Below are 113804 nucleotides of genomic sequence, written 5' to 3'. Positions count from 1 at the left end.
CTCGCTGACCAGAGGGTCGGGCCCGTTGTGAAGCACCAGCCAGTGATGGGCGGTGCGCTCACGGAGCGAGGCTCCTGGCCCGTCACCTGCCGAAGCCTGCTCTCGGGCCGCGCAGAACGCGCGGAAGGCGGCATCGACCTCGTCCCGGCAGCTACGGATGAGCCGGGCCCATTCGGCCCCGCTGTACGGCTGGTGCGAGCCGTGCCTCTCGCCCGTGTTGAACAGCCGGCCGTCGACCCCCCGTCAGAAACCACGTCTGCCATGGGATCGCTCAGCTGATCGGAGACGCTTCGGCCACCGAGGTACGCGGTACCCGCCGACGGCTAATCGTTGCTTCCGAAGAATGACCCCCGCACATGGCTCCATGCCGAAGGACCGAACGTGGCCTCGGGTGCTGCCGAAGAGTCCGGAAGGGTCCGCCAGACCATCAAGGCACCACTGGGCAGAACCTCATACTTGTACACCGCGGCGCCAGGCTCGTCTTCATACGGCATAGCCAGGGCTTCTCGGTCTTCACGGCGATCGACGTCCGCGATCGCCTCCGGCAACAGAATGACGTAAACGCTCATTCCTCGACGGTATGGCGGGCCAGCAGGTTCCGCCTGCCAAGTGGTGGTGGACATCTATCTCGAAGGTCGGTCTCCACGGACTCGGCGGTGGCGCCACGGGCGGTGGATCAGGGTGGGCTTCCTCCTTCGCGAAATGCGCCCGCTGCCGGCCTGGAGACTGGTGTGATGACCGGGTCGGTGATGCCGCCGGGGCAGTTGCCGCGTGTGGTGTCCCAGCCCGCGAGTCGGGCACCCGCGTGATAGGCGCTGTCCAGGAAGGAGCGGACGGTATCGCGAGGTGAAGAACTCGTGCGTGCGACCTCGTAGTCCAGGACCGCCAGGTGGCTGCCCCTGCTCGGCAGCCAATGCGCGGACGCGGGCACGAGTGGTTGTTCGGCCAGATCAGGGGGTTCAGGGGCGGTGTAGGGGTAGAACGCGGGCGTGGGAAAGTCTGGACTGCCGAACCAGAAGCCCGCGCTGATCACCTCCCGGGAGTACGCCTCTCGCGTCACGGGATCGACCGAGGCGGGCTGCTCGATGACGCGTTCGGAGAAACGGGTCACCGCGATGTCAAAGGTGTGCCAGAAGTGGTGCACGGACTCGTCTTGCCGGACCACTGTGCCGCATAGTCCTCCAGCACGAGGTTGACCTGGGAAAGGATCTGCCAGTAGCGGGTCACCTGCGCCGGGTCATAGGTGCGGTGTTCGTGGTCCTCGGAAAAGGGGCGCGCCGTGTCCGGCAGGTCGTAGGGTCGAGGCCGGGCGACCTGCGCGCTGACTCCGAGTTCCGCCAGAGCCGAGCGCAGCTTCTGATCAAAGTCGGCGACCGACAGCCCCGGCAGTACGAACCAGACCTCGCCGCCCTGGCCGGTGGTGACGACGAGGCGGTGGTCGACGAAGTCGAAGTCGATGCAGAAGTAGTCGCCCTGATCGGTGAGGCCCATCGGCCGAGTGGTCACGCCCCGCCCGGTCAGATGCGAGGGCACGTTCCACCAGTGATTGCGCCGTGGCGAGGATGCCAGGCGCACTTTGCCGACGATCTGCGCGAACCGGTGCAGCGTCTCCTTGGTCGGGCGCCAGGACTCGTACACCAAGGGCGGGAACAGTTCCATGAGGGCCTCCCTGTAATGAATGGGTAAACCCCGAATTCACTACCATCATGCGTATCCCCACCCGGAACCCGCGACGTGACAGCGCCGCCGCAGCGGCTTCTGAGGGAACTCGGCGGTGGCATCCGGATACACGGGCAGACCATTGGTTCCGTCGGAACCGATCGCAGAGGAGTCGAGGTCCATGCCTGTACGCGTGGCGGTCCTGGGAGCTACCGGCGGTCAGGGTGGTGCAGTGGTGCGGGCGCTGAGGGACGGAGGGCACGAGGTACGCGCGGTGGTCCGCGATCCCTACGGTGCGGGCGCGCGTCTTGGGCGCGCACGGCGTGGAGGTGGTGGCTGGTGACCTCGGCGATGCCTCGTCCCTGCGGGCCGCGTTCGCCGAAGTGGACGCAGCGTTCGCGGTCACCACGCCCTTCGAGGAGGGGCCGCAGGCGGAAGTGGAGCAGGGACGAGCCATTGTGGCCGCCGCAGCGCAGGCAGAGTTGCCGCACCTCGTCCTCGCATCGGTTGCCTCAGCCAACCGCTCCACGGGTGTCCCCCACTTCGAAAGCAAGGAGCGGATCGAGGAGATCCTCGCCCAGGAGGACCTTGCTTGGACGGTGATCGCACCCCCGTACTTCTTCGACAACCTCCTCGGCGATCTCCAGAGCATTCGCGAAGGGTGGCTGCAGCTTCCGCTTCCGCCGGACCGGCCACTGCAGCAGTTGGCGCGCCAAGACCTCGGGGCGTTGGTGACGGCCGTGGTGGCCGACCGCGAGAGGCACGTCGGCCGCCGTATCGAGGCCGCGTCCGACGCTCCTACCCCTGCGCAGATGGCTGCCGCTCTGCAGAAGGTGTTGCACCGCCCCGTCGAGCCTGTCCAGGTCCCTCTTGCCATGGTCCACGAGAGCAGCGCCGACATGCGCGCCATGTGGGACTTGATCAACCGTGAGGCTACAACGTGGACATCGGCGCACTGCACCGCTCCTATCCGGACATCGCCTGGACGACCTTCGCCGCCTGGGCGGCGGGCGACCCGGCAATCGGCGCCTATGGATCTGTCCTGTGAACAGTCCGCTTCGATGCCTGTTCCCGCGACGGTCCCACGCACGGATGGCGACGGCACGCGGGTGCGCCTAGCCTGAGGGCTGCCGACACACCCCGAACTTCCGGAGGCGGATATGGATGATCTCCGCTATAAAATGATCATGGCATTGAACGCCGCGGACTTCGGCAACCCCCTCTGCGAGCAGGCGGCCGACATCTGCGCCGAGATCGCCGACCAGCACTGTGCACAACTGCACGTCGCCGACCGGGTGTCGCCCGACGCTGTGCCCGCGGTGACGGTTCCGCCCGGCGCACGGGGGCGGCTGTGAGCCTGGCGGTACATCGGGAGTGGAAAGGACTCATGCGATGCCCGCTGCTCTGCAGCCGACGGTGGACATCCGCCGCAGCCAGGAACGGTACAAGACGGAGCTGTCCTGGCTTGATTCCAAGCACTCCTTCTCCTTCTCGCACCACTACGACCCTCAGAACACCCACCATGGACTGCTGCTGGTCAACAACGACGACATCGTCACCGCCGGCACCGGCTTCGAAACGCATCCACACCAGGACATGGAGATCGTCACGTGGGTGCTGCAGGGATCACTGGTCCACCAGGACTCCACCGGCCACACCGGGCTGATCTACCCCGGACTCGCCCAGCGCATGAGCGCTGGGACCGGCATCCTGCACTCGGAGAAGAACGACTCCTGGCGACTTGAGGGCGCCAGCACCCACACCGACCCTGTGCACTTCGTGCAGATGTGGGTCGTTCCCGACGAGGAGGGCATCACTCCCGGCTACGAACAGTTGGAGATCGACGATGCTCTGTTGCACGGCGGCGGCCTGGTCACCGTGGCCTCGGGCATGGACCGGCATGCCGACGCCGCGGCGATCCGCATCAAGAACAAGTACGCCGGACTGCACGCGGCACGACTGAACACGGGCGACTCGGTGATCCTTCCAGATGCCCCGTTCCTGCACCTCTTCGTTCCCCGTGGCACTGTCACGCTGGAAGCATCCGGAAAACTCGAAGCCGGGGATTCCGTGCGCTTCACCGCGACCGGAGGCCAGCGGATCACCGCCGACGAACCCGCCGAAATCCTCGTCTGGGAAATGCACGCCACTGTCAAAGGCTGGTAAGAGGTCGCCCCTGCTCCGGACACGTCCTGCTTACCGGCGGGTGGCTTGCGGTCGGCTCGTCTGATCAGGTTCAGGCGAAGTCCGCCAACTGAGACATCCTTCGCCACAGTTGTTGTGACCACGCTTTTGTGTGAAACCGGGTGGCACGATGCCCGGTAGTTGTCAAGTCAAATGAGACGTTCGTGCTGCTATGAACCTTGTGGTTCGGGTTCCCTGCGTTTGGCCGGGTCGTTGATCCAGACCTGTTCGGGTATCTGGGGTGGCTTCGGTCGGCGGGCGAAGCGTTCGGGGTGGCGTTCGTATGCCTCGGCGAGAGCGACGGCCCGCTGGTCGCGGACCTCCTCTGCAGTGCCGAAGTGGACGGAGGCGGGGGTGTGCAGTCCGATCCCGGAGTGTCTGTGGTCGTGGTTGTAGTAGGTGATGAAGGCATCCATCCACTCCCGGGCATGGGCCAGCGAATCGAACCATTGAGGGTAGTCGGCGGCGTACTTCGTGGTCCTGAACTGGCTTTCCGAGTACGGATTGTCGTTGCTGACCCTGGGGCGCGAGTGACTCCTGGTGATGCCGAGGTCGATCAGCAGTTGGGAGACCTACTTGCTGGTCATCGAGGTGCCGCGGTCGGCGTGCACGGTCTCGGGCACGATGCCGTTGCGCTCGATCGTCTCGCGGATCAACTCCTCGGCCCGCTCGACGGTGTGGCCGACTTGTCCTTCGACGTCCGGCGCGGCGAGGTCCTCGCGCTCGTGGGGGAGTCGGGAAGCGGCAAGTCGACGCTGGCCTGAACGCTGGCCGGCCTGCGCACCCCGTCCGGCGGCACGATGACCCACGAGTCCGACGCCCTCGCGCGCTCCGCGCAGAAGCGGCCGCTCGCCCTGCGTCGCCGGGTACAGCTGGTCTTCCAGAACGCGGACACCTCGCTGAACCCGCGCCGCTCGGTGGGCGACGCGGTCCGCCGTCCGCTGCGCTTCTTCGGCACGGCCGCGACACGGACACAGGCGGCGGACCGTGCCCGGCGGCTCATCTGCGACGTACGGCTCGACCCGGCCCTCGCCGACCGGCTGCCCACCCAGCTCTCCGGCGGCCAGCGCCAGCGCATCGGCATCGCGCGGGCACTGGCGGGAGAGCCGGACGTCCTGATCGTCGACGAGATCACTGCCGCCCTCGAGGACGTGACCACGGGGGAGTGGACCCTGGAGGTCGACCCCAACTACGGGGGATCGCGGACGTATCCCGACGGACGGCGCTACGAGGAGAGCGCCCGGGAGACCTACCGCATCCGCCGCGACGATCCGCTCTCCGCGGCCGCGGTCTCCGAATGGACGATCCGGCTGACGCGCGGGGAGGATGGGGACGCGGAGATCGTGACGCGGACCGAGCTGCGCGCCACGGCCGTGGACTTCATCATGGACAGCCGCATCGAGGCACGGGCGAACGGAGAGACAGTGGCCAAGCGCGCATGGCACCGCACCACCCCGAGGACGTCGGTATGAAGGCCCCCAGGACCCCTCGCCGTGCCGTCGCCGCCGCCGACCGCACCCGCCAGCCCACCGAGGTGCGCCGCCGCCTCATCGTGGAGGCCGCCGTGCCGCTGATCGCCGAGCGCGGCTACGCCTCGGTGGGGGTGCGTGACGTCGCCGCCGCGGCCGGGGTGTCCGTCGGCACGGTCACGTACCACTTCGGGAGCGTGCAGGAGATCCTCTCCGAGGCGATGGTGCTGCACATCGAGCGGTACTACGCGGCGCTCAGCGAGGCCGCCGCGCAGGCGGCCGGCGCGGCCGAGGCGCTGCGCCTGCTCGTCGACGCGCTGTTCACCGAGGACACCGACCGGCACTGGCGGATGTGGTTCGACTACTGGAACGCGGGCGACCAGGACCCGGACCAGGCCTTCGCCCGCGGCCAGGGCGAGCGCTACGGGGCCTGGCACACCCAGATCCGCGAACTGGCCGAACGAGGCGTCTCCGAAGGGGAGTTCAGCTCCGACGACCTGGACGGTTTCACGGTCCGCTTCGCCGCCCTCGCCGACGGCCTCGCCCTGCAACGGCTGCGGCAGGCACCTCCGCTGAGCACCGAGGACGCGCGCCGCCACCTCAACCGCCTGATCGGAACGGAACTCCGACGGCGGTCGTGAGACGGTCGCGGGGCCCCGCACAATGGTGCCCGGCACCGAACAGGAGGACCCTCGCATGTCCCGCAACCCCGAACGGAAATACCGCGTCGTCACCTCGTTCCAGCGGTGGATCGGCAATCCGCTCCTGAAGCGTCTGCCGATCCAGACCCTGCTGGAGACCACGGGACGCAAGTCGGGGCTGCCGCGCCGGACCCCGGTCGGCGGACGGCTGGTGGGGCGGGAGTTCTGGTTCGTCAGCGAGTACGGCGCGCGTTCGCAGTACGTGCGCAACATCCAGGCGGATCCGCGGGTCCGGGTCCGCGTCCGGGGCCGCTGGTACACCGGGACCGCCCATGTGATGCCCGAGGACGACGCCCGCGCGCGACTGAGGACCCTGCCGCGGTTCAACAGCGCCGCGGTGCGGGCGATGGGCGCCGGTCTGACGACCGTGCGCGTCGATCTCACGGACTGATCCCCGGCGCACGGGGGAATTGCGCGGCGGACACGGAATTCGCATGCGCCTTTTCCGGAAAAGTGTGGGCACGCGCTTGTGTGTCTTTTCCGTGTCCACACTCCGGGGCGGTTCGGCAAGCGCGAGATCGACACCATTCAAAGGGATGGAACGCGCCGTGTCCGGCCCCGCGGGGGCAACAGCGGTCACGCTCTCAGCAGACATGAATCACGTACTCCAGGGAGTGCGCAGGAAACAGTGCTCCCCGACCTCGTCACCGACATGAAATGCCGGTGTCACGATTGGGGAAAAGAAGGAGTGAACGGAGTCGGCAGGTAGGCGAAGCCGCCCATCCGCAGCCCTGAGGACCGTCAGCCGACGTGGTCCGCTATCACGCGGGTGATCTCGCGCGTGATCCGCGCGATGCCGGGGGAGCGGACCGGGCAGGACTTCGGCGTGGACGTGGTCGGCGCCAGGCAGAAGTGCAGATAGTCGTCGTCGCGGTGGAGGGCGGTGCGGTCACGGCCCGGCTGGGTGCAGTACGACGGATGGTCGTGCTCGTACGCGGTGCACGGCAGGTACTGCGCCCACGTGTAGCGGGCCGTCGCCGGGCTCACCGTCCTCCCGGCGTCGGCGACCAGGTCGTGGGAGGCCGCGGCCCGGGCCGCGTAGAGCGCGTTCACGGTCCGGATCCGCTCGGGGGTGAGCGGGTCCGGACCCTGCGACACCCAGACGATCCGGGGCCGTCGCGCGCCGCCCGCGTCCGCGATCTGTTCCGTCAGCCGCTTCATGTCCGCCTCGTACCGCTTGAAGTACGTGGCCGGTTCCTTGTCGTACGTGATGCCGTCCATGCAGGGCGTGTAGCCCCAGGAGTTGCCCCAGAACTGGAGCACCACGAAGTCCGGACGCAGTGAGCGCACCAGCGCGGCGGCCTTGTCCGCGGGCGGTACGAGGGATCGCTCCCCGGTGCCTTCCAGATAGTCGCAGAGGGTGGTCCCGGAGTAGGGGGCGCTCGTGTAACGGGCGTTCACCTGCTCCTGGAGCGACTGTCCGAGCACCTTCTGGCTCTCCATGGCGAGCGAGTCCCCGAGGTAGAGAACCGTAGGCGCCTTCGCCGCTGCGTCAGCTGTCGTGGGAGCCGTGGGTGAGGCGGCGGGGCGCTGGCGGGTGGTCGTGGTCGGTGACGGAGCGGCCGTGGGCAGCGCGGGATCCGGCGGCGACGGCTCGGGCCCCGACGCGGGATCCCCGCACGCGCCGAGCAGCAGCCCGGCCAACAGCACCCCCACGATCCACGGCCTTCGCATGAAGCAACTCCCGCCCCGCCCGCCGAAAGGGGTCCCCAGGCAAGCACAGCGGGGCAGAAGGGGAAGACGTACGTCGGTCACGGCGGCGTCGGGCGTCAGGCCGCGGGACGGTGGCGGATGCGGGCTGCCAGCAGCGCCACGTCGTCCTCCGCGTGCCGGGCGTCGAGCCCTACGAGGACCCTGTCGAGCACCGCGTCGACACCGGTCCCGGGAGGCAGCCGCAGCCCGGCCAGCCGGGCGAGCGAGGCGTCGATGTCCTCGCCGCGCCGCTCCACCAGACCGTCGGTGAACATCACCAGGATGTCCTCGGGAGCGAGCGCGCGCATGACCGCCTCGTAGCCGCCCACGCCGGTCCCCAGCGGCGGGCCGACCGTCAGCTCCAGGAGTTCCCCGGTGCCGTCCCCGGCGAACACGACCGGCGGCAGATGCCCGGCGCTGGCCAGCGTGGCCGTACCCCGGGCCGGGTCGACCTGGACGAGCAGAGCGGTCGCCGGACGCCGGGCGCTGTCCTCGGACACGGCCGCGTCCAGGCGGCGCAGCACGCGATGCGGGGGCAGATCCGTCGAGGCGACGTAGCGCAGCATCGAGCGGTACGCGTTCATGTCCACCGCGGCGTCCAGCCCGTGCCCCATGACGTCGCCCACCACCAGCAGGGTGCGCCCGAAGTGCAGCCGGACGGTCTCGAACCAGTCCCCGCCCACCAGGACGCTGCTGCCGGACGGGAGATAGCGGGTGGCGAGGTCGAGGTTGGGATGCGGGCGCCCCGGTTCGGACAGCAGCGCCCGCTGCAGGGAGAGCACGGTGTCGCGTACGGCGTCGTGCTGCCGTGAGTGGCCGAGGTGGACGCCCGCGAGCCGTGCCGCGTAGTGCATGACGGCGGTGCCCCGGTCGCTGAAGCCCCGCCCCTGCCGGACGGCCAGCAGCACTCCGTACAGGTGGCCGTGGGCCAGCAGCGGCACCGTCATGACCTCCCGGGGGAGCGTGCCGGACAGGTCGAGCGACGCCGTGATCGGCAGCCCCTCGTCGAGTGCCTGGACGGACAGCGGGCGGGCGCCCTGCACGGTCCAAGGGGTGAGCAACTCGGTCCGGCCGGCCGTGGCGACACGGGTCAGGTTCGGCTCGTGCGCGTGCTGTGCGGCCGGGACGTCCGTGGGCAGCAGATCCACCGCGGCGGCGTCGCAGACCTCCCGGCACACGAACTCCGCGAGTTCCTCGCAGGTGATCCGCTCGTCCAGGGTGGTGCCGATCGCCTCGACGGCGTCCTCACTCATGGCGAACGACGCCCCTGCCCCCGTAGCGTCGTCACCGCCTCGGATCGTCATGCCACCTCCACCGTCGCACACACGTCTGGTTCCATCCACGCACGCGCGTCGCGGGCGCGCATGCTCAGGTGCGCGCCGGGAAGTCGTTCACGAGCACGGCCGCCCCGTCGAAACGGCCGGCCTTGAGGTCCCGCAGGGCCCGCTGCGCGTCGGACAGCGGGTAGGCGTGCGTCGTGGCGCGTACACCGTGGCGCGCCGCCAGCGCCAGGAAGTCCCGCCCGTCCCGGCGGGTGTTGGAGGTGACGCTGCGCAGCTCCTTCTCGTAGAACAGGTCGCTCTCGTAGCGCAGCGGCGGGGTGTCGCTCAGATGGATCCCGGCGACCGACAGGATCCCGCCCCGGTCGAGGGCCCGCAACGCGACCGGGACCAGGTCGCCGACCGGAGCGAACAGGATCGCGCTGTCCAGCGGCTCGGGCGGCTCGTCGTACGCGCCCCGGGCGGACGCGGCCCCGAGGTCCAGCGCGAGCCGCCGCGCGGCCGGTTCACGCGTCAGTACGTGCACGGTGGCGCCCTGTGCGAGGGCCAGCTGCGCGCACAGATGGGCGCTGCCGCCGAACCCGTACAGACCGAGTCGTCCGGCGTCCGGCAGCGCGGCTCGCAACAGCGCGCGGTAGCCGATGATGCCCGCACACAGCAGCGGCGCCAGCGCGACGTCGTCCACCTCGCCGGGCAGCCGGTAGGCGAAGGCCGCCGGGACGGTCGTGTACTCCGCGTAGCCGCCGTCGGCGTCCCAGCCCGTGTACTCGGAGGCGGGGCAGAGGTTCTCGGACCCGCGCACGCAGTAGCCGCACGTGCCGTCCGTACGGCGCAGCCAGGCGACGCCCACCCGGTCGCCGACCGTGTGGTCGTGCACGTCCCCGCCCGTCGCCGCGACCACGCCGACGACCTCGTGGCCGGGCGTCACCCGGGCCCGGCGCACCGGCAGGTCTCCCTCGGTGACGTGCAGGTCGGTGCGGCACACCCCGCACGCGCGCACATGGACGAGAAGCTCGTCGGCCGCCGGCACCGGGATCGGCCGCTCGACGAAACGCAACGGTTCCCCTTCGACCGGCCCGGGCCTGGCCACTTCCCACGCGTGCATCATTCCGTGTCCCCGTCCCGTCGACGACCACCCGAGCCCTCTCTCCAGTGTCGTCCAGGGCGCCCCGCTCGGCGCGCGGCCCGGGCAGAGGCTGGCTAGCGTGAAACCGGATTGGACCGTAACAAGCCGTAATGGACCGGGAAGAGTGGAACGCCATGGCCGTACAGCCCGAGGGAACGCCCTGCTGGGCGGACGCGATGTTCAGCGATGTCGAGGGAGCGAAGAGTTTCTACGGTGACGTGCTCGGCTGGACGTTCGGCGAGTCGTCCTCGGAGTACGGCAACTACACCCAGGCCTACGCGAACGGCAAGGCGGTGGCCGCCGTCGTCCCGCCGATGCCCGGCCAGGAGGGCCAGTCCGCCTGGTGCCTGTACCTCGCGTCGCCCGACGCCGCCGCCACCGCCCAGAAGATCCGGGCCGACGGCGGCGAGGTGCTGATGGAACCGATGCAGGTCGGCGACTTCGGCACGATGGTGATCGCCCGGGATCCGAGCGGTGTCGTCTTCGGTGTCTGGCAGCCCGGCCGGCACGAGGGCTTCGAGGCCCGGGGCGTGCCCGGCGCGTACTGCTGGGCCGAGGTCTTCACCCGTGAGCCCGAGAAGTCGGACACCTTCTTCTCGGCCGTCTTCGGGTACCGCATGAAGCAGCTGGACGACGACGCCGTCGACTTCAGGCTGTACGACCTCGGCAAGGATCCGGTCCTCGGCCGGATGCGGATGACGGACGACTTCCCGCCCGAGGTCCCGCCGTACTTCAACGTGTACTTCACCGTCGAGGACTGCGACGCCGCGGTCGCGAAGGCCACCGAACGGGGCGCGATTCTCCGCTTCGGGCCGATGAGCAGTCCGTTCGGCCGCTTCGCCGCGCTGAGCGACCCACAGGGCGCGGCGTTCTCCGTGATCGACGTCAAGACCACCGAGGGCGCGATGCCCAAGGCGACCGACGTGTCGTGAACGGACCACGGATCGCCCACGGACCGGTTCCCCCGGAGAATGGCGGAATTCCTCCGGGGCGGACCGGGCCTTTTGTCTCCGGGGCAACCATGCGCATGCGGTGCTCGTCCCCTCTTGTGGTTGCGGCACGTTCGAACGGCCGAACCCCCCACAAGGATTGCGAGCGAAAGAGACCTCATGCTCCGCATTCACTTCACTTCGGACGACCTGCAGAACATTCGAGTGGCCCGGCAGCCTGATCCCCTGTGGGAACTGATGTGCAGTGTCTGCCGTCTGGAAACCGGCCAGGGGCCGCTGGAATTCGGACATTGGCGTCGCTCGGCTCGGCAACGATTCTCCGGCGACACGAACCTGGTCCGCGCGTTGCGCCCACTGCGCGCCCTGATCCCCGCCACCGGCTATATCCCGGACTTCCTCACCCCACCGGTCACCGGCGGCGGTCTTTCCGCCGGACTCGACCAACTGCTGCGCACACCGCGTGTGCAACTGGTGCGCGAACTGTCGCGGCTGGCCGAGTCGCGCCCGGTCCCGAACTGGGCCGCCTCGCTGGGCAGACCGGGCAGCGACGCGCTCAAGGTGCTGGCGAACTCCCTGGGGATCTACTTCCGCGGTCTCCTGGAACCGCACTGGCCGCACATCCGCACGGCGGTGGGAAACGATGTCGGGGTGCGCGCCCGAGCCCTCCTCGACGGCGGCACCCAGGCACTGCTGGAGAGCCTGCGCCCGGTCGCGCGCTGGAGTGCCCCGGTGCTCGAAGTGGACTATCCCGTCCAGCGCGACCTGTATCTGGAGGGCCGCGGACTTCTCCTGGTGCCCTCCTACTTCTGCTGGCGCAGACCGACCGCGCTGGCGGACCCCGGTCTGGATCCCGTGCTCGTGTACCCGGTGGCGAAGACTCCGCTCGCCGTCGCGGACGGGACGGACGGCGGGGTCGAGCGACTGCTCGGCCGCACCAGGGCCGCCGTACTGACCGAGGTCGCCGGACAGAGTGCCCGCACCACCTCCGAGGTGGCCGAGGCCGTGGGGATCGCGCTGCCCAGCGCCAGCTACCAGATCGGGGTGCTGCGCGACGGGGGACTGGTCGCCAGCCTCCGTGACGGCAAGTACGTCCTGCACACGGCGACGCTGCTGGGTCTGCGGCTGCTCGGCACCAGCCCCCGGATGCGGGAGAGCGCGCTGCGGCCCGTGCGGGGAGCCGCCGCCGGGCCGTGGCATGATCGGGGACATGCTTGAACGTGTGGTGGCCGCCTGTGACGGGGCTTCGAAGGGAAACCCGGGACCGGCCGGATGGGCGTGGGTCGTGGCCGACGGTGCGCAGACGCCGACCCGCTGGGAGGCGGGAGCGCTGGGCACGGCGACGAACAACGTCGCCGAACTCACCGCGCTGGAGCGCCTGTTGACGGCGATCGCGCCGGACGTCCCGCTGGAGATCCGGATGGACTCCCAGTATGCGATGAAGGCCGTCACGACCTGGCTGCCCGGCTGGAAGCGCAAGGGCTGGAAGACGGCCTCCGGAAAGCCGGTCGCCAACCAGGAACTGGTCGCGCGCATCGACGAACTCCTCGACGGCCGCACCGTGGAGTTCCGTTACGTCCCCGCCCACCAGGTCGACGGCGACCGGCTGAACGACTTCGCCGACCGCGCCGCGAGCCAGGCCGCCATCGCCCAGCAGCCCGCCGGCAGCGACCTCGGCTCCCCTGAGCCCCCGCCGTCCCCCGACACCCCGGCCCCCCCTGGCCGCCGCCGCACCACGGCCACCGCCTCCGCCAAGACGCCCCGGCAGGGCACGTCGGCCCGTACGATCAAGGCCAAGTTCCCGGGCCGCTGCCTCTGCGGCCGCTCGTACGCGGCGGGCGAGCCCATCGCCAAGAACGGCCAGGGCTGGGGGCACCCCGAGTGCCGTACGGCCGAGCCCAGCAACGCCTAGTACTTTCCCCGCCTCGGTCTCCTTCGGGGAGGATGTGGGATCTTCGGCACCGGCCGAAGGGCGCGGGGTCCACGCCGCCCCTCCCGGTGAGGAGGGGCGAGCGGGACCGGGCCTGCGAACACGCGGTCAGACGGTGTCGAAGGTGTAGAACGCGGTGTGATCCAGCAGGTCCGCCGGTTTCACGTCGTTCCACGGCTTCATGGTCTCGTCGAGGTCCACGACGTCGGGGGTGCCGGAGAGCGGCAGATAGCCGGAGGCGGGGTGGCGGCGCTGCCAGTCGGCCCAGAGCTTGTCTATGTAGGCGTGGTGCAGCCAGAAGACGGGGTCGTTGGGGGAGACACCGGTGGCCATCTGGCCACCGACCCAGACGTGCACCCGGTTGTGGAGATTGACGCCGCGCCACCCTTCGAGGTGATTGCGGAAACCGTCCGAGGAACTGTTCCAGGGCGCCGTGTCGTACGTCGCCATGCCGAGCACGGAGTCCACCTCCGCGCGGGTCGGCAGCTCACGGGTACCGCTGCCGAGCGAACGCCGCAGATACGTACGGCCGTCGACGCGCACGCTGATCGGCCAGTTGCCCGCGGAGGCCGCGAAGGGACCGTCCATCACCCGCCCGTCCAGGCTGCGTCCGGTGCCGCCGAGGAAGTCGGGGGCCCACAGGGTGGAACGGGGCGAACGGTCGGTGCTCCAGTCCCAGTACGGGAGGGCGACGGAGGCGTCCACGGACTGCAGCGCCCGCTCGAACTCCAGCAGGAATCTGCGGTGCCAGGGCAGGAAGGAGGGTGAACGGTGACCCGTCCGTTCGCCGTTGTCCGTGTCGCCGAGGATGAACGCGTTGTGCGTGGTGACGAAGGCGTCGTACCGGCCACTGCGCTTCAGCTGGAGGAGCGCGTCGGTGAAACGCCGCTTCTCGTCGGCGGTCAGGTTCGCCTGGTTCTTGCGTACGGTCATGTGCGGGACTCCACGGTGCGCTGACGGGGCTGGGTCACTGCTGAGGCATGGGCATGGGCATGGGCATGGGCATGCCGAGGGGGACGAGTGGTGCGCCCTGGAGTTCCACGACCGCGGCGCGGGCGGCGGCGCGCGGGGTGGGCACCGGGTCGTAGTGGCTGACGACGCTGATCCAGCTGCCGTCGGCGTTCTGCATCACGTGCAGCTCGACCCCGTCGACGAACACGGCGTACCCGGCGCCGTGTTCGTGATGGTGACCACCGCCGGCGGCGCGGCCCGTGATGCGACGACCCCGGTACACCTCGTCGAAGGCCTCGGGCCCGCCGTGGTGTCCGGTGTCCGCGGCCCTGGCCACGGCGACGGTCTGGGTGCCGGCCGCGGCGGCGAGGGCGGCCGCGGCCCCGAGGGCACGGCGACGGGTGAGTTCCGGCATGCGGAGACCTCCTGCGATCAAGCTCGGTCGATGACCCGATATGCCTATCGGTTCGTCGGAGAGCGGGAGAAATCGCCGGATGTCGGTTGGCCGTGATCAGGACAATTAAGTAAATGTCGTGCAAGGTTGAACGAAGATGATCTTGCTGTGCGGGTATCCGCGATCGACCGGAAGGTGGAATTCCTCCGGTCGGCCGACGTTCCGCCGATGATCTTCCCGGGGCGGCCGGTGGCGGGTGGCGCGGCTCACGCCCGCAAGCTGGCGCGAACCACGGGGGTCGCACCTGTCCGCTGCTCTCCGTGATCAGTTGAGGCCGATCCCGAGTCCGCACGCGCCGTCCGCGACCCACTCGCTGTGCGGGAGCACGCACCTGGAGCCACGCGAACGGCGCCGCTGCCGGTGCGGAGCGCCGCCCGAAAGGAGGGCGCCCCTTGGGTGAATAGCAATTCACCAGCTATGGTGAATTGCTATTCACCCCACCTTCTTCGCGCCGACTTCTGGAGAGTTCATGGTGGCACTGCGTGACCGACTGACGGTCCCGGTCCTCGCGCTCGGCGGGAGCCTCATGGCCGTCATGCAGGTGGTGGTGGTGCCGCTGCTGCCCGACCTGCCGCGGCTGACGGGCGCGTCGGCGGGCGCCGTGTCCTGGATGGTGACGGCGACGCTGCTGACCGGAGCGGTGCTCAACCCCGTACTCGGCCGCGCCGGCGACATGTACGGCAAGAAGAAGGTGCTGCTGATCGCCCTCGGGATGATGACGGTCGGCTCGCTCATGTGCGCCCTCACGTCCGACATCCGCATACTCATCGCGGCCCGAGCCCTGCAAGGGGCCGCGGCCGCCGTCGTACCGTTGTCGATCAGCCTCCTGCGGGACGAACTGCCGCCCGAGCGCACGGGTTCCGCGGTGGCGCTGATGAGCTCCACCGTCGGGATCGGCGCCGCGCTCGGCCTCCCGATCGCCGCGATGGTGGTTCAGTACGCCAGCTGGCACGTCATGTTCTGGGGGACGACCGCGGTCGGCGCCCTCGGGACGGCGCTGGCCTGGTGGGCGGTGCGCGAGTCGCCCGTCCGCGAGCCGGGCCGCTTCGACATGACCGGCGCGCTGGGCCTGGCCCTGGGGCTCTCCTGTCTGCTGCTGGGGGTGTCACAGGGCGGCCAGTGGGGCTGGAGCAGCCCCCGGATCCTCGGCCTGTTCGTCGGGAGCGTCTGCGTCCTCGGCCTGTGGTGGGCGCAGCAACTGCGCGCCGCGCGCCCTCTGGTCGACCTGAAACTGGCGACCAGCCCCCGCGTCGCCCTGCCCCATGTCGCGGCGCTTCTGACGGGCTTCGCCTTCTACGCCAACTCCCTGGTGACGGCGCAGCTGGTGCAGGCGCCCAAGGCGACCGGCTACGGCCTCGAGCTGTCCATCGTGGCGACGGGCCTGGTCATGCTGCCCGGCGGGGTGATCATGCTGTTGCTCTCGCCGGTCTCGGCACGTATCTCGGCGGCCCGCGGTGCCCGGGTGACGCTGGCCCTCGGCACCCTGGTCATCGCCGCCGGCTACGGCATACGCATCATCAACAGCCACAGCCTGCTGGTGATCCTGCTGGGTTCCGCGGTCTGCGCGATGGGAACGGCGTTCTCCTACTCGGCGCTGCCCACCCTCATCCTGCGCGCGGTGCCCGCGGGGCAGACCGCGTCCGCGAACGGCGTCAACGTACTGATGCGCACCGTCGGCCAGGCCGTGAGCAGTGCCGCCGTCGCCGCCATCCTGGTCCACCACACCAGCCTCGTCGGCGGCGCCCCGATCCCCACGCTGCACGGCTATCTGCTGGCCTTCGCCATGGCGGGTACGGTCGCACTGGTGGCCTGCGTCGCCGCCCTCGTCATACCCGCCGACCCCGCTCTCCGTGACACCCGACGGGCCTCCGGCAGTTCGGACGCACCTCGGGACGAGGCATTCGAAGGAGCCTGAGCACCGTGTCCACTCCGCCCCCCGGCCTCAGCGCGAGCCCGATCGCCCCACCGCGCCGCGACGCCGAGGCCACGAAGGCGGCCATCCTGCGCGCGGCCCGTCATCTGATGGCCCGGCACGCCCACGCGGACATCACGCTCAAGGCGATCGCCGACCGCGCGGGGGTGAGCGCTCCGCTGATCCTCAAGTACTTCGGGAACAAGGACGCGCTCTTCGGGCGCGTGATGTCCTTCGAGACGGATGCCGCCGCCCTCCTGGACGCGCCCCTGGACCAACTGGGCCCCCACATGGTCCGCCAGGTGCTCGTCGGCCAGACCGAGCGCGGGGCCGACCCCGTCCTGCGGATCATCTTCGCCCCGCGCCAGGGCGACCAGGGCGACGTCATGCGCGCCAACTTCCGCACCCAGGTCAGCGACCGCCTCGCCCTGCGGCTGAGCGGCCCCGACGCGGACCTGCGCGCCGAACTCGCCGTCGGCACACTGCTCGGGCTCGGCGCGATGTACGGGATCGCACGCGGCACCCGGCTGCGCGCGACCGCGATCGAGGACATCGTCGACCGGTACGGCCCCACGGTCCAGGCACTCCTGACGCCGTGAGGCGAAGGACGCCGCCGGACCGGAACAGCGGCCCCCGTCTCAGTTCACGCCGTCCGGGCGGAACTGGACGCTGATCCGCGGCCCCGCCGCCCGCGCCGTCTTGGGAATGGCGTGCTCCCAGGTGCGCTGGCAGGAGCCGCCCATCACGATCAGGTCGCCGTGTCCGAGGGGGCGCCGTACGGTCTCCCCGCCGCGGCGCGGGCGCAGCAACAGGTCGCGCGGAGCGCCCACGGAGAGGATCGCGACCATGGTGTCCTCCCGTGCGCCCCGCCCGATCCGGTCCCCGTGCCAGGCCACGCTGTCGCGGCCGTCCCGGTAGTAGCACAGGCCCGCGGTGGTGAACGGTTCGCCCAGCTCGCGGGCGTAGTGCGCGGACAGCGCCTGTCGCGCCTCGTCGAGGATCGGGTGCGGCAGCGCGTCGCCCGCCCGGTAGGACGCGAGCAGCCTCGGTACGTCCACGACGTGCTCGTACATCTGCCGCCGCTCCGCCCGCCACGGCACCTCGTCGACGAGCCGTGCGAACAGGGCGTCGGCGCCGCTGAGCCATCCGGGCAACAGGTCGATCCAGGCCCCGTCGCCCAGGACCGTCCGGCGCATCGCGTTCAACTGACTGAGGTGGAGCTCGTCGGTCTGGTCGAACAGCGAGCCCTGGAGGTGCGTGGACATGCCTCCAGCGTACTCCGTATTCGAATATACGTTCCATTGATGTCTCAGGGTCTGGCGTCGGACTCCGTGAGGACCGCGTGGATGACGTGCTCGGCGTTGGCGGCGATCACCGGATTGGTGACGCGGTAGTACGGGAGCTGGATGAGCGCCATGGACAGGGCCCAGCCGCGCCCCCGCGCCCAGGCGGCGGCGTCGGCGCCCGCCGCCCGCCGGAAGGTGTCCCGCGCCTCGGCGGGGAGCAGGTTCCAGGCCGGGATGAGGTCGCAGGCCGGGTCGCCGACGCCGACGGTGCCGAAGTCCAGCACGGCGTCGAGCCGGCCCCCGCGGGTGAGCAGATTGCCGGGCATCAGGTCGGAGTGGACCCATGTGGGCGGACCGGTCCACGCGGGCGCGGCGAGCGCCGCCTCCCAGGCGGCGGTGGCGGCGGAGGTGTCGATCGTGCCGCGCAGCTCGTCGAGCGCGGCGCGCGTCATGGCGTCGGCGGTGGACAGGGGCACACCCCGGTAGGCGGTCGGCCCGTCGGGCAGCCGGACCCGGCGCAGCGCTGCCACGAAGGCGCCGAGGTCGGCGGCCAGGGGCAGCGGATCGGTGAGGCCGTCGGCGCGCGGGGGTTCGCCGTCGAGCCAGCGCTGCACCATCCAGGGCCACGGGAAGCCCTCGCCGGGTGTGCCGGTGGCGAGGATCTCGGGGACGGCGGCCGGGAGCAGCGGGGCGAGCCGCGGCACCCAGTGCGCCTCCCTGCCCACGTCCTCGGCGCCCCCCTCGATCCGGGGGAGGCGTACGGCCAGGTCGTCGCCGAGCCGGTACAGGGCGTTGACGGTACCCGCCGACGGGAAGCGCTTCAGGGGTAGCTCGGCCCACCGTGGGAACTGCGCGGCCAGCAGCCGTCGCACGAGCGAGGCGTCGATCGGGAACTCGCCGGGACGCATCGGGCCCTCGGGGATCGTTTGCCCTTCTGGTTCTTTGTCTGACACGCGGCCCAACTATGCCTGGGGTGAAGGAGGTTCGCGCTTCTTTTTCGCGACAGGCAACCTGGCGCACGCCGTCGCCGTCTTGATCGACAACGGATGGGCGGCGCGACGACCGCGAGACGGCAGGGATTCCCGAGTGGAAATCCAGCACTCTATACGCTCCGTGTATACAACGCATGTATATACGGCGTGTATACGAGACGTGCGGAGTCGAGTCGTCGGGTGCCGCCGGTCCGCGAAAGTCAGCCGATCGAAAGGGATCCATGTACGGCAAGGCCTTCGCCCCCGAGTACCAGGGCGCTTTGACCACCCTGTCCGTGAACTCCTCGCTGACCGATGTCCTGGCGGCGGGTACCGAGCAGCTGCGCGCCGCCGAGCGCGTGGGCGCCCGTGCCGAGGCGGCCCGGTCGGGCCTGGCGGTCGCCGAGGCGCACCGCAGGCTCGGGCAGGTGGCCGACGCCGACCGGGCGTGGAAGGCGAGCTACCGCACCGCCCGCGAGGCCCGGGACACCGGCGCGATGGCGTGGGCGCTGTGGAGCGGCGGCACCCTGGCCCGCCAGCGCGGGGCGTTCCCGCTGGCCTGGCGGCTGCTGCGACTGGCCGCCGAACTCGGCGAACAGTCCGGGGATGTCGTCGTACGCGGCTACTCCCTGGCGGGCATGGCGGAGACCGGCCGCATCCAGGGCGACTACTCCGCCGTGACCGCCCTGCACGAACAACTGCTGGCCGAGGCCCGCAAGCGCGGCGAGGCCCGCCACACGGTGTGGGCCCTGGAGGGCATCGCGCAGATACACCGCAACACCGGCGCCTACGACACCGCGTACGTCCTGTTCGAGGAAGCGGCCGAGATCGCCGCGCGCGCCGAGGACCGGCGCGGCCACGCCTGGGCCTTGCGCGGCCTCGCGGACATCGTCTCCGTACGTGACCGGGACCCGGACCGCGCGCTGGCACTGCTGAGTGAGGCGGAGGTGTCCTGCCGGGCGATGAACCTGTCCGGGGCACTCGCCTACAACCACAAGATGCGCGGCAACGTCCTCTACCGGGCCGGGCGTTATGAGCGGGCCCGGGACCTCTACACGCAGGCACTGGCGGAGTTCGAGGCGATGAGCGAGCCGCGCGGCCGGGCGCTGTCCCGGCTCGGACTGGTCAAGTCCCTGGCCAGGCTCGGCCGTGACCACGCCGAGACTGCCGCCGAACTCACCGAACTGGCGCGCGTGCTGGAGGGAATCGGGCTGCGACACGCCCAGGAGATGGTCGAACGGGCGCGGACGGAACTCGGCCTCACCCCGCCGCAGGGCGCGGACCCGGAGGCCGCCCGATGACCTCTCCCCGTACGGTCCTGACGGCGCCGCCCGCCGCCCCGGAGATCCTGGCGCGCTGCCGCGAACTGGTCGCCCCGGCCCTCGCGGAGGCGGTCGACGGACTGCACCCCTGGGTGGCGGAGATGGCCGGCTACGCGCTGGGCCGCTGCGAGGTCGGCGGAGCCCCCACGACCCACCGCCAGGGCAAGGGCGTACGACAGGCACTCGCCGTACTCGGGGCCGAGGCGGCCGGCGGTTCCGCCGAGGCGGGCGTGCCGGGCGCGGTGGCGGTGGAACTGCTGCACACCTTCTCGCTCCTGCACGACGACATCATGGACGGCGACGCGCTGCGCCGCGGCCGTCCCGCCGTGTGGAAGGCGTACGGCACCGGCCCCGCCGTCCTCACGGGCGACGCGCTCTTCGCCCTGGCCGTCGAGACCCTCACCGCGGCGCCCGCGACCTCCCACGCCGCGGCGGCCGTGCGGCGGTTGACGAGGGCCTCGCGCGACCTGGTCCGGGGTCAGGCCGACGACCTGCTGTTCGCCCACCGCCCGTGGACCGGCCCCGACGCGGTGAGCACGGGGGAGTACGAGGCGATGGCGGAGCACAAGACCGGTGCCCTGCTCGGCTGCGCGCTGGCCCTCGGTGCCGGGCTGGCGGGCGCGCCGCAGGAGACCGCCGCCGCCCTCGACCGCGCGGGACGGCATCTCGGGGTGGCCTTCCAGATCGCCGACGACCTGCTCGGCATCTGGGGCGATCCGGCCGTCACCGGGAAGCCGGTGCACGGTGATCTTCGGCACGGGAAGAAGACCCTCCCCGTTCTCGCCGCCCTGGCCGCGCCGGACCGCTCCCCGCTCGCCGAACTCCTCGCCTCCACCGCCGTCCTCGACGACGGCGCCGTACGCCGGGCGGCGACCCTGGTCGAGCGCGCCGGTGGTCGCACGGCGGCTCTGAGCGCGGCACGCCGGCATCTCACCGCGGCGGACACCCTGCTGGCGGGAGCCTCCCTGGCCCCACGTCCCGCCGCGGAACTGCGGACGCTCCTTTCCTCCCTCGCCCACCGCACGATCTGACACCTGCGCGCCTCCGGCTTCCCCTCTGTGGGCCGGAGGCGTTGCGACCTCGATCACATGTGCGGGTTGGTGGACCTCATCGGGCAACCACCGCCCCTCCCGTCGCATCTGTCGGGAGGGCCCGACAGCCTCCACGGCGTTCAACGGCGCCGTGCCTCAGGGCGGTTGGCGACGCCGGCCGCCCCTGTTCGAAGGAACTCAGTGCGTAGACCCCACATACGCCGTGTGGCGATCGCCGTCGCGGTGACGACGGCGGCCACGCTTCCGATGGCCCCCGCCTTCGCGGCGCCCGACTCGCCCGCCCGCGCCGCGACTTCGGCCTCCTCGCCGGTGGATGCCGCCCGGGCCGCCGCGTTCGCCCACGCCCCGGCCACCGGTGTCGGCCCGGGTGACACCCTGCGGGCCACGGACGTCATGACGGACCCGGACGGCAAGCAGCACGTCCGCTTCGTCCGCAGCCACCAAGGGCTCCCGGTGCTCGGCGGCGACCTCGTCGTCCACCTCGGCAGGCAGTCCGCCTACCTGGGCGTGACCCGGGCCGCCGACCACGCCGTCAAGCCGGCCACGACCGAGGCGAAGCTGACGCCCCAGCAGGCCGAACAGAAGGCCGCCGCGGTCGCCCAGGGCGACGCGGGCAGCGCCGAACTCGTCGTCGACGCCCGCGACGGCGCCGCCGCCCTCGCCTACCAGGTGCGCGTGACCGACAGCGACACCACCGAGGCCGGTGGCTCCCGCACGGTCGTCGTGGACGCGCAGAGCGGCCGGATCCGCAGCAACACCCCCGACAACGACGAGTTCATCTCGCCGCACCTGGAGAAGACGCTGCGCGAGAAGGGCGAGACGGCGAGCCCGGTGACGGGCGTGGCCACCCAGCCGGCCGGCCTCCTCGGCGCGACGGCGGCCGCCCGCTACCCGGTCAAGGCCACCGGCAGCGGCGCCTCGCTCTTCGCCGGCAAGGTGACGCTGACCACGACCCGGACCGCGCGCACCAGCTACCTCCTCAAGGACCCCACCCGGTGGAACACCGAGACCCGGGACGCCAAGGGCGCGGAACTGGAGGCCTTCTCGCGCGGCACGAAGTTCACCAGCACCACCAACAAGTGGGGCACGGGCACCACCGCCAACCGGACCACCACCGCGGTCGACGCCCAGTACGGCATCACCCAGACGCTGGACTTCTACAAGAAGACCTTCGGCCGCAAGGGCATCAAGAACAACAGCACCGGCGCCCGCGCGATGGTCCACTTCGGCCGCAAGGTCGGCAACGCCTTCTGGGACTCGACGTGCGGCTGCATGCTCTACGGCGACGGTGACGGCGCCATGTTCAAGAAGCCGCTGGTCGTCCTGGACGTCACCGGCCACGAGCTGACCCACGGCGTCGTCGACGCCACCGCCGCCCTCGAACCCACCCGGGTGGACGCGCGCGGCAACCAGTACGGCGAGCCGGGCGCGCTCAACGAGTCCCTCGCCGACATCTTCGGGTCCAACGTCGAGTTCTCCGCCAACAACCCGAAGAACCCGCCCAACTACCTCATGGGCGAGAAGCTGGGCCTCGCCCAGAAGTTCCTGCGCCGCCTCGACCACCCCTCCCTGGACAAGCTGGAGGGCACCATCGACTACTGGTCGCCCGCGGCGTACGACACCGAGGTGCACGCCGGCTCCGGCGTCTCCTCGCACGCGTACTACCTGCTCGCCGAGGGCAGTGGCCGCAAGACGATCGGCGGGGTGACCTACGACTCGCCGACGTACGACGGCTCGCGGGTGACCGGCATCGGTCGCGCCAAGGCGACCGCGATCTTCTACCGCGCGCTGACCCGCTACATGGTCTCCACGACCGACTTCCACGACGCGCGGACCGCGACCCTCGAGGCCGCCGCCGACATGTACGGGGCGACCAGCGCCGAGTACCAGGCGGTGGACGCGGCGTGGGCCGCCGTCAATGTGACCACCGCCAACACCCCGGCCGTCGGCCGCTGACGGACGGCACGAGAAGGACGGCACGAGAAGAAGGGGCCCCGCCACTTGGCGGGGTCCCTTTCGCCGTTTCACCTCGGCGTCAGTGCTGCTGTGCCTTCTGCGGAGTCGCCTCACTCGGCCGTACGACGACCAGTCCGTCCCCCTCCAGCTTCAGCTGCACGGCCTCGCCCGAGCCGCCGCGGATCATCGAACCGATCGACTGCGAGCGGTGCAGCGAGGTGTGGAGCCGCGCGGTCCAGCCGACGACCGCGTCCGTGTCGACGTACACCGGCTGCTGCGGCGAGACGGGTATCACCAGCGGGTTGCCCTCGCAGATCAGCCCCAGACTGCCGTGACCGCTGAAGACGCTGTTGAAGATGCCGCCGCCGGTGACGCCCGCGCCCTTCACGGTCTTTATCTCGTACGACAGCGTGGAGTCGAAGCACAGGACGTTGCGCCCGTTCACGGTGAACAGGTCGCCCGGCTCGATGCCGATGATGAAACAGTTCTGCGCCTCGTGCGCGAACCAGGCCTCGCCCTGCCCGCGCACCGTCATCAGCGGGAGTCCCTCACCGGTGACCGCCCGCTTGAGCATGCCGCCCACGCCCTGGCCCTTGCGCTCGAACTGCAGATTCCCCCGGTAGGCGATCATCGCCCCCTGGCGCGCGAGCATGTCGCCGTTGACGGCGTACTTGATCGACTTGGCGTTCTGGATGGTCATGCCCGGCGTGACGGCGGGCTGCACCATGTGGTCACTGGAAAAGAGATCACCCTTCATGCGGGCATCTTGGCCCGGAGGGTTTGGTTCCGCCAAGATCGCCGACATCCGGGGACGGTTGGGGGCGGTCGGCGGCTGCCGGGAACGCGCGAAGGGCCGGTCCGGTGGAACCGGACCGGCCCTGGGGGAGTCGTCAGGAGGCGCTGGCGACGCCGACCTGGCTGTGCAGGCGGGCGACGACCTCGGTGAGCTGGGCGGCGACCTCGGCGTCGTCGACCGGGTGGGTCTCGGCGAAGCGGGTCACGGAGCCGGGAACGGAGAGCTTGAGGTCCTCCAGGACGGCGGCACCCGCGATGCCCAGGGCCTTGCGGGCCTCGTCCTGCGCCCAGACGCCACCGAACTGACCGAACGCGGTGCCGACCACGGCGGCGGGCTTGCCGGTGAAGGCGCTGGCGCCGTACGGACGCGACAGCCAGTCGATGGCGTTCTTCAGGACGGCCGTGATCGTGCCGTTGTACTCCGGCGAGAAGAGCAGGAAGGCGTCGGCACGGCCCGCGGCCTCACGCAGGGCGGTGGCGGCGACCGGGACCTTGCCCTCGACGTCGAGGTCCTCGTTGTAGAAGGGGACCTCGGCGAGCCCCTCGAACAGCTCGATCTCCGCGCCCTCGGGAGCGAGCTTGATGGCCGCCTCCGCGAGCTGGCGGTTGTGGGAGCCGGCGCGAAGGCTGCCGACGAGCGCGAGGATGCGTACGGACATGGGAACTCCCGGGGACGAAACATTGCGGCAATAAAGCGGACCGAGGTCCGCTTGCTGGTCTGTTTAATGTTGTAGCACCTAAGCGGACCAGGGTCCAGTTGGCCCCTTCTGCCGTTACGCTGTGTTCATGTCCACCCCACTTCCGCCCTTCCCGAGGGGGCAGGAACCCTCGGGAGCCCCGGTCCCGCTGGAGCTGACCGTCGGCCCCGCCGCGCCGCAGCTCCGCGCCGATGCCGCGCGCAACCGCGCCCGGCTGCTGGAGGCCGCCACCCGGCTGGTGGAGGAGCACGGGGTCGCCAATGTGACGATGGAGGCCGTCGCCGCCGCGGCCTCGGTGGGCAAGGGAACCGTCTTCCGGCGCTTCGGTGACCGCACCGGCCTGCTGATGGCCCTGCTCGACCACACCGAGCAGCAGTTCCAGGCCGCCTTCCTCAGCGGCCCGCCACCTCTCGGCCCCGGCGCGGCCCCGGCGGACCGCCTGCACGCCTTCGGCTGCCGGGTCCTGCGCGAGATCCACGACCGGCTCGACCTGTACATCGCCGCCGAGCCGGACGCCTCCCGCCGTTTCAGCTCCGCCCCGTACCGGGTCCGCTTCACCCACGTCGTCATGCTGCTGCGCGAGGCCGTGCCCGGCGCGGACAGCGTTCTCCTCGCCCAGACCCTCATGGGCTACCTGGAACCCGCCCTGATCCACCACCTGACGCGACAGTGCGGGATGCCGCTCGAACGCCTGGAGTCCGGGTGGCACGACCTCGTGAAGCGGACCACCTGCCCGGTGCCGGACAGGCCCTAGCCCTTCGGGTCAGTTGAACGGGTCCAGCGTGACGTACGCCTGCTGGGGGTTGCCGTCGTGGACGAGGGACTCGTAGGTGCCCACGTCGTCGAAGGCGAACGCGTAGGCCTTGCCGTCGGCCATCTGCGCGTGGATCTTGCGGGCGTACTGGTTGGTCACCGTGTCCTGGTAGAAGTTCGCCGAGCTCGTGTCCGGCTGGTTGGGGTTGGTGAGAAGGGTCGACCGGTTGAAGCCCGCGCACAGGGTCCGTGAAATGGGGCCGCGTACCAGGTCGTTGGGAGCGTCCAGTCGCTTGTAGCAACCGAAGATGCTGTCCGAGTCGGGCTTCTGGAAGCTGGTGACGACGGCTCCGGCGCTGTTGGTGAAGTTCATGACGTCACCGGAGACCCGCCCGAAGTACTTCGTGTTCGGCTGATCGGTGAACGGTGTCACCGTCAGCGTCGACGAACTGTACTTCTGCCACACGCGGTTGACGTAGTCGTCCATGACGGTGCCCGGCAGCGCGCCCGCCTCGATGCCGTGGCCGGGAGCCAGCGCTCGCAGGACGGTGCCGTCGGACCGGGTCTGGATCAGATTGGCCCACCCGCCGGGCTGACCGCGCAGGGCGTTGAAGAACCCGGTGTAGCCGCCCGTCTTGAGGTGGCCGGTGTTCTTGGTGCTCCCGTCGGCGAGCTGGACCCCGACAGCGTACGGAGCCGAGAACATGTCGACCTGGGTGCTGTTGATCCACAGCCCGGAGTCGTTGAGCGTGTACTCGGACCAGTTGAAGAGGATGTTGTGGTTGGGGTCGCTCGGGTTCTGCACGGCCGGCTGCACCAGGCCGCCGGTGGTCAGGCGGAAGTCGAGCTTCTGGCCGTAGGAGAAGTAGATCCGGCCGGAGAACTTGGGCATCCGGATCGTCATCGACTGGCCGTTGGCCGGTCCCGCGATCGAGGCGTCGGGCGCGGGCGTCGGCGGATTGCCGCCGGTGGGCCAGGCGTGGAACGTGCCGTTCGCGTCGGCCCAGCCCTGCTGCCCCGTCGAGAGGAGTGTTCCGAGGTCGTAGATGTACACGGGTTCGCTGCGGCCGGAGTTGTTGGTGAACTTGAGTGGGATCGTCGCCGGGACGGCCGCGTTCGCTTCGGAGGGGGCGCCGAACGTGAGAAGCGCCGTGGTGGCGGTGGCCGCAGCCACCGCCAGGGCATGCCGTGTGAGACTCCTGAGCCTTCTGGGCACTCGCTCTCTCCTTGAGTGGGGGGATTCCAACGAGGTGGATTCCGGCGGAGTGGAGCCGTCCGGTTCTCGTTGAGAGCGCTCTCAGAATTGCGCCGGGTGCCGTACATGTCAACGATTCGGACAGGGTTGGTCTGGTCTAACTTGGCCTGGGGCGGCGGCACATGGTGATGTCCACGGCGGATCCGACGGGTGGTCGGCGGAAGCGGTCACGAATGCCCGTGGGAGTGCGGCTGAGGTGCTCCTCGACGACCGCGCGGCTCTCGTCGCGAACTGCATCGGGCGTTCCCGGCAGGGCATCGGAGACGGCCGGAAGGGCCGGAAATCCCAGAGAAGCCTCAAGGAACTCGCACTGGTGACGGCCGCTTTGCGGCTCTATGCGGGGTGAGCGGGCCTATTGACCGCCTACGACCGGCCGCCGGCGTCCGACCCGGAGCACGAGGCGCCACCTGGGACGGCAGGGGAGCGGGTCACACCGTGTCCGCCCCGCCCTGCGTCTGCTCGGTCTGCTGCACGGCGTTGACCCGGATCCCGCGCGGGCCGTATTTCGGCAGCTTTGGTCAGTAGGTTCACGGCCACCTCGCTCGCGCCGTGCCGTGCCATCTCCGAGACGCCGAGCGCGGCCGCCATGGTGCTGATGACCGCCCCGCTGCCCCGCTCGGCCATCGCCGGCGCGAGTACCGCCACCAGGTGGTCGCGAGTACCGCCACCAGACAGTAAGGGAGCCGAGGCGTCGCACCGAGTCGGCGTCCAGCAGGTCGGCAACCACGAAGTCCGCCGTGCCACCGTGTTGCCGGACGGCCTGGACGACGGCCCCGCCGCGCCCTCGGCCCCGGCTCGCCACCAGTACGGGCGTGCCGCACTTCGCGTGCGTTTCCGCGGCGGCTGCCCCGATGCCGCCGGTCGCCCCGTCACCTCACCAGCGAGACTTTCCCTGTCAACGACGCGGTCGTTACGGAGCCTGTGCCCGGGCTCGCGTCAGTCACGTTCAGTGATCTACGGACCACCTGCCCGCTTCCGCGCCGACCGAGTGGGCGACCCACGGGTCTCGGGGAGGCAGTCGGAGGGCGCCGACGGCCCCCTCGTTCGGTTTCGACGCGACGCACCAGTCCCCTGGAGCCAGCAGGACGCTGAGGATCACCGCGAGAACCAGCCAGAGTCGGAGTTCGCCCAGGACCTGCGCGTCGTTGGTCAGCCTCGGGGCGAGGTACAGCGCGCCGAAGGAGACCAGCGACCAGACGGGCACGGGCCGACGCAGCCCCAGGGCCTCCCAGACCAAGGCGCCGAGCAGGAATCCCGCCGAGTAGTAGTCGTAGACGCCGGGGTCCAGCAGGAGTCGCGCGCCGATGCCGAGCAGCGGCACCGCCACCCAGCGCCCCCGGAGGAGCGCGGCCGCCCCCAGCGCGCAGCCGAGCACGAGTTGCGCCGGCCGGTCCCACGACGGCGTCCCCGCCGCCGACACCCCGAGCGCGCGCAGCGCCGAGGACGGCTCGTTGACGATGTGGTACTGGGTCGCGCCCAGCGTCGCGGGGTCGGCGACGACGAAGGGCAGCCAGGCCAGCAGCACGACGGCGACGGCGTAGAACGCGACATGCCGTCGTCGGTCGCGGGCCACGGCGAGACCCAGTGGCAGGAAGACCAGAGCCCACGGCTTGGCGTCCACGGCCAGGCCCAGGCACAGTCCCGCCAGTGCCGGGACGTCAGCGAGGACCGCCCGGATCGCCAGTGCCGCGAAGAGCAGCGCCAGCACGTCGTCGAGGTGGCTGTAGTGCACCGCCAGCGATGCCCAGACGATCAGGAACACCGCACCGGCGGCCACGACGGTCATCCGCAGGGCCTGCGGGCGCGACCGCAGATCCGGCTGCCGGGCCAGTGCCGACTGCTCGACCAGCCGCAGCACCAGAAGGCCGACGCTCATCATCGTCAGCTGGGCGGCGACGACCCCGCCGAGGTTCCCCAGAACCCGGGCGCAGAGAAAGGCCAGTGGTCCTATCTGCAGGTTCGGGTAGTTCGCATAGAGGTGAAGGCCCCCCGCCGGCGACGCCTCGGAGCCGGAGAACAGCAAAGTGCTGCCGTTCGCGAAGTAGTGCCACGAGTAGCCGCCGCCGTGCAGGTCCGCCAGGAACCAGACTGTCGCCCAGAGTCCGAGGAACCACCAGTGCCAGGCGGCTCCGCTCCGCGCGGGGCGGCTGCTCTGATCAGCCATCCTCATGCCTCTCTGGTGGTCGACCCCCTGCCTGGAAAGAGTCTCCTGACCGCTCCCAGGTTCCTGGACAACCATGAGATTCAGGTACAGAGCGCCTGAAACACCTCTGCGGCCGGCCCGGCGTGGTCTCTCACCATGTCCAGCCGTGGCCGCCGCTGTTGTGGGACAGGGCCAGGACGGCGGTGGCCACGGTGAGGTACTGGGTCGGGCGGCCCTGGCTGAACAGGGCCGTCAGGGCCCAGGCGAGAGCCGTGTACCACGGCATCGACCACGGTGCCGCGAGGACCCAGGCGAAGGCCAGCGCGAACGGCAGGGCGATGACGGAGGGGGCGTCCGGAGCGGCGCGGCGGCGTAGCGCCCACGCCAGCGCGAGCATCACCACCGGCCACAGCACGCTGACGATCGCCGCGGTCGAGCCAGGGCCCAGGACCGCGGTGGCGCACTGGTCGAAGACCGCCCACAAGGAGGGTGCGGAGACCAGTCGGGAGGCCGCGGAGAGCGGCACCAGTGCGTGCGCGCCGTAGGCTCCGTAGAGCGCGGCCAGGGTCAGCGCGGCCGCGCATGCCTGCCGGGTGGCCGGTCGCCAGCGGCCCGAACGCAGCAGCGGCCAGGCCAGCCCGACGCCGAACAGGCAGGCACTGATCTTCACACCGCAGGCAAGGCCGACCAGCCCTCCCACGATCAGGTCGTGGTGCCACCGGGTCGTCCTGCGGGCGAGGTGAACCGCGCAGACGGCCAGGCCCGCGACGAGGGTGTCCAGGTGCCCACCCTCGACCAGCACACCGATCAGCAGCGGATTGACGCTCCACACCAGGCCCGCACGGACCGGATCGTCGGCGGTCCGCAACAACAGGTACCCGGTACCCACGAAGACGGTGGCGTTCGCGAGCATCAGCGCCCAAATGGTCAGCCACGGCCGCTCCTGGCCGATGAATGCCGCGGCGCCCTGCCACCACGTCGCCAGCGGTCCGTACACGGAAGGTGTGTTCCGCCACGCCTCGCTCACCAGGTGGGCGTACGCGCCGCCCAGCCGGGCGGGAGTCGTCACGTAGGGGTCACCGCCGAGCGCGGCGATACGGCCGTACGCGGCGTAGCTGGCCGTGTCGGAGGAGCCGACCGGGGTGAGGTTGGCGACGACGAGCGCGGTCATGGCGCCGAGCCGGAACAGGATCCGGGCATCGGGTCTCCAGCCCCGCTCATGGGCCTTGAGCATGCCCAGCGTGCCCCAGCACGACAGCACGATGGCCGCGATCGTGGCCGTCTGGGAGACGGTGCCGGCCATGGCAGGCAGCCGGAGCCAGGGGATCGGTGCCCTGAGCGTGTTGTGGTTGGGCGCGCTCGCGCCGACCAGGGCGAACAGTGCGATCCCGGCCCCGGCCATCCACGCCGCCGGGCGCGGTGTCGGCCGGTCGACGACCATCGGCTTCCGCGGGGGGAGTCTCCGCATCGGGGCCGCGAGACGCAAAGTCCACCCATTGTGGTTGGTCGTCAAAGTCACTCTCCGGGGCGTTGCGTCAGTTCGCGGCAAGGGCTGTCATGACGATCTTGCCCGCGAACTGGTGGATGCCCTCGCCGCTGTCGAGCACCACGGCCGCCCTCGCATCGCCGCTCCTCCGGCAGATGGCCCAGTGGGTGCCGCAGCACCTCTTCGTCCGTGGCGGGCAGCCTGTCAACGAACCGGGCGAGCACGGCGTCGGGGTCCGGGTCGGACTCCTGCGCCTGGTGCATCCGGCGAGCGGTCATGCCCTGACGTCGGTGAGCGCACAGGAATGAACGACTACCGCAGAGCCCATCGTCTACATGGCTGTAGACCGTAGGTGGCCGCAGGGGATTCCCGCGGCTCGTGTCCGGCAGCGGCTGTCCGTGGTCGCTGAGCGGGCCGACCTCGTAGCCTCGCTCCGTGCAGGTGTCGAGGATGCGGGGGAGCGCGCCGAGCGCCAGGCGCCGGGGGCCGAGGTGCGGTCCGAGTCGTGGAGCAGGACAGGGCTGCCGCCGTCGAGGTCCGCGGTCACTGCGGCGGGCCACGAGATCGGCGTCCACGGCCGGCAGCACCGGCCGCTGCTGCTGCGCGGCCCGCGCGCGCCCTATGACGACGCGACCCCGGTGCCGACGGCGCACGCCCACATCGCGCAGGCGGTGGCGACGGTGACCACGGGCCGCCGGGGCGCCCGCGGCACGGTCGCCGACATCACCGACACCCGGCCGACGCTCTTCCGCCCGGCGTAGGGTGTCATGTTCATCGCCGCTCACGCGGGCGGCGGGGCCGGCCGGGGCGCGGCGGCGGGGGCGCGGCTGTCAGGGAGAGCCGGCGGCCCAAGGTGACGACCAGATCGCGGGCGAGCGCGAGGTTCCCGGCCCTGCGGCACCGTAGACTGCGCTGTCGGCCGTCGGGGCCAGTCAGGTTGGGGACCCGCGCACCCCATCGGCCCGTGCGGCAGCTTCTTGAGGCGGAGATCGTGACGTCGAGTGCGGCATCTCTTGTACCGGTCAACCCAACCCTCGGCGTCCTGCTCGCCGTTCTGCTGTTGGTGGCGGCAGCGGTCGCGGGCCGGTTCCGTCTCGATCCGCACCCGTACAAGAGCCGGGCCCGGGAGATCCTCCTCGCCGGCTTCCGCGCGGCCCTCCAACTCGCCCTGGTCTCGGTGGTCATCACCTGGGCGGTCAAGTCAGTGCTGGGGCTCCTGGTGTTCCTCGCGGTCATGTTCGCGGTGGCCGTGCGCACGGCCGGGCGGAGACTCACCGGCAACCACACCTGGTGGCTGACGGCCGCCCCGATCTCCGCGGGTGTGATACCGGTCGTTGTGGCGCTCCTCGCCACCGGCCTCGTCCCTTTGACGGGCGTCCCCCTGATTCCGATCACGGGCATCCTCATCGGTGGGGCACTCACCGTGACCGTACTTGCCGGACGGCGTGCCCTGGACGAACTGTCCCAGCGTCGCGGGGAGGTGGAAGCCGCGATGGCGCTGGGGTTCCTGGACCGGGACGCGCGGATGGAGATCGCACGTTCCGCGGCCTCCGAGGCTCTCCTGCCCGGTCTGGACCAGACTCGTACGGTCGGGCTGGTCACGCTCCCCGGGGCGTTCGTCGGCATGCTCCTCGGAGGGGCCAGCCCTGTGCTGGCCGGAGTGGTGCAACTGTTCGTCCTCATCGCGCTCATGGCTGTGCAGACCATCGCGGTGGCGGTGACCCTTGAGCTCGTCACCCGGCACCGCCTGTATCGCCCGGGACCGGACCTTCGCGCAGGTTCCCCGCGCGCGGCCAGAAGGTTTCGCAGGGTCCCGGCGCCGAGCCGTCCATCCGAGTAGAGGCCGGCCGGCCCTACGCGGTCACTACGAGCGCGATCACGAACTTGGCCATGCGGCCCGGGGGCGGCAGCCAGGTCCTGGCGGCTCATCGGCTCGGCGTCAACGAGGGCAACGCCACTTTCGAGGCCATTGCCCCGGCCCGGGAGGTGCTCGACGCCGCCCGGTCGAACTCGAAGGCGACGGCGGGGTACTGGGCTGGGCCGCAGCGGCTCCGGTCTTCGGCCGGGGCGCGTACGTCGGCGGCGTCGAGCACTCCGTGACGGTCCTTGACTCTCTCGGCGGTGTTGGTGAGGCGACGGCGGAGGGGGCGCGGCCTGCGTCGGCGAGGGCGGCGGTGCCGGTGCGGCTCCCGGCGGTGGTGTGACCGTTGCCTCGCAGGCCGGTCCGGAGATGGTGGCCGATGACGTCGTCGTCCTCGACCACGAGGACTCGGAAGCGGCCGTTGTCGGGTGCGGCGGGCGTACCCAGGGCCGTCAGGGTAGACACGTCGGTTGTCGCGCGCCGGCTCACAGGTCGCGTAGTTCCTCGATGGCGGGGCGCCGGGCGCGGCGGATCCCGTTCAGGGCTGCGGCCGGTACGGCGATCAGGGCGGCCAGTGCTGTCGGGCCGAGGCAGGCGCCGGGCACGGCCGGGCTGGCGGGCGGGGGGTCGAAGACGCCGGTGAGGACCTTGACCAGCATGTCAGACAGGGCCCAGCCGATGAGAATGCCTCCGGCCGGCCCGGTGACGGCCAGGAGCAGGGCCTCGGTAAGCCGGCAGTCAGGATGCGTTCAGGTGCCCGGTGGCACGGTCGGACAACGTGACCTATGAAACGCGTGAGAGTCAGGTGGTTCCGCAGGCCGGTCAGCCCTCCGGTTCGCGGGGCCGGCTGCGTTCGAACAAGGTGCCCAAGGTCACCGTCTACTTCTGGATCATCAAGGTGCTGTGCACGACGGTCGGCGAGACCGCGGCGGACCTGCTGAACGAGAAGGCGGGTCTCGGGCTGACCGGTGTGTCGGTGCTGATGAGTGGCCTGCTGGGCGTCGTCCTGGTGGTCCAGTTCCGCTCCAGCGCCTACCGGCCGGGCGTGTACTGGTCGGCGGTGGCGCTGATCAGCGTCGTCGGCACGCTGATCAGCGACAACCTCACCGACCACATGGGAGTGCCGCTGGAGGCGAGCACCACGGTCTTCGCGATCGTCCTCGTGGTCGTGTTCGCCGTCTGGCACCGGCGCGAGCGGACCATGTCCATCCACCACATCGACACCACCAGCCGTGAGTCCTTCTACTGGCTGGCGGTCCTGTCCACCTTCGCACTCGGCACCGCAGCCGGTGACCTGGTGTCCGAGCGCGTAGACCTCGGCCACTGGCTGTCCGCCGTGCTCTTCGCGATGGCCATCGCCGCGGTGGCCATCGCGCACTTCGCGCTGGATCTGGACGCGGTGTGGAGTTTCTGGATCGCCTACATCCTGACCCGCCCGCTGGGCGCCTCGATCGGCGACTACCTCTCCCAGCCCACCAGCCATGGCGGCCTCGATCTGGGCGCCGTCGTGACCAGCGCTCTGTTCCTGGCGGTCGTCCTCGCACTGGTCACCTACCTCTCCGTCACCCGCGGGGATGTCGCCGAACCGGAGCACCCGTCGGGGTACGCGGCCTGAGCCACGAGCCAGTCCGATACCTCCTGCCGTCAGCTGCGGCCGCGCTCGATCACTGGTTCATCCCGCCCGGGCCCTTTCGCGATCACGATGTACCGCGCGCCTCGGCCGAGCAGGTAGCTGGCGTGCTCGCGCTGGGTGTGCCTGGCGTCGCTGGTCACGACCACGCCCGCCAGATCGGCGGGGGGCTCCAGCAGAGGCTGGAAACAGGTGATCTCGTTGGTCTCCTCGCCACCGTCGAGTCGGGCCAGGACCAGGCCGGAGAGGTGGTCGCAGACGGCGAGTCGATGAATCTAGCGGCCCGTGGCCCTGGCCGCTCCGCGCAGGGTCTTGCCGTCGACCGCCTCTGCGTGCAGCCGGCCGTCGGCCCCTGTGCGCGGGCGGGCCACCGCCCGGTCCGACGCGTCGCCGTCGGTGCGGCCCGGCAACCGACGCACCGTCGCCTCCGTCGGCAGGCACCGCTTCGGGGACAGCGGATCGGGCCGTACGCCGAGACGCTCCAGGACGGACGGCGGGGCGTCGGTGATCCACTCACCCACCGCCGGCAGGGAGGTCGCTCCGGCCGGATCCGCGCACGCGGTCAGCGCAAGCATGACGACCAGCGCGTGCCCTACGCCGCGCGGGTCGCGAGGGCCGGGCACCTCGGCCAGACGCTCCAGCAGGCCCGGGAGCTCCCCGGGTACGGCCCCGGGATGATCGGGGAGTCGGTCAAAGGCGACCGGGATCGGCGATGACGCGTCGGCAGGCACGGATCATTCGCCCGCGGTGTCCTCGGCCTCCCAGCGAAGCAGGTCGCCCGGCTGGCACTTGAGCACCTCGCAGAGCGCGGCGAGCGTCGCGAAGCGCACCGCCTTGGCGCGGCCGTTCTTGAGTACCGCCAGGTTGGCGGGCGTGATCCCTACCCGGTCTGCGAGCTCGCCCACGGACATCTTCCGCCTGGCCAGCATCACGTCGATGTCGACGGCGATCGGCATCAGATCACCTCGTCCAACTCGGCCCGCATCCGCGCCGCTTCGACGTCGCGGGCGACGGCCTGGGCGAGCAGCATCCGCAGCACGAGCACGATGAGCGCGACTCCCAGGATGGCCACGCCCATCCCGCCCATGATGAGGGTGACGCCCGGGTCGTCCCGCTGGCCGGGCGCATTGACGGCCGTGACCGCGAACCACACGAGAGCAGCCGCAACGATCGCGCCGATGATGACGTCCACGTACCGGAAGGCGGCGTGGGAGAACACGGTTCCGCGTCGCACCATCGTCACCAGTCGCCAGACACAGACCAGGGCGACCTGGGCCGTCCCGATGCCCAGGATCGTGATCACGCGCAACGGGGTCAGCGGGAGCGACCCGTCCTCCGGGTCACTCCCGCTGACCAACGCCCACACCATCAATGCCTGTACGAACACCGTGCCGGTGAGCACCACCACGAGCACGGCGCGCAGCGCGCGCACTGCCAGCCTTCCCATACCGATCCTCCCATCGATCCACGATGGGAATCTATCGAATGTCGATAGATGAAGCAACGGTTGGGTCGGAGGACGGGCGGCGATTTCGCGCCACGGCGGGATGACGCCGCCCCCTCCCGCGGCATGGCGCGATGCGAAGGTTCTCGATCTTGCCGAAGTCGACCTCGCCCAGCCGCGAATCGGGTGCCATCCGACTACGCCGAAGCCAGTTACGGAGGAGAGGTGCGTGTGCATGGAGCCGTGCTGCACGAGTGGAGCGAGTGATACACGGTGGCAGTCAGGATGCGTTCAGGTTCCCGCTGGCACAGTCGAGCAGTATGACCAATGAAACCTCTGAGGGGCAGGTGGTTCCAGAGGCGGACACCCGGCAAGGAGACCGGCAGTGAGTCGGCGAGCAACCAGCCGAGGCGGACCCACGCCGCCTCTCCGGCACTGGGTGGGGAGTGACGGGAGCGCCTTTGCGTGGCCAGGAGGGGGAGGCCGCACGGGGGATCGGGTGACCCGAATTCACGCGCTTCGCAGATTGAATTCTGGGACGAAGTTCCCAGGATTTCACCCAAAGGCGTTTTCTGCATCACGCGGGGCAATCTCAGGACCGCGCCTATGGGGTATGTCGCCCCGGGGTCATGACAGGTGTACAGAAAGTCCTTGCGCAGGCCAAGGAAAGAATAAAAGCAGAGGTCATTCCGGGAATGCGAACCGTGCCGCGGATATCGCCCCCGGCGGCGCGGCCCGGGCGGGCTTGACGAGCAATTGAGGTCATCCCGCTGTCCTGCGGATCCCCGGCTGCGCTTGTCCACACATTTGTAGGCATTCACCGTTCCGCAGTCGTGAGGGGCGCCCCCTCTGTGCTGCCGCCCGTTCTATGTGAGGGTTACATGACAACCGTGACGACGCCCGAGAGCTCTCGGACGCATGTCAAGCAGATGCTGAACAAGGTTCCCGAGGTCACGATCTGGTTCTGGATCATCAAGATCTTGTGCACCACGGTCGGCGAAAGCTTCGCCGACTGGATCAACATGAACCTCGGCGTCGGCCTGATCAACACCTCATTGATCTTCACCGCGGTTCTGGCAGGTGTCCTGGGCTGGCAACTCACCACCAAGCGCTACGTCCCGTTCGTGTACTGGCTCACCGTCGTGGTGGTGAGCGTGACCGGCACGCTTTACACCGACATCCTCACCGACAGCCAGGGCGTTCCCCTCGCGCTGAGCAGTAGCGTGTTCGCCTGCATCCTCGCCGTTGTCTTCGGGATCTGGTACGCCCGCGAGCGGACCCTGTCGGTCCACACCATCACCACGCGCCCCCGTGAGCTCTTCTACTGGCTCGCGGTCCTGGTCACCTTTGCCCTCGGCACCGCGACCGGCGACTGGACCCTGGAACTGACCGGCTGGACCCCGGGCGTCTCCGTGCTCCTGCCTCTCGGGTTGATCGGCGTGATCGTCCTCGCATGGCGCCTCGGTGCCAACGCGGTGCTCTCCTTCTGGCTGGCCTACATCCTCACCCGCCCGCTCGGCGCCAACCTCGGCGACTGGCTCGGCTCGCCCAGCGGCGACGGCGGACTGGGCCTGGGCACCGCGGTGACCAGCGTGATCTTCCTGGCGGCGATCCTCGCCACGGTCGTGTACCTCACGCTCAGCCGCAGCGATGTCATCGAGGCCAACGACCTCACCGATGCCCCACGAGCGCTGAACCCGGCGCGTGAGCGGATCATGCTCGGTTACTACGCCGTCGTGGCGGTCGCGACCGCTGCTCTTCTCATCTGGGCGCACCACCAGCCCCACGCGGCCGCGGCCGGCGAGTCCGACACCCCGGCACCTGTGACCGCCCACCTCACCCCGCAGCAGGCGACGTCGCCGTTCCCCCGGCTGAGATCGCGAAGTTCCGCACGATCACAGCTGACACCCTGGCAAAACTCAACTCGGGCAACCAGCAAGCCGCGACCACCCGAGTGACCGACCTCGAGACCGCTTGGGACGATGGCCAGCCCACGCTTGAGCCCAAGAGCGAGCAGTCCTGGCGCTTCCTCGACAGCGAGATCGACCACGTCCTGAAGTCACTGCGCGCTTCGAACCCCGACAAGGCCACCGAGGTCAAGGCACTCAACACCCTCCTCACCTCTCTCGGCTAACCGGCCACGATGCCGGACTGCCTCGACGCATCCCCTGCGCCGGGGCGGTCCGGCATTCCGCACCGGACTCGGCACATGGATCGCCAACCGCCGCGGCCGCCAGGCCGGCCAAAGGGCCGACGCGCCCCCGCGCCGGCTGCCGGCTCACCGCACCCGGGCCGATCTGACCACGTGCCTCGCCGCTTCGCCGTGAAGCAACTGCTGGTCCCCACCGACCTGTTCACGACCGGCTTCCGGGGTCGGCTGCTGCGGATCCCCCTGCTCGCGGCCGAGGCCAGGCCGCGCGCCGCTCGCAAACTGGCGCGGCAGCGCGTGGTCGTGCGCCTCGAAGTGCGCCACGCCCAGGAGACCGCCGCTCTCGCAGCCGACCGACCACGGCCACGACGATCACGAAGGTCCATACCGGACACGTCAAGTGATGGAGGAACAGGGCGGTCGAGGCGAGGCCTGTGGTCGGATTCCGAACGGATCGCCGGGGCGGCGCGCGGCGTTGCCCAAGCCGCCGGCCTCTTGCTGCCCCCGCATCGACGAACTGCCGTGGATTCGACTTCAGTTGTTGACGCCGGGCGGGGGTGGGGCTACAACCCGGGGAGAGCGCTCTCACACCAGCTGTTGCTCCTGCCCCCCCGCACGCCGAACCGGCTTGAGGAGACCCCCCATGCAGACTTCCGCCGGCGTATCCGGCACACTCGGCAGACCTTCGGCCGCCGCCGTACGCTCCCGCACGGCTCTCGGTCTGGTCGTCATCCTGATGGTCGCCTGCTTCGCCGCGCTGACTCCCTCGCTCGCCCGCGCTGCCGACCAGTTGCTGTCCCAAGGACAGCCCGCCACCGCGTCCTCGACCGAGAGCGGGTCCTTCCCCGCGAGCGCGGCCGTCGACGGCGACACCGGCACCCGATGGTCCTCGGCTTTCGCCGATCCGCAGTGGCTGCGGGTGGACCTCGGTTCCACACAGCAGCTCACCCGCGTCTCGCTGAACTGGGAGGCCGCCTACGCCACCGGATACCAGATCCAGACCTCGACCGACGCGAACAGTTGGACCACTGTCTACTCCACCACGACCTCCACCGGCGGTACCCAGAACATCAACATCACAGGCAGCGGGCGCTACGTCCGGGTGTACGGCACCGCTCGGGCCACCCCGTACGGCTACTCGCTGTGGGAGTTACAGGTCTACGGCCCCGGGAGCACCACTCCGCCGGACGACTTCTGGGGCAGTACCAGTGACATACCCCCGGCGAGCAACGCCGTCGAGGTGAAGATCCTCAACCGCACCAACGGCAAGTACCCGGACAGCCAGGTGTACTGGAGCTTCAACGGGCAGGTGCACTCCATCGCCGAGCAGCCCTACCTGGACATGCCCGCCAACTCCGCGGGCCGCATGTACTTCTACCTGGGCTCGCCCATCGGCCCCTACTACGACTTCATCGAGTTCACGGTCGGCACCAACGTCTTCAACGGCAACACCGCACGGGTCGACGCCTTCGGCCTCAAAATCGCCATGCGCCTGCACACCAAGGACGGTTACGACGTCGAGGTGGGCGAGAACCGGCAGACCTTCGCCGAGGACCGCGCCACCACCTTCCAGCGCTTCACCGACGCGGTTCCGTCCCAGTTCAAGGTCCTGGCTCAGACCCAGGCTCCGTACCGGATCATCGCACCCGGCAGCGACCCGAGCTTCCGCGCGGGTGGCGCGAGCGCCGCCTACTTCACGTCCTACGCCCAGTCGGTCGACGTGAACGCGGCCACCTCCGACATCTTCGGCTGCGCCGCCTCGCTGGCCGCCAACCCCGACATGTGCGCCGCCCTCAACCGCCACGTGGCCACCCTGCCGGCGTCGCAGCAGTCCGACCCGGCGCAGTTCTACACGGCGGCCCCCGCGAACTACTACGCCAAGTTCTGGCACGACAACGCCATCAACCAGCTCGCCTACGGCTTCCCCTACGACGACGTCGCGGGCCAGTCCTCTTTCATCTCGCACGCCAACCCGCAGTGGCTCCTGGTCGCCGTCGGCTGGTAGGCACGGACACATCGCGAAACGGGGCCGCCCTCGTCAGGAAGGGCGGCCCCGCTTCATGGGGTGATGGTCTGAGTCACCGGACGTTGATCGTGAAGGTGGACGTGGTGTTGCGGATGTCCTGGGCGTTGCCGCTCATCCGCAGGTTGACGAAGGTGGCCGAACCGACGGCCGGTCCCTGACCGGGCTCGGGGAGCTCGTTGGCCCAGATGCCGAACCCGGACTTCGCGTCGAACGCGTCCCCACTCTTCTTGGAGTTGGTGATGGAGATGTCGGTGAAGATCGTGTCCTTCACCGGGAACTGCGGCTGGCCGCCGACGTAGTTGGTCTGGAACATCACTCCTCCGTAGGTGGAGTCGTCGATGTCGACGTCGTTGACCCTGATGCCCTGGAAGACCTTCGACGCGGAGAACGCCCAGATGGCCGGGAAGACCTGCGAGCCCCAGAAGTGGCCGCCCGTTCTGTCCAGGGAGACGTTCTCGATCGTCGTCGGATCGGTCCCGAAGCCGTTCATCGGGTAGCCGAAGTCCAGCGAGGAGATCGTGATCCCGGAGTAGACCAGGGTGTCGGCGACCCGGATGTTGCGGAAGGTGTTGTTGTAGCCGCCGTAGACGGCGATACCGGCCGCGCGCCAGGTGAGCGTCGACGTCAGGTTCTCGTAGAGGTTGTTCTTCTCGTCGGCGCCGCCCGCGTCGATCGCCGAGAAGAGCGCGAAGCTGTCGTCACCCGTGGCCCGGGCGTCGTTGTTGACCACGTGGTTGTCCGTGGAACCGTTCGTCATGTTGATGCCGTCGGCGAACGTGTCTCGGATGCGGGAGTTCTTGATGGTCATGTTGTCGGTGTTGGCACCCCAGTAGAGGCACACCATGTGCTCGACCCAGATGTCGTCGATGGTGATGCCCGAGACGTTGGAGAAGTCGAACACCTTGCCCGGACCGTCGATCCGGGACGTGTAGTTGCCGAAGTAGGAGAAGCCGGTGAATGACGAGCCGTCGGCGGTCGCCTCGGCCCGGAAGCCCACGTCGGTGTTCTCCTGCGCGGCGGGTGCGTGGAAGCGGGTGAACCACGACCCGGCTCCGACGACCTTGACCGCCTTGCCGTAGACCTGGAACTTGCTGGAGGTCTCGTAGTCTCCGGCGGGCAGGTAGACGCCGACGAGCTTGCCCGTGGTGTCCATGCGGACCTTGTCGAGCGCGTTCTGCACGTCCTGGTGGGAGAAGCCGGCCGGGACCGTGTAGGCGGCCGGGTCCGGGTTCGGGACCGCCGTCGCCTGTTCGAGGTTGATGAAGTCGACTGCGTAGGTGGAGGTGTTGGCCGCGTCTTTCTGGAGGCGGATCTTGGAGCCGGCCGGAACGGTCCTGCCGAGCTGCAGGTTCGCCTCGTCGTAGATGTGGCGCGGGGCACCGGAGCCGGGCGAGTTACCCGGAGAGGTCTCGTTGCCGTAGAGCCAGGCGTACTTCGACGTGAGGTCGATCGGCTTGAGGAACTGGCCGTCCACGTAGACATTGAGCGTCGTGTCGGTGCCGTCCGGGATCTCGAAGCGGGTCACCAGGGTGTTGGTGGCCGCCCGGGTGGTCCACTCGACGTACTGGCCGGTCCCGGTGAGGGTCACCGCCTTGCGGCCGCTCGCCTCGCCCGCGATGTCGCCGATCGTGCGGTTCGGGCCGACGACCTTGGCGCCGCCGCCGACGGTGCCGTCCTCGGCCTCGTACATGTCGTACGGCATGTCCGCGCCGCGGCCGACGAACAGGGCCTGCGTGGTGGTGTTGTTGGCTCGCTTGACCGGCAGTTCGTTGGCGTCGTCGGCGATCACCGCCTTGACGGTGTACTTGCCGTTGGCGGCCGTCCAGGAGCCGAGGCCGACCGGTGCGGTCGTCTGGCCGGACGCGATGGCGCCGCTGTAGGAGCCGGTGAGCGTCTTGACGGTGGCGCCGTTGGAGTCCTGGACCGTCAGCGTGACGTTGTGGGCGCCGGAGGCCGAGGCCACCGTCCCCTGGTTCTTGATCGCGACGGTGAACGAGACGTTGTCGCCCGCCGAGGCGCTGGAGGGCGTCCAGGCGACCGGAGCGGCGACCAGGTCCGAGCTGGAGACGGGCTTGACGACGAGGGCGTCGGAGCGGGTGAAGACGTTGTTCGCCTCGTTCTGCTCGATGACCTTGTTCGACGGGTCCACCTCGGCGCCGAGCGGGTAACTGCCCGCATCCCGGGTGCCGATGCTCGCCGTGACCGTCGTCGAATCGCCGGCCGCGAGGGCCGGGACGTCCGCGGTGGCGGCCTTGGTGCCGCCGAGCGTGAAGTTCAGGTCCGTGGCCTTGGACGGCTTGCTGCCGCCGTTGGTGACGGTCGCCGTCAGGCTGATGGCGTCCGACTCGACCGGGGCCGCGGGCATGTTGCTGATGCCGGTGACCCTGAGGTCCGGGTTGGCGGCCGGGGTGCCGATGACCTGGAACTCGGCGACCTGCGCGCCGGGGGCACCGGTGTTGGAGGCGAACTTGAGCTGGATGTCGGCGGCGGAGCCGGAGACCGGGATGGTCACCGTGTTGCCGCTCGCCGGGTTGAACGTGTAGTCCTTGGCGGCCACGAGGCTGGTGAACGCCGTCGCGTCCTGGTCGCGGCCGAGCACCTGGACGTTCTGCGTGCGGGTGGACCAGGCGGCATCGGGGTTGAGCTTGACGACGACCTGGCTGAGGTCGGCGTTGGCACCCAGCTTGGTGGTGAGGGTGGCCGGGTAGGCGCCGCCCCCGCTCTCCCAATAGGTGGCTGTCTGGCCGTCGTTGGCGTTCGCGGCGACATAGGTGAAGGTGTACGAGGACGCCTCGATGGGCTTGCCCTGGGCGAGGTCGGAACCGCCGCCGGAACCCGCCCTGGTGACGCTGTTGCTCGCCACCGACACGTTCCCGGCGGCGTCCTTCGCCTTCACGTAATAGGTGACCGTGGCCGCCGGCGACGGGGTGTCGGTGTACGTCGTGACGTCGCCCGCCACGGACTTGACGAGCTGGTCGCCCGCGTAGACGTCGTAGCCGGTGACCTGGACGTTGTCGCTCGACGCCTGCCAGGTGAGCTTCACGTCGCTGCCGGACTGCGTGTAGGCGAGGTTTCCGGGCGCGGTGGGGGCCTGGGTGTCGCCGCTCGATCCCTTGCGGATGACGCTGTTGCTGTTGGCGGAGACGTTGCCCGCGGCGTCCTTGGCCCGCACGAAGTACGTGATGTCGCCGCCGGCCGGCTGGGTGTCGGTGTAGGTCAGGACGTTCCCGGCGACGCTCGCCCGCAACTGGCCGTTCGCGTAGATGTCGTAGCCCGTCACGGCCGTGTCGTCGGTGGCCGCGCTCCAGGTCAGCTTGATCTGCCCGGTGGCCGGCTCGGTGTAGCCCAGGTTGGACGGCGCCGTGGGCGCCTGGGTGTCGCCGGTCGCCGGTCCGTAGACCTCCAGCTCGGACGCCTGCCCGGCGGGCCAGCCGGTGTTGGCGGTGAACAGCACGCGCACGTACCGCGTGGTGGTCGTGTCGAAGGAGATGGTCGTCGACTGGTCGTTGGTGCTGTCGAAGGTGTACGCCTGCGAGGCCGTGAGGTCGGTGAAGTTCTGGTTGTCGGTCGAGCCCTGGACCTTGAAGGTCTGGCTGCGGCTCGGCCAGCCGCTGGGCAGCCGCAACGTCACCTGGTTGATCTTGACCGACGAGCCGAGGTCGACCTGGAGCCACTGCGGGAAGGCGTTGTTCGTGCTCTCCCAGTAGGTGTTGCGGTTGCCGTCACCAGCGTTGGCCGCGCCGTAGACGTCGGCGTGCCCGCTCTCGCTGAAGGGTTTGCCCTGGGCGAGGTTGGGGGTCGCGGCGGCGGTCGTGAGGACCTGTATCTCGGCGAGCTGAGCGGTGCCGGCGACCGAGTTGGCGCTGAAATCGGCCCGTACGTACCGGGCGAGGGTCGCGGGGAAGGAGACCTTCACCGTGTTGTCGTTGCCGGGGCTGAAGACGTACTGCGCCGACGACGTGAGCGTGGCGAAGCTCTTTCCGTCGGCGCTCGCCTGCAGCGCCAGCGTCTGTTTGCGGGTCTGCCAGTGTTCGGGCAGACGCAGCACGACCTGGCGGACGCGCTTGCTCCGCCCGAGGTCGGTCTGCACCCACTGGGCCGACTTCCTTCCGGCCTGCCAGTAGGTGTCGGTGTCGCCGTCGGTGACGTTGGCTGCGGCGTGTGCGCCGCGGCTGCTGCCCGCCGTGGTCACGGCGTCCGCGACGGCGTTGGGGCCGCCGGCCGCGTGTGCGCCGACGGCGGGCAGGCCCAGAACCATGACGACCGAGGCGAGCGCGGCGGTCGCTGCGCGGCGCCTTGTGGATCTCTGCTTGTGTCGAGTCATGCGGGGTCACTTCCTGCGGAGGCTCGCGCGCCGATGGGCGGCGAGGGCGGCTCATTCCTGGCGGAGTGGTGCAGAAAGGTGCAGGACGATCAGTGCGGAGCGGGGTGCGGTGCGGTGAGGCGGCGGGAGTCGACCTGGCGGAGAAGATCTTCGGAGGACATCGAGGCAGTATTTTGCGTTCTTTCATCGAAATATTGCAGAGCAGAATCGACGGGTCTACAGCTGGAACGGCACAATATTCACCAGAAGCACCCATCACTCGGGAATCATGGCGGCGCGGGCACCACATCCGGGCCGCTGAAGCAGTCAAATGACAGGCGTCGGGACCAGCTTTACCGACCGACGCGGTCCGGACCGCGACGCGGCGGCGGCTGTGGGCTTGCGCTCCGGGACCGCAAATGAACGCAAGGAGCGCAAATTCTTGCGCGATCCATGCGGTCATGGACTTCGAGGTCCAGGGGAAGCGGGTGCTGCCGGGGACGTCCGGGCGGCGCCCGGCATCGGTCCTCTCGCGGAGGCGGTCGGCGTTGTTCGTGAACTTCAGCGGGATCGTCGCCGGGACGGCCGCGTCCGCGTCGGCGGGGACCCTGAACGCGAGAAGCGCCGTAGGCGGATTCCGGCACTGGCATGATCGGAGATCAAGTCGGCCGAGGTGAGGCGGGATCAATGAAGGTGCTTGTCAGTGGCGAGGTGCATGTGGACTACGGCCAGATGTTTGTAGTGAGCGGCGGGGACGAATGCGACCTGCACGATGCCTTCGCCGGGCAGGAGGGCGTCGGGCTCTGCGGGGGCGGAACGGACGGGACGCTGTTCTTACTGACCGGTCTGCACATCGGTGGCGTCGGCTTCACCGCCGAACTGCATGACAGCCGACCTGTGCTGGAAGAGACGTGGGAGGAGATCGTCGAGGTCCCGTTCCGGCCGGTGTCGGAGGAGACGAAGCTGCGGCAGTGGAACTGGAAGAAGTGGTGGGAGTTGGGACTGGAGATGCGCGACTACCGCGTGCGGTACTCCGCCACCGGTATGGATGCCGGCAGGAGTATGAACGTCCGGGAGGACGACGAGCCTCAGACGGATGACCGGTATCTGCTGCAGTTCTGGCCTGCCCCGCCCGAACCGGCACGGCTGCTCAAGCAGACCAGCCGTGCAGCCGCGTCCTGGCACGACTTCGCCACTTCGCCCGTGGGCTGACCGCTGGAACGGACCGGCTGCTGAAGCCCGGTGAGGACTCAGAGTCTCGCGGACGGCTCCGGCTGCCCCCGAATCGGCACGTAGGCGGCTTCGGTGGCGGACGGCCATGGTGGCTCAGCCTTCCAGGTAGGCGAGTACTGCCAGGATCCGGCGGTTGTCGTCCTCGGACGGTTCGAGTCCGAGTTTGGTGAAGATGTTGTAGCTGTGCTTGCTGACGGTCTTCTCGCTGACGAACATCCGGCCGGCGATGGCGGCGTTGGAGCGGCCCTGGGCCATCAGCGTGAGCACCTCGTGCTCACGCGGGGTCAGCTCCAGCAGGAGAGGGTCTGCCGAGCGGTGGGTGAGGAGGGCGCCGACCACGTCGGGGTCCATGACCGTACTGCCGGCGGCGACCTGCCGGACGCCTGCGACGAACTGGCCGACGTCCAGCACCCGGTCCTTCAGCAGATAGCCCACCGCCCCGGCGCGGTCCGACATCAGTTCCCTGGCGTACAGCTGCTCGACGTACTGCGAGAGCACCACGACGGGCAGGCCGGGGATCCGCTTGCGTACGTCGATCACGGCGCGCAGGCCCTCGTCGGTGAAGGTCGGAGGCAGCCGCACGTCGACGACCGCGACGTCGGGCCGGTGGGTCGTCAGCGCCCTGATCAGAGAAGGGCCGTTGTCGACGGCGTCGACGACCTCGAAACCGTTGGCCTGGAAGATCCGGATCAGGCCCTCTCTGAGCAGGGCGAGGTCTTCGGCTATGACGATGCGCACGGCAGCGACATCCTTATCTCGGTGGGTCCGCCGGGCGGACTGTCGGCGGTCAGCGTGCCGTCGAAGGCCGCCAGCCGCCGCGCGATGCCCCGAAGGCCGGTGCCGCCGTCGGGACGGGCGCCCCCGCGGCCGTCGTCGGACACCCGCATCGTCAGCGACCCCGCCGTCGTGCCCGGGTGGGGCGTGAACTCCACGGTGATCTGTATGTGCCGGGCCTGGGCGTGCTTGATGGCGTTCGCCAGGGCCTCGGCAACGACGAAGTAGGCCGCGGACTCGACCGGCGCGGGCAACCGTCCGGGCAGGCGGGTGACCACCGTCGTCGGTATCGGGTTGGCCAGGGCCAGGGCCTGCAGGGCGCCGTCCAGACCGCGGTCCGCGAGCACCGGCGGGTGGATGCCGCGTACCAGGTCGCGCAGTTCGGCCAGGGCGCTGGAGGTGGATGCGCGGGCCTCGGCCAGCAGCTGCTGGACGGCCTGCGGATCGTCGGGCAGGAGTTGTTCGGCCAGGCCCAGGCTCATGCCCAGCGACACCAGTCGGGCCTGTGCGCCGTCGTGCAGGTCCCGTTCGATCCGGCGCAGTTCGCCCGCCTGGGTGTCGACGGTCTCGGCCCGTGACGCGGCCAACTGTGCGACGCGGGCCCGTAGCTGTGTCTGCGCGGTGGGCGCCAGCAGGGAGCGGATCACCAGGGCGCTGAGGTTCGCCAGCCGCTCGGCGGTGGTGTACCAGAGCAGGAGGAACACCGGGCCGAGCGGGACCATGGCGAACGACTCCTGGACGCTGTGCAGACGAAAGCCGTTGCCCAGCGGTGTGCGGAACACCTGAGGAGGGGTCAGCGCGAACAGCAGCGGATAGGCCAGGTAGAAGACGCCGCAGAGGAAGAGCAGGAACGACAGCCCGTAGGTGAACCACCCGGTGATCGAGTTGGCCACCAGCCAGGCCCAGTCCCTCCAGGTCGCAGGGTCGCGCAGGATCGCCCCCAGCCGCATCGGCCAACCGCCGTCGGGTGTCGGCAAGTAGGGCCGGGCCACCGGTTCGCCGAGTCGGTCGGCGGCCCACTGACGGTGCAGGTCGGCGAACCAGCGCACCAGGACGGTGGAAAGCAGGGTCAGCGGGATGCCGACCCAGAGCACGACGACCGTCACCGAGGTGATCCAGAGCGTGAGCAGGCCGAAACCCAGGACCGCACCGAGCAGCAGCACCAGCGACCAGCCCAGCAGGCTCACCCGCTGGGCGAGACCGGCGCGCGGGGCGACGCCGGGCGCGGGACGTTCCCCCGACTGCGGTGTGCCACGGGGGAAGTGGCGCTCGCCGGTGTGAGTCATCGCGCTCCAAGGTCATGCATCGGTCCATCGTCGTGCATCGGTGCCGCGTCGACCGGCCGGCCGACGCCAGGCCATCGTCACGGGCCAGAAGTTGATGATGACCGGCCGGCCCGAGTTCGCGCACTGGGGTTATCTCCACCATCGCAGGGGCCCAGCACCCGTGTTCTTCGCCTGCGTGGCCGGGAGGCTGAAGTGGTCGGAACGCGTGGTGCGGCAGGCCCCACGTGGATGCGGTCTTCGCCCGACCCGATCGGCCCGTTCCCCACGTTCGATCGACCCATGACCCCTGCCCCATGTCCAGGAGGACACCTCATGCTCCGGAACACGCCCTACCCGGGCCACGCTCGGCAGGCATACCTGACGCTGGCCCTGGCCGCGGCACTGACGGGTACGCTCGCGACCTGCGAGGCGTCCGCCGCGTCGCAGGGCACCGCCCATACCCGGACCGGACGGCCCGGCGTGGTGGCAGCCCAGGAGGCCCGACTGGCAAGGCTCGCCCAGCAGGACGTGGAGGCCGGAGCTCCCGGCGTCGTCGTGCGGGTCGGCAAGGGCGACGGGCGGGCGATCGAGATCGCCCGGCAGGCGCCCTGGACCAGGGCCGACCACGCGCTCGCCGCGAGCGACGAGTTCCGGATGGGCTCCCACACCAAGACGATGGTCGCCACCGTGGTCCTCCAACTGGTCGCCGAACACCGGCTCCGGCTGACCGACCCGGTCGAGAGGTGGCTGCCCGGCCTCATCCCGAACGGCGCCGCGATCACCCTGCGGATGCTGCTCAACCACACCAGCGGCCTGTTCAACTACACCACCGAACCCGACGTGCTCAAGGCGTTCACCGGCCAGGACACCAGGGTCTGGACGCCCCGGGAGGTGCTCGCCGCCGCCGTCCGGCACGACCCGCTGTTCGCACCCGGCACGAGTTACTCCTACAGCAACACCAACTACACCGCGCTCGGCCTGATCGCCGAGAAGGTGACCGGACACACCCTGGGCGACCTGGTCCAGGAGCGGATCGCCGGGCCGCTGCACCTGAAGAACACCTACCTGGTCACCGGGTTCGGCGAGACGAAGAACCCCCGACTCGCCCACGGCTACGAACCGGACGCCGCCCACGTCGGCCCGCTGCTTCCCCCGTACGCGCCCGCCGGGACCGCGTTCGCCGGCCCGGCCCGGTCCGCGGGATACGTCGACACCACCGGGATCAACGCCAGCACGCTGTGGGCCGCCGGCGGCATGGTCTCCACCGCGCAGGACTGGGCCCGCTTCTCCAGCGCGCTGATCTCCGGCAAGCTCCTGCCGCCCGCCCTGCTGAAGGAGATGCGCACCACTGTCGCCGAGGAGTCCGAGTTCCCGAACCGCCGGTACGGGCTCGGTCTGGAGGAGGTGTCCACCCCTTGTGGCACCGTCTGGGGCCACAGCGGCCAGGCTCCCGGCTACTCCAGCGAGGACTACACCGACTCCACCGGCCGCCGCACTGTCTCGGTCTTCACCACCACGATCTTCGGTCTGGCCTCGCCGCGGACCGGCCCAACCAACCCGGCCGGCCCCGCCAACCAGGCACTGGTGAACGCCGCGGTGTGCACCATGCTCGACAAGCCGATCCCCACCACGCCCGCGTCCGCGCCGACCGACTCCTGAGCCCGCAGCACGCCCGCGTCCGCGCCGACCGACTCCTCATCCCGCACCACCACACCCGCGCACCCTGCCGGCCGGGCTCCTGAGTCCCCACCGCGCGTGTCCCCTGCCGGCTGACTCCTGAGCCCGTGCAGACACCTCGATCCGCCGCCGGGGACGCGGGCCCCGGTCGGCCGCGGCCCCCTGGCGGATCGACGCGGCCGCGCCGACCAGTGCGCGCCGGCCGCCCCCTTCCGCTCTCTTCCACTCTCCGCACCGCAAAGAAGGTTGTTCAGCCATGTCCGCACTAGCCAGATGGTGCTTCCGGCACCGCCTCCTCGTCGTCGGGATCTGGGCCGCCGTGCTGGTCGCGCTCGCCGTGCCGTACGCGACGCTCGGCGCCCGCTACTCCGACGCGTTCAGCCTGCCGGGGACCGAGTCGTCGAAGGCGCAGGCGCGGCTCCAGGCGTCCGAGCCCCGGCAGGCCGGGGACAGTGACCAGATCGTGGTGCACCTGCGCCGCGACGGGTCGATCCGGGACCCCGCCGTCCGACAGAAGGTGACCTCGATGCTGGACCGGGTCGCGGCACTGCCCTCGGTCGCCTCGGTGACCAGCATGTACGGCCCCGCGGGAGCGCCCCGGATCAGCAAGGACGGCAGGACCGCCTACGCGACGGTGACGTTCGACGCCCAGGCCGACCGGATACCGGTCGCCGACGTCACTCGGGTCATCGACACCGCCCAGGCCGCGCGAGATGTGGATCTGCAGGTGGAACTCGGCGGCCAGGCCATCAGCTCCGCGGCCGAGGGCGAGGCGCAGAGCACCGAGGCGATCGGGCTGGTCGCCGCCGGCATCATCCTCTTCGTCGCCTTCGGCTCGCTGCTGGGCATGCTCCTGCCCCTGCTGGTCGCGATCGCCGCGCTCGGCGCCGGACTGCTCGCCGTCGGGCTGACCTCGCACGTGATGACCCTGGGCAGCGACGCCCCGACGGTCGCGGCCCTCATCGGGCTCGGAGTCGGCATCGACTACGCCCTGTTCATCGTCACCCGCCACCGGACCGGCCTGCGGACCGGCCTGGCACCCGAGCAGGCAGCGGTACGCGCACTGGACACCTCCGGGCGGGCGGTGGTCTTCGCCGGACTCACCGTCGTCACCGCCCTCCTCGGTCTGCTCGTCCTGCGGATCGGCCCCCTCAGCGCGATGGGGATCAGCGCCGCGACGGCCGTTCTGGCGACGGTGATCGCGGCGGTGACCCTGCTGCCGGCCCTGCTCGGCCTCTTCGGGGGCAGACTGCTGACCAGGCGTCAGCGGCGAGCCCTGATCACCCGGAACCCAGGGACCGGTCACCCGCCCCTGAACAGGCAAGGGCACGGAACGGCAAGGTCCCGGAGCCGCTGGGCCGAGCAGGTCGAGCGCCACAGGACGTTGTTCGCCGTGGCCGCGCTCCTTGTCGTCACCGTCCTCTCGCTGCCCGCGCTGTCGCTGCGCCTGGGGACCTCGGACGCCGGAAACGACCCGAAGGGCACCACCACCAGAGCCGCGTACGACCTGCTCGCCCAGGGCTTCGGCGCCGGCTCCAACGGCCCGCTGGTGCTGGTCGCGGAGTGGGGCGCGCCCAGCGACGGGCCGGCCCTGAACAGGCTGGTCTCGGCCGTGCGCAGTACTCCCGGAGTGGCATCGGCAACGGCCGGGTCGCCCGCCGCGGCGACCGGACTGTCCGTCATCGACGTGGTGCCGACCGGCGCGCCGCAGGACGAGGCCACGAGCGCCCTGATCACCCACCTGCGCGAGGACGTCGTCCCCGCCGCGGAGCGGGGAAGCGGTTTGACGGTCTACGTCGGTGGCGCGACCGCTGCCTCCGGTGACCTGGCCGACCTGCTGGCGGGCAAGCTGCCGCTGTTCCTCGGGGTGATCGTCGCACTCGGCTGCCTGCTGCTGATGGTCGCCTTCCGCAGCGTCCTGGTGCCGCTGACCGCCGCCGTGATGAACCTGCTCGCCTCGGCCGCGTCCTTCGGAGTCGTCGTCGCCGTGTTCCAGTGGGGATGGGGCTCCGAACTCCTGGGCCTGGGGAAGGCCGGGCCGGTGGAGGCCGAGCTTCCGGTGATCATGCTGGCCATCCTCTTCGGCCTGTCCATGGACTACCAGGTCTTCCTGGTCAGCCGGATGCACGAGGAGTGGGAGCACACCCGCGACAACCACCGCGCCATCCGGATCGGCCAGGCCGAGACCGGCCGGCTGATCAACGCCGCCGCCCTGATCATGATCTGCGTGTTCACGGCCTTCGTCTTCGGCGGCCAACGGGTCATCGCCGAGTACGGCGTGGGACTGGCCGCGGCCGTCGCGATCGACGCCTTCGTCCTGCGCACCGTGCTGGTCCCGTCGCTGATGCACCTGCTGGGACGGGCGAACTGGTGGCTGCCCGCCTGGCTGGAGCGGATCCTGCCGCGCGTGTCGATCGAGGGCACACCCTCGCGCGAACCCCTGCCCGTCATCCCGGTGCCCGTCGTCCCCGTGCCCGCGAGCGCCGCTCGGGCAGAACGGACGGCGGGTCTTCACCACACGGGTGTGACGACGACCGCGAGCCGACCGGCGGTGGTGCCGCCGCCGGCTCGGCCCGAGCCGTCGCTACGACAGGACAGCACGCCGCGCGCGGCGAAGTCGGTCGCTGTGGCGTACCTCTGGTGGTTCTTCCTCGGCCTGTTCGGCATGCACCACTTCTATCTCGGCAGGACCGGCCGTGGGCTGCTGCACCTGTGCACCCTCGGCATCTGCGGGCTGGGCTGGCTGTCCGACGCGTTCACCCTGTCCCACCAGGTCCGGAGCGCGAACGCCCGCGTCGCACAGCAGGACGTCGCACCCCGGGCCGACGCCCCGGCCCTGAACGACCCCGTCCACTGACCGACGGATGCGCCGACAGGCGGAGAGGCCCGGCTCAGGCCGCGTCGGCGGGCGAGGGGGCTTGGACACTGTCGAGGAGCTGCCCGAAGGTGATCTTCTCGTCGGTGGGGCCGCGGGCGGCGACCGGCCGGGCCGTCACTCCTGCGGCGTCTGCCGGATCTTGGCAAGCGTCAGGACACCGCCGCCGATGCCCCATCCGGCGTCGGCGACCTCTTCGACCAGTACGAGGGTGGTGGCCCGGGCGCCGTCGCCGAAGATCTCGGCGTACAGGTCGGTGGTGCGGGTGATGATCTGCTCCTTCTGTTCTGCGGTGAGGGCGCCGGCGGGGACCTTGAAATTCGCGAACGGCATGGTGCTCTCTCTTCGTGCGGGGGCGCCGAAGCTGCTCACAACGAGCAGGAGGTCGACCCCGATGGGGCAACCATCCGTCCGAGTCGCCTGCCCCGGCCAGGGCTGAGCCCACCCAGGGGTCACCAGCCCCTGGCTCGGACCCCGACGGAGAGGCGACGATGAGCGGGTGAACCTTCCCGAGCTTGCGGCGTTCCTCAGGTCCCGGCGTGACCGGATCCGGCCGGCCGACGTCGGCCTGGCCGCCGGGCCCCGGCGCAGGGTGCCCGGCCTGCGGCGCGAGGAGGTCGCGCAACTGGCAGGCCTGTCGGCCGACTACTACACCGAGCTGGAGCGCGGACGTGGCGCCCAGCCCTCGTCCCAGACGCTGGCCGCCCTCGCCAGGGCGCTGCGGCTGGGCGGCGACCAGCGCGACCACCTGTTCCATCTGGCCGACCGGCCGCTGCCCGCATCGGCGCACGGCACGAGCGCGCGGCACGTCCAGCCCGCCCTGCTCGGGCTGTTGGACCGGCTGGCCACCACCCCGGCCCAGGTCATCACCGACCTCCACGAGACCCTCGTCCAGAACGAGCTGGCCGCGGCACTGCTCGGCCGGGCTCCGGAGCCGCGCGGCCCCGCCACCGGCTTCGCGTACCGCTGGTTCACCGATCCGGCCGCCCGCGCGGTCTACCCGCCCGAGGACCATCCGCACCACTCACGGGTCTTCGTCGCCGACCTGCAGGCAGTCTCCGCCCGCCGGGGCCGCGACACCGAGGTCGCCGGGATGACGGCCGCACTACGGCGGCGCAGCGCGGAGTTCGCTGCCCTGTGGGACACCCACGACGTCGGCCTGCGCCGCACCGATCACAAGCGCATCGTGCACCCCGCGCTGGGCGTCATCGAGTTGGACTGCCACAGTCTGTTCAGCGAGGACGGCCACCAGCGCCTCCTGTGGTTCACGGCCCCGCCCGGTACCGAGGGCGCCGCTCAGCTTGAGCTGCTCGGCGTCATCGGCACGCAGGACATGGCGGCGACGGAGGCCGCCTCCCGTACCGAAGGCGGCGTCCACGCGGACTGAGAGTGGATGGCCAGTCCCGGAACCCGCGGCGGAGACGGTTGCGGATCCGCTCGGGCATGGTGTGGGCGATTCCCCGCTCCCCGCAGCCAGGTGCGGATGGCCTTGGAGTGACACCAGGACATCGACGACGGCCAACAGCTCGTCGTGACGGACTCGGCCGCCCGCTCGGCTTCACCGTCACCGGCGGTAACGCCAACGACTGCACCCGGTTCACCGCCGTCATGCAGGCCACTCGCGTGCCCCGGATCGGCCCCGAGCGGGCCGACGAGATCCGCAACCCTCTCCGCCGCGGACGCCACGGCGGACAACCCTTGGCCTTCAACAAAACGGTCTACAGGTGCCGCAACGTCACAGAACGCTGCTTCAACCGTCTCAAGCAAGGGCGCGGCATCGCCACCCACTACGACAGGACCGCCCAGTCCTTCGAAACCGCCATCAGCCTGGCGGCGACATGCCGGCGGTAGCCACCGTCGACCCGCACTTTGCGGATCGTGGGCTGCGTGGCGGTGACTTGGTCGATCAGGTGGGTGTCGGCGATGAAGTCCCGCGGCAGGCTGCCGGACGGCGGGACGAGGCTGACGCACCGCGTCGAAGGTCACTTGGATCTGCTTGATCGACGCCACCCTGGACGACTCGGCTCCTTCACCGTCGCGTGTCCCGCGTGGTCGATCGGTCGGCGGACAGGCGGACCTCCGGCGTGCCGAGGAGAACAGGCGTCTCGCGGGCCGTGCCCATGGCTTCGGACTTTTGGGCTGGGCCGCCCCGGTGGAGTGGGCATCTGGCGCACGCATTTTCGCGCCGGCGAGGCGTTCCGTGGAGTGGCCGCGGACCTTGCCCACCATGTGCGGGGGCGCCCCTGAGGGGATGGCGTCGGTGATGCAGGTCCTCCGGAAGTCGTGGGGCCGCCACCGCGCGGTGCGTGCGTCGGCGGGGCAAGGATCCACGTCGTCGTCCGTGCCGTCGAGGACGGCTGTGCAAGGGCTGCCGAGAGGTAGCCTCCGCCGCGTGCCCCCTCTCTCCGGCCAGGTTCGGCTCCCGGGACCATGGTGGCGGCCGTGCGGTTGCGGCTCAGTTCCTGCCGGGACTTGTCGGAGGCCTGGCGACAGTGCGTACGACTCAGTCCGGCCGTCAGCCGCCGACGGGGCCGGTGTAGGTGCCGGGGTGCGTGGCGCCGTCCTGGAGCAGGACGCTGCCGCCGGGCCAGGCCAGGGTGGTCGAGGTGGTCTCGTTCGGCGGGGTGACGACGACCGAGGTGGCCTTGAACTCGGTGCCGCTGCCCTGGTTCCACGGCAGGAAGGTGATGGTGAACGTCGTGCTGCCGCCGGCGGCCAGGGTGACCTTCTTGGGCGTCGCACCGCTGCGGGTCAGCGACCAGCTGCCGCCGGAGGACTTCAGATCGACCCCGGGGAAGCCCTGGATGGTGCATGCGGCGGACGTCTTGTTCTTCAGCACCACGGCCAGCTGCTGCTGGTCGTCCGAGCTGCTGACCTTGCCGTCGCCGGAGCCGAACGAGAAGCCCAGCCCGGCGGTGTGGCACCGGCCCGCGCCGGTGCCGCCCCCGCTGCCGCCGGTACCGCCGCCCGTGCTGGTGCCCGTACTGCCGCCGCCCGTGCTGCTGCCCGCATCCTTCGTGGCACCCGCGTTCTCGGCCGGGGCGCCGTCGGTCGCGGTGGCGGAGGGTGAGGAAGCCGGTGCGGACGACTGGTCGCCCGACGCGTCGTTGCCGCTGCCGTTCCCGCAGGCGGTGAGCGTCAGGGCCAGCGCGGACGTGGCGGCGAGTGCGGTGGCGGCGTGAAACAGGCGCATGGTGGTTCTTCTCCGTAGTGTAAGGGGCGCTGGCGGGCGCCGTGTTGATCACGACAGTACAAGGCGATCATCAACGGCCCTGTAACAGAGGTGTCCTGACCTCGCGTCAGCCCTTCAGAAAGCTTTCAGGGCACGGTCAGGTTCCGCGGTCAGCGCCATCCTCAAGCGGCCCGTCGTCGACGGCAGCGTTCGCTCCGGATCGGTACTCATCAGGGGCCCGGTCGGGGCCGCGTGAATCCCCAGGTCGTCGCGCGTGAGTGAGGGTCCGCAGTTCTTCCAACCACCCTGCTTTAAAGGGACTTGAATGTATGGTCGGCTGCGGCCTCTCACCGGGAGGGGCCAACGCAGGGGGAGAACTGTGTCAGACGCCATCCGCTTTCCGAACGTGATCGTTTAGTTCGGGTGGGTGGGCATGAACTGCCGTTCGTGGCGGGAGAGATGGGCGTGGTTCATCCGCTCGTCTGGCTCGTGGAGGTCGCTGGTGGTGTCGGTGCTCGGTCTGCTGGAGGCCAGGGAGAAGAGGGTCCGGGAAGAGATCGCGCGGTTGCGGGAGGAAGCCGAGCGGGTGCAGGCCGCGCTCGGTGAGGCGGAAGCTGTGCTTCAGCGGCTGGTGGACGCCCGGGTGACAGTGGCCGAGGTACTGGCCGGGCCGCCTTCGGTGGTCGCGGAGCCGACGGGCAGCGCGGTGGCGGGTTCGCCGGTGCCCCGGCGGGAGACGGGCAACCGGAAGCCGCCGAACTCCCTATCCAGCCTCGGGCTTCACCGCAGGGCGTTGTTCAGCCGAAAGCTACGGATGGGGCTTCTCGGTGCGGTCGGTCACGGCAGGATCTCGACGTACCCGTCGGTTCCGTGCACGCGGATCCGCTGCCCGTCCCGGATCAGCCGGGTGGCCCGTTCCACGCCCACGACGGCCGGCAAGCCGTACTCCCGGGCGATCACCGCCCCATGGGTCATCAGGCCGCCCACCTCCGTCACCAGGCCCGCGACTGCGACGAACAGTGGCGACCAACTGGGGTCCGTGAAGGTCGTGACCAGGATGTCGCCCGCTTCGAGATCGGCCTCCGCGATGTCAAGGATGACGCGGGCCCTCCCCTCGATGGTCCCGGCGGAAACCGGGAGGCCGATCAGGGCGCCGGCCGGCACGTCCTCGCGCCGGTACGCCCCGGTGACGGCCTCACCATCCGAGGTGAGCACCCGGGGCGGAGTGAGCGCGTGGTACGACCGGAAGGCGTCCTTGCGCTGCTGGATGAGCCGGTCGTCCGCCTGGTGCGAGCGCACGACGTCGTGGAGTTCCTGGAACGTCAGGTAGAAGATGTCCTCCTTCTCAGGAAGCACGCCTGCCTGCACGAGACGCTCGGCCTCCTCCAGCAGGGCCTGCTTGTAGACGAAGTAGCGGCTGACGATGCCGTACTTCGGGTACTCCCGGTACCCGATGAAGGTTCTGACCCGGTCGATCATCCTTTTGGCCTCGCCGGCTTTCCGGTCCCCGTCCGGCAGGGCCCGCAAGCGTGACAGCACGTCCTGTTCCTTCCGCTGCGCCTTCTGCCGCCCTTGTTCGAAGCGCCGCTCGGCGGCGCCCGGCTCGAAGTTCCTGACGTTGTCGAGGAGCACGGGCACGAGCGTGGTGGGGCGTTCGCGCCAACGTGGCCTCGTGATGTCGATCTCGCCGACGCAGCGCACGCCGAACCGGTCGAGGTAGGCCTCCACGGCGTCGCGCGCTTCGGTCCCGCCCGCGAGCTTCGCCAGCTCGTCCAGGTAGCCCTCGTCCTCGACGCCCTGCAGGAACGCCACTACCTCCGAGTGAGGGCGGATCACGTCCGCGACGTCGAGCAGCGCCAGTCCCATCTCCGACGTGACGTTGTCGGGGGCGGACAGCGTCAGCGTGTCAGCCGCGTTCTTCTCGCCGAGCCACTCCTGCAGCGTGTCGTTGAGCCACCACGTGGCCTCCATCCCCGCCATGATCGCCTGCATGCTCAGCGGATCACTGAGGACTCGCTTGTGCTCCTCGAAGGCCTCCAGCAGGAACTCGAACAGCGCCGGTCCGGTCTTCGTCCGGATGTCGCGCTCCAGGGCGGCGATGGACACCTGGCTGCGTTCGATCAGCTCGGTGACGATGGCCGGATCGGTCTCGATCGTGGCGGACGCACCGCCGGTCGGCGGCCCGCCGGGACCCGCGCCCGGCAGCGACGGGACGAAGTCGTCGCGGTCGAGGACGGTCTCCAGAGCGTCCCTGACCAGCGGATCGCCTCTCCCCATGACGTCCAGGAGGCCGGCGCGGCTCGCGGGCGAGGCCAGGCGCCGGGTGACGTCGACGAACAGCCTCCCGCCGGCCGTGTGCATCGGCACCATGGCCGTCAGCTGCCACATGGAGAGCCCCAGGGGCTTCATGGGGTCGGTCATCATCTGCTGATGGCCGACGGAGACGTAGACGTGATTCTCCTGGTCGCCGGTCTCGGGGATGGGGAACAGCGTCGTGACCGGCCGGCTCTGAACGATCCGGAAGCCGTCATCGACCAGGCACCATTCGATGTCCTGCGGGCGGCCGAAGTGCGCTTCGATCCGCCGCCCGAGCTGCACGAGCCGCACCACCTGCGCATCCGTCAGCGCCGGCTGCTCCTGCCGCCGCGAGTCGATCGCCACTTCCTGGGTACCGCCGGTCGGCAGGGCGTGAACGGCACGCTGTTTGGCGGCGATCGCCTTGGCGACGACTTCGCCGTGTCGCACCGTGAAGACGTCCGGGTTCACCAGGCCGGAGACCAGGGCCTCGCCGAGACCGAAGCCGGCGTCCACGGTGGCGACCTTCCGGTTGCCCGTGACGGGGTCGGCCGTGAACAGGATGCCGGACGCGTGCGGGAAGACCATCCGCTGCACGACCACGGCCATGTGGACCGTACGGTGGTCGATGCCGTTCCGCTGGCGGTACGTCACGGCCCGCTCGGTGAACAGCGAGGCCCAGCAGCGGCTGACGTGCTGGAGGATCGCCGTCGGCCCCACCACGTTCAGGTACGTGTCCTGCTGGCCGGCGAAGGAGGCCGTCGGCAGGTCCTCTGCCGTCGCGCTGGATCGGACGGCGTAGGCGGCCTGCTCGCCGAGCCGGGCGAGCGCGCGGGTGATCGCCCCCGTGAGATCGTCCGCGATGGCGATCCCTTCGATGGTCCGGCGGATCTGCGCGCTGAGCGTGCGGATCGCCTCCCGGTCGTCCGGGTTCAGGCGCGACAGCTGATCGAGCCGATCGTCGAGCGACGGCGCTTGCGCCATGACCCGCCGGAAGGCGTCCGTCGTCACGCAAAAGCCGGCCGGCACGCGGATGCCTTCGATCCGCGACAGCCCGCCCAGGTGCGCGCCCTTGCCGCCGACGACCGCGACCTGCGTCTCGTCAACCTCTTGGAGATCCAGCACGTACCGCTCAGTCATCGCGGTACCTCCGAGGCATCCGTGCTCCCTGTCCCTGGTTGCCGTCCCTCTGACGAGTCGGTCGGCCGCTCCGGCCGGTCGGGCCAATGCGTCGACAACAACACACGCACGTCGTGTCCCCATTTCCGCAGGTTGTGGCGTCGGCCGACGATTCTGCTCCGTGACCCGGGTCTTGCGGCAAGCCCCCCAGCGCGCTATAGCTTGAGAGTGGCAAGGAGAGCTCTCTCCTTGCCTTTGCCTTTTGCCGTCCGCTGGAACCGACAACCTTCTCGCCAAGCGGTGGCGTGCCGCGCGAGTGCTGGGCCGAGCTCGGCAAACGGACGTTTGAGGGTCGCCGACACCGCCGTCAGGCCAGTCCGGTGACGTGCCGGTCCGGCGGAGATGCCGGAGGAAGAACCGGGCCGAGTTGTCGACCTCGAATCCGGGCACCTGGTTGTGCCTGCCCGGGTAGGCGTGCAACGCCTTTCCCTTCGAGGCGCAGGCGTCGAACGAGCCGCACGAGCCCGGGTGTACGTCGGATCACGGCACCGGCGGAGCGGCCCGCCGGTGCCGGACAACCCCAACGGGTCAGCACCGATCGCGGACGCGGAGCCCGGCACGGAGCATGAGGGAGGCCCGCAGACCGGGTTTTCGGACCGGCAGGAAGAGGACGAGCTCCATGAGCAGACGCACCCACGGTGGCCCGGCACGGACCGGCCGCAGCCGCGCGACCGCGGCCCTCCTGGCCACCCTGACCTGCGGCGCCGCGCTCGTCTCATGCAGCACGAACAGTGGCGGCGACAGCGGTGCCGCCTCCGTCACCCCGCGCGCCACTCCGCCGGACACCTCGTCGTTCAGTGGCACACCGCCGTCCGCCCTGGCCTCGGCCGCCTCATCGATCATCGGCTCCGCCCGGGCCTCGGCCTCGGCGGCGGCCTCCTCGCTGTCCGCCGCGGCCTCGGAGTTCGAGGCGTCCGTCTCGGCCGACACGGCCCGCGCGAGCGCGCAGGCACAGGCGGAGCTGAAGAAGGTGCAGGGCCCCGGGAACGCACGGTCCGACGTATCCATGACCGGCATGCCCAGGGCGAAGACGGGCGGCCTGCTCGCGGTGCTCGTCAACATCACCAACAACACCGATCGCACGGCCTCGTACGCCGTCCAGATCGACTTCAAGAACGCCGACGGCAAGGTCGTCGAGACCAGGTTCGTGGGCGCGGAGAACCTCAAGCCGGGGCAGCGCGCCCAGCCCGTCGCCATCAGCAGACAGCCCACCCAACCCCAGCTGACCCCGGTCCTGGCGAAGGCCCAGCGGTACTGACGGGCCCCCGGCGCGAGAGCGACATCAGGCAGCCCAACACCAGCACATTGACGAGGTGTCAGTCCTCCCGGACGAGATGCACCGCCGTGCTGGACCAGTCGCCCGCCGGCAGCTCGAGGTCGATACCGTACTCGCCGAGCACCGTGGAGTGGTGCACGGCGCCGGTGCGCGCGTCGCGATAGCGGCCCCCGGGGGTCAGACCGCGCGGCCGGACCGGCAGCCTCGGCACGCCGTGGCGGGAGACACGCCGGTAGGCGAGCAGCAGGGTCTCCGAGGCGTCCGGGGCGGTGTACTGCACGACGCAGACCGAGTCTTCGGCGGGCGGCGACAGCCGGTCAAGCCTGCCGTGCTGGACGAGATGGCGGACCTTCTTGTACGTGGCGACCAGGTCGGCCCCCTCCCGCAGTTCCTCCTCGGACCAGTGGGTGAGATCGCCCCCGATGCCGAGCGCGCCGGCCATCGCGACGTGGAAGCGGAAGCGCAGCGGGACCGTACGGCCGGTGAGCTGGTTGGGTACGTCGGTCACCCAGGCGCCCATCGTGCGGGCGGGGTAGATCTGGCCGTAGCCCTGCTGGATCCCCATCCGGTCGGCGGCGTCGGTGTTGTCCGACGCCCACGCCTGGTCCGTGCGGGAGAGAATGCCCAGGTCGACGCGGCCGCCGCCACCGCTGCACGTCTCGATCCGCAGCGCCGGATGGTCCGCGCGCAGACGGTCGAGGACGCCGTAGAGATGGCGCACGTACGCGGGGCCGAGGCGGTCGGTGCCGTCCTCCCGGTCGGGCCAGCCGGCCTCGCTGAACGCGCGGTTCATGTCCCATTTGAGGAAGTCGATGCCGTGGTCGCCGACCAGCCGGGTCAGCCAGCCGTGGGCCCAGTCGGCGACCTCGCGGCGGGCGAAGTTGAGGACCAGCTGATTGCGCAGCTCGGAGCGGGGACGGCCGGGGAAGTGCAGTACCCAGTCGGGGTGTTCGCGGTACAGGTCGCTGTCCGGGTTCACCATCTCGGGCTCCACCCAGAGGCCGAAGCGCATCCCGAGCCCGTGCACCGTGCGGACCAGCGGGGCCAGCCCGTCCGGGAAGCGGTCGGGCGCCGGTGTCCAGTCGCCGAGGCCCGCCCGGTCGCTGCGGCGCGCCCCGAACCAGCCGTCGTCGACGACGTAGAGTTCCACCCCGAGTGCCGCCGCCCGCTCGGCGAGCGCCTTCTGCCCGACCTCGTCGACGTCGAAGCCGGTCGCCTCCCAGGAGTTGTAGAGCACCGGGGCGAACTCGTCGGCATGGGGCAGGACATGGGCCAGGACGTACGCGTGCCAGGCGCGGCTGGCCGCGCCGAAGCCGCCGTCGGTGCACAGTCCCGCGAACGGGGGAGTGGCGAACTCCTCGCCGGGAGCGAGCGGCACGGTCGTGCCGTCCTGGCCGGGGCCGCCGGTGAATCCGGCCCGCCCGTCGGGGGTGCGCTGCACGGTGACGCGCCAGCTCCCGCTCCACCCGAGGGCGGCGCTCCACACCCGCCCGTGCTCCTCCGTCGCCTCACCCGCGTCGAGCATCAGCCACGGGTTCGCGTGGTGGCTGGTGATCCCGCGACGGCTGGTCAACACGGTTTCGCCGTACGGCAGTCGGTCGCGTCGCAACTGGCTCTCGGCTGACCACTGGCCCGTGACATGGCTGAGCCGGTAGTCCCGCTGCGGCGGCAGGGTCCAGGCGGCGGAGTCGGCACGCAGCAGGGTGACGGGCTCGTCGCCGTCGTTGCGGACGACGGTCCAGCGCTCGATGACGTCCGTGTCCTCACGCACCCGGTAGTGGAGCGCCACCCGCAACGGGTAGCGGCGGTCGCGGAACGACAGGGTCAGCTCGCCCTCGTCGACCTCGTGACCGGTCGGCTGCCACTCGAAGGCGCGGGAGCCGTCCGCGAACCGGACCTGCAGTGACGGCGGTCCGTAGCGCGTGCCGCCGTCGACCGGCAGCTCCTCCCCGACGGTCGGCCTGCCCTCGAAGCTGCTGGCCTCGGGCGCGGGTGGCACGGCGAGCTCCGCGGCCTCCGCGGGCGTCAGTCGTGGACCCCACGCGACATGGCAGGGCGCTCCGGTCTCGTCGATCCGCAGCGCGTACGAGGTGCGCGGTGTGGACAGCAGCCAGACCCCGGTGTCCGGGGCGAAGGAGATCGGCGACATGAATCCTCGCGTTCGGGTGGTGCTCACGTACGAGACGAGGAAAAGCCAACCCTGCCCTTGGATCACGTGTCAATGCTTGCTCGCATTCTGGAATTCACAGGTCACAGGTGCCTCCTGGAGCATCCTCAGGAGAATCCTGCTTCTTTCATTGACAGCAGAAAATAAGGGCCTTAGGTTCCGGCCATGCGTTCGACCTCTCCCACCGAGGCGTTCCCGGCCCACACGCCGGCCGCTTCCCAGATCTTCACCACCGTGCTGTCCCACGGCCCGCTCACGCGGTCGGAGATAGCGGGGCGGACCCGGCTGTCGGCGGCGGCGGTCACCAAGGCGGTCCGGCCGCTGATCGAGGCCGGCTACCTCGTGGAGGACATCGCCGAGGACGCACGGCAGCCCGTCCTCGGGCGGCCCGCCAACCCGGTTCGGGTCGACGGCGGGAGGGCCCTGTTCCTGGGGATCAAGGTGACGGGCGACGAGCTCATCGCCGTACTCACCGACCTCTGCTGCCGCATCCGGGTCGCCCGGCGCGTTCCGCTCACCTCCCACGAACCCAAGGCGGTACTGACCTCCGTCGCGGGACTCGTACAGGAACTCCTGACCGAGGCGGACGGCTTCGGGGTGCAGGTCCGGGGGCTCGGCATCGCCGTCTCGGGAGACGTGGACCGGGCGGCCGGGGTGGTGCGCTACTCGCCGTTCCTGGAGTGGCACGACGTTCCCCTCGCCGAACTGGCCGCGACCACGACCGGACTGCCGGTCACCCTCGACAACGACGTTCGGGCGCTGACGGTGGCCGAGCAGTGGTTCGGGGCCGGGGTGGGGCTGTCCGACTTCGCGCTGGTGACCGTCGGCGCGGGCATCGGCTGCGGTCTGGTGGTGCACGGACAGGTGGTGGCGGGAGCGCACGGCGTGGCCGGGGAGATCGGGCACGTGGCGATCGACCCGGCCGGTCCTCGCTGCCACTGCGGCAACCGGGGCTGCGTCGAGGCGATCGCCTCGGACCCCGCGATCGTCGGCCGGATCCGGGAGGTCACCGGCGCGAGTGTCGCCGACGCCACCGCGGCCCTGGCCCTCGCCCACGACGGCGACCCCGGCGCCCGGGAGGTGTACGCCCGGGCGGGAGCGGCGATCGGCCGGGGCATCGCGACCGTGGCCAATCTCCTCGGCCCCGAGCGCGTGATCATCTCCGGCGAAGGCCTGGCCGCCTACGACCTGTTCGCCGAACAGATCCGTGACGCGTTCGCCGCGGCCGCGTTCGGTTCGGCCGCGGACTGCGACGTACAGACCAGGCCGCTGCCCTTCGAGGAGTGGGCGCGCGGCGCGGCGGCCACCGCCATCCAGTCCTTCACCACCTCGGACGCGCGCTGAGGAGCACGACGCCCTGAGGGGCGAGCACGCGCCGACGAGCACACCACGCACCGACCAGCACGTACTGAAGCACAGCCACGCACTGAAGATCAGACATGTACGGACACGCGTGAGGAGCAACAATGACGCAGCAGAGCCGCAATCCCCTGGCTGCGCGTGACCCGGGCCGCCGCAGAGTCGTCGGCGGACTGTTCGGACTCGGCGCCGCCGCACTGGCCGCGCCCGTTCTGACCGCTTGCGGCGGGGGAGCGGGGGCCGACCCGAAGACGGTCACCTTCGGATCCAACGGCGCCGACGCCACCCCCAAGAAGGCCTACGCCTCCGTAACCGACGCGTTCGCCAAGGACAGCGGTCTGACGGTGAAGACGAACACCGTCGACCACGACACCTTCCAGAAGAGCATCTCCACCTATCTGCAGGGCACCCCCGACGACGTCTTCACCTGGTTCGCCGGCTACCGCATGCAGTACTTCGCCAAGAAGAAGCTGTGCAGCCCCCTCGACGACGTGTGGGACACGATAGGCGCCGACTTCAGCGACGCCACCAAGCAGCTCTCCCGCGGCGAGGACGGCAAGTACTACTTCGTGCCGCTGTACAACTACCCGTGGGCCGTCTTCTACCGCAAGAGCCTCTTCAAGGAGCGCGGCTACCAAGTCCCGCAGAAGTGGAGCGAGTTCATCGCGCTCACGAAGCGGATGAAGAAGGACGGGCTCTCCCCGATCGCCTCCGGATACGGCGGCGGCGACAGCTGGAGCATCCTCGGCGCCTTCGACTACGTGAACCTGCGGACCAACGGCTACGACTTCCACATGTCCCTGATGCGCGGCAAGGTCTCCTGGACCGACAAGCGCGCCCTCGCCACCCTCGACCACTGGCGCGAACTCGCCCCCTACTACCAGCAGGGTGCCGCCGGCCGTTCCTGGCAGGACGCCGCCCAGTCGCTGCTCGACAAGAAGTCCGGGATGGCCGTCATCGGCCTCTTCCTCGGACAGCAGATCACCGACGAGAAGATACGCGCCGACCTCGACTTCTTCCCCTTCCCCGAGATCGACGCCGCGCACGGTCAGGACGCCGTCGAGGCACCCACCGACGGTTTCATGCTCAGCCGCCGGCCCAAGAACGAGGCCGGTGCCAAGAAGTTCCTGGAGTTCCTCGGCGGCGCCCACACCGAGGAGCTGTACATGGGCGTCGACCCGAGCAACCTCGCCGTCAACGACAAGGCGAGCACCGGCTCGTACAACGCGCTCCAGAAGAAGTCCGCCGACCTCATCGCCTCCGCCAAGCAGATCAGCCAGTTCGCGGACCGCGACAGCGACCCCGGCTTCATCTCCACCGTCGTACTCCCCGGCCTGACCGAGTGGCTCAGCCACCCCGACGACGGCTCGGGAACGCTGACGAAGATCGAGTCCCAGCGCTCGCGCTTCTTCACGGCCTGACCAGGACCGGAAAGGTCTCACGCACCGTGTCCTCCGCGCCCACCACGCCCCCCGCCCCGCGGGGCGCCCGCCCGCGCCGCCTCGGCACCGGCGACCGGATCTTCCTCACCGTCATCATCGGCATCCCGCTGGCGGCCCTGCTCTTCTTCGTCTGGCTGCCCGCACTGGCCTCCCTGGGGCTGTCCTTCACCACCTGGGACGGCATCGACCTGGCCGACATCCACTGGATCGGCCTGGACAACTACAAGGAGATCTTCACCAACTACCCGCCGTTCTGGCCCGCGGTGCGGCACAACGTGATCTGGCTGCTGTTCACGGCCCTGCTGCCGACCCCGTTCGGCATCTTCCTCGCCTACCAGCTCGACCGGAAGATCCGCTTCACGAGGATCTACCAGACCGCCATCTTCCTGCCGATGGTGCTCTCCCTGGCCGTCGTCGGCTTCATCTGGGAGATCATCTACAACCCCGACACCGGGCTCCTCAACGGCATCCTGGGCGCCGCCGGATCCAGCCACCACATCGACTGGCTGGGCAACCCCGACCTCAACCTGTGGGCGGTCCTGGTCGCCTCCAGCTGGCGGCACACCGGATACATCATGATCCTCTACCTGGCCGGCCTGAAGGGCTTCGACCCGGCGCTCAAGGAGGCCGCCGCGCTCGACGGCGCCAACGGCCGCCAGACCTTCCTGCGGGTGGTCTTCCCGGCCCTGAAACCGGTCAACGTCATCATCCTGGTCATCACGGTCATGGAGTCCCTGCGCTCCTTCGACGTCGTCTACGTCCTCGGCGGCGGCGTCGGAAGCAAGCCGGGCATGGAACTCCTGTCCCTCCTCATCACCGACAACATCATCGGCGAGTCCAGTCACATCGGTTACGGGTCCGCCCTCGCGGTCGTCCTGCTCGTGGTCTCCCTTGCCGCCATCGGGACCTTCCTCGTCCAGAACTTCCGCAAGGAGGACCAGTGACCACGACCGTGCCGCGACCGGCCTCCCGGCCGCGGACCCGGCGGGCCCAGCAGACGCCGAAGACCCCCTCCGGGCCGCGGCGCCAGACCGGCCGTCATCTGATGCTGGGCGGCATCGCCCTGCTGTGGCTCGTCCCGCTGCTGTGGGCCATGTACACCTCGCTGCGGCCCTACTCGGACACCGCGAAGCACGGCTATCTCTCCTGGCCCCACAGCCTCGGCCTCGGCAACTTCAGCGACGCCTGGAGCCAGTCCGGGATGCCGCACTTCTTCTGGAACTCCGTCCTCATCACGGTGCCGTCCGTCCTGTGCACCCTGCTGTTCTCGGCCGCGGTCGCCTTCTTCGTCTCCCGCTTCGACTTCCGCTGGAACATCGTCCTGCTGATGCTGTTCACCGCGGGCAACCTGCTCCCGGCACAGGTCCTCATCACCCCCCTGTACCGCCTCTACCTCCTCATCCCGCTGCCGCAGTGGATGAGCGACTCCCTCCTCCTCTACAACTCGGCCTGGGGCATCATCGCGATCCACATCGCCTACCAGTCGGGGTTCTGCACCTTCGTCCTCAGCAACTACATGAAGACGATCCCGAAGGAGATCTCCGAGGCGGCGCTCGTGGACGGAGCCCCCGTCTGGCGCCAGTTCTTCCAGATCATCCTGCCGCTGTGCCGGCCCGCGTTCGCGGCCCTCGCGACCCTCGAATCGATCTGGATCTACAACGACTTCTTCTGGCCGCTCGCGCTGATCGAGAGCGGCGACAAGCGCCCGATCACCTCCGCCCTGGCCAACCTCCAGGGTGCGTACTTCACCAATCCCAACCTCATCGCGGCCGGCGCCCTGATGACCGCGATCCCCACACTCCTGGTGTACTTCGCGCTCCAGCGCCAGTTCATCAGCGGACTCACCATCGGCTCGGGCAAGGGCTGAGCCGCCCCAACCCTGACCCCACAGGAGGCACGACCCATGCGGTCATCCTCGTATTCCGTCCTGCCCGCACGCACCCTGAGAGCCGTGGTGGTGTTCGCCCTCACGGCAGGACTCGCGACGACCGTCCCGGCCGCACAGGCCAAGACCCCGGTGCCGCGCGAGACCACCGCCACGACTCCCGTCGCCGCCAAGCCGTACATGGGCTGGTCGAGTTGGAGCATGCAGTCGTCGAAGTACCCGGGCCTCAACCCGGACGGCGACTACAGCTACCTCACCGAGGCGAACGTCCTGAAGCAGACGGACGCCCTCGCCGCCAGGCTGAAGAACTACGGCTACGACCATGTCAACATCGACGCCGGCTGGTGGATGGACAAGACCTGGAAGACGGGCTTCGACCAGTACGGTCGTCAGACGCCCGACCCGGTCCGCTTCCCCCACGGCATGAAGTCGGTCGCCGACCACATCCACTCCAAGGGCCTCAAGGCCGGCATCTACCTGCCCGTCGGCCTGGAGAAGGGCGCGTACGGCGACGGCAGTACGCCGATCTGGAACGCCAGCGGCTGCACCACCGCCGACCTCGTCTACCCGGACCTGCGCACCACCAACGGCTGGGACAACGCCTACAAGATCGACTTCGACACGCCCTGCGCGCAGAAGTACATCGACTCGCAGGCACAGCAGTTCGCCGACTGGGGCTACGACTTCCTCAAGCTGGACGGCGTGGGCCCGGGCTCCTTCAAGTCCGGTGACAACTACGACAACGTCCCCGACGTCGCCGCCTGGCAGAAGGCCATCGCCACCGCCGGGCGCCCGATCCACCTCGAACTCTCCTGGTCGCTCGACATCGGCCACGCCGCCGACTGGAAGAAGTACTCCAACGGCTGGCGCATCGACACCGACGTCGAGTGCTACTGCAACACCCTTGTCACCTGGGAGAACTCGGTCAACGACCGGTGGGACGACGCCCCCGCGTGGAGCCGCAAGGCGGGCCCGGGCGGCTGGAACGACCTGGACGGCATCGACGTCGGCAACGGCGAGATGGACGGCCTCACCAAGGCCGAGCGGCAGAGCTACATGACTCTGTGGGCCATCAACAAGTCGCCGCTGTTCACCGGTGACGACCTCACCAAGCTGGACAGCTACGGGGTCTCCCTGCTGACCAACAAGGAGGTCATCGCCGTCGACCAGAACGACTCGCCCGTCGCGCGTCCGGTCACCACCGTCGGCGACCAGCAGGTCTGGGGCACCAAGAACGCCGACGGCAGCTACACCGTCGCGCTGTTCAACCTCGCCGACTCGCCGGCCTCCGTCACCGCTCAGTGGGCCTCCCTCGGATTCACCGGGAACGCCTCCGTGCGTGACCTGTGGAACAAGGCGAACCTCGGGACCTACAAGAACAAGATCACCGAGGCGCTGCCCGCCCACGGCTCGCGGCTGTTCACCGTCAAGCCCGGCGGCGGCACGCTGACCACGACGAGCTACGAGGCGGAGTCCGCCGCCAACACCCTGTCCGGCAACGCCTCGGTCGCCGGCTGCGACGCCTGCTCCGGCGGCAAGAAGGTCGGCAACCTCTACACCGGCGGCAAGCTGCGGTTCAACGACGTCACGGTGAAGAAGGACGGCATCTACACCGTCCAGGTCGCCTACGTCAGCGGCGACCCCCGCTCGGCGACCGTCTTCTCCAACAGCGGCAACGGCACCAGCGAGAAGTTCCCCTCCACGGGCGACTGGAGCACGGCCGAGACGGTCAGCGTCCAACTGGCGCTGAAGGCGGGCTCCAACACGATCACCTTCGACAGCGGCAGCGGATACGCCCCCGACATCGACAGGATCGTCGTCCCGCAGTCGGTCTGAGTTCAGCAGTCCGTCCGACCCGCTTCCCGCGGGGCCCGGTGACACGACCCGGGCCCCGCGGGGACCTGCAGCACGCCGACGGTCCGCAGCCGTCGTTCCCGCATGAGCAGCTCCCGGATATGGAGTGCAACACCGTGGACGTTCAGCACACCCCATCACGCGACAACACCCCCAGCCGCAGGGGCTTCCTCGCCCTCGCCGGCGCGGCCGGCGCGGCCACCGCACTCGGTGGTCTGCCCGCCTTCACCGCCTCGGCGGCCCCCCTGCGCCCCACCGCGTCGCCCATGCTGTCCGCGGCCGACGCCGCGAAGAACCAGCTGTGGTGGGCGGCTCCCGGCTCCGCCAAGTCGATGATCGAGCAGGGGCTGCCGGTCGGGAACGGGCGCCTCGGGGTGCTCGCGAGCAACGACCCCGCCGGCGAACTCCTGATGATCACCGACGCCACCCTGTGGACCGGAGGTCTCAACGACAAGTTGCAGAGCGACGGTCAGTTCCCGTACGGCCGGGACGACTTCGGCTCCCTGACGATGCTGGCCGAACTCACCGTCGCCCTCCCCGACCACGACCTGGGCAACGTCAACGACTACCGGCGCACCCTCGACCTGGCTCAGGGCCTGATCAGCACCTCGTACGACATCTCCGGCGTCACCTACCGGCGGCAGATCTTCGCCAGCCGACCCGATGACGCCATCGTCCTGTACTTCTCCCAGCAGGGCGGCGGCTCCTACACCGGTACCGTCTCCCTCGTGGGCACCCACGGCGAGTCCACCACCGCCAACAGCGCGGGCCGCTACGCGTCGTTCGGCGCCTCCTTGGCCAACGGCCTGAAGTACGGCGCCGCCGTCACCGCGTACAGCGACACGGGCAGGGTCCGCGTCGACGGTACGTCGATCGCGTTCAGCGGCTGCAAGGACCTCACCGTCGTCGTCAGCGGTGGTACCAACTACGTGCCCGACGCGGCGACGAAGTTCCGCGACCCGTCCCTGGCCCCGGAGCGCCTCGCCAGGACCAAGGTCCTGAACGCGGCCGGCCACTCGGCGAGCGCCCTGCTGCACACCCATGTCGCCGACTTCCGGGCCGTGTTCGGACAGCTGGACATCGACCTCGGCACGTCCTCCGCCGCGCAGCGCGAACTGGACACCTTGGAGCGGCTGCGGGCGCGCCACCGGGACGACGTCCCCGACCCGGAACTTGAGGCCGCCTACCTGCAGTTCGGCCGCTACCTCATGATCTCCGGATCCCGGGGCAGCCTGCCGATGGGCCTCCAGGGCCCCTGGCTGGACGGCAACGACCCGGACTGGATGGCCGATTACCACACCGACGTCAACCTCCAGATGAACTACTGGATGGCCGACCGGGCGGGCCTGTCCGACTGCTTCGACGCCTTCGCCGACTACTGCCTCGTACAGCTGCCCGACTGGACGGAGGTCACCCAGCGGCTGTTCAACGACCCCACCAACCGGTACCGCAACTCCAGCGGAAGGATCGCCGGCTGGACCGTGGCGATCTCCACCAACCCCTATGGCGGGGGCGGCTGGTGGTGGCATCCGGCGGGCAACGCCTGGATCTGTCAGAGCCTGTTCGAGCACTACGAGTACACCCAGGACCGCGCCTACCTCAAGAAGATCTACCCCCTCCTCAAGGGCGCCGTGCAGTTCTGGGAGGCCCGCCTCATCACCACGACCGTCACCGACGCGTCCGGGACCGAGCGCGAGGTCCTCATCGCCGACAGCGACTGGTCGCCCGAACAGGGCCCGCTCGACGCCAAGGGCATCACGTACGCCCAGGAACTGGTGTGGAACCTCTTCGGCAACTACCGCACCGCGACCGAGGCGCTCGCCAGGGACGCCGCCTACCGCAAGACCATCGACGGACTGCGGGCGCGCCTCTACCTGCCCGTGGTCAGCCCCAAGACCGGCTGGCTCGAGGAGTGGATGTCGCCCGACAACCTCGGCGAGACCACCCACCGGCACCTCTCCCCGCTCATCGGCCTCTTCCCCGGCGACCGGATCCGTCCGGACGGCTCCACGCCGAAGGACATCCTCGACGGCGCGACCGCCCTTCTCACCGCGCGCGGGATGAACAGCTTCGGCTGGGCCAACGCCTGGCGCAGCCTGTGCTGGGCGCGGCTGAAGAACGCGGAGAAGGCCTACCAGCTGGTCGTCAACAACCTGAAGCCGTCGGTCAACGGCAGCAACGGCAGCGCGATGAACCTCTTCGACATCTACGAGGTGGAGACGGGCCGGGGCATCTTCCAGATCGAGGCGAACTTCGGCACCCCCGCGGCGATGGTCGAGATGCTGGTCTACTCGCGACCCGGACACATCGAGCTGCTGCCCGCCCTGCCCGCCGCCTGGGCGGCGTCCGGCTCGGTGTCCGGCGTGGGCGTCCGCGGCGGCTTCGTCGCCGACCTCAGCTGGAAGAACGGCAAGGTGACCCGGGCCACGCTGCAGAGCGTCGGGGGCCGCGAGACGACCGTCGTCGCGGGCGGCGCCTCCCGCAAGGTCAGCCTCAAGCCCGGTGAGTCCGTCACCCTGAGGGGCCTCGGGTGAGCGGCGACCGGATCCGACGCCGCGCCGTGGGCGTCGTATCGGCGCTGCTTCTCGCGGTCTGCGGACCCCTGACCGCCTCGGCGGCGGCGCAGCCGGGGGCCTCGTCGGGCACGCCGGTGACGCCCGCCGCCGAGGCGCGGGCGAAGCACTCCGTGGTCACCTGGGGTGCCAGCGCCGACCGGCAGGGGGCGGGACCCGCCGACCGCAGCTACCGACTGATCGTGCGCACCAGCGTCGGCGGCACGAACCTGCGAATCCGGCTGTCCAACGCTTTCGGCGAGCACCCGGTGACCTTCGCGAGCGCGTACGCCGGGCTGCGGAAGCAGGGTGCGGAGCTGGTCCACGGCTCCAACCGGCGGCTGTCCTTCGGCGGGGCCGCGTCCGTCACCGTCCCGGCCGGCGAGACCGTGTTCAGCGATCCGCTGCCCGGAACACTGGCCGCCCAGAGCGACCTGGTCATCAGCCTGTACGTGACCGGCGCCCAGGGACCGACGACCGGTCACGGCATGGCCATGCAGACCAACTACGCGACCGCGGGCGACCACGCGGCCGAAGAAGGCGCGGCCAACTGGACCGATCCGATGGGCTCCTGGTACTGGCTGGACGCCGTCGACGTGGAGACGTCCGCCGCGGTCGGCTCGGTCGTGACCCTCGGCGACTCCATCACCGACGGATGGGCCTCGACCACCGACCAGAACCGCCGCTGGCCCGACTATCTGTCCCGGCGGCTCCAGGCCGCGTCCGGGCTCACCGTGAAGGGAGTGGCGAACGAGGGGATCTCGGGCAACAAGGTGCTCGCGGACGGCGCCGGGCAGGCGGCTCTGAACAGACTCCAGCGTGACGTCCTCTCCCAGCCCGGGGTCCGCACGGTCTTCCTCTTCGAAGGCATCAACGACATCAAGGCCCACTCCGGTGTCACGGTGGACGACATGATCGCCGGCTATCGGCAGATCATCGACCGGGCCCACGCGGCGGGCAAATGCGTCGTCGGCGCTACCGTCATGCCGTTCAAGGGCTGGTCCGAGTACGACGCCGCCTCCGAGGCCGTGCGCCAGGGCGTCAACGACTGGATCAGGAACAGCGGCGCGCTCGACGCCGTGACGGATTTCGACAGGATCACGCGCAATCCGTACGACCCGCAGCTGATCCTGCCGTTCTTCGACGGCGGCGATCACCTGCACCCCAACGACAAGGGGATGCAGGCGATGGCCGACGCGGTGGACCTCGGGAGCCTGACGTCCTGCTGAACCCAGGCTCCGCGCGGGGCGGTCAGGGGTACGAGGCCACGGTGGACGGCACCGTCGAGGTGCCCGACGTGGGTGCGCCGGTCTCGTTGACGACGTGCTCGTACTGGCCCTGGCCGCCCAGCGAGACGACCAGCAGGTCGTGGAACTTCACGCCCGGTGTGTTCGGCGCGGCGAAGCCGTTGTGCTGGACGATCGTCGGATCGACGTTGTAGTAGCAGTAGCTGCCCAGGCCCCATCCCTCGTGCGTGGTCACGGAGTCGGCGACCTTGTAGGCCGCGTACCCCTTGACGTTTCCGTTCTGGATGGCTGCCTGGTTCGGCGCGTCGTACGCCTTCTCGTTCTGGAAGAAGATGGTGCGCCCGCGCTGGCCGTACCACTGGACGTCGTACTTGTTGAAGTGCTCGACGAACAGACCGGTGGCCAGGACGTCGTCGCCGTTGACGCGGATGCCGTAGTCGGCCCGGTTGGTCTCCCAGCCGACGCCGGTGCCGTGGTCGGCGCGCCAGACCCAGGTGTGGTCGATGATCGTGTGGCGGCTGTTGATCACCATGCTGGTGGTGGCCTTGCCGGCGCCCGCGCCGCCGATCCGGATGAAGACGTCCTGGACCGTGGTCGGGTTGGCGGAGTGGCTCGCTGAAGCCCCCGTGGGGCCCACCTCGAGGAGCGTCGACGAGTTCACGGGACCGGCGTCGATGAGGAATCCCGCGAGCCGCACCCCGTCGACGTCGGCGGTCCTGAGCGCGGTGACGCCGTTGTCCGGGATCAGGGTGGCGTAACCGAGTCCGAGGACGACGGTGCCCGCGCGGTCGACCTGGATCGGCTGGTCGAGGTGGTAGATCCCCGGGGTCAGCAGCAGATGGAGGCCCTGGGTGAGCGCGGCGTTCAGGGTGGCGGCGGTGACGCCGGGCCTGGCCACGTAGAACTGGGTGAGCGGCAGCGACGTGCCGCGCGGGGTGCCGCTGCCCCAGGTGGTGCCGCGGGCGTTGGTGCGCCGCTCCGGAAGGAAGACGCGGTACTCGCTGCCGTTGAGGTACAGGAACGGCTTCTCCCGGGACACCGGTGTGGTGTCGAGAGTGGTGTACGGCGGGTTCGGGAAGGACTGTGCGGGTGCGCCCTGGACACCGGAGAAGACCATGTTCCAGACGGCGTTGGCCCAGCCGCCCACCGAACTGTCGCGGGTGTACCACTGCTGCTGCGAGTACGGTCCGACCGAGCCGTCGATCCGGCTGTCGGCGATGTAGCCGCCGCTGGCCCAGCCGTAGCCGGTGGGGGCGAGGTCGAGACCGCCCCTGACGTGCATCCGCCGGAAGGGCGCGGCCTGGGCGACCGCCCACCGGTCGGTCCCGCTGACCGGGGTGAGGGCGAGATTCTCCGCCGAACGCCAGAAGTTCTGGGTGGCGTTGCCGTTGAACCAGCCCGCGTCGACGGTCACATCGCCGTTGATCGCCGTGTCGTCCGGGGACAGGCCGAGGCCCGCGATCGAGGTGTAGAAGCCGAGTTGGGCGTTGAGCCCGTTGTAGGTGCCCGGCTTGAACAGCAGCGCGTAGCGGCCTGTGCCGAACTGGGCCGACTCCTGCTGTCGGAACACCTCGTCCAGCTTGGCCTGGATGCCGGAGGTCGAAGGGTCGAACACGATGACGTTCGGACCGAGATCGCCGCCGCCGGGCAGGGCTCGCGGCTGCGCGACGGGTGCCGCGGACGCGGCGGACGCCGGCGAGGAGAGACCGAGCAGCGTGGGCGAGGCGGCGGTGGCGGCCATCGCTCCGAGGACGGACCGTCTGGCGGGAAGGGAACGGACGGAGTCCGGGGAATCCATGGGGAAGTGAGGCATGGGGGGCGACTCTCCTGGTTCAGAAAGTGAACGGTTGGAGGTGCGGGGAGCGCTCTCTTGCCGATGCATGCTTCATCCGCGTGAACACAGCGTCAAGAGTTGTCACACGAGTGCCGTGGATTGTTTCCAGATGAGGCGTCAACAGGCGGATGTTTTCCGGTAGTTCAGTGATGTCTGGACTCCGTCGAGGCTCCCCGGGCCGTGGGTGATTGCGTTCAAGAGGTGCGCTCACGAGGGTGGGTGCGTCCTCGGTGCCGTGGTGCGAGAGAGCGCTCTATGCCCTCGTGACGCCGGGCCGATAGGCTGCTGACATGAGCAGACGGGCCCCCACGCTTGAGGACGTCGCGCGGGAGGCCGGCGTCTCCCGCGCCACCGTCTCCCGCGTCGTCAACGGCGTCCAGAGCGTCGATCCCGCCCTTCAGGACGCGGTCCGCCAGGCCGTCGAACGGACCGGATACGCTCCCAACCGGGCCGCCAGGTCGCTGGTGACACGACGGACCGAGACGGTCGCGCTCATCGTCTCCGGCGCGGGCGACGTGTCCGGCGAGGAGCGGAACGCCTTCACGGCACGGGTGCTGGCGGACCCGTTCTTCGGCCGGGTCGTCACCGGCGTGGTGGACTACCTGCGTCCCCGGTCGATGCACCCGCTGCTGATGTTCGCCGACTCCGCGCAGACGCGACAGCAGGCGCTGAACGATCTGCGGCAGGGCAGCGCGGACGGCGCGCTCGTCGTCTCCACCCACGCCGACGACCCGCTGCCGGCGCTGCTCGCCGACGCCGGCCTGCCCGCGGTGCTCTTCGCCCGGCCGTCGCGCCCGGTGCCGCTCAGCTATGTCGACCTGGCCCACCGGGACGGCGCCCGGATGGCCGCCCACCATCTGCTGGACCGGGGCTGCCGACGGATCGTCACCGTCACGGGGCCACTGGGCGTCTACGCCAGCCAGGACCGGCTCGCCGGGTTCCGCGACACGATGGCGCGCAGGGGACATCCGTACGTACCCGTCGCCGAGGGCGGATTCACGCTCGACAGCGGCATGGCCGCGATGTCCGGACTGCTGGCCGAACACCCCGACGTGGACGGGGTGTTCGCGGCCAACGACCTGATGGCCCAGGGGGTGTGTCAGCTGCTGCGGGAACGGGGCAGACGGGTGCCGGACGACGTCGCCGTCATCGGCTTCGACGACTCCAGCGCGGCGACGGCCTGCCGTCCGCCGCTGACCACCGTGCGCCAGCCCGTCGAGGAGATGGCCTCGGTGATGGCCCGACTCCTCGACGAGCATCTCCGGGGCGCGCGCGCCGAGCCCACATCGGTGATCTTCGATCCGGAGCTCGTGGTGCGCGAGTCGGCGTAGGCGGCACCCCGAGCCCTGCGCGACCCTGCGGTGGTGGTGACGGACACTGGACCGGTCAGCAGGATCGAGGGACCGGCACCGCGGGCGAGCCGGCGACGGAGAGGCAGACGCATGACCGACAGGATCACCGTGGGCGTGGACGGATCCCCCGAGAGCCGGGCCGCGCTGGCCTGGGCGGGCAGGGAAGCCGTCCGCCGCGGGCTGCCCCTGCGCGCGGTGTACGCCTGGCAGTGGTCGCACCACGAACTGCTCGGCGGGGCGGACCGGGACGAGCAGGCGCGCTGGGCACGGGACATGGCCGAGGACGCGGCCCGCACCGTCACCGATCGGCACCCGGACCTGCCGGTGACGACCGAGGTCCTGGACGGCGGCGCCGTCGACTCGCTGCTGGCCGAGGCCGCGGCGGCCCGGACGCTGGTCCTCGGATCCCGCGGACACGGCACGATCGTCGGCTTCCTGCTCGGTTCCGTCGGCCAGCAGGTGATCGCCGAGGCCCCGTGCCCGGTCGTCCTGGTGCGGGCCGGTGACCGCGCCGCGTCCGAAGCGAGTGGCCGGGAGATCGTCGTGGGCCAGCAGGGCGGTCCGGACGACAGCGCGGCCGGCCTTCGGTTCGCCTTCGAGACCGCGGCGGCGCGTGGTGCCGGAGTGCGCGCCGTGCGGGCGTGGAGCCTGCCGCCGGTGTTCGCCTACAGCCCCGGCTCGCTGAGGCTGCTGGACGAGGCCGGGGGCCTGGAGCCCTACGAGAAGAAGGCGCTCGCCGAGGCGCTCCAGCCGTGGCGGGCGCGCTTCCCCGACGTGCCGGTCACACAGCACGTCGAGATGGGCAGCGCCGGGCAGGTCCTGCTGTCGCTGGCCGACCGGGCCCAGCTGATGGTCGTCGGTCGCCGCGCACACCACTCGGCGGTAGGGGCACGGATCGGTTCGGTGACCCACGCGGTGATGCACCACGCGCCCTGCCCGGTGGCGGTGGTTCCGCACTCCTGACCCGGGGGTAGGGTCTGACCCCGCGCCGGCACGGACGGGGCCCTCGGGAGCGTTCAAGTCCCGAAGGCGAGGTCGGGGTTCAGGTTCGGCCCGGGCAATCTCGGCGTGAAGTATGGACGGCGCCATGACAGTCCGGTTGGCTCCCCGCCCAGCGCCGGAACCGGTTCCACCCATGGCGCGGGAACCGCGATCCCCGTGTGCCGGGAGGCAGCTGTGGCCGTGACCATCGCCCACACCTGTCCGCAGGAGGTCACCAGCCGTTACGTACGGCTGTGCGGCGTCGAGCGGGCCACTGCGCACGGCTAGTCGTTGGGCGGCTGCCGAGGTCGCCGGCCGCCGTGCCGACGTGCAGTCCCCCGCGGACGCGGTGGGCCGCCACGGCTCCGTCACCCTCCCGCAGCCCGCGTCCGGCCGCTATATGCGGATGCTCGGCAAGGAACGCCGGTCCTTCTGCAACCCGCGCCCTCGGCGGCCCAGTTCGGCTGCTCCCTCTATGAATTCCAGGTCTGGGAGCCGGGAGGCAGCGCCGCTGCCGCGTATCCCGTACTGCCCGGGGAACAGTCGGGCACGTACCGGACGACACTCTTCGACGACTTCAAAGGTCACCACTCCGTACTGGGGGCTGCCGCAGTCGAGTGTCGACCGGGTCGCGGCCGGGGGAGTGCGGGCCGAGGCCGACTGGGTGCGCGTGGAGCAGAAGAGTTGACCGGCACCCGGGCGTTCCGCACCGAGGAACGCCCGGGCCGGAAGCCCTCGCGCCGGCCTCACTCCCGGGGTCGGGACAGCCCTGGCAGGGCCTAGGTGTTGTCGGCCCTCGACATGCGCAGGGCGAGGTCCTGGAGCAGGTCGGCCGTCTTGACGTCGGTGCGTCCGGAGTCGTGGAGGTCGGCGAGTTCGGAGAAGAGGAACGCGAAGGCGCCCACGAGCGAGATGGTGGCGGGGAGGTAGGCGTCCGCGACGGCCTGCCCGGCCTCCGCGGGACCGGCGTCCCCCGGCACCTCCACCCTGGGGAACACCTCCGTGACGAGCGCGCCCAGTTGGGTCTCGGCCGAGTCGACCTCGGCGTTCTCGTCCTGGGCGATCCTGCGCACCATCGCGTTGGTCTCGGTGAGCACGCCGATGGCGCGCAGGATGATCTCCGTCTGTTCCATGCCGTGAGCCTAGACGGGCGAAGCCCCGCTGTGGCCTCGATGTTCGGGCCGGGATGGTAGACAGTGGTCATGAACCACTTCTCCCGCCCCCGCCCGGCCCGCACACGATGACCGCGGGAATCGACACCCCGGACCGCCGGGGCCGTACCGGGCTCGACCGCGTCGGCCGCGACCTGACGGGCAACCCCCGGGTCAAGGTCCGCGAAGTCACGCTCCTGTCCAGCCACTGGTACGTGGAGCGCACCACCACCTTCGACTTCCGGCACGCCGACGGCACCTGGAGCACCCAGGAACGCGAGACGCACGACCGCGGCAACGGGGCCACGCTCCTGCTGTACGACGCCGAGCGCGAAACCGTGCTGCTGACCAGGCAGTTCCGCTACCCCGTGTACACCAACGGTCACCCCGACGGCATGCTGGTCGAGACCCCGGGGGGCCTGCTCGACGAGGACGACGAGCATCCCGAAGTCGCCGTACGGCGCGAAGTCATCGAGGAGACCGGGCACACCGTCGGCGACGTGCAGCACGTCTTCGACGTCTACATGAGTCCGGGTTCGGTCACCGAGCGGGTCAGTTTCTACGCCGCCACCTACGGCCCGTCCACCCGCACCCACGAAGGCGGCGGCCTCGACGAGGAGGGCGAGGACATCGAGATCGTCGAACTGCCCTTCCGCACCGCACTGGCCATGATCCGCTCCGGGGAGATCGCCGACGCCAAGACGATCATGCTGTTGCAGTGGGCGGCTCTGGAAGGACCGTTCAAGGCCTTGCGATGACGTGTGAGCTGCCCGGCGGTTACCCAGCCAGGTGCTTGCCGAAGGACTCGCGCCGCCGACCCCGACCAGCGGCTCATCACCCTGACCGCCGAGCCGGGCACCCCCCCGCCATGACCGTCTGCGCATCCTCGCCTCATGGACCGCACAAGCCGCCGATCACCCCGTGGCGGACCGCTAGGGCCTGTGCGGCGGATCATGCCGCAGACGCGGGATGCTCACCCGCTGTCGGGGGAGCCGGCTGGTGAGTTCGGCGGGTCAGGGGCGGACCTCGCGGGTGGAGCGACGGGTGGTGAGCAGGAGTGCGATGTCGTCGGGGCGTTCGGTGGCCTGCCGGGCCTCCTCGGTCAGCAGGTCCGCGGTGCCGGACAGGGAGGAGGCGCCGGGCCGGGCGTGCGGGGTGCCCGCGCGGGACAGCGTCGCGCGGATCTTCTCGATCCCGTCGTCGATGTCGGCCCCGGGGCGCTCGACCAGACCGTCCGTGTAGAGGGCCAGCACCGCGTCGGGTTCCAGCAGCAGGTCCGTCACCGGGTAGCGGGCCCGTGGGGCCACGCCGAGCACCACGCCACCGGGCAGGTCGAGGAGCTCGGTGCGACCGTCGGGGTGGCGCAGCAGGGGCTGCGGGTGACCGGCGCGGGCGGCCCGGGCGACTCCGGTCACCGGGTCCAGTCTGATGTAGCAGCAACTGGCGAACTGGCCCGGGTCGAGGTCGATGAGCAGCCGGTTGGTATGGCTCATCACCACGTCCGGAGGGTGGTCGCTGAGCGCGAACGCCCGTACCGCGCTGCGTAGTTGGCCCATGGTGGCCGCCGCCTGGACGCCATGGCCCTGGACGTCGCCGATGACCAGGGCCAGCGCGTCACCGGCCTCCACGACGTCGTACCAGTCGCCGCCCACGTCCATCCCCTTGGTGCCGGACAGATAGCGCCCGGCCGTCTCCACCTGCGGGTGCGACGACAGCCGGTGCGGGAGCAGGGCCGCCTGGAGGCCACGGGCGAGGGCGGCCTCGGAGTCGTAGCGCCGTGCCCTCTCCAGGGCCTGTGCGATGAGTCCGGTGAGCGCCGTCAGCACGGTACGTTCCTCCGTGCTGAAGTCGCGCGGCCGGTCGAAGCCGAGGATGCAGGAGCCGACCGGCCGCCCCGAGGCGATCAGCGGTAGGAAGGCCCGGGCACCCACCTTCGCGTCCAGCGGGATGCCGGGGTAGGCGGCGGCGAGTTGGGGCATCGTCTCGAAGAACAGCGGGCGGCCGGTGGTGAGCGTCTCCACCCCGGGCAGCTTGGCGTCCAGTCCCACCCCGTCGAAGGGCGCGAGGAACCCCTGCGGGAAGCCGGTCTCCCAGGCCAGGTACAGGCGCCGGTCCTGCAACAGGTAGATGGCCAGGCGCCGTCCGCCGAACGCGGGCAGCAACTCCCGCATCACGGTCTCGGAGACCTGCCGGGCCGTCACGGCCTCGGTCAGGGCCATGGCCAGGACGACGGGTCGGTACAGCGCCGTTGTGGTGATGCCGGTGGCGGGCTCGGCGAGGGCGGACCCGTCCGCCGCGGGCCGACCGTGCGGCGGCGCGGCCTCGGGGGCCTCCGTGGTGTCCGCCACCCGCCCCATGGGGATCAGTTTGCAGGTCAGACTGCCGGGACCGGGATACACGGACATCGTCAGCCAGGTGTCGCCGTGGGCCGCCGCGGGTGTCAGGCGACCCCCAATCGGGCGGGCGACCTGGAAGTGCACCGGCTCCGGTGTCAGCAGCGCACCGCGCAGATGATCCTCGTAGGACGGCTGGTTCAGCCAGGGCACGGCCTGCCACAGCGGTCGCCCCAGGAGTTCCGGCCGCGGCCGGCCGAGGAGTTCGGCGGCGCGCGGGTTGACGTAGGTGATCAGCCCGAGCCGGTCCAGTGCGAAGACGCCCTCGGGGAGCAGGTCCGCGGCGCCGTCCGCCGCCGAGCCCGGGCCCGGGTCGACCACCGCTCCGCCGACCGCGTACGGCGGCACGAGCGCGTTGCCCGAGGTCCACAACTCCAACAGCCGCAGCCCGCCGTTGACCGTGTGCACGGGCAGTGGGTGGGCCGGGGGACGCCCCGCCGCGGTCTCGTGCAGCGCGGCCAGCAGCACATGCGGATCGTCGAGGGCCAGTGTGTGGGTGAGTGCCTGCGGCGTCCGGGGAAAGGCACCGGCGCCGGTGCCGAGCAGGGCCCCCAGCGCGTCGTCCCCGGTGACCTCGCCCGTGACCGGGTCCCAGGTGAACCGCCCGACATAGCGGCGCGGCAGACCCTCGGCGGGCGGCCGTACACACATCGGCTCCCCGTCCCAGACGACCTCGGCACCGTCCTTCTCCAGGACCGACAGAGCCGTCCCCAGGTTCTCCGCCACCGCCGTCATCCGGTCACGGTCCGGCAGTACGTCGGTGGCGTCCGAGGCCGAGGGGCGCAGCACCGTCAGGACCCCGAAGGACGAGGAGGCGCTCACGACGGGGACGTACAGCGAACCGAACTGGAACGGCAGACTCGCCGCGAGCTGCGGATAGCGGCGCATCGTCTCGGTGGCGTCGGGGAGGAGCACCTCCACGCCCAGCCGATGGGAGTCGGCGACCGGGAACGGCCGGCCCAGGGGCATGCGCCACCAGGGACGGAACAACTGTCCCGGCAATCCGGCCAGCACGGCCAGCCGCAGCAGTTCGGGCGAGCTGGAGCGCAGGTACACACCCCCCGCGAAGCCGCGGGCCGCCCGGATCGCGTCCGCAACGGACCCGCTGAGCAGAGCGGCCAGGCTATTCAGCGCCTGGTCCTCACGCTCGGCGCTCCCAGTCATCGGTCTGCCCTCGTCCGCCCGCCGTCAGGGGGTTTCCACAGCAAGAATGCGCCTTACGGGTACCCACCCGCACGTCGACGCCTCAGCCGTGATGGTCGCTTGGAGTCGCACTCGGCCGCATCCGGCCGTGTACGGCCGTACTCGGCTTCGCCCAGCGCGAAGATACCGCGTCCGCGCCCCGTCCAGGAGCCCCGCGTAGATGTTGTTTCACGGCGCCTTTGGGCCTCGGCGTCTGCCCGTCCCGGCCCTTTCGGTGCTCAGCGTCTCAAGGTCTCCGCGGCGACGGCCGCCACCGCCTCGGCCACCGCTGCGAGGGCCGGGAAGTCGAGTTTCCACTGCTGCCAGAAGAGCGGTACGTCGACGATCCGGTCCGGCGCGAGGCGGACCAGCCGTCCGGCCCGAAGCAGCGGCTCGGCCTGCACCTCGGGCACCATGCCCCAGCCCAGTCCGGCGACGACGGCGTCCACGAACCCCTCCGAGGTGGGCATGAAGTGCCGCAGCGCGCTCGCTCCGGGACCGCCCCCAAGGCCCCGGACGAACTCGTCCTGGAGGTCGTCGTTCCGGTCGAAGGCCACCACCGGAGCGTCGGCGATCAGCTCGTCCGGCGCCGCGTCCGACCCGGCGCCGAGCCACCGCCCGGCGAAGGCCGGCGCGGCCACCGCGAGATAGCGCATGCGACCCAGGGCGCGCACGGAACAGCCCGCCACCGGGTCCGGCCACGAGGTCACCGCCGCCATCACCACCCCCTCGCGCAGCAGGGCGGCCGTGTGGTCCTCGTCCTCACGGCGCAGTTCGAAACAGAGCCGCAGCTCGCGCGGTACGCGGGTGAGCGCGGGCAGGAACCAGGTCGCCAGCGAGTCGGCGTTCACCGCGATCGACAGTCGCGTCGGCTCCCCGGCCTCGCTCATGCCGAGCTCGGTACGGGCGTCGCGCTCCAGCCGGGCCAGCCGGCGCGCGAACCGCACGACGACCTCGCCGGACTCGGTCGCACGCACCGGCTTCGTCCGCATCAGCAGGACCCGGCCGATGCGCTGTTCGAGTGCCTTGACACGCTGGCTGACCGCCGAGGGCGTCACATGCAGAGCGGCGGCCGCCGCGTCGAAGGTGCCCTCGTCGACCACCGCGAGCAAGGTGCGTACCTGGTCGAGAGGGAGATCCGACATCACAGGTGCTAATGATACGTAAGAATCTTTAGCTGTACTCTTGACGGTCGTGTTCCTAGCGTCTCTGGCATGAACAACGCCCTGACCGCCGCGGCCGCCGGGTTCGGCACCGGCCTCACCCTCATCGTCGCCATCGGCGCCCAGAACGCCTTCGTACTGCGCCAGGGGATCCGCCGCGAAGCGGTCCTGGCGGTGGTGTGCATCTGCGCGGTGTCCGACGCGCTGCTCATCGCGCTGGGCGTCGGCGGCGTCGGCGCGGTGGTCGTGGCCCGGCCCGAGGCGCTCACGGCGGTCGGACTGATCGGCGGTGGATTCCTCCTCGGCTACGGAATCCTGGCCGCACGGCGGGTGCTGCGGCCCTCGGCGCTGGAGGCCGCGGCCGGCGCGGCGGGCTCCCGGCGGCAGATCGTCCTCGCCTGTCTGGCGATGACCTGGCTCAACCCGCACGTCTATCTCGACACCGTGTTCCTGCTCGGCTCCCTCGCGGCCGACCGCGGCCCGCTGCGCTGGACCTTCGGGCTCGGGGCCGCCCTGGCCAGCCTGTGCTGGTTCGCCGCGCTGGGCTTCGGCGCCCGGCTGCTCGGCCGCTTCCTCGCCCGGCCGTCGTCCTGGCGGGTCCTGGACGGTGCGGTCGCCGCGACGATGATCACCATGGGCACCCTGCTGATCGCCGACGCCTGAGACGGCGTACGCGATAGTGAACCCTGACAACTGAAAGATGTATCGAGCAGCCAGGACGGTCGTGGACACGAGCAGGAGCAGTACGGACGGGGCGGACAGCGGGATCGACCGGGGGACGGACGGCGGGGCCGGGAACGGCTCGGCGGCCGGATCCGCCGAACACGACGAGGCGGCGGGAGCGGACCGCACCGGCTGGCGCCGCTGGGCGATGGACACCCGCCCGCTGCGCCGCCCCGCGTACCGCAGGCTCTGGTCCTCCACCATCGTCACGGCGGTGGGCAGCCAGCTCACCGCCGTCGCCGTGCCCAAGCAGATCTACGACATCACCGGCTCCTCGGCCTGGGTCGGTTACGCGAGCCTGGCCGGACTGCTGCCGCTCGTGGTCTTCGCGCTGTGGGGCGGCGCGGTCGCCGACAGCATGGACCGGCGCAAGCTGCTCCTCATCACCAACACCGGCATAGCCGTCACCTCGGTGCTGTTCTGGATACAGGCCGTCGTCGGACTCGATTCGGTGTTCGTCCTGATGGCGCTGCTCGCCGTCCAGCAGGCCTTCTTCGGACTGAACTCCCCGGCCCGCAACGCCTCCATCGCCCGGCTCGTCCCCGAGGACGAACTGCCCGCGGCGAACGCCCTCGGTTCGACCGTCATGCAGACGGGCCTGGTGGCGGGGCCACTGCTCGCGGGTGCCCTGATCCCCGTCATCGGCCTGGGCGAGCTCTATCTGATCGACGCCCTGGCGCTGTGCGTCACCGTGTGGGCCGTGATGCGGCTGCCCGCACTGCCGCCCCTGACGGGCTCCGCGGCCAAACGGGCGGGCTGGCGCGAGGTCGCCGCCGGTTTCCGCTACATCGCGCTGCACAAGGTGCTGCTGCTGTCCTTCCTCGCCGACATCATCGCCATGGTCCTCGGCATGCCCCGGGCCCTGTTCCCGCAGCTGGCCGCCGAAACCTACGCGTCCTACGGGGAAGGGCTCGCGCTCGGCCTGCTGTTCGCGGCGATCCCGATCGGCGCGGTGATCGGCGGACTGATGTCGGGCACGTTCTCCCGGGCCCGTCGGCACGGGCTCATGGTGATCGCCGCGGTGATGGCCTGGGGAGCGGCGATCACCGGCTTCGGCCTGAGCACCAGCCTCTGGGTGGCCGTGGCGTTCCTCGCCGCCGCCGGGGTCGCCGACATGGTCTCCATGGTCTTCCGCGGCGCGATCCTGCTGTCGGCCGCCACGGACGAGATGCGCGGCCGGATGCAGGGCGTGTTCACCGTGGTGGTCGCGGGCGGCCCGCGGTTGGCCGACGTCCTGCACGGAACGGCCGGCTCCGTCCTGGGCGCCCGCGCCGCCGTCGCGGGCGGCGGACTGCTGGTGGTCGTCGCCATGGCGATCCTGGCGGTCGCGGCGCCGGCGCTGCGACGCTACTCGTGACCTTCCGTGCCGGGCGTCAGCTCTCCGAGGCCTGCGCCATCAGCGTCTGGAGGTGAAGTCCCCGGTGGACATCGAGTGCGCCGGACACCCCGGTGCGTACGGCCGTGGCGAACTCCCGGCGCAGCACCGACCAGGTCTCCTCGTGGTCGAGTTCGGTGGCGTCGTAGACCAGCGGGGCCTGCGGACCGAAGAGTTCGATACGCGTGCTGCCCTGCTCGACGTGGACCGATCCGGACAGCGAGGCCTGACTGACTACACCGTCGGCGTGCTCGCAGGTCAGCTCGATCCATCGCCGGGGGTCACCGGTGCCGCGGACCCGGACGATCGGTCCGACAGCGGCGTCCAGGAGATCCAGAAGATGGGGACCCAGGTCGAGCAGGGCGCCGTGCTCGAGCCGCCAGGTGGTGGCGAACTCGCCGCCCAGGAAGGCCCCGTGCAGGAGACACGAACGGGCCCCGGTGATCTCCAGCTCCCGCGCTCTGCTCAGGAACTCCCGGGTGACCGGGTGGTAGCGGTTGGTCAGGACGAGCTGGGAGACGACCCCGGCCTCGTCGACGGCGTCGACAAGGCGCCGCGCCGACGCCAGATCCACACCGAGCGGCTTCTCCAGGAGCAGTGCCTTGCCCGCCTTCGCGGCCAGCGGAGCGAGGTCCGCCTGCACCGCGGGCGGAACGGCGAACGCGACCGCCTCGCAGCCGTCGAGCAGCTCCTCGAAACGTGTGACCGCCGCGGCCCCGTGGGGCTCGGCCGTCTCCCGGGCCGCCTCGGCGCGCCGCGCCCACACCGAGGTCAGCCGTGTCTCGGGACCGGCGGCGAGCACGCGCGCGTGCACGGTCCGTGCCCAGGGCCCGGCACCGACCAGCCCGACCTTCACCGGAGGATGGGGCCACGGCTGCGCGGCATCGGTCTCGATCGCGGTCACGGAGGTCTCCTTGTCCTGGCGCCCGGAGCGGGCTGGGGAAACTCCATCACGGGGACTGGGCTCTCCACCAGGGGGTGCGGTGCGCCGCGGCCCGGCGGGCGGGCCTGCCGGTGAGCGGTTCTCGACCCTCCCTTTCCCTCGTTCTCGAAACGTGGAGTCCGAGAGCTTTCCCGAGGCGCTGGCGGACGCCCTGGCCGGAGGACAGCGACTGATCCGGCGGCGACTGCGCAGGGGCACGAACGCGCCGCGGCTGCGCGGCGCGGAGGTCGAGCTGCTGCGGCTGGTCGTGGCCCGCCCCGGCATCGGTGTGTCGGAGGCCGCCAAGGAGCTCTACCTGGCGGGCAATTCGGTCTCGACACTGGTCAACCAACTGGCCCGGGACGGCTATCTGAACCGCGAGACGGACCCGGCCGACCGGCGGGCGGCACGCCTGCTGCCCACACCGGCGGCGGACGCGCGACTGCGCGACTGGCGTGAGCGGCGCACGGCTCTCGTACGCCGCCAGGTGGCCCGCCTCGACGAGGCCGAACGCGCGGCCCTGGAGGCTGCCCTTCCGGCCCTCCGCAAGCTGGCGGCGAACCTGCACGAGGAGGCCGAGGAGACATGACGCGGAACCCGACGGGCGGGGGAGACCCCACCGAGGAGACGGAGAGGGAGAGGGAAACGGAGACGGAGACCGTGGTGACGGAGACGTCGACCGTGGCGATGGGGGCGGCGGATGCCGGTACGGAGGCCGTCAGCTGTGCCGGGCTCGTCTACGCCTTCGGCGAGACCACCGCGGTCGACGGCCTAGACCTCTCCGTCCACGACGGAGAGGTGTTCGGGCTGCTCGGGCCCAACGGCGCGGGGAAGACCACCGCGATCCGCTGCATCACCACCCTCCTGCCGGTCCCCACCGGCATGGTCCGCGTCTTCGGGCACGACGCCACCCGCGAACGCATGGCGGTACGCCGCCTGCTGGGCTACGTACCGCAGCAGTTGTCCGCCGACGCGAGTCTCACCGGCCGGGAGAACGTGTCCTTGTTCGCCCGCGTCTTCGACGTCGCCCGCAAGGAACGCGCGGCACGCGTCGAGCAGGCGCTCGCGGCGGTCGACCTCACCGACGCGGCAGACCGGCTCGCCAAGACGTACTCCGGCGGCATGGTCCGCCGCCTCGAACTCGCCCAGGCACTGGTGAGCGCACCCCGGCTGCTGATCCTCGACGAACCGACCATCGGCCTCGACCCGATCGCCCGCACGAGCGTGTGGGAGCACATCAACGCCGTACGTGCCGCCACCGGAATGACCGTCCTCGTGACGACCCACTACATGGACGAGGCCGACCAGTACTGCGACCGGGTCGCGCTGATGCACCGCGGCCGCGTCCGTGCCCTGGGCACCCCCGACGAACTGCGCAGGGGCCTCGGCGAGCGGCGCGGCGCCGGGAAGAACGGTGAACTGCCCACGCTGGAGGACGTCTTCCGCGACATCGCCGGCAGCGGCCTCGACGAACAGTCAGGAGACTTCAGCGATGTCCGAAGCACCCGTCGTACAGCGTCCCGTGTCGGCTGAACGCATCCACCCGGGCGGCCTCGACCTGCTCGTCGTCCCACCACGGGCCCGTACCGGCTGGCGGGTGCTGCCCGCCCGGGTCGGCGCGATGTACGCGGTCGAACTGCAGAAGCTGCGCCACGACCGCACCGAGCTGTACACCAGGGCGGTCCAGCCGGCGCTCTGGCTGCTGATCTTCGGTGAGACCTTCACCCGGATCAAGGCGATACCCACCGGCGGCATCCCCTATCTCGACTACCTGGCGCCCGGCATCATCGCCCAGTCCGCGATGTTCATCTGATCCCTCCGTGGATACTCCGCCCTTCAGGACGGAGAGGAAACGGACTCCTGCGGAGCAGGGCAGGGAAAGACGATCCGCCGCCAGGGCGGATCGTCGTTCGCGACCAACTATCCGCAGATTTCCGCAATTTGATGCGATAGTTTGTGAGCTGTGACCATTCACGTGAAGCGGGCATTCAAGTACCGCTTCTGTCCGACCGATGCGCAGGCAGCCGAGCTGTCGCGCACGTTCGGGTGCGTGCGGAAGATCTACAACATGGCGCTCGCCGCGCGCACGGAGGCGTGGGTGACCCGTCAGGAGCGGGTGAACTACAACGCCACCTCCGCGATGCTGACGGCGTGGAAGAAGACCGAGGAGCTGGCCTACCTCAACGAGGTGTCCTCGGTTCCTCTCCAGCAGACGCTGCGGCACCTGCAGACGGCGTTCACCCATTTCTTCGGCAAGCGGGCGAAGTACCCGCGTTTCAAGTCGCGCAAGAAGTCGCGCAGGAGTGCGGAGTACACCACCAGCGCATTCCGCTTCCGCGACGGAGCGCTGACACTGGCGAAGATGACCGAGCCGCTGGCCGTCGTGTGGTCGCGCCCGCTGCCCGAGGGAGCGAAGCCGTCCACCGTGACGGTCTCGCAGGACGCGGCGGGACGCTGGTTCGTCTCCCTGCTGTGTGACGACCCCGGCGTCAAGCCGCTCCCTGAGAACGGGAATGCGGTCGGCATCGACGTCGGGCTGGAGCATCTTCTGACCCTCTCGACCGGGGAGAAGATCGCCAACCCCCGGCACGAGCGCCGTGACCGGGCCGCGCTGGCCAAGGCACAGCGCTGTCTTGCGAAGAAGGAGAAAGGGTCGGCGAACCGGGCCAGGGTCCGGCTGAAGGTTGCGAAGGTCCATGCGCGGATCGCTGACCGGCGTCGCGACATGCTGCACAAGATCACCACTCGGCTCGTTCGTGAAAATCAAACGATCGTGATCGAGGACCTGACCGTGCGCAACATGGTCAAAAACCACCGGCTCGCCCGCGCCATCAGTGACGCGGCGTGGAGCGAGTTCAGGAGCATGCTGGAGTACAAAGCCCAGTGGTACGGGCGCGAGGTGATCGCCGTGGACCGGTGGTTCCCTTCCTCCAAGCTGTGCTCCGCCTGCGGCACCTTGCAGGACAGAATGCCGCTGAACGTCCGCGCCTGGACGTGCGGCTGCGGCATCACTCACGACCGCGACGTGAACGCGGCGCACAACCTTCTGGCCGCCGGGCTGGCGGTGACAGTCTGTGGAGCTGGTGTAAGACCTCAACGGAGTACTCCGGGCGGGCGGTCGGCGACGAAGCAGAAACCCTCACGGCGCGAGCCGTAGAATCCCCCTCCTTCAGGAGGGGGAGAAGTCAACGCCATCTTCTACGGCATCATGATCATCTGGGAGCGGGACGCCGGGATCCTCACCAAACTGCTCGTCACCCCGACCCCGCGTTCGGCGCTCATCACCGGCAAGGCCTTCGCCGCCGGGGTCAAGGCGCTGATCCAGGCGGTGGTGGTCGTCGTCATCGCGGCGCTGCTCGGGGTCGTGATGACCTGGAACCCGCTCCGTCTGCTGGGCGTGGCGGTGGCCGTCGTCCTGGGCTCCGCTTTCTTCTCCTGTCTCTCGATGACCATCGCGGGCATCATGCTCACCCGGGACCGGCTGATGGGTATCGGCCAGGCCATCACCATGCCGCTGTTCTTCGGCTCCAACGCCCTCTACCCGGTGGCCGTCATGCCCGGCTGGCTCCAGGCAGTCAGCCTGGTCAACCCGCTCAGCTACCAAGTCGACGCCCTGCGCGGCCTGTTGCTCGGCACACCCGCGCACCTGCCCCTCGACTACGCCGCACTGACCGTGGCGGCGGCCCTCGGCGTATGGTCGGCGTCGTCACTGCTGGGGCGGCTGGCCAGGTGAGACGGCGATCCGGGCTCCCGCCCAGGGGGGCGCTGGCCGAGGCCGTCAGCAACGGCCAGGTGAGGTAGATCGCAAGCTGCCACCGGGACCGGCTGACGCGGCAACACCACTAGCTCGAACAGCTCTTGCACCTTGCCGACCAGCACAACGTCACCCTGCACGGCCAGGCCCAACCGTCGAGATCTCGCCGACCCCGACGACCCTTTCTTCCTCCGCATCGAGGTGGCACAGGCCTGCCGATCCAGTGACGACACCTCGCGACGCCACGGCTGATCGAGCCGGGGATGGCCGGCCGCACGGCGGCAAGCGTCGAGGTCGAAGCGGACCCACACGGTCTTGCCTCCCGGGCCCTTTGGGGACCACCACGCCGCGTCGGGCAGTCGTCAGCAACCTGGCGTCAGCCGACTACGCCGAAGTCCTGATCGAAGAGGGCGCGGTAGTAAGCGACTTCCGGTTCGGGCTCCATTCAGATGTTGCCGGTGGGGATCTCTGTTGTTGCGTTGTCGGACCACCCGGTTGGTTTCCGCTGCGCTCTTCGAGATGCACGACGAATGGATCGCCCTACCTCGCCGCCACCTCCCCGAAGGTGATATGGGTGATATCTACCGTAAACTCTCTTTTAGTTCCTCTGTGCTACCCAACGCGCCGAAATGCAACCGCCAGTTGATCCCCAACGCGATGACGAGGGCCAGTACCTGGCGGATGCGTGTTCCCGACCGAGTGGCACTCGCTTCGGTATCCTTCCGTGCAGGTCATCGGAGGTCATTTACCCAAAGATTGCTGGGCAGTTGACCTCGGGGTTTCGTGGTAGCGTCCTTGTTCGGAGGGACAGTGCAACCTGAAAGGGAAATCGTGAACACGGAGAAGATTGCCGCTCGCCGCCTCTCGCTGGAAGAGGTGACGAAGCTCGGCGTGAAGGACAGGCTCTTCATTTCCGCCGATACGGCAGAACTCAAGCTTCCCGGCTGCTATGTCCCTGCTTTTCTGACCGAGTCCGGTGAGCATTTCGAGGGCGGCTCGATCACGGCGAGAACCGTATTCCAGGAAGAGGTCTCCTGCCTTCCCGACGACGAGAATGAAGCCGGAATCTACTTGGCCGACGAGAACGGCTCGGTGACCATTGAGGTTCTCCAGTCCGCCGGTGTCGTGCTGGACCTGGCACTTTTCGTCCCTGGTGGGGACAAGGGGGCCCTCACGGCCCTTTACGCTGCGGCCCGGCAGGCATTCGGCGCCGACATCGTGCAGATCTGGCGCCAGGGCCTCAAGGAGGTTCCCGACGTGAAGGTCGACATCTTCGAGGAGCAGATTCCCCGGGGGCGTAAGGGGAGCGACAGCCCCAAGCGTGACCGTCGCGCGATCGACACCTACCCCACCCGTGCGGAGTTCATCGAGTTCTCCGCGGGGTGGAAGCCGGTCGTTGAGATTCACAGGCCGATTGTTGACAACACCCCGACCATCTGAGGTGGCGTCACCTCTCGGTCTCGGCCTGAGAGAACGCCGAGAACGCATGCGCCGGACCCGCAGGGCTTCGGCGTAGTCGGCGGGCGTCACACGCGAGGTTGTTGCGGCTGCTTAGTGTGTCGGGGTGAGTGTCGCCCAAGACCTGCTCGTACTGGGCGAGGGTGGCCTCGTACAGGGGCATGGCCCGGCAGCAGCCAGCCCGAGTGGGCCTGCGGTACGGGCCTCACCTCGAACAGCTTCATCGACTACGGATGGTCGACGGACTGCGATGACGGCGGCGGCACCTACGCCTACTACCCTGTGATGCAGGGCTACGCCAGCGGCATCGGCTGGGGCCCGAAGACCCGCTCCGACAATGAACTGCGCAAGGGATGCGAGACCAGGTCTCCGAATCCGTAGGAGAAGCGCATGGTTGAACGGCCCCCCACGCGTTACTCGCCCGAGGGCACTCCTTTGGGCCGCAGCGCGGACAACATCTGGTTGAGCAACAGCTATTCCACCGAAACCCCGCGCGCCCGCAAGCTGTGGTGGCGTATCAGGGATGCGCTCCGCCGGCTGGTGAAGAACAGTGAGCAGCGCCACTGAAGCACGCGGACCGGCAGGGCCTCCATCTGGCTGGCCGTCTCGACCCGTTCCACTACGACACCGCACCGGCCAACGGCTGGCCCATCGCCGCAAATGGTGACTTCGAGGACTAGTGGCGCTACCACGGGCATCGCGGACGCCGGCGTCTCCATCTCGTATCCCACCAGCAGGAACACGGGCCTACAGTCTGATCGGGAGCTAGCGATGGTCCCCGTCTCAACCTCCTCCCTGGCGCTGAACTGGCAAGGCAAGGGGGGCAGGCGCCCGTCAGACGCAGATCCAGCAGTAGAGGCGATGCCCTCGCTCGACCGCCCGGCCCGCCAGGTCGATGGCCTGCGCGAGGAACTCCGCAAGGCTCTGTGGATCCGGCGGCGTGGGGAACACGTCCGATGCGGCCCATACCTGGGCCATGTGGTGTATTGAACCGCGGTCAGCGGCGGCGAGCGCGTCACGCAGGGCATCTGTCAGCGACAGGCACAACAGTTGCCCATCGTCGGCCGTCGCGAGCAGGTGACCGTACCGCGGGTCCGCCTGGATGGTCTCGGCAGACCGGCCCGAAAGGATCACCTCCGCTGGCAGCAGGTCGACGGTCGGATCCATACCGTTGACGTCGAACCCGTCATAGCCCGTCGCGGTCGGTTCGTCGTCCTCACGCATCACGGCCCGGACCGCGTCGTCATCGTCAGCAGCAGCGAAGTAGCCATAGATAACTCCCATGCGGCGATCTTGGCACCCGCCCCTGACACCCGCTCTCGATCAGTCCATCACTCCGGAGGAACCGCACCCAACCCGGATCGCATGCGCCGTCGCTTCACAACGCCGGGTGCGGGGTCCGGTCGTCGCCGCGCAAGCGCGTGCTGTGAGGCGGGTGACGGCTGCGCTCATCGCCGTAACCACCTTTGAACGCGCGTGGCGTCGGCTATGCGGACTCCGACCGGCGTCCTCTCCTGCCGCTGTCGTCGCTGGTGGTGTCCGTACCGCCGGATCCTTGGGGCTGTGAACGCTGTGGCGCCTGTGCGTCTTGGGCCGCGGCGAGCGGCGCCAGGTGTGCCGAGGCGCTGTCCAGCAGCCCGAGGTCGGCCTTGGTGTGCGCGATGGCGGCGTCGATCAGGACCGCGACCAGCGGCTCGGCGGCGTGGGCCCGGCGTTGCTGTGCCAGGCCGGCGAGTTCGGACAGGTACGTCTGCCGCTGTGCCTCGATCAGTGTGGTCAGGGCGTGCGGGCCCAGGGCGACGGCGCCGAGGAGTTTCAGGAACAGCTCGTCGCGGAAGCCGCCGACACGTACCCAGGCGCTGGTCGCCCACGTGTTCAGCTCGGTCCTGCCGGCCTCGGTGAGTGTGTAGAGGTTCTTGTCGGGCCGGTCGGTCTGCGTGACCTGTGAGCGTGAGACATAGCCGTCACGGACCAGCCGTTCGAGGATCTGGTAGAGGTGGCCGATGTTCAGGCCACCCCACTGCGGGCCGATGGCCTCCTCGAACCGGGCTTTGAGTTCGTATCCGTGGTTCGGCCGCTGGGTCAGCAGCGCGAGTACTGCGTGGTGGAGCGGCATATACCTCTCCCTTCGGCATTGCTCCCTCCTGCATTGTGACAACATACCCTTGAATTGCGACAATGTATGAGGGTGAGGCTGCATCTATGGCTGTGAGCGTGGCGTTGCGCGGGGTGAGCCGCCGGTATCCCGGGCTGACCGCTCTGGACGGGATCGACCTGGAGGTCGCGGCCGGCGAGGTGGTGATGCTGACCGGGGCTTCCGGTGCCGGCAAGTCCACCGTGCTGCATGTGACGGGCGGTATGGACCAGCCCGACGAGGGGCGTGTCGAGATCGACGGTACGGAGCTGGTGCCCCGGAACCTCGACCGCCACCGGCGGCGTATCGGCTTCGTCTTCCAGCGCTTCCATCTGCTGCCCGCGCTGACCGCGCTGGACAACGTGCTCGCCCCCGTCCTGCCCCGCAGAGTGGACTTCGACCGGCGCGAGCGCGGCATGGAACTGCTCGAAGCGGTCGGCCTGGGAGACCGGTCCGACGCTCTGCCCTCGCAGCTGTCGGGCGGTCAGCAGCAACGCGTCGCCGTCGCCCGCGCGTTGGTCAACCGGCCGGGACTGCTGCTGGCCGACGAGCCGACCGGCAACCTGGACAGCGTCATCGGGCGGGAGATCATCGATCTGCTGATGTCGCTGCGCGAGCGGTACGCGATGACGATGCTGATCGCCACCCACGACGCGGAGGTCGCCGCCAACGGCGACCGGGTGGTGCGTCTGCAGGACGGCAGGATCACCTCCGACCAGCGGGTCACGCCGTCCGGCGACGTGCTGAACCGGCTGGGGGGCCTGCGCCCGTGATAACGATGATCCTCGATCAGCTCCGGCGGCGGCGCGGGCGGGCGCTGGCCCTGGCCGCCGGCATCCTGGTGGCGGCGACCAGCTTCACCCTGCTGACCGCGACGGTGAGCACCAGCAGGGCGACCACCGTGGGCACGGTCCGCAAGAACGCACGGTCCGCCTACGACGTCCTGGTGCGCCCGCCGAACTCGCAGACGGACGTGGAACGGCAGAGCGGACTGGTCGAGCCGAACTTCCTGTCCGGCACGTTCGGCGGCATCACCATGGACCAGTACCGGCGCATCCGCGGCATGGCCGGGATCGACGTGGCCGCACCGGTCGCCAACATCGGGTACCTCGTGGTGATGAGCACCGTCACCGTGGACGTCTCCCGCTTCCTGGACAGCAAGGCGTCCCGGCAGATCCTGCGCATCAGCCCGACGCTCACGGCCGGACTGGGCGCCTATCGCACCTCCGACGAGTACGTCTACCTCACCCGTTCCCCCCTGACGTCGGGGTCGTCGTCGGATCAGGTCTTCCGGTCCGACACCCTGGAGAAGGGCGCGGTCGACAAGAGCACCCAGCGCTATCAGCTGAAGGGTAAGTACGACGTCTGCTTCTACTTCAACCGGGACAAGACCGAGCGGACGGACTTCAACCTGCAACTGCCGATGAGGCCGAACCTCATCGCCGAGGATCTCAGTGACAGGTCGGCGTTCGACCGGGACCTGAATTCGTGGATGAACTGTCAGTCCGGGCAGGGCAAGGCCACCATCGACGTTCCGGTCAGTTACCCCGTGCTGCTGTCCGCCGTCGATCCTGAGGCCGAGAACCGCCTGGTGGGCCTGGGCGGCGCGATCGCCTCGGGCCGCATGCTCACCGAGCAGGACAAGCCGTGGACGCTGCCATCCTCCAAGAGCGTCCACGGACAGCACGACTCGTACATCCCGGCGCTGCTCAGCAGCAGCCCGCTGACCGCCGGAACGCTCAACGCCGCCGTCGAGCGGCTCGATGTCGGTGACCCGGCCGAACTGCCCTCCAAACTGGGCAATCCGACAGCCGCCAGTTTCGTCCGCGGCCTGCACGGGACCCGTGTGGGCAAGGTCGGCGTCGATCTGAGCGAGGGCTACCGGAAGGCGCGGGAGGAGGATTCCTTCGACACCGGCGCCTACTGGACGGTGGGCCCTGTCACCTACCGCCGGACATCCGACGGCGGCCTCGCCGTGCAGCCACAGCCGCGGCAGAAGCCCGGCCTGTGGGTGACCAACCAAGAACAGCGGCCCGTCCCCTACGTCCCCGAGGAGAACCAGGGCAAGCAGTACCGGAAGGTGATCAGCCATGCCTCCACGGACTGCCTCGGCCTGGGATACTGCGACCAGGTCGACTCCGGGCGCCTGCCCAATCCCTTCGTCCGCCTGGTCGGCCGCTACGACACCGGCAAACTGCGCGGCTTCTCGGCACTGTCCGACGTCCCGTTGGAGACCTACCAGTCGCCACAGGTCACCGGCGCAGACCCCGCCACGCGCGCGGTGCTCCACGACAAGCCGCTGCGGCCCGACCGCAACCTGGGCGGTTACGCCAGCCCGCCGCCCACCATGCTGACGACGATGGACTCCATCACCGCGCTCACCAAGAGCCGGCGGGTCCCGAGCCTGCAGGACAAGGCGCCGGTCAGCGCGATCAGGATCCGGGTGGCCGGCGTGAGCGGCGTCGACACCGCCTCCCGTGCGCGGGTGAACGCCGTGGCCGGGGCGATCCGGGCCGCCTACCCCCGGCTCCAGGTCGACGTCACCGTCGGCAGTTCCCCCGCCCCTCAGACGGTGGCGCTGAGTCCCTCGGCGCATGTGACGGAGCGCTGGGTCGCCAAGGGCGTGGCACTGCGGATCCTCAGGGCGGTGGACACCAAGAGCGCGGTGCTCTTCGTACTGGTCCTCGTCGTGTGCGCGCTCTTCCTCGGGCAGGCGGCGCTGGCCTCGGTGCGCTCACGCCGCACCGAGATCGGCACGCTGCGCTGCCTGGGCTGGAGCGGCGGTGAAGTACTCCGCCTGGTCCTCGGCGAACTGGCGGTCATCGGCCTCGCTGCCGGAGCCGCGGGCACGGTCCTCGCCTACGCCCTTGGCCGCATGCTGGGACAGCCCGACGTCGGCGCCAAGTCACTCCTCGTCCTGCCGGTGGCGCTCCTCGTGGCCCTGGCGGCGGGATTGATCCCCGCCTGGCTCGCCGCCCGGCTGGGGCCTATGGCAGCCGTCCGACCCCCTGTGACCGCGGCCCGCCGCTCCCGCCCGGTGGGTTCGGTGGCCGGACTGGCCGTGCTCAACCTGCTGCGGGTGCGGGGCCGTACGCTGCTGGGTGCGGCAGGGTTGGCGCTGGGAGTGGCAGCCTTCACCGTGCTGCTCGCCCTGACACTGGCCTTCCGCGGCGAGGCGGCCGGCTCGCTGCTCGGCAACGCCGTGGTGGCGCAGGCACGCGGGGCCGACTACCTCAGCGTCGCCCTCTCCCTGCTGCTGGGTGCCGCCGGCGCCATCGACGTACTGATCATCTCCCAGCGCGAGCGCGCCGCAGATCTCGCGGTGCTGCGGGCGACCGGCTGGACCAACCGCGAGCTGGCGATGCTCACCCTGTACGAGGGGATCGGACTGGCTCTGCTGGGCGGCCTGACCGGCGCGGTGGCCGGCCTGCTCGTGGTGCTGTCGCTCGGTCAGGGCGTGCTGCACGGACACCTCCTTGCGGTCGCCGGCGCCGCACTGCTGGCCACGCTTGCCGCGACCGCCCTGGTGAGCGCGGCTCTGACAGTCCCGATCCGGGGGCTGTCCCGGATCGCCCCCGCCCACCTGCTCGCCGCCGACTGACAGTGAGGATGTGACGTGGTGACGCTGCTGGTGGGTCTGACCCTCCGACTGACTGACGTTTCGACTGTCCTGTTTGGGATTTGTCGGCCCATCGGGTGTTACCACGCACGCGGCCGGACGGGCGCTTGTGACTTCACAGCGCCTCTGTGTGTCAAGCGGCTTGGGCGAGGTGGGTCCGTTGGTCGCGCTTCATGATCCGGTAGACCACGTTGGACAGGCGCCGTTTGAGGGCCCTTCGGGCTTCGGATGGTGTCTTCCCCTCACTGATCTTGCGGAGGTAGTAGTCCTGTCCGCGCCCGCCGTCGCGGATCTGGCAGACGGCGATGGTGTGCAGTACCGAGTTCAGCGCACGGTTGCCGCCGGTGTTGAGTCGGTGGCGGACGTTGTTGCCGCTGGAGGCGTCCAAGGGAGCGCTGCCGGTGTATCTGGCGAAGTGGTGCTCCGTGGGGAAGCGGCTGACGTCCCCGATGTGGCCGATGACCTTGGCGGCCAACACGGTGCCCAGGCCGGGCAGGGTGGTCAGCGTGGTGCGGGTCGCCGCGACGGCTTCGCGCATCTCGGCTTCGTTGTCCTTGACCTGCCGGTCGAGGCGGCGCAGGTCGGCCAGCAGGTCACGAGCTATGTCACGGCGGCAGTTGTCGGTGGCCGTGACCGGCCGGATCCCCTTCATCAGGACGGCGGCCTTGTCGGCCGACAGCCCGGTGGGGGCACCGCCGGGCAGCAGATCGCGAAGCACGGCGTGGAGCCGGTTGAGGACGCGGGTGCGCTCGTGGACCAGGTCGTCTCGCCGCTCGGTCAGGAGCCGCAGGATCGTGGTCTGGTCCTCCTGGACCACGGGTCGCAGGTCATGGCGAAACAGAGCGACCTGGGCAACATGAAGGGCGTCCTTGGCATCGGTCTTCCGGTCTCCTCCGGTGGCCAGCAGCCGGGCCCGGGCCGAAAGGGTGGAGGGTACGTCGACCACGTTCTCGCCCGCGGCGGCCAGCTGCTGGGCGAGCGAGCGGCCCAGGCCGCCAGCACCCTCCACCGCGAAACGGCGGTCGGGCCACTGCTCGCACCAGCGCATCAGCTAACGAAAGGTGCCGGCGTTGACGACGAACCGGCGCTGGGCCACCTGATGGGGTCCAGCCAAGGTGAGCCCAAAAGCCGCCACGGGATGATCTTGGTGAATCAGCAGTGCGGCTCGACGAGAGCCTCGGCCGGGTCGTGCTCGTCTTCCGGGTCATCCTGATCGGTCCAGGCACCGAAGGGGCCGGGCAGGCCAGGTTCGTCGGCGCCGAGCTGGAGGGCGCCGCCCTTGAGCCGGTGCAGGCCGGGGATCACCGGTTGCCTGCTTCGAGCTGGGCGGGGATGCGGCTGGCGCGTAGTTCTTGCAGGTCGGGGATGTGGTTGTAGAGGGTGCCGGGGCTGACGCCGAGGAGCTTGGCGATCGAGGTGATCGAGTGCTCGGGGTTGGGGAGCATGTCGCGGGCGGCTCGGATGATGTCCGGGTTGATGACGGTGGGCCGGCCGCCGACCTTGCCGCGGGCCCGGGCGGCGGCCAGTCCCTCGCGGGTGCTGGAGATGATCAGCTCGCGGATGAACTCGGCGAGGGCGGCGAAGACGTGGAAGACGAGCCGACCGCCGGGGGTGGTGGTGTCGAGCCGTTCGTGCAGCGAGGTGAAGCCGATCTCGCGCTTGCGCAGTTCGCCGACCATGGGGATCAAGTCCTGGAGGGAGCGGCCGTAGCGGTCGAGGGCGGGCACCACCAAGGTGTCGCCCGGGGCGAGGAAGGCGTGGCACGCCTTCCGCTCGGGCCGGGCGTCGTTCTTCCCCGACTTCTTGTCGGCGAAGATCCGGCGGCAGCCGACCGCGCCCAGGGCGTCGAGCTGGCGGTCGAGCTTCTGTCCGCCGGTGGACACCCGTGCGTATCCGATGCGGATCTCGGTGCGGACGGCGGGCTCGGCGACCAGGAGTTCGAACTGGGCGTCTTCAACGGCGTCGGGGATCAATCGAACCGTGGTTATCGGTGAGATTGATCTTGAACAGGGACAGGCCCCGGCCGGTTGGCCGGGGCCTGCGCCGTGAGTGTGCTGGTGTCAGGGGTCGGCTGCCATGGCGTGGCTTCTGGAGTGCGGGTCTGTGATGCGGTTCAGCTCCCGGGTGATGGGTGAGGCGTATCCGGTCAGGGGCACCGGGCTGAGGACGACATCGGCGCCGGTATGGCCGACGAGCCGTTCTACCCGGTCGGCGGGCAGTGCCTGGTAGGGGTTGGTGCGTGCGGGCACGACCATGGTGGTGGTGCGGGCGGGTCCGGCGCGGGCGATGACGGGCAGTACGGCGGCCAGGATCGCGTCGGCTTCGGCTCGGATGCGGCGTCCTCGGGCCAGGTGGAGCAGGGCGTTGATGCTGAAGCCGGTGCTGCGGACGACGGCCGCGGCGGTGACCTGGTGCCCGGTGCGGGCGGCGTGGTCGGCGGCCCGGGTGGCCACGGCGGCATCGGCGCGGGAGCCGGTGAACAGGGCCAGGACGGAGCCGTCGCTGCGGAGCGTGAACGGGTAGTCGTGTACCTCGCGTGCCGGGGACGTAGCAGCGGGCCGGGGGGTGCGGGTCGTGGTCATGGCGATTCCTTTCCGTGCGTGCCGCGGACTGCGGGCCGATCGGGTGCGGGAGCCGTCTCGTCGCCGCGGTCGGCGGGAGGGGTCCCGGTCATGGCCGGGATGCCGTCGGGGGCCCCGTCCTGGTTGCGGGTGGCGATCAGGGACCAGGCGATGGAGACGGTGATGGTCACCGCGATGACGCTGAGGGTGAGGGGGATGGGGAGCTTGCCGACGGGGGTCTCGGACAGGATGAGCTTGACGCCGGCGAAGGCGAGGAGGACCGCGAGGCCGTAGTGGAGGTAGGCGAAGCGGCGCAGGAGTCCGGCGAGGCAGAAGTACAGGCTTCGGAGCCCGAGGACGGCGAAGGCGTTGGCGGTCCACACCAGGAAGGTGTTGGTGGTGATCGCCAGGACGGCGGCGACGGAGTCGACGGCGAAGATCAGGTCGGTTGCCTCCACCGCGACCAGGACCACGAACAGCAGCGTCGCCACGCGCTTGCCATTGCGACGGATGAAGAACTTGTCGCCATGGAACTTCGGGTCAGTGGGGATGAGCTTCTTGACCAGGCGTACGACCGGGTTGCGGTCGGGGTGGACCTCTTCGTCCTTGGAGACGGCCATCTTCCAGCCGGTCCAGATGAGGAACGCACCGAAGACGTAGGCGGTCCAGAAGAACACCTGGAGCAGTTCGGCGCCGACGAAGATGAACACCAGCCGCGCGGCCAGGGCGCCGAGGACGCCCCAGAAGAGGACCTTGTGCTGGTAGGCGTCGGGGACGGCGAAGAAGGAGAAGACCAGCGCGAAGACGAAGACGTTGTCGATCGACAGGGCCTTTTCGATCAGGTAGCCGGCGTAGTAGGTGGAGGACACCTCCCCGCCCTGCCACGCCAGCAGGATCAGGCCGAAGCCGAGACCGATGGCGATCCAGATGCTGCTCCAGATCGCGGCCTCCTTGAAGCCGATGACGTGGTTGTCGCGGTGGGCGATCAGGTCGACGGCGAGCATCACGCAGATGCCGAGGGTGACCGCGGCCCACACCCACAGCGGGACGGCGAACGACAGGTCATTCATCGCGAAACGTTTCCTCTCCAAGAGCCGGACGGCACGTCACCAGCGGGCGGCGCGGTCACGGCGCCGGCGATTGCAGGGGCACCCAGGCGGCGGGGGCGACGGCGTGGACGAATGGGCCGCCACGCAGGGCCGCGGCCTCGATCAGGGCGTGTGCGTCGAGCCCGTGCGGGCCGCGGCGAGCGGCCACCACGTCCGGGGCCCGGTGGCGGGAGGCCAGCGCCAGCAGCTCCTTTGCCGCCGCCAGCCGCGAACCCCTGCCGACGGGCAGGTGGAACACCTCGGGGATGTAGCCCGTGGCGTGCGGGCCGACCTTCGGCATCACCCGGGCCAGCACCGCCCGCACCGACGCGGAGGCCGGACCGAGGGAGGAACGGCGCACATGCGGGGTCATCACAGCGATCAGCAGCAGCGGCACCCTGCGGGCCAGCGCGATGCGGGCGGCCGCCTCGGCCACCGCGACATCGTCAATGCGGTCGGTCAGCACCGCCGCCACCGGCTGGACCAGACCCGCCCGCGCGACGCGGGGAGCACGGTCTCGGTGGGGGTGGGAGAGCAGTCGGGTCATGGCACTTACCCGCCTTCCATAACAGGAGGAATCCCCTCCAGCGTCACCCGCCCACCCGACATACGTCAACAGTTACGCGAAAACCTTTTCGCTAATAAAGGTTCGCACGAGGGGATGAATATGCGAACCGGACTTCGTATGATGGAGGTCATGAGTAGCTCATCGGCACGCGGCGACCAGTGGACGTTCCTGACCAACCACGCACGGGTGCTGCTGTGGATCGCCCGCGACCCGGAGGTGCGGCTGCGGGACGTCGCCGCCGGGATCGGTATCACCGAGCGGGCGGTGCAGATCATCGTCGCGGACCTGGAAGCGGCCGGGTACCTGACCCGGACCCGGGTGGGCCGCCGCAACCGCTACACCATCGACCCCACGGTGGCCCTTCGCCACCCGTCCGAGGCCGACCACCCCGTCGGCGACCTCCTGGGCGCCTTCCTCCACCGCGAGGACACCCCGGACAGTGCAGGCGCCGAGCCGGAGGCGGCCGCCAGGCCGTGACCGAGGAACCATTGCCGCCCGGGGTGTGTGAGGTCATCGCGGGCCTTGTCGGGGTCCAGCCAAGGGGAGCCCAAAAGGGGCAGTGGGATGATCTTGGCGAATCAGCAGTGCGGTTCGACGAAAGCGTCTTCGGCCGGGTCGTGCCCGTCTTCCTGGCCGTCCTGATCGGTCCAGGCTCCGAAGGGCCCAGGCAGGCCGGGCTCGTCGGCGCCGAGCAGGAGGGCCCCGCCCTTGAGCCGGTGCTCGCCGGGGATCACCGGCTGCCCGCTTCGAGCTGGGCCGGAATACGGCTGGCCCTCAGCTCCTGCAGGTCCGGGATGTGGTTGTAGAGCGTGCCGGGGCTCACCCCGAGGAGCTTGGCGATCGAGGTGATCGAGTGGTCGGGGTTGGGCAGCATGTCGCGGGCGGCCCGGATGATGTCCGCATTGACGACGCTGGGCCGGCCGCCGACCTTCCCCCGGGCACGGGCGGCGGCCAGGCCCTCGCGGGTGCCGGAGACGATCAGCTCGCGGATGAACTCCGCTAGCGCGGCGAAGACGTGGAACACCAGCCGGCCGCCGGGGGTGGTGGTGTCGAGCCGCTCGTGCAGCGAGGTGAAGCCGATCTCCCGCTCGCGCAGCTCGCCGACCATCGTGATCAGGTCCTGCAAGGAACGGCCGTAGCGGTCGAGGGCGGGCACCACCAAGGTGTCGCCGGCGGCGAGGAAAGCGTGGCACGCCTTCAGCTCGGGCCGTAGGTCGTTCTTCCCTGACTTCCTGTCGGCGAAGATCCGGCGGCAGCCGACCGCGGTGAGGACGTCGAGCTGGCGGTCGAGCTTCTGTCCGCCGGTGGACACCCGTGCGTATCCGATGCGGATCTCGGTCCGGACGGCGGGCTCGTCGCCCAGGAGTTCGAACTGGGCGTCTTCAAGTGGCGTGCTCACGCCCGGAATCCTGTCAGAAAACGGTGCCCGAGGGTTGTTGAACCACCTAGGTTTTTGAAGGAGTTTTTGAAGGCGCTGGGGTCCTTCCTTGGGCCCGCCCGGCGATCTTCAAAAAACGTTGGTTTGTTGAAGTCTGGCGGAAGGTCGGTGCCCTCGCCCGAACGCTTCAGCGTCGGCGGCGGTTGAGCACCCCGATGAGAGTGGCAAGGTCGGCGGCACCGGCCGGGTCATCCGCGTAGCGGGTGGTCTGGAGGGGGCCGACCTCAGGAAGGACGATGTCCTCCCGCGCCAGGACATAGACCAAGGTCAACAGTGCGGCGCGGGCATTGCCATCGGTGAAGGGGTGGAAGAACGCCACGTCGAGGTAGGCGCGGGCCGCGCGGGCCGCCAGCGGGATGTCCGGGGCGGTCGTCTCGTTCAGGCAGGAATCGAAGTCGGCCTGCGTGTGAGGGGTCAGACCGTAGCGCTCGCGGCCGGCCTTCGCATAGGCGTCGCTCACGCGGAACGGTGCCCCTGTTGCAGCGAGGACTTCGCGTTGCCAACGGGCCAGCAGAGCGAAGTTCAGCGGGGTCTGGCGTGCGGCATCCTCCCGGGCCAGGGTGTGCGCGGCGAGCAGACGCTCAGCGCGAATCGGGTCGCGCCGACGCACCGGTCCCTCGCACCAGGACCGGAACCCGTCGCGGCCGGCCGGGACCCGTTGCAGAGCCGGTGAATGCCGCCAGTCGACCTCGCGGCGCACGCGCAGCCAGACCGAGGGGCTGTCAGTAGCGGTCATGGAGCTTCTCCAGCGCTTCCCACTCGCGGTGGTCCCGGTACGGGGCGCGGCAGGTGAGGCCGACGGCGAGATCCTCGCCGACCGATTCGATCAGCGTCCGCTCCGGATAGACCCAGCTCTTGAACCGGCCACCGATCGCACGCTCCACCGCTCGCGCGGCTTCGGCCCTATCCATGCCGGTACTGGTGAGGAACCAGCCCAAGACGATCGATGCTTGCCCGTACCAGCCGCCCTCCGCGCCCGAGTCCAGGGTGTAGGTCACGAGCCGGACGCAGGCCCGCTCCAGGTGCCAACTGCGATCCTCGGGCGAGGCGTCCGGCGACGGCGCCAGTTCGGCGAAGCGCTGGGCCGTTCGCTCCAACCACTCCCGCCACTCCAGCAGCGCGGCCACGACTCGTTCTGCGGTCTCGTCGGGGGTCGTCACCGAGCTCGGCCCGCTGACCCAGTTACCGATGGGCCCGCCGTAGCGATAGCACCAGCTCCATCCCCAGGCCCAGGTGCCGTATCGCTCCCGGATGATCGCGTCCACCTGGCTCTCGCACCAACGTTCTCCCTGCCACCAACCAGCCGTACCGGAGAGCACGGGCGGCACCCACTCGCGGACCAGCGAGCGGAGGCGTTCCTCCTCGTCCTCGTCCCAGGCGAACGATTGGCGGGCAGGGTCGAACTCTTCCCAGTCCCGAATGCCCTCGTAGGTGACGCGGGGCACGCGGTTGTCGGGGAAGGGCAGGGTGTCACGGTTGTACGTCAGGGCTGGCCACTCTTCCTGTCCGATGTGATCGACCGATCAGTCTCGGCTCAATGCCCCTGGGAACGCTAACGGTTTTCGGACCGTGTCGGCTTGTCCGTCATGCCGCTGCTGCCTTGTCGTCGCCGCCGAGCACGCTGAAGTCGACGTCCAGGCGGGCGTCGTAGGCGTCGGGGGTGATGCCGAGTTCGTGGGTGGAGTACTCGCCGAACCGCTTGATGTGCTCGGTCAGGTATGGGGAGACCTGGGCGAGGTCGAGCGGGTCGACCGGGCGCCCCTCGGCCTGCAGCTCGCGGACCACGTCGGCGATGTCCAGGGTGTTGTGGAAGATCACCAGGTTGGCCAGCAGGGACGTGAACTTCACGTCCTTCTCCTGCTCGACCGGGTCGTTCGCCGCGACCGTGCCGTTCTGGCCGAAGCGCACCCAGTCCGAGAAGCCGTTGAACGCCTCGACCTTGTTGGTCGCCGCCGTCACCCTCGCCCGCAGCGGGCTGTCCGAGAGGTAGCGCAGCAGCTGGACGGTGCGGATCACCTTGCCCACCTCGCGGAACGCCGTGTAGGTGGCGTTGCGCCGCGAGCCCGAGCGCAGGCGCCGCAGCAGCAGGACGGAGGAGATGGCGCCCTCGCGGATCGACACGATCACCCGCATCAGGTCCCGGAAGTGGTTTTCGATCAGGCGCCAGTCGATGACGTTGCGCCCCGGCTCGCCGAACAGGGCGTCGATGTGCTCGTACTGGGCGGTGCGTGAGGGGCGGAAGAACAGCAGGTCCTTCCAGTTGCGGATGCGGGGCATCAGGTCGATGCCGAGTAGGTGGGCGATGGCGAACACCGGGTAGCTCTGCCCCTGGGTGTCCGCGTGGATGGTGGTCGGGCCGACCTCGGAGGTGTTCTTCAGCAGGCCCTCGATGATGTAGACCGCCTCCCACACCCCGCACGGCACGAAGTGCGTGAACAGCGCGATGTACAGGTCCGAGACGTGGTGGTACGCGATACCGCCCACCGCCCCGTAGCGCACCGACGTCTCGGCGAGCAGGTTGTCCAGGTAGGTGTCCATGTGGGTGCCGTCGGCCGCCGCGGTGGTGCCGTTGCCCCACGCCCGGGACAGGTCGAGCTGGGCGTGCCGGTCCACCACGTCGCCGATCGCCTCGTTCAGCTTCGCCGTGGTGACGTGCCGGCGGGCCGCAACGGACAGTTCGTGGCTGGAGACGCCCGCGATGTGCCGGGCGGCCTCGGCGAAGGTCATGTTCGTGCCCTTCACGAACGTCGTGATCACGTACCGGCCGAACGGGTCCCTCAGTTTCGGGTCGTTGCCGGACGCCGGTCCGAACCGGTGCCACCACGCGATCCAGTACGCCGTGCGGGCCACGATGCCCAGCAGGGTGCGCTCGGGCATCCGCTCCTTGACGGCCTGCTCCAGCACCTGCGTGCTCTTGCGCGGCATCGAAGCCCGGCGGGCCTTGAGCTTGGGCGCCCCCGTGTCGGGGTCGATGAACAGCTCGTCGTTGTCCGGATACTCGCCGTCCGCCGCGGCCGCCGCCGCGGACAGCCGCCCGCGCAGCTGGGCAACCAGGGCCCGGCCGTCGAACGGCGCCGCCTCGCCCGGAGTGCTCAGGCCGACCTCCACCAGGTAATCCGGCAGCTTCGCCTCCACCTGCTCCCAGGGCAGCAGCCGCTCGGACCAGTCGGCGTACTCCTCCGAGCCGATCACCGCCACGTCGCCGGTGCGGAGCTCGTCGGCGAGGTAGCAGAAGACCATCGCCTCGAAGTGGCGGCGCACGAAGTGGCCGGGCCGGCGCCGGTCGCGGATCGCCTTCTGCCAGTTCTGCGTGGCGAAGGAGACGTCCACCTTCCGGCCGTCCGCGTCGCGGTCGGGGATGAAGTCGCGCACCATCGCCCGGTGGGCCTTGGCGTGCGCGAGGGCGTCCAGCACGGAGGAGTCCTCGCTGGTGGCCTTCAGCTCGATCACGTCGGTGAGGTCGAACATCACCGGCCGGTCCGCCTTGAGGTGACCGTGCAGCAGCACCTCCCAGTTGTCGCCGTGGTGCGCGGAGACCTGCTCGATCTGCGCGTACTGGGCGTCGAACCCGCCGAGCCTTTCCACCGACGCCACCAGCGAGGCGAGCCCGTTCGCCTGGACCATCAGCCCTTCGGCGAGCACCAGCAGGGCGGGCGAGACGCGGCCCTCCAGCTTGCGGACGGCCTCGGCGGCGCTGGACTCCTCGTCCAGGCCCTCCAGCGCGTCCAGCGCCTGCTTGGTCAACGCGGCGGCCTTAGCCCGCGCGGTCTGCGCGGGCCCGCCGGCGTCCACCTGCTGCAGCAGCGTGCGGTAGTTGGCGACCAGCGTCTCCACGATCTCCTGCTGCCGGCGCCGGATCTCCTCCAGCTCCTCGCGGGCCTTCTTCGCCTTGCCCGCCATCCGCTTGCAGAACATCGTCGTCAGGTCGTCGCGGGCCCGCATCCTGGCCTTCGCGGCCAGGCAGGCGATCAACGCGACCCGCCGGCGGGCCGTGTAGTCCTTGAGCGTCGCCGCGTCCTGGGCCTGCGCCTCGCCGGCGAAGTCCGCGACCTTCCCCGACGCCACGCCCTCCAGCCACTTGGCGCTCTCGCCGAGCCCGTCCACCCACGTCAGGTGGCCCTTCAGACGCTTGAAGTTCGACCAGGTCGCCCGCCCCGGGTTGTGCTTGAGCGCGTTGAACAGCGTCTTGCCGTCCAGGCCGACGACATCGACCAGGCCCAGCAGCCGCACCCGCTCGTCCTCGGTCATCCGCTCCCGGATGCCCGCCAGGATCTCCTCGTTCACCCGGGCCCGCACGGTGGAGGCCATCGTGTCCAGCGTGGAGTACCGGGGAATCTCCAGCCCGGCCTCCACCAGCTTCTCCAGCGCGATGTTGATCAGGTCCGCCGGGTTGTTCTTCGACGCCGCCTCGATCCGCATCGTCTCCTCGGCCAGCGCGCGGGCCGCCTGGCCGTTGTAGCGCATCCCGCACCGCTCCCGGACCCACGAGCGGTGCCGCTCGGCGGTGCGGCCGGAGGCGTACACCGGCAGGGTGTCCTCCGGGAGCTCCGCCGCCCGGCGCACGAACTCCATCACCTGCTCCGGCACATCGTGCGCCTTCGGGAAGCAGCCCATCCGCTGGTACGACTTCAGCGCCAGCAGCAGCGCCAACTGGTGCTCGTCGGAGTCCGCAGCCTCCTCCGCCCAGGCCCGCTCCTCCTCGGACGGCGTGAAGAACACATGCAGCTCACGCGCGGTGATCAGCCGCTTGAACCGCGGGTACGCGGTCCGCTCGATTGAAGTCATCCCCACCCCACCCGACGCCCAGCCCTACCCGGCGCACCACATACGCCCGCGCGGGATCATCGTGGGGACGGCGCAGTGAGAAGGCCGGAACAGCAGAACCGGAGACGGAGCCGGGCGCGTGGTGATAGGGCTGCGGGACCGGCCCTCAGAACCTCAAGATCATCCCTTGGCGGCTTTTGGGCTCACCTTGGCTGGACCCCCTGATGGCCCGCAGCGTCGACGGCGACGGCAGTGTGGGACGACTTGTGGGGATCGATGCCGATCAGGATCACAGGCTGGTGCCCTCGCACTCGATGAGACAGGAAGGGGAGTGCGGCGGGCACCCTGACTTGAAGTCACCGTGTCACCTTCATGCCTCTGTCGAGCCACACCGCGCGGGTGTCGGCCGGCGGTGGCACGCTATCAGTGAGCCAGCCCGAGGGCAGCAAGGAGCACTGCGGGCCCGTGCCGACCGACACCCTGGACGCTACGGCTGCAGACCGAGCGCCTGGGCTCGATTCAACAAGTCAGGAGCTTGGTTCAGAAGCCCCGTCACTGTCTTGTCCACCCGCCCGACCGGCGCGTGCCGCCCTCGGATCGGACACGCAAGGACGGACATGACCAGCATGACGCACGACGGCCGGCAGATCACCGGCGGAGTCGACACCCACGGCCTGACCCACCACGCCGCAGTGATCGACCGGATCGGCCGGCACCTGGCCGAGGGTGCGGATCCCGTCGAGTGAAGGCCGTTGATCAGGCGCCGAGTTGGTAGTCGTGCTGGTCGGGGTAGGTGCGCTGGTGTTCGCGGGTGTGGTGGTAGGTGAGGTAGTCGTCGAGGTCGCCGTTGGCTTGGACGGCGCGGAGTTTGAGGACGGCTTCGGCGTCGGCGACTACTTCACCTACCACCACACCCGCAAGACCCCAGCTCAACCGTCCCCCGAGAGGATCCGCACCCAACGAGGAAGGGGCTCAAAGACCACGTGGCCGTACACAAACCTGGACCCGGTCTTCGGGCTCACCCTGTCTCGGAGGCGATCCGCGAGGCGTCTCAAGTACCCACCGGGGACAGGCTCAAGATCGCGTCCTTAGTGCCCTTCGATGCAGGCCAGTACGCGTTTGGGGCGCGCATCGACCGCCCCGGCAGCCGGACGTCAGTCGACAGCCAATACCTTGTGAACCGGTGTTGACCCAGGCCATCACGATGCCGCTGTTCTTCGGCTCCAACGCCCTCTATCCGGTCGCGGTCATGCCCGGCTGGCTCCAGGCCATCAGCACGGTCAACCCGTTGAGCTACCAGGTGGACGCGTTGCGCGGCCTGCTGCTCGGCACACACGCCCACCTGGCCCTCGACTACGGGGCGTGGTCTCGAGCTTCCTGCCGGGTCCCTCCAGTACGACGGTGCGTGTGCACCGACCCCCCGCCGCGACTTGACCAGATGATGAGGGTCACCGGCCCGCGGGGCTCATAGGCTGTGCGTCATTGATCACTTGATCCCCTGATCACCTGATTGCCGTCGCACCGGAGGAGCCAACGTGACGCCACGTCCGCATCAGACCACCAGACACACAACTGTCCTTCGAAGGGAGGCAGTTGTGGCCGCGGTTCCCGTCGCCGTCGCGGCGTTGCTCGTCGCGGCGGGCCCGGCGGCGGCCGGCACGGTGGGCTCGTCCGGTGCGGGGGACGCGTACTTCCCCCTCTCGGGCAACGGCGGCTACGACGTCCGGCACTACGACCTGACCCTCGGTTACGACCCCCAGAGCCGCCACCTCGACGGCAAAGCGGTCATCACCGCTCGGGCCACCCAGCGACTGACCCGCTTCGACCTCGACCTCAAAGGGCTGAAGGTCACCGGCGTCACCGTCGACCACGCCAAGGCGTCCTACCGGCGTGACGGCCAGGAACTGGTGGTCACCCCCCGCCACTCCCTCCGGCGGAACCAGGAATTCCGAGTCACCGTCACCTACTCGGGCACGCCCAAGCCGGCCACCGACCCGGACGGTTCCTCGGACGGGTGGATCCCCACCGACGACGGCGCGTTCGTGGCCGGCGAACCGCAGGGCGCCATGACGTGGTTCCCCGCCAACAGCCACCCCAGGGACAAGGCCTCCTACGACTTCACCATCACCGTCCCCGAGGGGCACACCGCCGTGGCCAACGGAATCCTCCGCGGACAGTCGAGCGGCCACGGCCGTACGACATTCCGCTGGCGGCAGTCCGAGCCGATGGCGGCCTACCTCGCCACGGCGACGGTCGGGAAGTTCAAGGTCGAGCAGTACACCACCCGCGACGGACTCAAGGTCTACAACGCCGTCGACCCCCGTGAGGCGACCGCCGCGGCGCCCGTACTGAAGAAGCTGCCGTCCGTGCTGGCGTGGGAGAGCGGTGTCTTCGGGCCCTACCCCTTCCGGGCCGCCGGAGCCATCGTCGACCGGGCTCCGCAGGTCGGATACGCGCTGGAGACCCAGACGCGTCCCGTGTACGACTCCGCGCCCGACCTGAGCACCCTCGTCCACGAAAGCGCGCACCAGTGGTTCGGGGACTCCGTCAGCCTCACCGCGTGGCAGGACATCTGGCTCAACGAGGGCTTCGCGACGTATGCCGAGTGGCTGTACGCCGAGCAGCACGGTGGCAAGACGGCGCAGCAGACGTTCGACTCCCTGTACGCCAGTCCTGCCGGCAGCGGTCTGTGGGCGTTTCCGCCGGCGAACCCCGGGAGTGGGGCGCACATCTTCGACACGCCCGTGTACGCGCGGGGTGCGATGGCTCTGCAGAAGCTGCGTACGGCTGTGGGGGACGGGGTGTTCTTCCGCATCCTGCGGACCTGGGCCACGGAGCACCGTGGCGGCCATGGCACCACCGCCCAGTTCATTCGCCTCTCCGAGCGGTTGTCCGGGAAGGACCTCGGCGCGTTGTTCCACACGTGGATCGGCACGGCGGGCAAGCCGACCTCTCCCTGACCGGTTCCTTCGCCCCCGCCCCCGCCGCCTCTGGCGCGGGGGCGGGAACGCGTCAGGCGGGGCGGAGCCAGATGGTGGCCAGGGGAGGGAGCGTCAGGCGCAGGCCGCCGTCGTCGGCCCGGGGGTGGGGGTTGTGGATGTCGCTGCCGCCGTAGCGGGCGGCGTCGGTGTTGAGGACTTCGTGCCAGGCGGGGATGTCTTCGGGGATGCCGAGGCGGTAGTCGTGGCGGACGACGGGGGAGAAGTGGGAGACGGCGAGGAGGGGGGTGCCGTCGGTGTCGTGGCGGAGGAAGGCGAGGACGTTGTCGTCGGCGGCGTCGCCGGCGATCCAGGTGAAGCCGGCGGGGTCGGTGTCGCGTTGCCAGAGGGCGGGTTCGTGGCGGTAGACGGTGTTGAGGTCGCGGACGAGGTCGCGTACGCCGCGGTGGTCGGGTTCGGCGGGGTAGGCGGGGTCCAGGAGCCACCAGTCGGGGCCGTGGGTTTCGGACCATTCGGCGCCCTGGGCGAATTCCTGGCCCATGAAGAGGAGTTGTTTGCCGGGGTGGGCCCACATGAAGCCGAGGTAGGCGCGGGTGGTGGCGCGTTGTTGCCACCAGTCGCCGGGCATCTTCGACACGAGTGAGCGTTTGCCGTGGACGACCTCGTCGTGGGAGATGGGCAGGACGTAGTTCTCGCTGTAGGCGTACACCATCGAGAACGTCATCTCGTTGTGGTGGTACTTGCGGTGCACGGGGTCATGGGCGATGTACTCGAGCGAGTCGTGCATCCACCCCATGTTCCATTTCAGCCCGAATCCCAGTCCACCGTCCGAGGTCGACCGCGTGACGCCGTCCCAGGCCGTGGACTCCTCGGCGATCGTCACGACGCCGGGTGCGCGGCGGTAGACGGTGGCGTTCATCTCCTGGAGGAAGGCGACGGCGTCGAGGTTCTCCCGGCCGCCGTGTTCGTTGGGGGTCCACTGTCCCGGTTCGCGCGAGTAGTCGAGGTAGAGCATCGAGGCGACGGCGTCGACGCGCAGGCCGTCGATGTGGAACTCCTCGCACCAGTACACGGCGTTGGCGACGAGGAAGTTGCGTACCTCGCGGCGTCCGTAGTCGAATTCGAGGGTGCCCCAGTCGGGGTGGGCGGCCCGTTGGGGGTCCGCGTGTTCGTAGAGGGGGCGTCCGTCGAATTCGGCGAGGGCCCATGCGTCGCGCGGGAAGTGGGCCGGTACCCAGTCCATGAGGACGCCGATCCCGGCCCGGTGCAGGGCGTCGACGAGGTGTTTGAAGTCGTCGGGGGTGCCGAGCCGTGCGGTGGGGGCGTAGAAGCCGGTGACCTGGTAGCCCCAGGAGCCGCCGAAGGGGTGTTCGGCGACCGGCATCAGCTCGACATGGGTGAAGCCCAGGTCGGAGACGTAGGCGGGCAGTTGCTCGGCCAGTTGGCGGTAGGTCAGGCCCGGACGCCACGAGGGCAGGTGGACCTCGTACACCGACAGCGGTGCCTCGTGCACGGGGCGGGCGCCCCGCCCCGCCATCCACTCCTCGTCCCTCCACACGTGGGACGACTCCGTGACGATCGAGGCGGTCGCCGGAGGCACTTCGGTGCGGCGGGCCATCGGGTCGGCGCGCATCGTGTGCGTGCCGTCGGGCCGGGTGATGTCGAACTTGTACGGCGTTCCCTCGCCGATGCCGGGCATGAACAGCTCCCAGACGCCCGAGGAACCGAGCGACCGCATGGGGTAGGCGGTGCCGTCCCAGTGGCAGAAGTCCCCGCAGACCCTGACCCCCTGGGCGTTGGGTGCCCAGACCGTGAAGCGGGTGCCGGTCACGCCCTGGTGGGTCATGGGGTGAGCCCCGAGTGCCCGCCACAGCTCCTCGTGGCGTCCCTCGCCGATCAGATGGAGATCGACCTCGCCCAGCGCGGGCAGGAAGCGATACGGGTCCTGCACCTCGAACGCGTGGCCCGCGTACGTCACGGACAGCACGTACTCGGGGATCGTGTCGAGTGGCAGGACGCCCGAGAAGAGACCGTCTCCGACCCCCCGTAGCTCCGTGCGGCGGCCGTCCACCACCACCGCGACGGACTCGGCGTACGGTCGTAGCACGCGGAACACGACACCGCCCGGTACCGGGTGTGCGCCGAGCAGCGCGTGCGGATCGTGGTGGGCGCCCGACAACAGGCGCGCGCGGTCCGTCGCGTCCAGCGCGGCTACCGGCCTGGTGCCAACGGCGGTGGTGGGAACTGCCACGGCTTCAGCCTCCTCGGGGAAAGCGGTGGGGCGGATGGATCCTGGGCTCCGCGTCGTCGTCACAGGCGTTCAGCAGGACGTTCGACGGGGGGTTCGGCGTGATGCTCGACGCGATGGTCGGCTGGATGTCGGGCAGGACGCTCGGTGGGGTGTTCGCCACACAGTTCCCCCGCGCCTTCGGCGAGGCGACCGACCGCCGCCATCGGGACCGGCAGCCAGTCGGGCCGGTGCCTCGCCTCGTACAGCACCTCGTACACGGCCCTGTCGGTCTCGTACGCGCGCAGCAGTTCGGGCTCCTCGCGCGGGTCCCACGCGGCCGCGGCGGCGTACCCCGCGCAGAAGGCCTCCCGGCAGCGCTGCGCCCACTCGGGGCGCCACGGCCGGCGGGAGCGCGCGGCGTAGTCGAAGGAGCGCAGCATGCCCGCGACATCGCGTACGGGGGACTGGAGGCGTCGGCGCTCGGTGAGCGGACGGGCCGGCTCGCCCTCGAAGTCGATGACGGACCACTGTCGTCCGGCCCGCAGCACCTGCCCCAGGTGGAGGTCGCCGTGAATCCGCTGCGCCGGCCGAATCGCCGCGTCGAGCGCCGCGAGCGCGTCGAAGGCCGAGCGCAGCCCCGCCGCGTACGGCCGGAGTTCGGGCACGGAGCGGGCCGTGGTGTCGAGCCGTTCACTCATCGAGGCCGCGAGTTGCCGGTGCTGCAACGGACTGGGCGCTCGTACGGGGAACGCCGCCGCCAGCGCCACATGTATCTCGGCGGTGGCCCGGCCGAGTTCGTATGCCTCTTCGGTGAACTCCCCGCCCAAGGTGAGTGATTGGAGTGCCAGGGTCCAGCCGTCGGAGGCGTCGCGCAGGAACGGCTGGAGCACCCCGAGTGTCGCCTCCCGCGGCTGCGAGGTGCCGAACCACGCCGCGGGGGCGGGTACGCGGGTGCAGCCCTGCCGGGCCAGCGCCCAGGGCACCTCCAGGTCGGGGTTGATGCCCGGCTGGACGCGGCGGAAGACCTTCAGGATGAAGGAGTCCCCGTACACGAGGGAGGAGTTCGACTGCTCGGTGTCGAGGAGCCGGGGGGCGAGACCGCTGGGGACCGTCACCTGGGGATCCCGCTCGAAGAGCAAGGGTCCTGCAGCCCCGGGCGTGCGCAGCCGTTCCAGGAGCAGACCCGCCGCGTCGGGATCGTGGAAGGCGTCGTACACGCTGAGGTCGGCCAGGGGTCCCGCGGTCGGACGGCCTATGAAGGCGGGGGCGAGCCGGGGTGGGAGGACCTCGCGTGCGCCGAGCAGGAGCTGGTAGCAGTCGTCGGGCGGGGGAGTGCCGGGACCTTCGGGTTCGGAGCCGCCGAGATGTTCGGTGCGTATCAGGAGATGCAGGCAGCCCGGGTACAGCTCGGTCGACGACACCACGCTCAGGCCGGTGACGGGGTGGCCCTTGCCCGCGAACCAGCGCTGCCGCGGCAGCCACTGCCGCAGCAGTTCGGCGAGCGAGGTGAGCAGTGCGGCGGGGGCATGGCTGCCCGGACGGTGCAACGCGGTCTTCGGCATGGCGACACGTCCTTTCAGAGGCAAGCGATCTTCGATGGGCACACGATCACGTGTGATCACGTGCGGTCAGGATCGCCTGGCGGTGCCGGGGGTGATCGCGCGTCGCAGCCGGAACCAGTAGAAGCCGTGGCCCGCGAGGGTGAGCAAGTACGGCAGCTCTCCGATGGCCGGGAATCGCACCCCGCCGATGAGTTCGACCGGGTGGCGGCCGTTGAAGGCCCGCAGGTCCAGTTCGGTGGGCTGGGCGAAGCGGGAGAAGTTGTGCACGCACAGGACGAGGTCGTCCTCTGTGCCCTCGGTGGAGGGGGCCTCGCGCAGGAACGCGATGACGGCGGGGTTGGAGGACTGGAGTTCCGTGTAGGAGCCGAGGCCGAAGGCCTGGTTCTGCTTGCGGATCTCGATCATGCGGCGGGTCCAGTGCAGCAGGGACGAGGGCGAGGACATGGAGGCCTCGACGTTCGTCACCTGGTAGCCGTAGACGGGGTCCATGATCGTGGGCAGGAACAGCCGGCCGGGATCCGAGGAGGAGAAGCCCGCGTTGCGGTCGGGTGTCCACTGCATCGGGGTGCGTACCGCGTCGCGGTCGCCGAGCCAGATGTTGTCGCCCATCCCGATCTCGTCGCCGTAGTAGAGGATCGGCGAGCCGGGCAGGGACAGCAGCAGGGCGGTGAACAGCTCGATCTGGTTGCGGTCGTTGTCGAGCAGCGGGGCGAGCCGGCGCCGGATGCCGATGTTGGCGCGCATCCGCGGGTCCTTGGCGTACTCCGCGTACATGTAGTCGCGTTCCTCGTCGGTGACCATTTCGAGGGTGAGCTCGTCGTGGTTGCGCAGGAAGATGCCCCACTGGCAGCCGGACGGGATCGCCGGGGTCTTCGACAGGATTTCCGAGACCGGGTACCGGGATTCCCTGCGTACCGCCATGAAGA

The 113804-nt window shown here is 70.0% G+C and carries 99 protein-coding genes and 7 pseudogenes (1 of these 106 only partly in view); 56 read left to right on the top strand and 50 right to left on the bottom strand.

Annotation, left to right across the window (positions count from 1 at the left end):
- Positions 1-323: 323 nt before the first annotated feature.
- Positions 324-569, bottom strand: a complete 246-nt coding sequence (locus tag AAFF41_RS05960; protein WP_319752967.1) for a hypothetical protein — start codon at positions 567-569, stop codon at positions 324-326.
- 107 nt (positions 570-676) lie between these two features.
- Positions 677-1659 (bottom strand): annotated as a pseudogene (locus AAFF41_RS05955) (DUF5996 family protein).
- A gap of 181 nt (positions 1660-1840) precedes the next feature.
- Here AAFF41_RS05955 and AAFF41_RS52160 point away from each other — a divergent pair.
- The 4 genes from AAFF41_RS52160 to AAFF41_RS05940 all read left to right on the top strand — a co-directional run bounded on the left by AAFF41_RS52160 (position 1841) and on the right by AAFF41_RS05940 (position 3825).
- Complete coding sequence (locus AAFF41_RS52160) at positions 1841-2002, top strand: NmrA family NAD(P)-binding protein (protein ID WP_319752968.1); 162 nt, start codon at positions 1841-1843, stop codon at positions 2000-2002.
- On the top strand, positions 1968-2783 hold the full coding sequence (locus AAFF41_RS05950; protein WP_487007378.1) for an NmrA family NAD(P)-binding protein: 816 nt from the start codon (positions 1968-1970) through the stop codon (positions 2781-2783). The genes AAFF41_RS52160 and AAFF41_RS05950 overlap by 35 nt, the downstream gene beginning before the upstream one ends.
- Positions 2784-2846: 63 nt before the next feature.
- On the top strand, positions 2847-3014 hold the full coding sequence (locus tag AAFF41_RS05945) for a hypothetical protein (RefSeq protein ID WP_319752970.1): 168 nt from the start codon (positions 2847-2849) through the stop codon (positions 3012-3014).
- A gap of 37 nt (positions 3015-3051) precedes the next feature.
- The gene (locus AAFF41_RS05940) at positions 3052-3825 is read left to right on the top strand and encodes a pirin family protein (RefSeq protein WP_319752971.1); all 774 of its coding nucleotides are present in this window, start codon (positions 3052-3054) and stop codon (positions 3823-3825) included.
- Between the two features lie 188 nt (positions 3826-4013).
- On the opposite strand, the pseudogene AAFF41_RS05935 reads toward AAFF41_RS05940, so the two are convergent.
- Positions 4014-4466, bottom strand: a pseudogene (locus AAFF41_RS05935) (transposase); the annotation flags it as partial.
- Between the two features lie 60 nt (positions 4467-4526).
- On the opposite strand from AAFF41_RS05935, the pseudogene AAFF41_RS51495 reads away from it, so the two are divergent.
- The 3 genes and pseudogenes from AAFF41_RS51495 to AAFF41_RS05920 form a co-directional block, all read left to right on the top strand.
- Positions 4527-4991 (top strand): annotated as a pseudogene (locus AAFF41_RS51495) (ATP-binding cassette domain-containing protein); the annotation flags it as partial.
- Positions 4992-5311: 320 nt separating this feature from the next.
- The gene (locus tag AAFF41_RS05925) at positions 5312-5953 is read left to right on the top strand and encodes a TetR/AcrR family transcriptional regulator (RefSeq protein WP_319752972.1); all 642 of its coding nucleotides are present in this window, start codon (positions 5312-5314) and stop codon (positions 5951-5953) included.
- Positions 5954-6008: 55 nt separating this feature from the next.
- Positions 6009-6404, top strand: coding sequence for a nitroreductase/quinone reductase family protein (locus AAFF41_RS05920; protein WP_097283191.1), 396 nt, complete (start codon positions 6009-6011; stop codon positions 6402-6404).
- 350 nt (positions 6405-6754) lie between these two features.
- Here the strand turns inward: AAFF41_RS05920 and AAFF41_RS05915 are convergent, their stop codons facing one another.
- From AAFF41_RS05915 to AAFF41_RS05905, 3 genes are all read right to left on the bottom strand, one after another.
- The gene (locus AAFF41_RS05915; protein WP_343323612.1) at positions 6755-7687 is read right to left on the bottom strand and encodes an SGNH/GDSL hydrolase family protein; all 933 of its coding nucleotides are present in this window, start codon (positions 7685-7687) and stop codon (positions 6755-6757) included.
- Between the two features lie 95 nt (positions 7688-7782).
- On the bottom strand, positions 7783-8958 hold the full coding sequence (locus AAFF41_RS05910) for a PP2C family protein-serine/threonine phosphatase (protein ID WP_319752974.1): 1176 nt from the start codon (positions 8956-8958) through the stop codon (positions 7783-7785).
- 115 nt (positions 8959-9073) lie between these two features.
- Positions 9074-10090 (bottom strand): zinc-binding alcohol dehydrogenase family protein, encoded by a 1017-nt coding sequence (locus AAFF41_RS05905; RefSeq protein WP_319753015.1) that lies wholly within the window; start codon positions 10088-10090, stop codon positions 9074-9076.
- 155 nt (positions 10091-10245) lie between these two features.
- Here AAFF41_RS05905 and AAFF41_RS05900 point away from each other — a divergent pair, with 155 nt between their 5' ends.
- The 3 genes from AAFF41_RS05900 to AAFF41_RS05890 all read left to right on the top strand — a co-directional run bounded on the left by AAFF41_RS05900 (position 10246) and on the right by AAFF41_RS05890 (position 12970).
- On the top strand, positions 10246-11043 hold the full coding sequence (locus tag AAFF41_RS05900; protein WP_143600439.1) for a VOC family protein: 798 nt from the start codon (positions 10246-10248) through the stop codon (positions 11041-11043).
- Positions 11044-11220: 177 nt separating this feature from the next.
- The gene (locus AAFF41_RS05895; protein ID WP_319752975.1) at positions 11221-12276 is read left to right on the top strand and encodes an ArsR/SmtB family transcription factor; all 1056 of its coding nucleotides are present in this window, start codon (positions 11221-11223) and stop codon (positions 12274-12276) included.
- A complete protein-coding gene (locus AAFF41_RS05890) occupies positions 12257-12970 on the top strand; it encodes a ribonuclease H family protein (protein WP_343323611.1) in 714 nt (237 codons plus the stop codon). The genes AAFF41_RS05895 and AAFF41_RS05890 overlap by 20 nt, the downstream gene beginning before the upstream one ends.
- A 126-nt stretch (positions 12971-13096) precedes the next feature.
- On the opposite strand, the gene melC2 is transcribed toward AAFF41_RS05890, so the two are convergent.
- Together melC2 and melC1 are read right to left on the bottom strand one after the other, a co-directional pair.
- Positions 13097-13921 carry a tyrosinase MelC2 gene (gene melC2 / locus AAFF41_RS05885; RefSeq protein WP_343323610.1) on the bottom strand — a complete coding sequence of 275 codons (825 nt, stop codon included), beginning with the start codon at positions 13919-13921 and terminating at the stop codon, positions 13097-13099.
- Positions 13922-13955: 34 nt separating this feature from the next.
- Positions 13956-14354 carry an apotyrosinase chaperone MelC1 gene (gene melC1, locus AAFF41_RS05880; RefSeq protein ID WP_181648038.1) on the bottom strand — a complete coding sequence of 133 codons (399 nt, stop codon included), beginning with the start codon at positions 14352-14354 and terminating at the stop codon, positions 13956-13958.
- Between the two features lie 508 nt (positions 14355-14862).
- Between melC1 and AAFF41_RS05875 the strand changes: the two genes are divergently transcribed.
- Both AAFF41_RS05875 and AAFF41_RS05870 read left to right on the top strand, forming a co-directional pair.
- On the top strand, positions 14863-16308 hold the full coding sequence (locus AAFF41_RS05875; RefSeq protein ID WP_319752978.1) for an MFS transporter: 1446 nt from the start codon (positions 14863-14865) through the stop codon (positions 16306-16308).
- A complete protein-coding gene (locus AAFF41_RS05870; protein ID WP_054236854.1) occupies positions 16305-16904 on the top strand; it encodes a TetR/AcrR family transcriptional regulator in 600 nt (199 codons plus the stop codon). Before AAFF41_RS05875 ends, AAFF41_RS05870 begins: the two co-directional genes overlap by 4 nt.
- A gap of 39 nt (positions 16905-16943) precedes the next feature.
- On the opposite strand, the gene AAFF41_RS05865 is transcribed toward AAFF41_RS05870, so the two are convergent.
- Both AAFF41_RS05865 and AAFF41_RS05860 read right to left on the bottom strand, forming a co-directional pair.
- Complete coding sequence (locus AAFF41_RS05865; protein WP_319752979.1) at positions 16944-17570, bottom strand: alpha-ketoglutarate-dependent dioxygenase AlkB; 627 nt, start codon at positions 17568-17570, stop codon at positions 16944-16946.
- 44 nt (positions 17571-17614) lie between these two features.
- Positions 17615-18499 carry an aminoglycoside phosphotransferase family protein gene (locus tag AAFF41_RS05860; protein WP_319753018.1) on the bottom strand — a complete coding sequence of 295 codons (885 nt, stop codon included), beginning with the start codon at positions 18497-18499 and terminating at the stop codon, positions 17615-17617.
- Between the two features lie 305 nt (positions 18500-18804).
- Between AAFF41_RS05860 and AAFF41_RS05855 the strand changes: the two genes are divergently transcribed.
- The 3 genes from AAFF41_RS05855 (at position 18805) to AAFF41_RS05845 (ending at position 22892) form a co-directional block, all read left to right on the top strand.
- Positions 18805-19863, top strand: a complete 1059-nt coding sequence (locus tag AAFF41_RS05855) for a tetratricopeptide repeat protein (protein WP_319752980.1) — start codon at positions 18805-18807, stop codon at positions 19861-19863.
- Entirely contained in the window at positions 19860-20915 is a 1056-nt protein-coding gene (locus AAFF41_RS05850; RefSeq protein ID WP_319752981.1) for a polyprenyl synthetase family protein, read from the top strand. Before AAFF41_RS05855 ends, AAFF41_RS05850 begins: the two co-directional genes overlap by 4 nt.
- 201 nt (positions 20916-21116) lie before the next feature.
- Complete coding sequence (locus AAFF41_RS05845) at positions 21117-22892, top strand: M4 family metallopeptidase (RefSeq protein ID WP_343323609.1); 1776 nt, start codon at positions 21117-21119, stop codon at positions 22890-22892.
- Between the two features lie 79 nt (positions 22893-22971).
- On the opposite strand, the gene AAFF41_RS05840 is transcribed toward AAFF41_RS05845, so the two are convergent.
- Together AAFF41_RS05840 and AAFF41_RS05835 are read right to left on the bottom strand one after the other, a co-directional pair.
- Positions 22972-23649, bottom strand: coding sequence for an AIM24 family protein (locus AAFF41_RS05840; protein ID WP_319752983.1), 678 nt, complete (start codon positions 23647-23649; stop codon positions 22972-22974).
- Positions 23650-23782: 133 nt separating this feature from the next.
- Complete coding sequence (locus tag AAFF41_RS05835; protein ID WP_343323608.1) at positions 23783-24346, bottom strand: NADPH-dependent FMN reductase; 564 nt, start codon at positions 24344-24346, stop codon at positions 23783-23785.
- 127 nt (positions 24347-24473) lie between these two features.
- Between AAFF41_RS05835 and AAFF41_RS05830 the strand changes: the two genes are divergently transcribed.
- On the top strand, positions 24474-25139 hold the full coding sequence (locus AAFF41_RS05830) for a TetR/AcrR family transcriptional regulator (RefSeq protein WP_075026086.1): 666 nt from the start codon (positions 24474-24476) through the stop codon (positions 25137-25139).
- A 9-nt stretch (positions 25140-25148) separates the two neighbouring features.
- Here the strand turns inward: AAFF41_RS05830 and AAFF41_RS05825 are convergent, their stop codons facing one another.
- The 3 genes from AAFF41_RS05825 to AAFF41_RS05815 all read right to left on the bottom strand — a co-directional run bounded on the left by AAFF41_RS05825 (position 25149) and on the right by AAFF41_RS05815 (position 30004).
- A complete protein-coding gene (locus AAFF41_RS05825) occupies positions 25149-26318 on the bottom strand; it encodes a glycoside hydrolase family 64 protein (RefSeq protein WP_415926017.1) in 1170 nt (389 codons plus the stop codon).
- Positions 26319-27339: 1021 nt separating this feature from the next.
- Positions 27340-28557: a hypothetical protein gene (locus AAFF41_RS05820; protein ID WP_343323607.1), complete on the bottom strand. Its 1218-nt coding sequence runs from the start codon at positions 28555-28557 to the stop codon at positions 27340-27342.
- A 130-nt stretch (positions 28558-28687) separates the two neighbouring features.
- Positions 28688-30004, bottom strand: a complete 1317-nt coding sequence (locus AAFF41_RS05815; protein WP_343323606.1) for an MptA/MptB family glycosyltransferase — start codon at positions 30002-30004, stop codon at positions 28688-28690.
- An 89-nt stretch (positions 30005-30093) separates the two neighbouring features.
- Here AAFF41_RS05815 and AAFF41_RS05810 point away from each other — a divergent pair, with 89 nt between their 5' ends.
- The 4 genes from AAFF41_RS05810 to AAFF41_RS05790 all read left to right on the top strand — a co-directional run bounded on the left by AAFF41_RS05810 (position 30094) and on the right by AAFF41_RS05790 (position 32122).
- A complete protein-coding gene (locus tag AAFF41_RS05810; protein WP_343326491.1) occupies positions 30094-30330 on the top strand; it encodes a hypothetical protein in 237 nt (78 codons plus the stop codon).
- A 27-nt stretch (positions 30331-30357) separates the two neighbouring features.
- The gene (locus tag AAFF41_RS51490; protein ID WP_425526109.1) at positions 30358-30783 is read left to right on the top strand and encodes a polysaccharide deacetylase family protein; all 426 of its coding nucleotides are present in this window, start codon (positions 30358-30360) and stop codon (positions 30781-30783) included.
- 230 nt (positions 30784-31013) lie between these two features.
- The gene (locus AAFF41_RS05795) at positions 31014-31862 is read left to right on the top strand and encodes an ABC transporter permease (RefSeq protein WP_425526234.1); all 849 of its coding nucleotides are present in this window, start codon (positions 31014-31016) and stop codon (positions 31860-31862) included.
- Between the two features lie 50 nt (positions 31863-31912).
- The gene (locus AAFF41_RS05790) at positions 31913-32122 is read left to right on the top strand and encodes a hypothetical protein (protein ID WP_319752798.1); all 210 of its coding nucleotides are present in this window, start codon (positions 31913-31915) and stop codon (positions 32120-32122) included.
- A gap of 246 nt (positions 32123-32368) precedes the next feature.
- Here the strand turns inward: AAFF41_RS05790 and AAFF41_RS05785 are convergent, their stop codons facing one another.
- Positions 32369-32542: a hypothetical protein gene (locus AAFF41_RS05785; protein WP_343323605.1), complete on the bottom strand. Its 174-nt coding sequence runs from the start codon at positions 32540-32542 to the stop codon at positions 32369-32371.
- Between the two features lie 119 nt (positions 32543-32661).
- On the opposite strand from AAFF41_RS05785, the gene AAFF41_RS05780 reads away from it, so the two are divergent.
- Complete coding sequence (locus AAFF41_RS05780) at positions 32662-33498, top strand: COG4705 family protein (protein WP_343323604.1); 837 nt, start codon at positions 32662-32664, stop codon at positions 33496-33498.
- Positions 33499-33788: 290 nt separating this feature from the next.
- On the opposite strand, the gene AAFF41_RS05775 is transcribed toward AAFF41_RS05780, so the two are convergent.
- From AAFF41_RS05775 to AAFF41_RS05765, 3 genes are read right to left on the bottom strand one after another with little or no spacing between them, the layout of a single operon-like run.
- Complete coding sequence (locus AAFF41_RS05775; protein WP_343323603.1) at positions 33789-34244, bottom strand: transposase family protein; 456 nt, start codon at positions 34242-34244, stop codon at positions 33789-33791.
- 3 nt (positions 34245-34247) lie between these two features.
- On the bottom strand, positions 34248-34469 hold the full coding sequence (locus AAFF41_RS05770; protein WP_054237256.1) for a helix-turn-helix domain-containing protein: 222 nt from the start codon (positions 34467-34469) through the stop codon (positions 34248-34250).
- The gene (locus AAFF41_RS05765; RefSeq protein WP_319752793.1) at positions 34469-34960 is read right to left on the bottom strand and encodes a DUF2975 domain-containing protein; all 492 of its coding nucleotides are present in this window, start codon (positions 34958-34960) and stop codon (positions 34469-34471) included. The genes AAFF41_RS05770 and AAFF41_RS05765 overlap by 1 nt, the downstream gene beginning before the upstream one ends.
- A gap of 887 nt (positions 34961-35847) precedes the next feature.
- On the opposite strand from AAFF41_RS05765, the gene AAFF41_RS05760 reads away from it, so the two are divergent.
- Both AAFF41_RS05760 and AAFF41_RS05755 read left to right on the top strand, forming a co-directional pair.
- Positions 35848-36915: a COG4705 family protein gene (locus AAFF41_RS05760; RefSeq protein WP_343323602.1), complete on the top strand. Its 1068-nt coding sequence runs from the start codon at positions 35848-35850 to the stop codon at positions 36913-36915.
- Positions 36912-37091: a hypothetical protein gene (locus tag AAFF41_RS05755; protein WP_343323601.1), complete on the top strand. Its 180-nt coding sequence runs from the start codon at positions 36912-36914 to the stop codon at positions 37089-37091. The genes AAFF41_RS05760 and AAFF41_RS05755 overlap by 4 nt, the downstream gene beginning before the upstream one ends.
- A gap of 144 nt (positions 37092-37235) precedes the next feature.
- Here the strand turns inward: AAFF41_RS05755 and AAFF41_RS05750 are convergent, their stop codons facing one another.
- On the bottom strand, positions 37236-37430 hold the full coding sequence (locus tag AAFF41_RS05750; protein WP_343323600.1) for a hypothetical protein: 195 nt from the start codon (positions 37428-37430) through the stop codon (positions 37236-37238).
- Positions 37431-37749: 319 nt separating this feature from the next.
- Between AAFF41_RS05750 and AAFF41_RS05745 the strand changes: the two genes are divergently transcribed.
- Positions 37750-39111: a beta-1,3-glucanase family protein gene (locus tag AAFF41_RS05745; protein ID WP_343323599.1), complete on the top strand. Its 1362-nt coding sequence runs from the start codon at positions 37750-37752 to the stop codon at positions 39109-39111.
- A 73-nt stretch (positions 39112-39184) separates the two neighbouring features.
- On the opposite strand, the gene AAFF41_RS05740 is transcribed toward AAFF41_RS05745, so the two are convergent.
- Positions 39185-43456 carry a discoidin domain-containing protein gene (locus tag AAFF41_RS05740; protein WP_343323598.1) on the bottom strand — a complete coding sequence of 1424 codons (4272 nt, stop codon included), beginning with the start codon at positions 43454-43456 and terminating at the stop codon, positions 39185-39187.
- A 666-nt stretch (positions 43457-44122) separates the two neighbouring features.
- Here AAFF41_RS05740 and AAFF41_RS05735 point away from each other — a divergent pair.
- Positions 44123-44647 (top strand): hypothetical protein, encoded by a 525-nt coding sequence (locus AAFF41_RS05735; protein WP_343323597.1) that lies wholly within the window; start codon positions 44123-44125, stop codon positions 44645-44647.
- A gap of 114 nt (positions 44648-44761) precedes the next feature.
- On the opposite strand, the gene AAFF41_RS05730 is transcribed toward AAFF41_RS05735, so the two are convergent.
- Positions 44762-45406 carry a response regulator transcription factor gene (locus AAFF41_RS05730; protein ID WP_343323596.1) on the bottom strand — a complete coding sequence of 215 codons (645 nt, stop codon included), beginning with the start codon at positions 45404-45406 and terminating at the stop codon, positions 44762-44764.
- Positions 45391-46728, bottom strand: a complete 1338-nt coding sequence (locus AAFF41_RS05725) for a sensor histidine kinase (protein ID WP_343323595.1) — start codon at positions 46726-46728, stop codon at positions 45391-45393. Before AAFF41_RS05725 ends, AAFF41_RS05730 begins: the two co-directional genes overlap by 16 nt.
- 312 nt (positions 46729-47040) lie before the next feature.
- On the opposite strand from AAFF41_RS05725, the gene AAFF41_RS05720 reads away from it, so the two are divergent.
- Both AAFF41_RS05720 and AAFF41_RS05715 read left to right on the top strand, forming a co-directional pair.
- Complete coding sequence (locus AAFF41_RS05720) at positions 47041-48366, top strand: serine hydrolase domain-containing protein (RefSeq protein WP_319752786.1); 1326 nt, start codon at positions 47041-47043, stop codon at positions 48364-48366.
- 274 nt (positions 48367-48640) lie between these two features.
- Positions 48641-51241, top strand: coding sequence for an MMPL family transporter (locus tag AAFF41_RS05715; protein WP_343323594.1), 2601 nt, complete (start codon positions 48641-48643; stop codon positions 51239-51241).
- Positions 51242-51376: 135 nt separating this feature from the next.
- On the opposite strand, the gene AAFF41_RS05710 is transcribed toward AAFF41_RS05715, so the two are convergent.
- Entirely contained in the window at positions 51377-51592 is a 216-nt protein-coding gene (locus AAFF41_RS05710) for a tautomerase family protein (protein ID WP_054238373.1), read from the bottom strand.
- Positions 51593-51758: 166 nt separating this feature from the next.
- Between AAFF41_RS05710 and AAFF41_RS05705 the strand changes: the two genes are divergently transcribed.
- Positions 51759-52646, top strand: coding sequence for a helix-turn-helix transcriptional regulator (locus AAFF41_RS05705; protein WP_319752784.1), 888 nt, complete (start codon positions 51759-51761; stop codon positions 52644-52646).
- Between the two features lie 221 nt (positions 52647-52867).
- On the top strand, positions 52868-53110 hold the full coding sequence (locus tag AAFF41_RS05700; RefSeq protein WP_425526108.1) for a transposase: 243 nt from the start codon (positions 52868-52870) through the stop codon (positions 53108-53110).
- Positions 53111-53774: 664 nt separating this feature from the next.
- Here AAFF41_RS05700 and AAFF41_RS05695 read toward each other — a convergent pair.
- Positions 53775-54452 carry a DUF4232 domain-containing protein gene (locus AAFF41_RS05695; RefSeq protein ID WP_319752783.1) on the bottom strand — a complete coding sequence of 226 codons (678 nt, stop codon included), beginning with the start codon at positions 54450-54452 and terminating at the stop codon, positions 53775-53777.
- An 816-nt stretch (positions 54453-55268) separates the two neighbouring features.
- Entirely contained in the window at positions 55269-57866 is a 2598-nt protein-coding gene (rph, locus tag AAFF41_RS05690) for a rifamycin-inactivating phosphotransferase (RefSeq protein ID WP_343326255.1), read from the bottom strand.
- 658 nt (positions 57867-58524) lie between these two features.
- On the opposite strand from rph, the gene AAFF41_RS05685 reads away from it, so the two are divergent.
- On the top strand, positions 58525-59163 hold the full coding sequence (locus tag AAFF41_RS05685; protein WP_319752782.1) for a hypothetical protein: 639 nt from the start codon (positions 58525-58527) through the stop codon (positions 59161-59163).
- A 58-nt stretch (positions 59164-59221) separates the two neighbouring features.
- On the opposite strand, the gene AAFF41_RS05680 is transcribed toward AAFF41_RS05685, so the two are convergent.
- Positions 59222-61330: an alpha-galactosidase gene (locus AAFF41_RS05680; RefSeq protein ID WP_319752818.1), complete on the bottom strand. Its 2109-nt coding sequence runs from the start codon at positions 61328-61330 to the stop codon at positions 59222-59224.
- A gap of 183 nt (positions 61331-61513) precedes the next feature.
- Between AAFF41_RS05680 and AAFF41_RS05675 the strand changes: the two genes are divergently transcribed.
- From AAFF41_RS05675 to AAFF41_RS05645, 7 genes are all read left to right on the top strand, one after another.
- On the top strand, positions 61514-62692 hold the full coding sequence (locus AAFF41_RS05675; RefSeq protein ID WP_319752781.1) for an ROK family transcriptional regulator: 1179 nt from the start codon (positions 61514-61516) through the stop codon (positions 62690-62692).
- Positions 62693-62814: 122 nt separating this feature from the next.
- On the top strand, positions 62815-64128 hold the full coding sequence (locus AAFF41_RS05670; RefSeq protein ID WP_319752780.1) for an ABC transporter substrate-binding protein: 1314 nt from the start codon (positions 62815-62817) through the stop codon (positions 64126-64128).
- A gap of 26 nt (positions 64129-64154) precedes the next feature.
- Entirely contained in the window at positions 64155-65093 is a 939-nt protein-coding gene (locus AAFF41_RS05665; RefSeq protein WP_060900619.1) for a carbohydrate ABC transporter permease, read from the top strand.
- Positions 65090-66016 carry a carbohydrate ABC transporter permease gene (locus AAFF41_RS05660; RefSeq protein WP_097283041.1) on the top strand — a complete coding sequence of 309 codons (927 nt, stop codon included), beginning with the start codon at positions 65090-65092 and terminating at the stop codon, positions 66014-66016. The genes AAFF41_RS05665 and AAFF41_RS05660 overlap by 4 nt, the downstream gene beginning before the upstream one ends.
- Before the next feature lie 36 nt (positions 66017-66052).
- The gene (locus AAFF41_RS05655) at positions 66053-67870 is read left to right on the top strand and encodes an alpha-galactosidase D (RefSeq protein ID WP_319752779.1); all 1818 of its coding nucleotides are present in this window, start codon (positions 66053-66055) and stop codon (positions 67868-67870) included.
- A gap of 119 nt (positions 67871-67989) precedes the next feature.
- A complete protein-coding gene (locus AAFF41_RS05650) occupies positions 67990-70422 on the top strand; it encodes a glycosyl hydrolase family 95 catalytic domain-containing protein (protein ID WP_415926001.1) in 2433 nt (810 codons plus the stop codon).
- A complete protein-coding gene (locus AAFF41_RS05645) occupies positions 70419-71669 on the top strand; it encodes an SGNH/GDSL hydrolase family protein (protein ID WP_319752777.1) in 1251 nt (416 codons plus the stop codon). The genes AAFF41_RS05650 and AAFF41_RS05645 overlap by 4 nt, the downstream gene beginning before the upstream one ends.
- A gap of 22 nt (positions 71670-71691) precedes the next feature.
- On the opposite strand, the gene AAFF41_RS05640 is transcribed toward AAFF41_RS05645, so the two are convergent.
- Positions 71692-73500, bottom strand: a complete 1809-nt coding sequence (locus AAFF41_RS05640; RefSeq protein WP_343323593.1) for a coagulation factor 5/8 type domain-containing protein — start codon at positions 73498-73500, stop codon at positions 71692-71694.
- Between the two features lie 311 nt (positions 73501-73811).
- Here AAFF41_RS05640 and AAFF41_RS05635 point away from each other — a divergent pair, with 311 nt between their 5' ends.
- The 3 genes and pseudogenes from AAFF41_RS05635 to AAFF41_RS05625 all read left to right on the top strand — a co-directional run.
- Complete coding sequence (locus tag AAFF41_RS05635; protein WP_319752775.1) at positions 73812-74852, top strand: LacI family DNA-binding transcriptional regulator; 1041 nt, start codon at positions 73812-73814, stop codon at positions 74850-74852.
- 111 nt (positions 74853-74963) lie between these two features.
- Positions 74964-75836 (top strand): universal stress protein, encoded by an 873-nt coding sequence (locus AAFF41_RS05630; RefSeq protein WP_319752774.1) that lies wholly within the window; start codon positions 74964-74966, stop codon positions 75834-75836.
- A 316-nt stretch (positions 75837-76152) separates the two neighbouring features.
- Positions 76153-76439, top strand: a pseudogene (locus AAFF41_RS05625) (discoidin domain-containing protein); the annotation flags it as partial.
- A gap of 194 nt (positions 76440-76633) precedes the next feature.
- Here AAFF41_RS05625 and AAFF41_RS05620 read toward each other — a convergent pair.
- Positions 76634-76987: a hypothetical protein gene (locus AAFF41_RS05620; RefSeq protein ID WP_060900627.1), complete on the bottom strand. Its 354-nt coding sequence runs from the start codon at positions 76985-76987 to the stop codon at positions 76634-76636.
- Positions 76988-77094: 107 nt separating this feature from the next.
- On the opposite strand from AAFF41_RS05620, the gene AAFF41_RS05615 reads away from it, so the two are divergent.
- Positions 77095-77763, top strand: coding sequence for an NUDIX domain-containing protein (locus AAFF41_RS05615; protein WP_060900628.1), 669 nt, complete (start codon positions 77095-77097; stop codon positions 77761-77763).
- A gap of 255 nt (positions 77764-78018) precedes the next feature.
- On the opposite strand, the gene AAFF41_RS05610 is transcribed toward AAFF41_RS05615, so the two are convergent.
- Both AAFF41_RS05610 and AAFF41_RS05605 read right to left on the bottom strand, forming a co-directional pair.
- The gene (locus AAFF41_RS05610; protein ID WP_319752773.1) at positions 78019-80562 is read right to left on the bottom strand and encodes a SpoIIE family protein phosphatase; all 2544 of its coding nucleotides are present in this window, start codon (positions 80560-80562) and stop codon (positions 78019-78021) included.
- Between the two features lie 257 nt (positions 80563-80819).
- Positions 80820-81725, bottom strand: coding sequence for a LysR family transcriptional regulator ArgP (locus tag AAFF41_RS05605; protein ID WP_343323592.1), 906 nt, complete (start codon positions 81723-81725; stop codon positions 80820-80822).
- A 69-nt stretch (positions 81726-81794) separates the two neighbouring features.
- Here AAFF41_RS05605 and AAFF41_RS05600 point away from each other — a divergent pair, with 69 nt between their 5' ends.
- Positions 81795-82406, top strand: coding sequence for a LysE/ArgO family amino acid transporter (locus AAFF41_RS05600; protein ID WP_343323591.1), 612 nt, complete (start codon positions 81795-81797; stop codon positions 82404-82406).
- Between the two features lie 61 nt (positions 82407-82467).
- Positions 82468-83823 (top strand): MFS transporter, encoded by a 1356-nt coding sequence (locus AAFF41_RS05595; protein ID WP_388404766.1) that lies wholly within the window; start codon positions 82468-82470, stop codon positions 83821-83823.
- Positions 83824-83839: 16 nt separating this feature from the next.
- Here AAFF41_RS05595 and AAFF41_RS05590 read toward each other — a convergent pair whose 3' ends face one another.
- Entirely contained in the window at positions 83840-84745 is a 906-nt protein-coding gene (locus AAFF41_RS05590; RefSeq protein WP_425526107.1) for a Gfo/Idh/MocA family protein, read from the bottom strand.
- 151 nt (positions 84746-84896) lie between these two features.
- Between AAFF41_RS05590 and AAFF41_RS05585 the strand changes: the two genes are divergently transcribed.
- From AAFF41_RS05585 to AAFF41_RS05560, 6 genes and pseudogenes are all read left to right on the top strand, one after another.
- Positions 84897-85352, top strand: a complete 456-nt coding sequence (locus tag AAFF41_RS05585; RefSeq protein WP_319752769.1) for a MarR family winged helix-turn-helix transcriptional regulator — start codon at positions 84897-84899, stop codon at positions 85350-85352.
- A 98-nt stretch (positions 85353-85450) separates the two neighbouring features.
- Positions 85451-86296, top strand: coding sequence for an ABC transporter ATP-binding protein (locus AAFF41_RS05580; protein WP_343326253.1), 846 nt, complete (start codon positions 85451-85453; stop codon positions 86294-86296).
- Positions 86256-86573 (top strand): annotated as a pseudogene (locus tag AAFF41_RS05575) (ABC transporter permease); the annotation flags it as partial. The gene AAFF41_RS05580 and the pseudogene AAFF41_RS05575, both read left to right, overlap by 41 nt.
- Positions 86574-86726: 153 nt before the next feature.
- On the top strand, positions 86727-87920 hold the full coding sequence (locus tag AAFF41_RS05570; protein ID WP_319752768.1) for an RNA-guided endonuclease InsQ/TnpB family protein: 1194 nt from the start codon (positions 86727-86729) through the stop codon (positions 87918-87920).
- A 33-nt stretch (positions 87921-87953) separates the two neighbouring features.
- Positions 87954-88496 (top strand): annotated as a pseudogene (locus tag AAFF41_RS05565) (ABC transporter permease); the annotation flags it as partial.
- A gap of 852 nt (positions 88497-89348) precedes the next feature.
- Complete coding sequence (locus AAFF41_RS05560) at positions 89349-89957, top strand: hypothetical protein (protein WP_319752767.1); 609 nt, start codon at positions 89349-89351, stop codon at positions 89955-89957.
- A gap of 7 nt (positions 89958-89964) precedes the next feature.
- Here AAFF41_RS05560 and AAFF41_RS05555 read toward each other — a convergent pair whose 3' ends face one another.
- On the bottom strand, positions 89965-90138 hold the full coding sequence (locus tag AAFF41_RS05555; RefSeq protein WP_164404832.1) for a tetratricopeptide repeat protein: 174 nt from the start codon (positions 90136-90138) through the stop codon (positions 89965-89967).
- 227 nt (positions 90139-90365) lie between these two features.
- On the opposite strand from AAFF41_RS05555, the gene AAFF41_RS05550 reads away from it, so the two are divergent.
- Positions 90366-90542 (top strand): hypothetical protein, encoded by a 177-nt coding sequence (locus tag AAFF41_RS05550; protein ID WP_319752766.1) that lies wholly within the window; start codon positions 90366-90368, stop codon positions 90540-90542.
- A 267-nt stretch (positions 90543-90809) separates the two neighbouring features.
- Here the strand turns inward: AAFF41_RS05550 and AAFF41_RS05545 are convergent, their stop codons facing one another.
- On the bottom strand, positions 90810-91259 hold the full coding sequence (locus AAFF41_RS05545) for a hypothetical protein (protein WP_319752765.1): 450 nt from the start codon (positions 91257-91259) through the stop codon (positions 90810-90812).
- A 202-nt stretch (positions 91260-91461) separates the two neighbouring features.
- Positions 91462-92091 (bottom strand): PadR family transcriptional regulator, encoded by a 630-nt coding sequence (locus AAFF41_RS05540; RefSeq protein ID WP_143600109.1) that lies wholly within the window; start codon positions 92089-92091, stop codon positions 91462-91464.
- 86 nt (positions 92092-92177) lie between these two features.
- On the opposite strand from AAFF41_RS05540, the gene AAFF41_RS05535 reads away from it, so the two are divergent.
- On the top strand, positions 92178-92882 hold the full coding sequence (locus AAFF41_RS05535; protein ID WP_319752764.1) for an ABC transporter ATP-binding protein: 705 nt from the start codon (positions 92178-92180) through the stop codon (positions 92880-92882).
- A gap of 5 nt (positions 92883-92887) precedes the next feature.
- Positions 92888-95710 (top strand): FtsX-like permease family protein, encoded by a 2823-nt coding sequence (locus AAFF41_RS05530; protein WP_343323589.1) that lies wholly within the window; start codon positions 92888-92890, stop codon positions 95708-95710.
- Positions 95711-95861: 151 nt separating this feature from the next.
- On the opposite strand, the gene AAFF41_RS05525 is transcribed toward AAFF41_RS05530, so the two are convergent.
- The 6 genes from AAFF41_RS05525 to AAFF41_RS05500 form a co-directional block, all read right to left on the bottom strand.
- Complete coding sequence (locus AAFF41_RS05525; protein ID WP_343323588.1) at positions 95862-96776, bottom strand: IS110 family RNA-guided transposase; 915 nt, start codon at positions 96774-96776, stop codon at positions 95862-95864.
- Positions 96777-96880: 104 nt separating this feature from the next.
- A complete protein-coding gene (locus tag AAFF41_RS05520) occupies positions 96881-97033 on the bottom strand; it encodes a hypothetical protein (protein ID WP_319752761.1) in 153 nt (50 codons plus the stop codon).
- Positions 97030-97701, bottom strand: coding sequence for a recombinase family protein (locus AAFF41_RS05515; RefSeq protein ID WP_319752760.1), 672 nt, complete (start codon positions 97699-97701; stop codon positions 97030-97032). Before AAFF41_RS05515 ends, AAFF41_RS05520 begins: the two co-directional genes overlap by 4 nt.
- A gap of 87 nt (positions 97702-97788) precedes the next feature.
- The gene (locus AAFF41_RS05510) at positions 97789-98310 is read right to left on the bottom strand and encodes a hypothetical protein (RefSeq protein ID WP_319752759.1); all 522 of its coding nucleotides are present in this window, start codon (positions 98308-98310) and stop codon (positions 97789-97791) included.
- Positions 98307-99359 (bottom strand): TerC family protein, encoded by a 1053-nt coding sequence (locus AAFF41_RS05505; RefSeq protein ID WP_343323587.1) that lies wholly within the window; start codon positions 99357-99359, stop codon positions 98307-98309. Before AAFF41_RS05505 ends, AAFF41_RS05510 begins: the two co-directional genes overlap by 4 nt.
- A 55-nt stretch (positions 99360-99414) precedes the next feature.
- Entirely contained in the window at positions 99415-99924 is a 510-nt protein-coding gene (locus AAFF41_RS05500) for a universal stress protein (protein ID WP_319752757.1), read from the bottom strand.
- A 150-nt stretch (positions 99925-100074) separates the two neighbouring features.
- On the opposite strand from AAFF41_RS05500, the gene AAFF41_RS05495 reads away from it, so the two are divergent.
- Positions 100075-100422, top strand: a complete 348-nt coding sequence (locus tag AAFF41_RS05495) for a helix-turn-helix transcriptional regulator (protein ID WP_319752756.1) — start codon at positions 100075-100077, stop codon at positions 100420-100422.
- Between the two features lie 101 nt (positions 100423-100523).
- On the opposite strand, the gene AAFF41_RS05490 is transcribed toward AAFF41_RS05495, so the two are convergent.
- The 5 genes from AAFF41_RS05490 to AAFF41_RS05470 form a co-directional block, all read right to left on the bottom strand.
- Complete coding sequence (locus tag AAFF41_RS05490; protein WP_319752755.1) at positions 100524-100679, bottom strand: hypothetical protein; 156 nt, start codon at positions 100677-100679, stop codon at positions 100524-100526.
- Positions 100676-101344 carry a recombinase family protein gene (locus AAFF41_RS05485; protein ID WP_343323586.1) on the bottom strand — a complete coding sequence of 223 codons (669 nt, stop codon included), beginning with the start codon at positions 101342-101344 and terminating at the stop codon, positions 100676-100678. Before AAFF41_RS05485 ends, AAFF41_RS05490 begins: the two co-directional genes overlap by 4 nt.
- 166 nt (positions 101345-101510) lie before the next feature.
- Positions 101511-102119, bottom strand: coding sequence for a Fic family protein (locus tag AAFF41_RS05480; RefSeq protein ID WP_343323585.1), 609 nt, complete (start codon positions 102117-102119; stop codon positions 101511-101513).
- On the bottom strand, positions 102106-102828 hold the full coding sequence (locus AAFF41_RS05475) for a hypothetical protein (protein WP_319752752.1): 723 nt from the start codon (positions 102826-102828) through the stop codon (positions 102106-102108). Before AAFF41_RS05475 ends, AAFF41_RS05480 begins: the two co-directional genes overlap by 14 nt.
- A gap of 139 nt (positions 102829-102967) precedes the next feature.
- Complete coding sequence (locus AAFF41_RS05470) at positions 102968-106168, bottom strand: Tn3 family transposase (protein ID WP_343323584.1); 3201 nt, start codon at positions 106166-106168, stop codon at positions 102968-102970.
- A 596-nt stretch (positions 106169-106764) separates the two neighbouring features.
- Here AAFF41_RS05470 and AAFF41_RS05465 point away from each other — a divergent pair.
- Positions 106765-106893: a hypothetical protein gene (locus AAFF41_RS05465; protein ID WP_257040128.1), complete on the top strand. Its 129-nt coding sequence runs from the start codon at positions 106765-106767 to the stop codon at positions 106891-106893.
- A 10-nt stretch (positions 106894-106903) separates the two neighbouring features.
- Here AAFF41_RS05465 and AAFF41_RS05460 read toward each other — a convergent pair whose 3' ends face one another.
- Positions 106904-107056, bottom strand: coding sequence for a hypothetical protein (locus AAFF41_RS05460; RefSeq protein WP_319752750.1), 153 nt, complete (start codon positions 107054-107056; stop codon positions 106904-106906).
- Between the two features lie 283 nt (positions 107057-107339).
- On the opposite strand from AAFF41_RS05460, the pseudogene AAFF41_RS05455 reads away from it, so the two are divergent.
- Positions 107340-107618 (top strand): annotated as a pseudogene (locus AAFF41_RS05455) (ABC transporter permease); the annotation flags it as partial.
- A gap of 124 nt (positions 107619-107742) precedes the next feature.
- Entirely contained in the window at positions 107743-109107 is a 1365-nt protein-coding gene (locus AAFF41_RS05450) for a M1 family metallopeptidase (protein WP_343323583.1), read from the top strand.
- A 52-nt stretch (positions 109108-109159) separates the two neighbouring features.
- Here the strand turns inward: AAFF41_RS05450 and glgB are convergent, their stop codons facing one another.
- From glgB to treS, 3 genes are all read right to left on the bottom strand, one after another.
- A complete protein-coding gene (glgB, locus tag AAFF41_RS05445) occupies positions 109160-111337 on the bottom strand; it encodes a 1,4-alpha-glucan branching enzyme (RefSeq protein WP_343323582.1) in 2178 nt (725 codons plus the stop codon).
- A 59-nt stretch (positions 111338-111396) separates the two neighbouring features.
- A complete protein-coding gene (locus AAFF41_RS05440) occupies positions 111397-112878 on the bottom strand; it encodes a maltokinase N-terminal cap-like domain-containing protein (RefSeq protein WP_343323581.1) in 1482 nt (493 codons plus the stop codon).
- 66 nt (positions 112879-112944) lie between these two features.
- Positions 112945-113804, bottom strand: the 3' end of a protein-coding gene (gene treS / locus AAFF41_RS05435; protein ID WP_343323580.1) for a maltose alpha-D-glucosyltransferase. It continues 880 nt past the right edge of the window; the window shows 860 of its 1740 coding nt (coding positions 881-1740); the start codon falls outside the window, past its right edge; the stop codon is at positions 112945-112947.

Origin of the sequence: Streptomyces mirabilis, from assembly GCF_039503195.1 — a bacterium.
In the GTDB taxonomy this organism is placed as follows: Bacteria; Actinomycetota; Actinomycetes; order Streptomycetales; family Streptomycetaceae; genus Streptomyces; species Streptomyces mirabilis_D.
Note: the sequence above shows the minus strand (reverse complement) of the source record. Positions and strands in the feature narration are given on the sequence as shown.

Coding starts and splice junctions, on each gene's coding strand:
- AAFF41_RS05695 (WP_319752783.1), bottom strand. CDS start 54,452: ATGCGCCTGTTTCACGCCGCCACCGCACTCGCCGCCACGTCCGCGCTG.
- AAFF41_RS05535 (WP_319752764.1), top strand. CDS start 92,178: ATGGCTGTGAGCGTGGCGTTGCGCGGGGTGAGCCGCCGGTATCCCGGG.
- AAFF41_RS05910 (WP_319752974.1), bottom strand. CDS start 8,958: ATGAGTGAGGACGCCGTCGAGGCGATCGGCACCACCCTGGACGAGCGG.
- AAFF41_RS05745 (WP_343323599.1), top strand. CDS start 37,750: ATGCAGACTTCCGCCGGCGTATCCGGCACACTCGGCAGACCTTCGGCC.
- AAFF41_RS05840 (WP_319752983.1), bottom strand. CDS start 23,649: ATGAAGGGTGATCTCTTTTCCAGTGACCACATGGTGCAGCCCGCCGTC.
- AAFF41_RS05785 (WP_343323605.1), bottom strand. CDS start 32,542: ATGCTGGTCAAGGTCCTCACCGGCGTCTTCGACCCCCCGCCCGCCAGC.
- AAFF41_RS05820 (WP_343323607.1), bottom strand. CDS start 28,557: ATGGCTGATCAGAGCAGCCGCCCCGCGCGGAGCGGAGCCGCCTGGCAC.
- AAFF41_RS05830 (WP_075026086.1), top strand. CDS start 24,474: ATGTCCACCCCACTTCCGCCCTTCCCGAGGGGGCAGGAACCCTCGGGA.
- AAFF41_RS05465 (WP_257040128.1), top strand. CDS start 106,765: ATGACCAGCATGACGCACGACGGCCGGCAGATCACCGGCGGAGTCGAC.
- AAFF41_RS05620 (WP_060900627.1), bottom strand. CDS start 76,987: ATGGAACAGACGGAGATCATCCTGCGCGCCATCGGCGTGCTCACCGAG.
- AAFF41_RS05815 (WP_343323606.1), bottom strand. CDS start 30,004: ATGCGGAGACTCCCCCCGCGGAAGCCGATGGTCGTCGACCGGCCGACA.
- AAFF41_RS05860 (WP_319753018.1), bottom strand. CDS start 18,499: ATGCGTCCCGGCGAGTTCCCGATCGACGCCTCGCTCGTGCGACGGCTG.
- AAFF41_RS05915 (WP_343323612.1), bottom strand. CDS start 7,687: ATGCGAAGGCCGTGGATCGTGGGGGTGCTGTTGGCCGGGCTGCTGCTC.
- AAFF41_RS05530 (WP_343323589.1), top strand. CDS start 92,888: ATGATCCTCGATCAGCTCCGGCGGCGGCGCGGGCGGGCGCTGGCCCTG.
- AAFF41_RS05890 (WP_343323611.1), top strand. CDS start 12,257: ATGATCGGGGACATGCTTGAACGTGTGGTGGCCGCCTGTGACGGGGCT.
- AAFF41_RS05540 (WP_143600109.1), bottom strand. CDS start 92,091: ATGCCGCTCCACCACGCAGTACTCGCGCTGCTGACCCAGCGGCCGAAC.
- AAFF41_RS05925 (WP_319752972.1), top strand. CDS start 5,312: ATGAAGGCCCCCAGGACCCCTCGCCGTGCCGTCGCCGCCGCCGACCGC.
- AAFF41_RS05580 (WP_343326253.1), top strand. CDS start 85,451: ATGGGGGCGGCGGATGCCGGTACGGAGGCCGTCAGCTGTGCCGGGCTC.
- melC1 (WP_181648038.1), bottom strand. CDS start 14,354: ATGCCGGAACTCACCCGTCGCCGTGCCCTCGGGGCCGCGGCCGCCCTC.
- AAFF41_RS05790 (WP_319752798.1), top strand. CDS start 31,913: ATGCGGCCCGGGGGCGGCAGCCAGGTCCTGGCGGCTCATCGGCTCGGC.
- AAFF41_RS05470 (WP_343323584.1), bottom strand. CDS start 106,168: ATGACTTCAATCGAGCGGACCGCGTACCCGCGGTTCAAGCGGCTGATC.
- AAFF41_RS05875 (WP_319752978.1), top strand. CDS start 14,863: ATGGTGGCACTGCGTGACCGACTGACGGTCCCGGTCCTCGCGCTCGGC.
- AAFF41_RS05545 (WP_319752765.1), bottom strand. CDS start 91,259: ATGGGAGTTATCTATGGCTACTTCGCTGCTGCTGACGATGACGACGCG.
- AAFF41_RS05655 (WP_319752779.1), top strand. CDS start 66,053: ATGCGGTCATCCTCGTATTCCGTCCTGCCCGCACGCACCCTGAGAGCC.
- AAFF41_RS05810 (WP_343326491.1), top strand. CDS start 30,094: ATGACGATCTTGCCCGCGAACTGGTGGATGCCCTCGCCGCTGTCGAGC.
- AAFF41_RS05615 (WP_060900628.1), top strand. CDS start 77,095: ATGACCGCGGGAATCGACACCCCGGACCGCCGGGGCCGTACCGGGCTC.
- AAFF41_RS05680 (WP_319752818.1), bottom strand. CDS start 61,330: ATGTCGCCGATCTCCTTCGCCCCGGACACCGGGGTCTGGCTGCTGTCC.
- AAFF41_RS52160 (WP_319752968.1), top strand. CDS start 1,841: ATGCCTGTACGCGTGGCGGTCCTGGGAGCTACCGGCGGTCAGGGTGGT.
- AAFF41_RS05500 (WP_319752757.1), bottom strand. CDS start 99,924: ATGACCCGACTGCTCTCCCACCCCCACCGAGACCGTGCTCCCCGCGTC.
- AAFF41_RS05770 (WP_054237256.1), bottom strand. CDS start 34,469: ATGCCGATCGCCGTCGACATCGACGTGATGCTGGCCAGGCGGAAGATG.
- AAFF41_RS05525 (WP_343323588.1), bottom strand. CDS start 96,776: ATGCGCTGGTGCGAGCAGTGGCCCGACCGCCGTTTCGCGGTGGAGGGT.
- AAFF41_RS05905 (WP_319753015.1), bottom strand. CDS start 10,090: ATGCACGCGTGGGAAGTGGCCAGGCCCGGGCCGGTCGAAGGGGAACCG.
- AAFF41_RS05640 (WP_343323593.1), bottom strand. CDS start 73,500: ATGCCTCACTTCCCCATGGATTCCCCGGACTCCGTCCGTTCCCTTCCC.
- AAFF41_RS05635 (WP_319752775.1), top strand. CDS start 73,812: ATGAGCAGACGGGCCCCCACGCTTGAGGACGTCGCGCGGGAGGCCGGC.
- AAFF41_RS05610 (WP_319752773.1), bottom strand. CDS start 80,562: ATGACTGGGAGCGCCGAGCGTGAGGACCAGGCGCTGAATAGCCTGGCC.
- AAFF41_RS05740 (WP_343323598.1), bottom strand. CDS start 43,456: ATGACTCGACACAAGCAGAGATCCACAAGGCGCCGCGCAGCGACCGCC.
- AAFF41_RS05675 (WP_319752781.1), top strand. CDS start 61,514: ATGCGTTCGACCTCTCCCACCGAGGCGTTCCCGGCCCACACGCCGGCC.
- AAFF41_RS05720 (WP_319752786.1), top strand. CDS start 47,041: ATGCTCCGGAACACGCCCTACCCGGGCCACGCTCGGCAGGCATACCTG.
- AAFF41_RS05600 (WP_343323591.1), top strand. CDS start 81,795: ATGAACAACGCCCTGACCGCCGCGGCCGCCGGGTTCGGCACCGGCCTC.
- AAFF41_RS05855 (WP_319752980.1), top strand. CDS start 18,805: ATGTACGGCAAGGCCTTCGCCCCCGAGTACCAGGGCGCTTTGACCACC.
- AAFF41_RS05945 (WP_319752970.1), top strand. CDS start 2,847: ATGGCATTGAACGCCGCGGACTTCGGCAACCCCCTCTGCGAGCAGGCG.
- AAFF41_RS05865 (WP_319752979.1), bottom strand. CDS start 17,570: ATGTCCACGCACCTCCAGGGCTCGCTGTTCGACCAGACCGACGAGCTC.
- AAFF41_RS05725 (WP_343323595.1), bottom strand. CDS start 46,728: ATGACTCACACCGGCGAGCGCCACTTCCCCCGTGGCACACCGCAGTCG.
- AAFF41_RS05555 (WP_164404832.1), bottom strand. CDS start 90,138: ATGCCCCTGTACGAGGCCACCCTCGCCCAGTACGAGCAGGTCTTGGGC.
- AAFF41_RS05940 (WP_319752971.1), top strand. CDS start 3,052: ATGCCCGCTGCTCTGCAGCCGACGGTGGACATCCGCCGCAGCCAGGAA.
- AAFF41_RS05700 (WP_425526108.1), top strand. CDS start 52,868: ATGCAGGCCACTCGCGTGCCCCGGATCGGCCCCGAGCGGGCCGACGAG.
- AAFF41_RS05550 (WP_319752766.1), top strand. CDS start 90,366: ATGGTTGAACGGCCCCCCACGCGTTACTCGCCCGAGGGCACTCCTTTG.
- AAFF41_RS05900 (WP_143600439.1), top strand. CDS start 10,246: ATGGCCGTACAGCCCGAGGGAACGCCCTGCTGGGCGGACGCGATGTTC.
- AAFF41_RS05510 (WP_319752759.1), bottom strand. CDS start 98,310: ATGACCACGACCCGCACCCCCCGGCCCGCTGCTACGTCCCCGGCACGC.
- AAFF41_RS05685 (WP_319752782.1), top strand. CDS start 58,525: ATGAGCAGACGCACCCACGGTGGCCCGGCACGGACCGGCCGCAGCCGC.
- AAFF41_RS05630 (WP_319752774.1), top strand. CDS start 74,964: ATGACCGACAGGATCACCGTGGGCGTGGACGGATCCCCCGAGAGCCGG.
- AAFF41_RS05495 (WP_319752756.1), top strand. CDS start 100,075: ATGAGTAGCTCATCGGCACGCGGCGACCAGTGGACGTTCCTGACCAAC.
- rph (WP_343326255.1), bottom strand. CDS start 57,866: ATGACTGAGCGGTACGTGCTGGATCTCCAAGAGGTTGACGAGACGCAG.
- AAFF41_RS05670 (WP_319752780.1), top strand. CDS start 62,815: ATGACGCAGCAGAGCCGCAATCCCCTGGCTGCGCGTGACCCGGGCCGC.
- AAFF41_RS05650 (WP_415926001.1), top strand. CDS start 67,990: ATGGAGTGCAACACCGTGGACGTTCAGCACACCCCATCACGCGACAAC.
- AAFF41_RS05710 (WP_054238373.1), bottom strand. CDS start 51,592: ATGCCGTTCGCGAATTTCAAGGTCCCCGCCGGCGCCCTCACCGCAGAA.
- AAFF41_RS51490 (WP_425526109.1), top strand. CDS start 30,358: ATGGCTGTAGACCGTAGGTGGCCGCAGGGGATTCCCGCGGCTCGTGTC.
- AAFF41_RS05715 (WP_343323594.1), top strand. CDS start 48,641: ATGTCCGCACTAGCCAGATGGTGCTTCCGGCACCGCCTCCTCGTCGTC.
- AAFF41_RS05850 (WP_319752981.1), top strand. CDS start 19,860: ATGACCTCTCCCCGTACGGTCCTGACGGCGCCGCCCGCCGCCCCGGAG.
- AAFF41_RS05480 (WP_343323585.1), bottom strand. CDS start 102,119: ATGACCGCTACTGACAGCCCCTCGGTCTGGCTGCGCGTGCGCCGCGAG.
- AAFF41_RS05735 (WP_343323597.1), top strand. CDS start 44,123: ATGAAGGTGCTTGTCAGTGGCGAGGTGCATGTGGACTACGGCCAGATG.
- melC2 (WP_343323610.1), bottom strand. CDS start 13,921: ATGACCGTACGCAAGAACCAGGCGAACCTGACCGCCGACGAGAAGCGG.
- AAFF41_RS05920 (WP_097283191.1), top strand. CDS start 6,009: ATGTCCCGCAACCCCGAACGGAAATACCGCGTCGTCACCTCGTTCCAG.
- AAFF41_RS05835 (WP_343323608.1), bottom strand. CDS start 24,346: ATGTCCGTACGCATCCTCGCGCTCGTCGGCAGCCTTCGCGCCGGCTCC.
- AAFF41_RS05960 (WP_319752967.1), bottom strand. CDS start 569: ATGAGCGTTTACGTCATTCTGTTGCCGGAGGCGATCGCGGACGTCGAT.
- AAFF41_RS05765 (WP_319752793.1), bottom strand. CDS start 34,960: ATGGGAAGGCTGGCAGTGCGCGCGCTGCGCGCCGTGCTCGTGGTGGTG.
- AAFF41_RS05605 (WP_343323592.1), bottom strand. CDS start 81,725: ATGTCGGATCTCCCTCTCGACCAGGTACGCACCTTGCTCGCGGTGGTC.
- AAFF41_RS05440 (WP_343323581.1), bottom strand. CDS start 112,878: ATGCCGAAGACCGCGTTGCACCGTCCGGGCAGCCATGCCCCCGCCGCA.
- AAFF41_RS05505 (WP_343323587.1), bottom strand. CDS start 99,359: ATGAATGACCTGTCGTTCGCCGTCCCGCTGTGGGTGTGGGCCGCGGTC.
- AAFF41_RS05895 (WP_319752975.1), top strand. CDS start 11,221: ATGCTCCGCATTCACTTCACTTCGGACGACCTGCAGAACATTCGAGTG.